93 protein-coding genes and 1 tRNA gene (2 of these 94 cut by a window edge) are annotated in these 115,343 nt (G+C 38.6%); 22 read left to right on the top strand and 72 right to left on the bottom strand.

All coding sequences use genetic code 11. From position 1 onward, the window contains the following. The 22 genes from DEU40_RS10545 to DEU40_RS10440 form a co-directional block, all read right to left on the bottom strand. A protein-coding gene (locus DEU40_RS10545) for a ribulokinase (protein ID WP_110009787.1) crosses the window boundary here: on the bottom strand, window positions 1–1,610 show its 5' portion. 91 nt of this gene lie to the left of the window's left edge; the window shows 1,610 of its 1,701 coding nt (coding positions 1–1,610); the start codon lies at window positions 1,608–1,610; the stop codon falls past the left edge of the window. 128 nt (window positions 1,611–1,738) lie between these two features. Then, the gene (locus tag DEU40_RS10540; protein WP_110009786.1) at window positions 1,739–3,727 is read right to left on the bottom strand and encodes an alpha-L-arabinofuranosidase C-terminal domain-containing protein; all 1,989 of its coding nucleotides are present in this window, start codon (window positions 3,725–3,727) and stop codon (window positions 1,739–1,741) included. A gap of 63 nt (window positions 3,728–3,790) precedes the next feature. Further along, the gene (locus DEU40_RS10535) at window positions 3,791–6,424 is read right to left on the bottom strand and encodes a beta-glucosidase (RefSeq protein ID WP_110009785.1); all 2,634 of its coding nucleotides are present in this window, start codon (window positions 6,422–6,424) and stop codon (window positions 3,791–3,793) included. Window positions 6,425–6,823: 399 nt separating this feature from the next. Beyond that, on the bottom strand, window positions 6,824–9,562 hold the full coding sequence (locus DEU40_RS10530; protein WP_110009784.1) for a T9SS type A sorting domain-containing protein: 2,739 nt from the start codon (window positions 9,560–9,562) through the stop codon (window positions 6,824–6,826). Window positions 9,563–9,831: 269 nt separating this feature from the next. Next, entirely contained in the window at window positions 9,832–12,354 is a 2,523-nt protein-coding gene (locus DEU40_RS10525; protein WP_110009783.1) for a glycosyl hydrolase 115 family protein, read from the bottom strand. Between the two features lie 17 nt (window positions 12,355–12,371). After that, the gene (locus DEU40_RS10520) at window positions 12,372–13,592 is read right to left on the bottom strand and encodes an SGNH/GDSL hydrolase family protein (RefSeq protein ID WP_110009782.1); all 1,221 of its coding nucleotides are present in this window, start codon (window positions 13,590–13,592) and stop codon (window positions 12,372–12,374) included. Window positions 13,593–13,617: 25 nt separating this feature from the next. Continuing rightward, the gene (locus DEU40_RS10515; RefSeq protein ID WP_110009781.1) at window positions 13,618–15,555 is read right to left on the bottom strand and encodes a glycoside hydrolase family 97 protein; all 1,938 of its coding nucleotides are present in this window, start codon (window positions 15,553–15,555) and stop codon (window positions 13,618–13,620) included. 3 nt (window positions 15,556–15,558) lie between these two features. Next, a complete protein-coding gene (locus DEU40_RS10510; RefSeq protein ID WP_181397959.1) occupies window positions 15,559–16,935 on the bottom strand; it encodes a glycoside hydrolase family 43 protein in 1,377 nt (458 codons plus the stop codon). A 32-nt stretch (window positions 16,936–16,967) separates the two neighbouring features. Further along, window positions 16,968–17,840 carry an alpha/beta hydrolase gene (locus DEU40_RS10505; RefSeq protein WP_110009780.1) on the bottom strand — a complete coding sequence of 291 codons (873 nt, stop codon included), beginning with the start codon at window positions 17,838–17,840 and terminating at the stop codon, window positions 16,968–16,970. A 100-nt stretch (window positions 17,841–17,940) separates the two neighbouring features. Continuing rightward, complete coding sequence (locus DEU40_RS10500; protein WP_181397958.1) at window positions 17,941–19,548, bottom strand: glycoside hydrolase 43 family protein; 1,608 nt, start codon at window positions 19,546–19,548, stop codon at window positions 17,941–17,943. Between the two features lie 86 nt (window positions 19,549–19,634). Further along, a complete protein-coding gene (locus DEU40_RS10495; RefSeq protein WP_110009779.1) occupies window positions 19,635–21,353 on the bottom strand; it encodes a glycoside hydrolase family 43 protein in 1,719 nt (572 codons plus the stop codon). A gap of 178 nt (window positions 21,354–21,531) precedes the next feature. Continuing rightward, window positions 21,532–22,806 carry an MFS transporter gene (locus DEU40_RS10490; RefSeq protein ID WP_110009778.1) on the bottom strand — a complete coding sequence of 425 codons (1,275 nt, stop codon included), beginning with the start codon at window positions 22,804–22,806 and terminating at the stop codon, window positions 21,532–21,534. 4 nt (window positions 22,807–22,810) lie between these two features. Further along, window positions 22,811–23,443 carry a bifunctional 4-hydroxy-2-oxoglutarate aldolase/2-dehydro-3-deoxy-phosphogluconate aldolase gene (locus DEU40_RS10485; RefSeq protein WP_110009777.1) on the bottom strand — a complete coding sequence of 211 codons (633 nt, stop codon included), beginning with the start codon at window positions 23,441–23,443 and terminating at the stop codon, window positions 22,811–22,813. Continuing rightward, window positions 23,440–24,438 carry a sugar kinase gene (locus DEU40_RS10480; protein WP_110009776.1) on the bottom strand — a complete coding sequence of 333 codons (999 nt, stop codon included), beginning with the start codon at window positions 24,436–24,438 and terminating at the stop codon, window positions 23,440–23,442. Before DEU40_RS10480 ends, DEU40_RS10485 begins: the two co-directional genes overlap by 4 nt. A gap of 4 nt (window positions 24,439–24,442) precedes the next feature. Continuing rightward, window positions 24,443–25,861 carry a glucuronate isomerase gene (gene uxaC, locus DEU40_RS10475; protein WP_110009775.1) on the bottom strand — a complete coding sequence of 473 codons (1,419 nt, stop codon included), beginning with the start codon at window positions 25,859–25,861 and terminating at the stop codon, window positions 24,443–24,445. A 262-nt stretch (window positions 25,862–26,123) separates the two neighbouring features. After that, a complete protein-coding gene (locus tag DEU40_RS10470; RefSeq protein ID WP_110009774.1) occupies window positions 26,124–26,939 on the bottom strand; it encodes an SDR family oxidoreductase in 816 nt (271 codons plus the stop codon). A gap of 32 nt (window positions 26,940–26,971) precedes the next feature. Beyond that, window positions 26,972–28,147 (bottom strand): mannonate dehydratase, encoded by a 1,176-nt coding sequence (uxuA, locus tag DEU40_RS10465; RefSeq protein ID WP_110009773.1) that lies wholly within the window; start codon window positions 28,145–28,147, stop codon window positions 26,972–26,974. A gap of 79 nt (window positions 28,148–28,226) precedes the next feature. After that, on the bottom strand, window positions 28,227–30,185 hold the full coding sequence (locus DEU40_RS10460; RefSeq protein ID WP_110009772.1) for a RagB/SusD family nutrient uptake outer membrane protein: 1,959 nt from the start codon (window positions 30,183–30,185) through the stop codon (window positions 28,227–28,229). Between the two features lie 12 nt (window positions 30,186–30,197). After that, the gene (locus tag DEU40_RS10455; RefSeq protein ID WP_110009771.1) at window positions 30,198–33,092 is read right to left on the bottom strand and encodes a SusC/RagA family TonB-linked outer membrane protein; all 2,895 of its coding nucleotides are present in this window, start codon (window positions 33,090–33,092) and stop codon (window positions 30,198–30,200) included. 93 nt (window positions 33,093–33,185) lie between these two features. Next, window positions 33,186–34,514, bottom strand: a complete 1,329-nt coding sequence (gene xylA, locus DEU40_RS10450) for a xylose isomerase (RefSeq protein ID WP_110009770.1) — start codon at window positions 34,512–34,514, stop codon at window positions 33,186–33,188. A gap of 107 nt (window positions 34,515–34,621) precedes the next feature. Beyond that, on the bottom strand, window positions 34,622–36,106 hold the full coding sequence (locus DEU40_RS10445) for a xylulokinase (protein ID WP_110009769.1): 1,485 nt from the start codon (window positions 36,104–36,106) through the stop codon (window positions 34,622–34,624). Between the two features lie 16 nt (window positions 36,107–36,122). Then, window positions 36,123–36,848: an NUDIX hydrolase gene (locus DEU40_RS10440; protein ID WP_110009768.1), complete on the bottom strand. Its 726-nt coding sequence runs from the start codon at window positions 36,846–36,848 to the stop codon at window positions 36,123–36,125. Window positions 36,849–37,491: 643 nt separating this feature from the next. Here DEU40_RS10440 and DEU40_RS10435 point away from each other — a divergent pair. Beyond that, a complete protein-coding gene (locus tag DEU40_RS10435) occupies window positions 37,492–37,635 on the top strand; it encodes a helix-turn-helix domain-containing protein (protein WP_228406496.1) in 144 nt (47 codons plus the stop codon). 92 nt (window positions 37,636–37,727) lie between these two features. Here the strand turns inward: DEU40_RS10435 and DEU40_RS10430 are convergent. The 8 genes from DEU40_RS10430 to DEU40_RS10395 all read right to left on the bottom strand — a co-directional run bounded on the left by DEU40_RS10430 (window position 37,728) and on the right by DEU40_RS10395 (window position 50,986). Further along, a tRNA-Ser gene (locus DEU40_RS10430) sits at window positions 37,728–37,812 on the bottom strand. A gap of 197 nt (window positions 37,813–38,009) precedes the next feature. Then, on the bottom strand, window positions 38,010–38,504 hold the full coding sequence (locus DEU40_RS10425) for a hypothetical protein (RefSeq protein WP_110009767.1): 495 nt from the start codon (window positions 38,502–38,504) through the stop codon (window positions 38,010–38,012). Window positions 38,505–39,276: 772 nt separating this feature from the next. Further along, on the bottom strand, window positions 39,277–39,867 hold the full coding sequence (locus DEU40_RS10420) for a hypothetical protein (RefSeq protein ID WP_110009766.1): 591 nt from the start codon (window positions 39,865–39,867) through the stop codon (window positions 39,277–39,279). A 6-nt stretch (window positions 39,868–39,873) separates the two neighbouring features. Beyond that, window positions 39,874–44,667: an RHS repeat-associated core domain-containing protein gene (locus DEU40_RS10415; RefSeq protein WP_110009765.1), complete on the bottom strand. Its 4,794-nt coding sequence runs from the start codon at window positions 44,665–44,667 to the stop codon at window positions 39,874–39,876. A gap of 18 nt (window positions 44,668–44,685) precedes the next feature. Then, on the bottom strand, window positions 44,686–45,945 hold the full coding sequence (locus tag DEU40_RS10410) for a tetratricopeptide repeat protein (RefSeq protein ID WP_110009764.1): 1,260 nt from the start codon (window positions 45,943–45,945) through the stop codon (window positions 44,686–44,688). Then, window positions 45,945–48,107: a type VI secretion system Vgr family protein gene (locus DEU40_RS10405; RefSeq protein WP_110009763.1), complete on the bottom strand. Its 2,163-nt coding sequence runs from the start codon at window positions 48,105–48,107 to the stop codon at window positions 45,945–45,947. Before DEU40_RS10405 ends, DEU40_RS10410 begins: the two co-directional genes overlap by 1 nt. A gap of 532 nt (window positions 48,108–48,639) precedes the next feature. Beyond that, complete coding sequence (locus DEU40_RS10400; protein ID WP_110009762.1) at window positions 48,640–50,406, bottom strand: S41 family peptidase; 1,767 nt, start codon at window positions 50,404–50,406, stop codon at window positions 48,640–48,642. 76 nt (window positions 50,407–50,482) lie between these two features. Beyond that, window positions 50,483–50,986, bottom strand: coding sequence for a DinB family protein (locus tag DEU40_RS10395; protein WP_110009761.1), 504 nt, complete (start codon window positions 50,984–50,986; stop codon window positions 50,483–50,485). Window positions 50,987–51,133: 147 nt separating this feature from the next. Between DEU40_RS10395 and DEU40_RS10390 the strand changes: the two genes are divergently transcribed. After that, window positions 51,134–52,285, top strand: coding sequence for a tetratricopeptide repeat protein (locus tag DEU40_RS10390; protein WP_110009760.1), 1,152 nt, complete (start codon window positions 51,134–51,136; stop codon window positions 52,283–52,285). 63 nt (window positions 52,286–52,348) lie between these two features. Next, window positions 52,349–52,687: a nuclear transport factor 2 family protein gene (locus DEU40_RS10385; RefSeq protein WP_110009759.1), complete on the top strand. Its 339-nt coding sequence runs from the start codon at window positions 52,349–52,351 to the stop codon at window positions 52,685–52,687. Here DEU40_RS10385 and DEU40_RS10380 read toward each other — a convergent pair. From DEU40_RS10380 to DEU40_RS10365, 4 genes are all read right to left on the bottom strand, one after another. Then, the gene (locus DEU40_RS10380; RefSeq protein WP_110009758.1) at window positions 52,684–53,247 is read right to left on the bottom strand and encodes a DUF6624 domain-containing protein; all 564 of its coding nucleotides are present in this window, start codon (window positions 53,245–53,247) and stop codon (window positions 52,684–52,686) included. The two genes, DEU40_RS10385 and DEU40_RS10380, sit on opposite strands and share 4 nt — an antisense overlap. 57 nt (window positions 53,248–53,304) lie before the next feature. Beyond that, entirely contained in the window at window positions 53,305–53,856 is a 552-nt protein-coding gene (locus DEU40_RS10375; RefSeq protein ID WP_110009757.1) for an AAA family ATPase, read from the bottom strand. A gap of 56 nt (window positions 53,857–53,912) precedes the next feature. Next, window positions 53,913–54,908: an MsnO8 family LLM class oxidoreductase gene (locus DEU40_RS10370; RefSeq protein ID WP_110009756.1), complete on the bottom strand. Its 996-nt coding sequence runs from the start codon at window positions 54,906–54,908 to the stop codon at window positions 53,913–53,915. A gap of 65 nt (window positions 54,909–54,973) precedes the next feature. After that, entirely contained in the window at window positions 54,974–55,330 is a 357-nt protein-coding gene (locus tag DEU40_RS10365) for a winged helix-turn-helix transcriptional regulator (protein WP_110009755.1), read from the bottom strand. 108 nt (window positions 55,331–55,438) lie between these two features. Here DEU40_RS10365 and DEU40_RS10360 point away from each other — a divergent pair, with 108 nt between their 5' ends. Continuing rightward, window positions 55,439–56,572 carry an MFS transporter gene (locus tag DEU40_RS10360; protein ID WP_228406495.1) on the top strand — a complete coding sequence of 378 codons (1,134 nt, stop codon included), beginning with the start codon at window positions 55,439–55,441 and terminating at the stop codon, window positions 56,570–56,572. Between the two features lie 144 nt (window positions 56,573–56,716). Here DEU40_RS10360 and putP read toward each other — a convergent pair whose 3' ends face one another. Together putP and DEU40_RS10350 are read right to left on the bottom strand one after the other, a co-directional pair. Then, complete coding sequence (gene putP / locus DEU40_RS10355) at window positions 56,717–58,213, bottom strand: sodium/proline symporter PutP (RefSeq protein WP_110009753.1); 1,497 nt, start codon at window positions 58,211–58,213, stop codon at window positions 56,717–56,719. A 254-nt stretch (window positions 58,214–58,467) separates the two neighbouring features. Further along, entirely contained in the window at window positions 58,468–59,763 is a 1,296-nt protein-coding gene (locus tag DEU40_RS10350; protein WP_110009752.1) for an Ig-like domain-containing protein, read from the bottom strand. A 235-nt stretch (window positions 59,764–59,998) separates the two neighbouring features. Between DEU40_RS10350 and DEU40_RS10345 the strand changes: the two genes are divergently transcribed. From DEU40_RS10345 to DEU40_RS10315, 7 genes are all read left to right on the top strand, one after another. Then, the gene (locus DEU40_RS10345) at window positions 59,999–60,880 is read left to right on the top strand and encodes a cupin-like domain-containing protein (RefSeq protein ID WP_110009751.1); all 882 of its coding nucleotides are present in this window, start codon (window positions 59,999–60,001) and stop codon (window positions 60,878–60,880) included. 122 nt (window positions 60,881–61,002) lie between these two features. Further along, complete coding sequence (locus DEU40_RS10340; RefSeq protein WP_110009750.1) at window positions 61,003–61,716, top strand: hypothetical protein; 714 nt, start codon at window positions 61,003–61,005, stop codon at window positions 61,714–61,716. A gap of 63 nt (window positions 61,717–61,779) precedes the next feature. Further along, a complete protein-coding gene (locus tag DEU40_RS10335) occupies window positions 61,780–62,316 on the top strand; it encodes a TetR/AcrR family transcriptional regulator (RefSeq protein ID WP_110009749.1) in 537 nt (178 codons plus the stop codon). 10 nt (window positions 62,317–62,326) lie between these two features. Further along, window positions 62,327–62,860: a Crp/Fnr family transcriptional regulator gene (locus DEU40_RS10330; RefSeq protein ID WP_110009748.1), complete on the top strand. Its 534-nt coding sequence runs from the start codon at window positions 62,327–62,329 to the stop codon at window positions 62,858–62,860. A gap of 67 nt (window positions 62,861–62,927) precedes the next feature. Continuing rightward, on the top strand, window positions 62,928–63,311 hold the full coding sequence (locus tag DEU40_RS10325; protein ID WP_110009747.1) for a hypothetical protein: 384 nt from the start codon (window positions 62,928–62,930) through the stop codon (window positions 63,309–63,311). Window positions 63,312–63,426: 115 nt separating this feature from the next. Beyond that, entirely contained in the window at window positions 63,427–66,237 is a 2,811-nt protein-coding gene (locus tag DEU40_RS10320) for a TonB-dependent receptor (RefSeq protein ID WP_110009746.1), read from the top strand. Between the two features lie 7 nt (window positions 66,238–66,244). Continuing rightward, the gene (locus DEU40_RS10315) at window positions 66,245–67,279 is read left to right on the top strand and encodes a phytase (RefSeq protein WP_110009745.1); all 1,035 of its coding nucleotides are present in this window, start codon (window positions 66,245–66,247) and stop codon (window positions 67,277–67,279) included. A 123-nt stretch (window positions 67,280–67,402) separates the two neighbouring features. Here DEU40_RS10315 and DEU40_RS10310 read toward each other — a convergent pair whose 3' ends face one another. After that, on the bottom strand, window positions 67,403–69,652 hold the full coding sequence (locus tag DEU40_RS10310) for an ATP-binding cassette domain-containing protein (RefSeq protein WP_110009744.1): 2,250 nt from the start codon (window positions 69,650–69,652) through the stop codon (window positions 67,403–67,405). Window positions 69,653–69,703: 51 nt separating this feature from the next. Here DEU40_RS10310 and DEU40_RS10305 point away from each other — a divergent pair, with 51 nt between their 5' ends. Beyond that, on the top strand, window positions 69,704–70,126 hold the full coding sequence (locus tag DEU40_RS10305) for a MarR family winged helix-turn-helix transcriptional regulator (protein WP_110009743.1): 423 nt from the start codon (window positions 69,704–69,706) through the stop codon (window positions 70,124–70,126). Between the two features lie 9 nt (window positions 70,127–70,135). On the opposite strand, the gene DEU40_RS22645 is transcribed toward DEU40_RS10305, so the two are convergent. The 10 genes from DEU40_RS22645 to DEU40_RS10260 form a co-directional block, all read right to left on the bottom strand. After that, window positions 70,136–70,372 (bottom strand): sterol desaturase family protein, encoded by a 237-nt coding sequence (locus tag DEU40_RS22645; protein WP_262510396.1) that lies wholly within the window; start codon window positions 70,370–70,372, stop codon window positions 70,136–70,138. A gap of 11 nt (window positions 70,373–70,383) precedes the next feature. Then, window positions 70,384–70,857, bottom strand: a complete 474-nt coding sequence (locus DEU40_RS10300; RefSeq protein WP_228406494.1) for a sterol desaturase family protein — start codon at window positions 70,855–70,857, stop codon at window positions 70,384–70,386. A 79-nt stretch (window positions 70,858–70,936) separates the two neighbouring features. After that, entirely contained in the window at window positions 70,937–71,206 is a 270-nt protein-coding gene (locus DEU40_RS10295; protein ID WP_110009742.1) for a hypothetical protein, read from the bottom strand. A gap of 80 nt (window positions 71,207–71,286) precedes the next feature. Beyond that, a complete protein-coding gene (locus tag DEU40_RS10290; protein ID WP_110009741.1) occupies window positions 71,287–72,627 on the bottom strand; it encodes a S41 family peptidase in 1,341 nt (446 codons plus the stop codon). A gap of 6 nt (window positions 72,628–72,633) precedes the next feature. Beyond that, window positions 72,634–73,377 (bottom strand): hypothetical protein, encoded by a 744-nt coding sequence (locus tag DEU40_RS10285; protein ID WP_228406493.1) that lies wholly within the window; start codon window positions 73,375–73,377, stop codon window positions 72,634–72,636. Between the two features lie 177 nt (window positions 73,378–73,554). Next, window positions 73,555–74,478 (bottom strand): T9SS-dependent choice-of-anchor J family protein, encoded by a 924-nt coding sequence (locus DEU40_RS10280; protein ID WP_110009740.1) that lies wholly within the window; start codon window positions 74,476–74,478, stop codon window positions 73,555–73,557. A 75-nt stretch (window positions 74,479–74,553) separates the two neighbouring features. Beyond that, complete coding sequence (locus tag DEU40_RS10275; protein WP_110009739.1) at window positions 74,554–75,846, bottom strand: hypothetical protein; 1,293 nt, start codon at window positions 75,844–75,846, stop codon at window positions 74,554–74,556. A gap of 324 nt (window positions 75,847–76,170) precedes the next feature. Next, window positions 76,171–77,463, bottom strand: coding sequence for a hypothetical protein (locus tag DEU40_RS10270; protein WP_110009738.1), 1,293 nt, complete (start codon window positions 77,461–77,463; stop codon window positions 76,171–76,173). Window positions 77,464–77,751: 288 nt separating this feature from the next. Beyond that, entirely contained in the window at window positions 77,752–81,039 is a 3,288-nt protein-coding gene (locus DEU40_RS10265) for a TonB-dependent receptor (protein ID WP_110009737.1), read from the bottom strand. A 47-nt stretch (window positions 81,040–81,086) separates the two neighbouring features. After that, a complete protein-coding gene (locus DEU40_RS10260) occupies window positions 81,087–82,043 on the bottom strand; it encodes a FecR family protein (protein WP_110009736.1) in 957 nt (318 codons plus the stop codon). A 241-nt stretch (window positions 82,044–82,284) separates the two neighbouring features. On the opposite strand from DEU40_RS10260, the gene DEU40_RS10255 reads away from it, so the two are divergent. Next, window positions 82,285–82,911, top strand: coding sequence for an RNA polymerase sigma factor (locus DEU40_RS10255; RefSeq protein WP_110009735.1), 627 nt, complete (start codon window positions 82,285–82,287; stop codon window positions 82,909–82,911). 129 nt (window positions 82,912–83,040) lie between these two features. On the opposite strand, the gene hxpB is transcribed toward DEU40_RS10255, so the two are convergent. Next, on the bottom strand, window positions 83,041–83,688 hold the full coding sequence (hxpB, locus tag DEU40_RS10250) for a hexitol phosphatase HxpB (protein ID WP_110009734.1): 648 nt from the start codon (window positions 83,686–83,688) through the stop codon (window positions 83,041–83,043). A 27-nt stretch (window positions 83,689–83,715) separates the two neighbouring features. Then, window positions 83,716–84,336 (bottom strand): helix-turn-helix transcriptional regulator, encoded by a 621-nt coding sequence (locus DEU40_RS10245; protein ID WP_110009733.1) that lies wholly within the window; start codon window positions 84,334–84,336, stop codon window positions 83,716–83,718. Between the two features lie 194 nt (window positions 84,337–84,530). On the opposite strand from DEU40_RS10245, the gene DEU40_RS10240 reads away from it, so the two are divergent. The 4 genes from DEU40_RS10240 to DEU40_RS10225 all read left to right on the top strand — a co-directional run bounded on the left by DEU40_RS10240 (window position 84,531) and on the right by DEU40_RS10225 (window position 86,763). Further along, entirely contained in the window at window positions 84,531–85,157 is a 627-nt protein-coding gene (locus DEU40_RS10240) for a superoxide dismutase (protein WP_110009732.1), read from the top strand. A 23-nt stretch (window positions 85,158–85,180) separates the two neighbouring features. Continuing rightward, window positions 85,181–85,681: a DUF2480 family protein gene (locus DEU40_RS10235; protein WP_110009731.1), complete on the top strand. Its 501-nt coding sequence runs from the start codon at window positions 85,181–85,183 to the stop codon at window positions 85,679–85,681. Between the two features lie 3 nt (window positions 85,682–85,684). After that, complete coding sequence (locus DEU40_RS10230) at window positions 85,685–86,242, top strand: NADPH-dependent FMN reductase (protein ID WP_110009730.1); 558 nt, start codon at window positions 85,685–85,687, stop codon at window positions 86,240–86,242. A gap of 170 nt (window positions 86,243–86,412) precedes the next feature. Then, complete coding sequence (locus DEU40_RS10225) at window positions 86,413–86,763, top strand: 4Fe-4S dicluster domain-containing protein (protein ID WP_110009729.1); 351 nt, start codon at window positions 86,413–86,415, stop codon at window positions 86,761–86,763. A gap of 139 nt (window positions 86,764–86,902) precedes the next feature. Here DEU40_RS10225 and DEU40_RS10220 read toward each other — a convergent pair whose 3' ends face one another. Together DEU40_RS10220 and DEU40_RS10215 are read right to left on the bottom strand one after the other, a co-directional pair. Beyond that, window positions 86,903–87,838, bottom strand: a complete 936-nt coding sequence (locus DEU40_RS10220) for a ketopantoate reductase family protein (protein WP_110009728.1) — start codon at window positions 87,836–87,838, stop codon at window positions 86,903–86,905. A 64-nt stretch (window positions 87,839–87,902) separates the two neighbouring features. Then, window positions 87,903–88,484: a Crp/Fnr family transcriptional regulator gene (locus tag DEU40_RS10215; RefSeq protein WP_110009727.1), complete on the bottom strand. Its 582-nt coding sequence runs from the start codon at window positions 88,482–88,484 to the stop codon at window positions 87,903–87,905. A 142-nt stretch (window positions 88,485–88,626) separates the two neighbouring features. Between DEU40_RS10215 and DEU40_RS10210 the strand changes: the two genes are divergently transcribed. Beyond that, entirely contained in the window at window positions 88,627–89,382 is a 756-nt protein-coding gene (locus DEU40_RS10210; RefSeq protein ID WP_110009726.1) for a helix-turn-helix domain-containing protein, read from the top strand. A gap of 27 nt (window positions 89,383–89,409) precedes the next feature. Beyond that, window positions 89,410–90,573 carry an FAD-dependent oxidoreductase gene (locus DEU40_RS10205; RefSeq protein ID WP_110009725.1) on the top strand — a complete coding sequence of 388 codons (1,164 nt, stop codon included), beginning with the start codon at window positions 89,410–89,412 and terminating at the stop codon, window positions 90,571–90,573. Window positions 90,574–90,673: 100 nt separating this feature from the next. On the opposite strand, the gene DEU40_RS10200 is transcribed toward DEU40_RS10205, so the two are convergent. The 3 genes from DEU40_RS10200 to DEU40_RS10190 form a co-directional block, all read right to left on the bottom strand. Continuing rightward, window positions 90,674–93,676 carry a reprolysin-like metallopeptidase gene (locus DEU40_RS10200; RefSeq protein WP_110009724.1) on the bottom strand — a complete coding sequence of 1,001 codons (3,003 nt, stop codon included), beginning with the start codon at window positions 93,674–93,676 and terminating at the stop codon, window positions 90,674–90,676. 646 nt (window positions 93,677–94,322) lie between these two features. Next, entirely contained in the window at window positions 94,323–95,747 is a 1,425-nt protein-coding gene (locus DEU40_RS10195; protein ID WP_146207845.1) for a tetratricopeptide repeat protein, read from the bottom strand. A 171-nt stretch (window positions 95,748–95,918) separates the two neighbouring features. Beyond that, window positions 95,919–97,412, bottom strand: coding sequence for a tetratricopeptide repeat protein (locus DEU40_RS10190; protein WP_110009722.1), 1,494 nt, complete (start codon window positions 97,410–97,412; stop codon window positions 95,919–95,921). Between the two features lie 378 nt (window positions 97,413–97,790). Here DEU40_RS10190 and DEU40_RS10185 point away from each other — a divergent pair, with 378 nt between their 5' ends. Beyond that, window positions 97,791–98,294 carry a GNAT family N-acetyltransferase gene (locus DEU40_RS10185; RefSeq protein ID WP_228406492.1) on the top strand — a complete coding sequence of 168 codons (504 nt, stop codon included), beginning with the start codon at window positions 97,791–97,793 and terminating at the stop codon, window positions 98,292–98,294. A 269-nt stretch (window positions 98,295–98,563) separates the two neighbouring features. On the opposite strand, the gene DEU40_RS10180 is transcribed toward DEU40_RS10185, so the two are convergent. The 3 genes from DEU40_RS10180 to DEU40_RS10170 all read right to left on the bottom strand — a co-directional run bounded on the left by DEU40_RS10180 (window position 98,564) and on the right by DEU40_RS10170 (window position 100,691). After that, entirely contained in the window at window positions 98,564–99,250 is a 687-nt protein-coding gene (locus DEU40_RS10180) for an MBL fold metallo-hydrolase (RefSeq protein ID WP_110009721.1), read from the bottom strand. 55 nt (window positions 99,251–99,305) lie between these two features. Further along, window positions 99,306–99,893, bottom strand: a complete 588-nt coding sequence (locus tag DEU40_RS10175; protein WP_110009720.1) for a Crp/Fnr family transcriptional regulator — start codon at window positions 99,891–99,893, stop codon at window positions 99,306–99,308. Between the two features lie 120 nt (window positions 99,894–100,013). Continuing rightward, window positions 100,014–100,691, bottom strand: coding sequence for a MarR family winged helix-turn-helix transcriptional regulator (locus DEU40_RS10170; RefSeq protein ID WP_110009719.1), 678 nt, complete (start codon window positions 100,689–100,691; stop codon window positions 100,014–100,016). Window positions 100,692–100,952: 261 nt separating this feature from the next. Between DEU40_RS10170 and DEU40_RS10165 the strand changes: the two genes are divergently transcribed. Beyond that, window positions 100,953–101,240 (top strand): hypothetical protein, encoded by a 288-nt coding sequence (locus DEU40_RS10165; RefSeq protein ID WP_110009718.1) that lies wholly within the window; start codon window positions 100,953–100,955, stop codon window positions 101,238–101,240. 49 nt (window positions 101,241–101,289) lie between these two features. On the opposite strand, the gene DEU40_RS10160 is transcribed toward DEU40_RS10165, so the two are convergent. Genes DEU40_RS10160 through DEU40_RS10135 form a run of 6 tightly spaced genes read right to left on the bottom strand, consistent with a single transcriptional unit; the run spans window position 101,290 to window position 108,563 of the window. After that, window positions 101,290–101,661: a response regulator gene (locus DEU40_RS10160; protein ID WP_047422842.1), complete on the bottom strand. Its 372-nt coding sequence runs from the start codon at window positions 101,659–101,661 to the stop codon at window positions 101,290–101,292. Window positions 101,662–101,689: 28 nt separating this feature from the next. Beyond that, entirely contained in the window at window positions 101,690–102,268 is a 579-nt protein-coding gene (locus DEU40_RS10155; RefSeq protein ID WP_228406491.1) for a chemotaxis protein CheB, read from the bottom strand. Window positions 102,269–102,270: 2 nt separating this feature from the next. Next, window positions 102,271–103,101: a CheR family methyltransferase gene (locus DEU40_RS10150; RefSeq protein WP_110009717.1), complete on the bottom strand. Its 831-nt coding sequence runs from the start codon at window positions 103,099–103,101 to the stop codon at window positions 102,271–102,273. Then, window positions 103,102–103,467, bottom strand: a complete 366-nt coding sequence (locus tag DEU40_RS10145; protein WP_171006230.1) for a response regulator — start codon at window positions 103,465–103,467, stop codon at window positions 103,102–103,104. 15 nt (window positions 103,468–103,482) lie between these two features. Continuing rightward, window positions 103,483–107,085 (bottom strand): response regulator, encoded by a 3,603-nt coding sequence (locus DEU40_RS10140; RefSeq protein WP_110009715.1) that lies wholly within the window; start codon window positions 107,083–107,085, stop codon window positions 103,483–103,485. A 5-nt stretch (window positions 107,086–107,090) separates the two neighbouring features. Continuing rightward, window positions 107,091–108,563, bottom strand: coding sequence for a response regulator (locus DEU40_RS10135; RefSeq protein ID WP_110009714.1), 1,473 nt, complete (start codon window positions 108,561–108,563; stop codon window positions 107,091–107,093). A 197-nt stretch (window positions 108,564–108,760) separates the two neighbouring features. On the opposite strand from DEU40_RS10135, the gene DEU40_RS10130 reads away from it, so the two are divergent. Beyond that, window positions 108,761–109,378: a Crp/Fnr family transcriptional regulator gene (locus DEU40_RS10130; RefSeq protein ID WP_228406490.1), complete on the top strand. Its 618-nt coding sequence runs from the start codon at window positions 108,761–108,763 to the stop codon at window positions 109,376–109,378. A gap of 122 nt (window positions 109,379–109,500) precedes the next feature. On the opposite strand, the gene DEU40_RS10125 is transcribed toward DEU40_RS10130, so the two are convergent. The 9 genes from DEU40_RS10125 to DEU40_RS10085 form a co-directional block, all read right to left on the bottom strand. After that, window positions 109,501–109,800, bottom strand: coding sequence for a hypothetical protein (locus DEU40_RS10125; protein WP_110009713.1), 300 nt, complete (start codon window positions 109,798–109,800; stop codon window positions 109,501–109,503). Window positions 109,801–109,882: 82 nt separating this feature from the next. Continuing rightward, window positions 109,883–111,322, bottom strand: a complete 1,440-nt coding sequence (locus DEU40_RS10120; RefSeq protein WP_110009712.1) for an SDR family oxidoreductase — start codon at window positions 111,320–111,322, stop codon at window positions 109,883–109,885. A gap of 48 nt (window positions 111,323–111,370) precedes the next feature. Then, complete coding sequence (gene ribA / locus DEU40_RS10115; protein WP_110009711.1) at window positions 111,371–111,961, bottom strand: GTP cyclohydrolase II; 591 nt, start codon at window positions 111,959–111,961, stop codon at window positions 111,371–111,373. A gap of 28 nt (window positions 111,962–111,989) precedes the next feature. Then, complete coding sequence (locus DEU40_RS10110) at window positions 111,990–112,538, bottom strand: lipocalin family protein (protein WP_110009710.1); 549 nt, start codon at window positions 112,536–112,538, stop codon at window positions 111,990–111,992. Further along, window positions 112,528–113,217 carry a lycopene cyclase domain-containing protein gene (locus DEU40_RS10105; protein ID WP_110009709.1) on the bottom strand — a complete coding sequence of 230 codons (690 nt, stop codon included), beginning with the start codon at window positions 113,215–113,217 and terminating at the stop codon, window positions 112,528–112,530. The genes DEU40_RS10110 and DEU40_RS10105 overlap by 11 nt, the downstream gene beginning before the upstream one ends. Next, a complete protein-coding gene (locus DEU40_RS10100) occupies window positions 113,214–113,666 on the bottom strand; it encodes a sterol desaturase family protein (protein ID WP_110009708.1) in 453 nt (150 codons plus the stop codon). The genes DEU40_RS10105 and DEU40_RS10100 overlap by 4 nt, the downstream gene beginning before the upstream one ends. A 1-nt stretch (window position 113,667) precedes the next feature. Then, window positions 113,668–114,132 carry an SRPBCC family protein gene (locus tag DEU40_RS10095; RefSeq protein WP_110009707.1) on the bottom strand — a complete coding sequence of 155 codons (465 nt, stop codon included), beginning with the start codon at window positions 114,130–114,132 and terminating at the stop codon, window positions 113,668–113,670. 53 nt (window positions 114,133–114,185) lie between these two features. Then, window positions 114,186–115,022: a phytoene/squalene synthase family protein gene (locus DEU40_RS10090; protein WP_110009706.1), complete on the bottom strand. Its 837-nt coding sequence runs from the start codon at window positions 115,020–115,022 to the stop codon at window positions 114,186–114,188. A gap of 6 nt (window positions 115,023–115,028) precedes the next feature. Further along, on the bottom strand, window positions 115,029–115,343 hold the final stretch of the coding sequence (locus DEU40_RS10085; protein ID WP_110009705.1) for a phytoene desaturase family protein. 1,170 nt of this gene lie beyond the right edge of the window; 315 of the gene's 1,485 nt are visible here — the last part of the coding sequence; the start codon falls outside the window, past its right edge; the stop codon is at window positions 115,029–115,031.

The following is a 115,343-nucleotide window of genomic DNA, read 5'->3' as shown; positions in this document are numbered from 1 at the left end:
CTGTAGTACTGTACTTCTTCGGCTTTCGGCTGGTATTCCGCTTCAAATCCGGAGCCCATTTTCATACTGGCTTCCTGAACGGTCGGATAAATTCCTGCTGACACGGCCGCATAAACAGCAGCACCCAGAGCAGGAGTCTGGTCTGAAGCGGCAACAACAATCGGCATATCCAGAACATTAGCGAGAGTCTGCATGATAAATGGCGATTTCCTTGCTACTCCACCGATTCCGATCACTTTATTGATTTTCACCCCTTCGTCTTCAAAACGGTCAACGATCTTTTTAGCTCCGAAACAAATAGCATTGACTAAAGCTTTAAAAATATGGGGAGCTTTTGTTCCCAAAGAAAGCTGGCTGATCGCTGCTTTAAGTTCCTGGTCTGCATCCGGTGTTCTTCTTCCGTTTACCCAGTCCAATGCAATCGGAACAGCATCTGAGAGAGGAATTTTTTCTGCTTCAAGGGTCAATTTTCTGATAAGTCCGGCCTCCATTTCTTCAGCGAGCTTTGTTTTCTGCTCCTCTGAAATATTTTCGGAATGTATCATCACCTGGTGAACCGGCCACATCAGGATATCTTTATACCATGCCAGCACATCTCCAAAGGCTGACTGTCCTGCTTCAAGCCCTATCAGTCCCGGAATTACGGAGCCGTCAACCTGTCCGCAGATTCCTTTTACGGTTGTATCTCCGATAGCTTCCTGTGAGGCCACCATAATATCGCAGGTAGAAGTTCCCATGATCCTGATCAGGGTATTTTCTTCCACCCTAGCTCCTACTGCGCCTGAATGGGCATCAAAAGTTCCTACAGTAATAATGGTTTTGGTGGTAAGACCGGTTTTTGCGGCCCATTCTTCATTCAGGTAGCCGGCAATTTCATCTGAAGTATAGGTTTCCTTGTATAATCTTCCTCTGAGCGCTCCCAGAGAAGGATCAAGCCTGTTGAGGAATTCTTCGGAAGGCAGACCATCCCATGACTCATGCCACATGGCTTTGTGGCCAGCTGCACAACGGCTTCTTTTAAAGGTAGCCAGGTCTTTATGATCTGATAAAAGGAAAGTCAGATAATCACAGTGCTCCATCCAGCTATAAGCAGCATTTTTTACCCCTGCATCCACTCTACTGATGTGCAGTATCTTGGCCCAGAACCATTCTGAAGAATAAATACCGCCTTCATATTTTGTATAATCTTCCCCACCCCAGGTTCTTGCAAGGGTATTGATTTCTTCAGCTTCGCGGATAGCGGTATGGTCTTTCCATAAAATCATCATGGCATTGGGGTTTTCCTCAAATCCCGGAACCAGTGCCAAGGCAATTCCGTCGCTTGTTACTGGTAACGGTGAAGAGCCTGTAGTATCAATACAAATACTTACGATCTGCTCTGCCGGTATTCCGCTTTCTCTTACAACTTCTGAAATAGTTTTTTCCAGACCTTCAATATGATCTGAAGGATGCTGTCTGAAACTGTTGGCTGAGGGATTACAAAATCGGCCTTCCTTCCATCTCTGGTAGTAGCTGACTGAAGAAGTTATTTCGGAACCGTTTTCAGTATCAATAAGGACCGCCCGTACGGAATCTGTACCGTAGTCCAGCCCGATAACATATTTTTTCATGGTGGTGAAACGTTTTTGATTATTGAGATTTTAAATTCTCCTGATGAGATAAAAACAAATATAAGATTCTATTTTAAATAAATGTAAAAAACACACTTATTTTTTATAACATACTATAAAACAGTTCATTAAATTGTTTTTACCTTTAAAACAGACAAAGAATTGGCGGGAATTTCTGTTGAAATTTCACCTTTTTTAGCTTCAGAAATCTCTTCTTTGGGTTTCACTGGTTCAGCATCGAAACTATTTTCAGTAGTAAGCTGTGGTGCGGATAGAAGGATTTTGGTTATTTTTTTACCTGTTTTCAAAGTTCCTGGTTTGATATTTACCGTTTTAGCCTGAGTATCAGTATTGACTATTTTTATAATAATCTCATGAGTTTTCGTGTCCTTCACTGCTGTAGCGTATAATTTTTCCTGCCCGGATACTGCTTTTCCGTTATGTTCTATTTTTAATACATCCGTTCCTTTATTGTTGGAAAATAATTTCTGAACATAATAATTCGGGGTCGCGTAGGATTTCAGATTATTGAACCAGATGAGATCGGGCGTCCACTGCCAGCCGTCAGCATGGGCAAAAAGCGGTGCGTAGGAAGTCATATAAACCACATCTGCATTTCTTTCAAGACCGGTCATAAAAGCGGCTTCTGAAAGGGCCGTCAGCCAGTTATTTTTATTATCAGGCTTTACCACGCCTACAGACTGGGCTGCATATTCCCCGGCAAAAACTTTTGGCCCGGAACGGTCATACTGATCGTATCTGCCTGCATTTTTCATAAACCATTCGGGAGAGTTGTAATAGTGTTCATCAACAATCTGTGCATTAAGCTGCTTCAGTTCTTTCCAGCCATATTCAAAGAACTCGCCGTCAGGTGACGGTCCGCTTCCGGAAATGATCTTTATGTCAGGATATTTTGTGTGAATGGCTTTTTCAAATACTTTATAGCGTTCGATATAATCCGCTCCCCACTGTTCATTTCCCACTCCGATAAATTTTAAATTAAAAGGCTTTGGATGCCCCATTTCAGTACGGATTCTCCCCCATTTTGTGCCGGAATCTCCGTTGGCAAATTCAATCAGGTCAAGGGCATCCTGAATATAAGGATCAAGGTCTTCCATTTTCACCAGCTCTGCGGTATTGAACTGGCATGCCATTCCGCAGCTCAGAATAGGAACAGGTTCTGCAGCCAGATCTTCGGAAAGCTGGAAATATTCATAAAATCCTAACCCGAAAGACTGCCCGTAATCCGGTGTAAGCCTGTGCGGAAATCCTGTACTCCATTTATTGATAAGGTATTCACGGTCTGCTATATTTCCTATTGTTTTTTTCCACTGATAGCGTTCTGCCAAAGTTCTTCCTTCTACAATACAGCCTCCAGGAAATCTCAAAAATCCGGGATGCAGATCATATAGTTTCTGAACGAGGTCTTTTCGTAAACCTCCTTTTCTGCCTTTCCAGGTGTCCTGCGGGAAGAGGGAGATCATATCCATGTTCACGATGCCATTTCCGGTAAATGTAATCCGCAGTTTTGCTTTTTCTACAGTTTGTGGTGATTTGAAAACGGCTGTATACTTCTGCCATCCCTTTCCTTTTATGAGTGTAGAAACTGAAGAAATTTCCTTTCCATTTTCATCAACAAGACTTGCATTTACCGCAGCTATATTTCCTGAAACATTCTCGAGATCAAAACTGAAATCATAATTTTCACCCTGATGAATACCTATTCCTCTGAATCCTTCATTTTCGAGAATATAATTTTTATCGTTCAGAACAGTAATTCTTGCGTAATTTTTATTGGTTTTGGCAGGGTCAGAATAAATGGTCAGAAACCCGGAATCCAGGTTAGGAGAAAGTGTTTTTGTGTTGGGCTGTTTCCATCCTGTGAAAGGTTCGTCAAATTCAAAGCTGCGGTTTTTAATCAGTTCCGCATACAATCCACCATCAGCTGCAAAATTAATGTCTTCAAAAAAAATCCCGTACATGGTGGGTTGTATTTTAACAGGTGCCGGAGTTTCTTTCAGATCCAGATTAAAAGTACGGACCGTATTATTCTGAGCCGAAAAAAAAGCAGCACTAAGGGAAATCGCGATGGAAAATATTTTATTTTTTGTTGTCATAGGTTATATATTTTTGAAAGCTACTGTAGGCTTGCAATGGTTTCAATTGTTCCGAATCAATTTTTATTTTACTGTTAACGGAATACTTTTCAACCCTGCATCATCAGAAGTTCCGCCGTAAAAAATGGTATACTCGCCGGGTTTTGAAACCAGATCATCTGCTTTTTCATCATAGAAGGCAAATGACTCTTTGGAGAGGGTTAGCTGAATATTTTTTATTTCTTTAGATTTGATTAAAGTCCTCTCAAAAGCCCTTAATGTTTTTACCGGTGCCTGGGCATCATTATTTCTTTTGATATAGACCTGAACGACTTCTTCTCCATCCCTTTCTGAAACATTGGTTACTGGAATTGTGATCGTCACATTTTCGTTGGTACTGATCGTATTTTTGCTCAGTTTTGAATCTCCGTAAACAAATTTTGAATAACTCAGCCCATGTCCGAACGGATAAAGAGGTTTTTCCGTCATATAACGGTAGGTTCTTCCCTGCATATCATAATTCTCAAATCCCTGGTGCTTGCTTGTCTTTGAAAGAGCGTTATCCAGCTGTTCAAGGTTTTTGTAAAAGGTAATGGGTAATTTTCCGGAAGGGTTATAATCTCCTGCCAAAACATCTGCCACTGCAGTTCCTCCGGACTGTCCGCTATACCAGGCGTTCAACAGGGCATCATAATTTTTCTCATCCTGTTCCAATCCCAGAGCACTTCCGGTACAAAGAACAAAAACAACAGGTTTTCCGGTTTTTCTAAGCTCCGCCAACAGGTCCCTCTGGACTTTAGGAAGGGCAATCGAAGTTTTGTCACCTCCTTTGAAGCCTTCTGCATTCACCATCATTTCTTCACCTTCCAGACTTGGAGAAAGTCCGCCTGCAAAGACAATGACGTCTGCACTTTTCACCTTTTCCCTCACCGAAGCAAAATTAACAGGGTCTTTTCTGTAGACTTCAAAGCTGATGCTTACATATTTTCCTTTTTGTGTATGACGCAGTTCTATCTGGTATTCTTTTCCTTTCTCCATTTTTACAGGAAACTCTGAAGGATGTCTTGCATCAGGTCCTTTTCTTGTGGCAATTTCTTTTCCGTCCACGAAAAGGGTATAGACATCGGAAGTGGAAGCAGAAAACACAACCTCTCCTGTATAGGTACTTTTAAAAATCCCTGAAATGATGGCTGAGGTATTTTCTCTTCCTACATTGGGTGCAAGCTGGGTTCCTCCAAAGCTGTTGTAGCTGATGGCGGTGGAATTTACAGAAGTATTTGCTGGCTGGCCTTTGAATTCATTGTTATTGAAAAACTCTACTTTCATTCCTTTTGCGCCGTTTTTCTGACTGATAAAATTCTGGTATAATGACGTTCTGGAAGAAGGATCTGTTACTTCGCATCCTTTTTCGTAGATAATTTCAGTATTCGGGAATTTGGTTTTGATTCCGTCTAAAATCGTTACAATGGAAGAAGGGGTTCCGTTATAGTTTCCCAGTTGCATCAACCCGTCATTGGCATTTGGTCCTACAACGGCAATTTTTTTAATGTTTCTACTAAGGGGCAGAACATTGTTTTCGTTTTTCATCAGCACAATTGATTTTTGTGCCATTTTCAGTGCCTGTCTTTTATGGTCTTCAGAATCGACTACAGAATAAGGAATTGTATTCCAATGAACGGAAGATCTCGGATCAAGCATTCCTAATTCAAACCAACCTTTCAGGATTCTGCGCATCGACGCATCAATATCCTTTTCGGTAATCAGTCCGCTTGCCAGAGATTTATTCAGATTGTTATAGGTATCTCCGCATTCCAGATCCGTGGAATGTATCAGGGCATCTGCTGCGGTTGTTTTTTCGTCAGGATGAGTGCCGTGGTATTTTTTCTGAAAGAAATCGGCCAGTGCCCAGCAGTCTGAGACTACCATTCCGTCATACTTCCATTTTCCACGGAGAATTTCAGTAAGTAAAGTATTATTGGCACAGCATGGTTGGCCATCAAAAGCATTGTAGGCACACATTACTTCTCTTACATTCCCTTCCTGAACCAACGCTTTGAAAGCGGGAAGATACGTTTCATACAAATCTCTTTTTGAAATTTCTGCGTTATAGGAATGGCGGTTCCATTCCGGTCCGCTGTGCACCGCAAAATGTTTGGCGCAAGCATGGGTCTTAAAATATTTTGAGTCGTTTCCCTGCAGGCCTTTTACTGCTGCAACGCCCAGAACAGAGGTCAGATAAGGGTCTTCACCATAGGTTTCCTGGCCTCTTCCCCATCTTGGATCACGAAAGATATTGATATTGGGGGTCCAAAAGGTCAGTCCTTCGTACCGCCCTGTTTTCAGAGCTTCATCAAAAGATCTGTTGTATTTTGCCCGTGCTTCATCAGAGATCATTTCAAAGGTTTTAAAATGCTCCGGAACATCCCATGTGGCTGCCATCCCGATCGCCTGAGGGAAAACAGTAGCTGTTCCTGCTCTGGCCACTCCGTGAAGTGCTTCATTCCACCATCCGTAGGCTGGAATTTCCAAACGGGGAACTGCCTGGGAATTATCCATCATCATTCCTATCTTTTCTTCTGTTGTCAGTAAAGTAAGAAGGTTCTCTATTCTTTCATTAACCGGAAGATCCGGGTTTCTGAATGGGTATTTATAATGGCTCTGGGCAAAAAATAAAGGTGCTGCAAGGGTTGCACATAGGATTATTACAATTCTTTTCATAGGTATATGGTTTCAATATAGTCCTAAGACTTTGTGGATTCTGTAATTAATGATTTTCTAACCACAGATTTCACGGATTTTCACTGATGACTGTGCATATTTCTTTATAAGAATGGGGTTAGCAAAGTCCGAAAAATGGTTGTTGATTTTGTGATTAATCATTTCAACCACTTATTTTACAGATTTTTACGGATAATTATGTTTTCATTCTTATTTTATACAAATTGCCAGTATTATTCAGCAACAATGCAATGAAAAACAAATATAACGTTCTATTTTAAATAAATGTAAATAATACACTTAAATTAATAGTAAATCCTACTTACTTTTGGTTTTCATCTACCAAATTGTAGAAATAAAGCCACCATAAGCAGTGCTCAAGGTGGCTTTGGACTCAATTTACTCTTTGATAAATTTTTGTTTTACCACAATATTATTTTTTTGAGCAACCTCAATAAAGTAAATACCAGCCGGGAAATTCCCCACATTAATTTGGTTTTTCCCTGAATTTATTTTCAACCCGGTTCTGATAACACTTCCTCTAGCATCAAAAATAGTGGCAGCTGCTTCTGACAAATCAGAATCAATGAAAAGATCTGCTTTTACCGGATTAGGATATATTTTTATTCCCTCTTTTTTAGCTTCAGCAGAAATGTTTCTGGCACTTAACGATCCGAAATTTAAAGGAAGAACATTGGCTGAATAAGCATTTTCTTCTGTAAGATAAGCTTTGAAAGATCCTATTGCAGGCTCACTTCCGGCAGTTATTTTATAGAAGCCTGTTACTCCGTTTTCTGTTTTCAGCACATAAGCATTGGCCGGAACTTTGATGCTCTGGTAAACTCCGTTCATCTGGTTGACCGTGATAGCTTTCGGGGTAGAAACATTTCCTGAACCATTGAAAGTAATATTTCCTGTCGCATTGATGATTACCGGAGTATTTGCGGGTATAATTCCGTTGGAAATTGGGGTACAGCCGATATTGCTTGCTCCAGGTGACATCGTATAAGCAGTAACTCCGGAAGGTATATTAGCCTGGAATGGTAAGATCAGGACGTCATAACCATTAAATATACGGCTGTAAGAAGCTGTATTGGCTGTGAAGTTAAACGGCACCTGAAAATCCATACCCTGACCGGAAAGGACAAGATTTGAGCATGTAGTACCAGAGATCACATTATTGGCAGATGAACTTACGTTTGAATTCACATAATAAATGCTGTTAGAGTTGGCACTCATAGGCTGCCAGTTATTGGAAGAAGTAACTCCTGCAGCATTTCTGAAGTCTACAGAAGTGTAGTAGCCATTTTCCAGGGCATCCATCAGATAGCTATCGCTTGCGGAATAGGTTCCTCCTAATTTTGAGGCAATTTCATTACCCACATTGAAATAAACATCGCCCAGATTAAGCGTAAGCACAGAACTGTAATTGGAATTTCTCAATCCTAAAATTCCTTTGCATCCGTCTGTAAGCACCTGTCTTGAAATATCTAATGTGATATCGAAGTTTCCTCCCTGCGGAAAATTAATCTTGCCGTAATTATATGATTTCGTTACTCCCTGGCTGTTGATATAGTATAAAGTCGTATTGTCTGAGTAACTTTGTCCCGCCGTTGTATAGCTATTTACATGCAGGATCAGCTTATTGTACCTGTCATTAAGCTGAAGATATCCGTTAGCCGCAGTCATATTATTACTGATAAGAGGGCTTGGATTAGAGAACGTCACCGTTGTATTGCTGATATTGAATCCCGTACCAAAAGCTGTACTGGTAGCAGTCTGGGCTTCAATTTTATTATAATGGATATCACCGCCTGTCATGAGAGAAGCAGGCCTGTCGCCGCTTTTATTAAAAACGAAAGTCATAACACTGGAGGGACTGATATCAGCAGTAGGACGGAATGTTGCCGTACTCATAGTGATAGGTGTGCTCACCATATTGGATTGCGTATTGGTCAGGATTTTTGTTCCCGAAGTCGTGTAAAAAGGCAGATCAACCTTCAAACTATAGGAGTTCTGAGAAGGATTAATGACCATAAGAACAACCTGATTGCCGTCCTGCGAAATATATGAAGAGCCTTGTAAAACTCCGGTTTTGTCATCCCATTTGGCTTCTATTCTCGTCTTTCCTGTTGTGTACTTGGCATAATGTGAAAGAATATAGCCTCTTTTGGTCATTAGGCCTGCGGTGGTTCCATAAGTTCCGTCACCCATTAACCCGTAATACCTTTTGGCAGAGTAATGAATCCAGGCATTGATATTTCCCAGTAATGCATTGTTGACGCTGCTGGCAAAAGTAAAAGCATCTGTATTCCAGCTGAAGTCACGGGCCGGCTGGGTGGATGAAGAATTCCAGTTGATCAGGTATTCTGTCTGCCAGATTTCTTTATTATAATTCTGGAATTGTTTGTAGGTAGACTGCATAAGCCCGTATTGATGCCCTCCATACACTTCAAAATTAGCCATTGCCGAAGGATCCAGCAAAGCACTGGCAAAATTATCCGTAAATCCCACACTTTCTGGGGCAATCACTTTACAATTGATGAGCTGCCCATAGTTCTTGATGAAAGTGGTAATTTGTGCAGGAGTCCAGATACATCCCTGATACTGAGCCATTTCATCCGGTTCATTCTGAATGGAGATATAATCAAGCTCTACTCCGTTGTTCTGAAGATAGGTTACAAAGCTGTTGAGATAAAGGGCATAATCCTGATAATTTTCCGGCTTTAAATATCCGATCTGCTGTACCCCATTGGCGTCAGTATACACTGCATTGACATGGTTATTGGTTTTCCAGGCTGCGGGCATGGTCCAGGGCGAGGCAAAAATGGTAAGTCCCATAGATTTGGCAAGCTGTGCTGTAGCCAGTACAGAACTCCAGTTGTTACTGTTCTCGGGAATATACAATCTCATAATATTATATCCGCCTTCACTCGAAGCTCCCCAAAGTGTCTGAATCTCTGATGTAGACATATGATTATAGGCAAACTGGGGACTGCAGACAAATCCTCCGAACCCTTTTATTTTCTGATAAGATGTGTTCTTATCAATTTTTACAGTTGTAAGCTGCCCATACGCCAGACAGCTGAAAAACAAACATATAGAATGAATGCTGAGAAGATTTAAAAGTTTTTTCATAATGGTTTAGTTTTAGATATTTGTGATTTTGATTGAAGACAATTAATGTAAGGGCAATAGATTCCCCATCAAGACGGTTCATTTTCAAAAACCGTCAGGAAAATACCCTGAATGATATCAGGCAGCGATCTGTTAAATAAAGTTGCTTACAAAATCATTCGCTGTTCTTTCTCTTCATTCTCTGTGAGGGAACTGTATTTCAGATTGGAATGTGAATTAAGATTAGTGTTTCATAATTAAAATGTTGTTTGTGATCAGTATTTGGTCATTTAGTGAAGCATTTCGCTTTCAGGAGCTCCCAGGTAAGAGGGTATTAATCCTCCGGTGTTGATCAGGAGTTTTTCAAGGACAATGCCGGGTTCGAGCACTCTGAAGCGTAACGTGTGTTTTCCAGCCTGCTGAACCGAATGTTTTGTAGCAGATTTAATAATATGTTCGGACTGCCATCTTCCCAATTCTCCTTTGTAATGGCCGTTGAAGTTGACAATTTGCGGAGTTTCGTTGTCAAAAGAAATCTCATAACGCAATCCTTTATTATGATTAAAATTTAAAGTCGGAGCTAATAATAACTGGACTTCAAACTCCCCTTTTGATTCAAAATTGATATCATATTCCAGCCAGATATTTTCATCAGCTTTTGGATAGGCATTCTGCGGAAAGGTTGTCACTCCCGACTTTGTTTTTCCAAAATCAGGAATCACTTCCCAATGGATTCGGTCAGAATTGCTCATTCTTGCAAAATTTTCTGCTTCAATGGAAACGTAGCCGTTTTTTTCCTGAAATATTTTTTCTTTGGGAACCTCGGATTCAGAAATATAGGTAACTTCAGGCATTATATTTTCTTTTCCGTCTGCCCAGCTTTTATATCCTATCCTCATCTGATCCATCATATGCTTCCATTTTCCGCCGGCAATCACATTATTGTATTGATTATCCAGATAAGCATTTCTTTCAAAACATGCCTTCACTTTATCTGCGTAAAAATTGGCTTCCGGATCTTTTTTCGCTGCCAGTTCCCTGTTTTTTGCCACCGCATAATACATTTCGTATAAATTACTGCATGCATCAATCGGATACAAAACCAACTGATAATATGCATCCTGGTACTCAGCCGGAATCTGCTCTTTTAACCGTAAAGCTTCTACGGCCAATGCTCTGTAATCATTTAAGACCGTTTCAAATTCATGGTAATTCTCTAGGCTGTACGTTTTGCTGTCAAGCGTTTCAGGAGTTACTCTTCTGTTGTATTTGGCATACAGATTAATCATCCTCGCAATTTCCGTAGCGTGTTTTGCATCAAACTGCTGAGCAGCCCATTTCTCAGTATATTCCAAAAGGTTTTTAGCATTAAACTGCTTCGGATTCCAGGCCATTTCCAGGAAAAAACTGATCGGAAACTCCATAGGTTTTAAATCTCCTACATTCACGACCCAAAGTTTATCTACTTTGTGTGCATAGGAAAGGTTCATCTGTTCCCAGACTCTCTGGATGGGGCTTATGTTGATCCATTTGGAGTTTCTTGGTCCGCCTACATAATCAAAGTGGTAATAGATTCCATAGCCTCCTTTATGCAAAGGCTTTGAAAGGTCCGGAAGCTTTCTTACATTTCCCCAGTTATCATCACAGAACAGCAGGATCACATCATCCGGAACCCGCATTCCTTTATCATAATAGTCCTGAACTTCTTTATACAATGCCCAGACCTGAGGTGTTTTCTCCGCTTTCTTTCCGGTAACATCTGCGATGATTTTACGCTGATCTTTTACAATTTTCTCGAGCAGGGCAATATTGGTTCCCTCTCCCATTGCTTCGTCACCATCACCCCGCATTCCTACTGTTACGAGTTTTTCCCAGTTTTTGCTTCTCTCGAGTCCAGATTTCCAGAATTTCTGTAAAACTTCCGCATTCTTAGCATAATCCCAGACATTAGGGAGGTTATTTTTTTTGATATACCTGTGCCAGTCGGTTTGTGCCAAAGCCATAGGCTCATGGTGGGAAGTTCCCATGACAATACCCATTTCATTGGCTAACGGTCCGCTCAGAGGATCATCGTCATAGAATGCCTTCCCCCACATTGCCGGCCAGATATAGTTTCCCTTAAGGCGCAGGATCAGCTCAAAAACATTCTCATAAAACTTACTGTTTACTCCACCAAATGTTGCTCTGGCCCAGCCTCCCAATGAAGGTTCTTCATCGTTAAGGAAAATACCGCGATACTCTACAGCAGGCTCACCATCAGTATATATTCCTTTTTTAAAGTATACATTATCTTTTTTCTCAACCGGAACGTCAGCCCAATAATACCATGGTGAAACACCTATCTGCTGAGACATTTCATAAATCCCGTAAATCGTTCCTCTTTTATCACTTCCTGCAATCACAATGGCTTCAGAAACGCCCGGAAATGGATTACTGACATTCTGAATGATATATTTTTCCCTTTTCCCTGTTAATGCTTTTCCATCCAGCTTTTTTTGACGAATTAAATTATCAATGGTCTTGCTTTTACCTGCTTCACCAATAATGATGATCATTCCGTTCAAGCCAGAGTTTTGGAAAATAAGATGAGGCTGAACACCGGTTACTTTTTGAAAATCAGATTGAAGGTTCGCAACGGCACGCAGAATTCCTTTATCCGAATCACTGTCTGAAAAAAGCATCAAACCTGAATTGCGCTCTTTCAATACCATCGAATTTTCTGTCTTAGCAAAAGAAATAAATGGTTCGGTTGCTTTTACAAAAAATATAAACAACAACGTAAGAAACAGCGAAATGTTTTTTGTAAAATTCATACTATATCTTTTTGATTTTAATTTTTAAATAAGTTCAGATCCACAAATTCTCCCATTCTCCTGTAGCCGGCCTCATTGGGATGAAGAAAATCATGATCGTGCATATCGTTTAAGATGACTTCCGGATTTTCACTTTGCATGTGTTTGGCAAAATCTATGACGGCATCAAACTTCCCGCTGTTCCTGATCCAGTCATTTACTTTTTTCCAGGCCTCGATACGGAAAGGTTTGTCGTAGAACGACTTTGCAAAAGGAAGAATCGTTGCTCCGTACACTTTGATTCCGTTAGCATGTGCCTTATCAATCATCACCTGGTAAGCAGCAATCAGTTCTTCTGTTCTTTTGGAAGCGTCATCAGGATCTCTTGTTCCTCCCAGATCATTCACTCCTTCCAGAATGATCAGCCATTTTACGCCCTGCTGATTGAGGATGTTATAATCGAAACGGTCTAATGCTGTAGGACCTAAACCGCCACGCACTACACAATTCCCACCAATCCCGAAATTAAGAACACTTATATTCCTGGTAGAAGGATTTGCCAGTAACCGCTGCGAAAAAATATCCGGCCAGCGATTCTGTTTATTGGTTCCCGATCCTCTTCCGTCGGTAATGGAATTTCCCATAATAGCGACCGCATACGAGGGTTCACCTGTCTTTACATCAATGTTAAAAAGCGAATACCAATGATCTGTTTTTACAGGATTTTTAAATATAGCAGCACTCGCTTGCACACCTTTAACAATAAAAGAGGTTGTTCGTGAACCCGGATGCCCGGTGACAGATTGGGTTACTTTTCCATAGGAAATGGTAATGGCCAGCAGCGAATTAGCCTTCAGGTTAAAGTTCACTTCATCAGAATAAATATCAGATCCGGGAGCAATTTTAAAACTGTTTTTCTTCTCAAACGTTAATGATCTGATGGTAGCTGCATCCACATTGCTGCTATCGGACGGCACAGCAATGGAAACCGCTTTTACCTCCAGGCTATCCATGGAATATTTGTTGGAGAAACGTAACCGCAATTTTTTTCCACCCACAGATACACGAACAATCTGACGCAGGGTGTTCCCCGAAAGCCCCGGTTCCGGAGGAAGGTTTTTGGGTTCCACCAATTGGGGAGCCGTTGCCCAGGTGGTAAGCCACCGATCTTTGGAAAACTGCTTTTCCAGACTCTGTGAGGAAGAGCAGGAAACCAAAAATCCCGAAATGATAAAGATATATATGTTTTTGAAGCGCATTTTTCCTGTTTTTCGTTATCAATCTTTAATTTCTTAGTACAAATCCTCCGTTCGGCTGAATTTCAATCGTAAAATCCCCTTTTGTATTCACTTTTACTTCTTTCTCTGATGTGTTTCCTTTTGCATCATCATTGATAAGCTTCAAGTTTTTCCCGGCGAACATCGGAAGTTTTATCTTCAGTTTTTGGGATTGCTTCTCAGCATTTACGCCTGCCACATACCATTGATCCGCTTGTCTTCTCGCAACCACGGCATATTTCCCGGGATAGCCGTCTATGAAAAATGTTTCATCCCAAAGTGTCGGAACTTCTTTCATAAAGCTGAGCTGAAATTCCGGAGCATCGGTCAGGTTATTCGGCATGATGCCAAACATCTGAACGGGATTCTGAAACAGGACTGCTGTAGCCAACTGAAAGCCGTCCGTAGTATGTCTTTTATTTTTATCCCTGTTGGATTTTGTTAAATATTTGTTGAGGAAAGTTCCGCCAAACTCCATGCTTCCCACTGTATTTCTGATGAAAGGATGAAGCGTGGCAAAAAAAGCTTCCTGCCTGCGTACATCTTCTGAGAAATAGAGCATTTCTGAGGCTAGAACGGCTTCGCTTCCGGTATAATTCGGGTACATCACTTCCCAGCCTCTTGGTAAAGTAGCTCCATGGAAAATAATGGTTAGTCCAAAATCGTTGGCATCCGACAGAATATCTTCGTAAAGACGCATGGTTTCCTGTTTATCTCCTCCGAAGAAATCCACTTTCAGTCCTTTTACGCCTGCCTCTTTCAGCCATTTCATTTCTTTTTTCCGTTCAACGGATGAGCTCATTTTATTTCTCGGTCCCATCGGAGCGTCATTGGCTGCTCCATTGGAATTATACCAAAGTAATACTCCCACGTTTTTCGATTTTGCATATTGAATAAGGTTTTTCATTCGTTCTTTTCCAATATTTTTATCCCAAAGCGCATCTATAAGAATAAACTGATATTTCAGTGCAGCAGCAAGGTCTATGAATTTCACCTGATCATCATAATTCATACTGTTATCCTGCCACAGAATCCAGCTCCAGGTAGATTTCCCGAACTGATAATCCTGTGACGGCTCATACATCGGATCTACCACATCAAAAGGAATTGTGGTCTCCACAACAGGTTTTAAAGAATTCCCCACTGTAATTGTTCTCCATGGTGTTTTTCCGGGAAGAGAAACGGCTGCTCCGGTACTTCCGAAACCGTTATTTTCAGCAATGCTCGGATATGCTACTTTGTAAAGGCTTTTTTCTGCTGTGGTTTCAAGGTGTGAAGCACAATACGAACTATTCACTCCAGTCTCGGAAAGTAATACCCAGCCTTCATTTCCGATATGGAAAAGACCCGGGAAAACGTATCCGTAATCAGATGGCATTCCCAGCTCAGCATCAGCTTTATAGCCGCTTTCATAACTTGGTGCTGTACGGGCAAATCCTGTCATCGGCTTCATCATAGGTGAAAGAAAAGTAGTGGTTTGTGACGGAAATCTGTACCCTGTGGTTTCTGACTGTACCACAACACTCAGCCGTTCTTTCATTGATGGAATATTATAACGGAAAGCAATATTGTTGTTGCTCACCTGAAATTCAATGCCTATCTGGTGTTGGTCTGCATTGATGAAATTAACCGATAAAGTATTGGCTTTATAATCAATCTCAGATTTTTTGATTTTTTCGTTTGTGTATTTCTTAGAAACAACATCTTTTTGGCTGTCAGTAAATGTCAGATTCTTTGAAAAATCGGACTCGTTGGTTACCAGGCCCAGCGGAGATTTTTCAAGCATTGTCTTTCCCTGAAGGATAACATTATACGATGCTTTTCCCTCTTCTGAAAAAACCTGAAGCTTTAGATAACCGTCCGGACTTGAAATTTCTGCTACCTGCGCAAAGCTTTTGCTGATCAGGAATACACTGAATAAAACATATAAAACTTTTTTTCTCATAACTCAATTATTTTCAAGAAAGGTCCAGTAATCGAAATACATAATATCTGTTGAGGCTTTTCCATTGAATACAAAGTACAGATCATGAATGCCGGTAATCTTTTCAGCCATCTGAACTTTTATTGTTTCCCAGCGGTCATCTCCACCCGTCATCGGAACCTTTACCGTTGCGGCAACCGGTCCGTTCACAGCATCCAGATGAATAGTCATTGTGACGTCACTGTTATGGGTAGTTCCTACTCTTGCAAAGAAAGAACCAGCTCCTTTTTTCCGGAAATCAACATTCTTTACACTGGTATAAGCCCCATTTTTCTTTGCTTTGATGAAAACACCAGCCTCTTTATTCTGATATGATTTTACATTTTCCGACCAGGCAATCATTTCTGCCTGATTGAATGAATAAGGATTAACTGCTGCGATAGCTTTTGTAATTCCGCTGGTCATTTTAAATGGTGAAATGGAACCGTCTTTATTGAATGTAAGCTCTTCCAGACTTACTGATCTTGTAAAACCGCTTCCGCCCGGCAATGCGCCATTGTGATAAAAGAAATAGGTTTTCCCCCGGAAATCAATAACACCGGGATGATTGGTGAATGATTTCCCCTCAGCAGGCATTACAATTCCTCCATATTTCCAGGGTCCCTGTGCTGTTTTACCTGTAGAATATCCTATGAATTCAGGAAGCGGACCTCCCGGCCAGAAAAGATAATACAGGTTTTTCCTTTTGTACAGCCACGGGCCTTCCTCATATTTTGTGGGTCTTTCCGGATTGGGTTTCCCCTCTCTTTTGCCAAATGATTCTTCTGTCATGGGAACTTCTGTAATATTCCCGGAATAGGAGATCATATCTTCATTCAGCTTTACGTATTTTAATTTAGGGTTTCCCCAATACATATGAGCCTGTCCGTCATCATCCACAAAAACGGTGGGATCAATATCTCCCCATTCGCTCTGAACAAGAGGTTTTCCCAGCGGATCATGAAAAGGGCCCAACGGACTGTCGCCAACAGCAACCCCTATAGCGCCTTTGTTATTGGTTTTGGACCACATCGGAACGTATAAAAAAAACTTTCCGTTTCTTTCTATGCATTGTGCAGCCCAGGCATCGCGTTTTGCCCAGTCGAAATCTTTATACGAGAGAATTGTCCCATGGTCTGTCCAGTTCACCATATCATTGGTGGAATACACTTTCCAGTCGTTCATGGTAAACCAGGTGGAATCGTCTTCATCGTGTGTGGTGTACACATACAGCCTGTCATTGTAGACCATCGGTGCAGGGTCTGCAGTATAATTGGTCTGAATAATTGGATTCTGCGCAGATCCTATCGAAAATAAACCTGTCAGCGCAATGAAACTTATAGATATTGTTCGAATATTCATAGAAATTTGGATTTAAAACTTTAATCCTGTATTTATTGTGACTTCAGAATACGATTAACTTCTTCCTGATTGACAGGTTTGAAAAGCAGTTGCGAGAACAGATACAAATCATTTTTCCACACTTTGAAATCGTGACCGCCCGGTTCTACATAAAAAATATGGGGAATTTTATGGTCTGTAAGATAGTCACTCGTTCTTTTACTGAAAGGCATTAGCCTGTCCTGGTCTCCGCATGAGATCCAGAGAAGTTGTAAATCTTTAGCTTTGGATGGATCCGGGAGAAGAACTTGAGGTTCTTTTGTATTTGGAGCTGCGGAAAAGGCTCCCACCCATGCGAACTTATCGATATTTCCCAGTCCGAAATTCAGGGTCTGTCCGCCACCCATGGAAAGTCCGGCAATCGCTCTGTCTGTTCTGTTTTTTTTAACCGGATATTTTTTCTCTACAAACGGAATCAGGTCATTCAGTAAATCTTTTTCAAAAGTTGCGAAAGCCTCAACTTTATCCTGAGCCATTATATTTCCTGTCGCTCTGTCATCCTTCATTGCACGGCCGTTGGGAAGTACGACAATCATCGGCTGCAGTTTTCCCTGGGCATACAGATTGTCCAGAATAATATTGGGTTTTCCCTGATTGAACCACTCTTTTTCATCCCCGCCAATACCGTGTAGCAGATAAAGAACGGGATATTTTTCACCTTTTTTGAATCCCGGCGGTGTGTAAACCAAAGCTTTTCTTGTTGTTCCAACAGTTTTTGACGAATATTGAATTGTGTCAATTTTCCCGTGGGAAATAGCAGCATTTTCCACATCGAAACCCTGCGGTGCCTGCTTATCAAGGGTTTGTGCGGAAACAAATATTCCCGACAAAACAAGTCCTAAAGCCAATATAACTGATTTATTCATGATTTTTATTTGTATTTTCTACACTTATTATTTCAGATAAAAAAATAATAAGTGTATATTTTACTTACTGTTTACAACAGACTTTTATCTGCATTTGATTTTACTTTCCAGCTTCACTGACTCTGAAAAAGTCCACATCTACAAATCCTCCGGTATTTTTAGTGGCATAATTGAAAATTGCGAATTTCGAACCCATAAAAAATCTACGGTAATCAAAGATCATTTTGTAGTTTTTTGCCATTTCCGTCCAGTTCTTCTGATCGGTGCTGTAATAAAAGTCGGCAAGATCTTTCCCGAGGTTAAAATCAGCATCAATACGGAGAAAAACCTTATCCGAATTGAGAGGAATCCGTTTTTTTTCTTCTTTTTTAACTCCAGTAATGGCTTTTTTCTTATTGTCCAGGCTCACTTCGTTGGTTGAAAAAACAATGAATTTTTCTTCACCTTCCTTCACTACTGACAAGATCCCGGAGTCCCCGTTGAAGGCACTGAACCCAGCAACATCACCATCTTTCATTTCTTTAAGGTCCATTGCGACAACCGCTGAAGAGGTTGGACCTTCCATTCTCTGAGTCAAGGTATTGGGTGCCGCGTACAGATTGTCTACTACCCTGCTGGTTTTCAGTCTCAGAAAGCCTTTTCTTTCTGATAAAGACCAGGCATCATTCACCGGATTATGATTCCATTGCCATTGAATTTTCATTTTTTTGTCGGAGAACTCATCGCTTTCCACCAGATGATTTTTAGGTTTGAATGGCGGAAGCGGAACTTCTCCTTTCAAAGGAACTTTTCCGCTATCTCCCAATACCGGCCAGTCATTTTCCCATTGAACGGGCAGCAGCAACGGAACGCGTCCTACTCCGTTTCTGTCCTGGAAAATAAGGGAATACCAGTTTCCGTTTTTATCATCAATCAAAGCGCCTTGTCCTGCATAGGAAAATCCTAAAAAATTATCTTCCAGAATTACTTTTTTCTCGTAAGGACCTGTCACTTTATCTGCCCTGTAGACTACCTGACGGCGTTTTCCGTTTCTGGGCCAGGATATCATCATCATATAATATTTTCCGTTTCTTTTGATGATCTGATTACCTTCCAGAAGCCCGGTTTCCGAAGCATCTTTCTGAAATACCTCAGTTCCATCCGGATTTCCGATCACTTCTTTAAAATCAGGACTCAGTTCAAAAACCTTGTTGGAGGTGAAAACATATATTTTGTCATCATCATCGAAAAACAGTGAGGCATCATGAAAATGCTGTGTTCTGGTGATGAGTTTCCATTCTCCTTTTTCGGGATCATCAGTCACATAGAAATAGGATTTGAAAGGTTCATCATTCGGAGAGAATAAAACGTAGTATTTCCCTTTATGATAGCGGATTGAAGAAGCCCATTGGCTCCTACCGTAAACGGTTCCGTTCAATAAATCATATTTTGAGTTGTCGTTCAGAGTATCGAAAACATATCCGGACATTTCCCAATGTACCAGATCCCTGGAATGCATTACCGGAGCTCCGGGCATTAAATGCATGGTGGTACTGATCAGGTAAAAATCATTTCCGTTTCTGGTAATGGATAAATCCGGTGCATCTGCCCAGATGATGGGATTGGTAAATGCAGTACTCTGTTTTCCAGAAGGATTTACCTGGGCTGAAAGAAGATTCAGCCCGATAAATCCCAATAAAGAAACTATATAAGATTTTTTGATTTTCACGTTTTTGATATTTTGGTTCGATTTGATTCTTTTCAGTCTTAAAAGGAACACTTCGACAAGCTCAGTGTGACATTGCTAATACTAACTTAATTCGGTACAATATCATTGGAAGAGGTGCTGTAAAGCCCGATAAGGCTTCCTGTAAAACCTCCTGCTACATCAGTAGAAAGTATATCTCCTGAAACCGGCCCGCCAAGATTTTTGAAGTTTTTGCCATCCAAAGAATAATTGAAGCTATGTTCATCTTTATCAGCAACAACCTGCAATTTAACCGGTTTGGATAATGAAATTTTCTCGCTGGCAATCAGCTTTGATTGCCCTTTTTCCGTTCTTTCCAATACGATGTAGAAATCTTTATCTTTTTTGGTAATTCCGAAAACATAATTGAATGTTTCGCTTTGGTAGAGTGTAATTCCAGCCAATTCTTTTTCCGATTTTGGTTTATAATCCAAGGTTACGGAAGTTTCGAAGTCTTCGTGCTGTAATCTGTGGAACAAAGATGAAATCGGAGCCAACGCTTTTATGTTCGTTTCCATTGGATTCACCTTTACTCCATTTTTCGTGGCAGTAATGAAATTCTCACGCGGTCCGCGCATCGCAATCCATCGGAAATCAAGATTTTTATCGGTTAATTTGTCGTTATAGGTAAAGTTTCCGTTCGGAAAAAACCCGGTTTGCCCGGTTTGGTTCTGAACGCCTTGTGGCATTTTCAATTTTGGTTTCATCGGAACCAGGCCATTTTGAAACACAGGATACGTTCCGCTCCAGTCTACAGGAAGAATAAAAGTTTCACGGCCTTTGTTAACACGGTTGCTGACATTCGGACGAATTGCTAAAAATACGCCATACCATTGTCCGTCCGGACCTTCCACCAAATCTGCATGACCTGCCCAATCCACTTTTTCCTTTCTGTCTCTCGGAAAATATCTTTGCGTAAGAATTGGATTATTTTTAGCGGGAACAAACGGTCCTTTCGGAGAATCTGCCATAAAAATCACTTCGCTATGGTTGCCTCCGGTTCCGCCTTCTGCACACATCAGGTAGTATTTACCGTTCTTTTTGTAAATATGGGGACCTTCAATCCAGATCGGTTTTTGGGAAAGATCTACGCCTCCGTTTACAATAATCTTATCCGAGCCCGCAACTACCTGGTCTTTTTCGAGATCATAGTCCCAAATCTTAATAACACGGTGGCCGTTGTACTGCTCAGTACCTTTCGGCGGAGCATCATTGTGAACGATATATGCTTTTCCGTCATCATCAAAGAAAATAGAAGGATCAATACCGTCAAAGTTTAGCTTTTGGACTTCGCTCCATCCTTTTGCCGGATCTTTGGTTTTTACGACCATATTTCCAATACCACCTGCAAACTGGGTAGTAATCATATAAAAAGTATCGTTGTGCTTATTGTATTTGATATCCGGTGCATAAATTCCATGCGAAACGCCAGAATTTTCAACTTTAAGCTGGGAAGGCCTGTCCAAAACGTGTCCCACCTGCTTCCAGTTTACCAGATCTTTAGACGTGAAAATCGGAACGCCCGGAAACATTGAGAAAGAAGAGTTTACCAGGTAATAATCTTCGCCTTTTTTGGTGATGCTTGGGTCAGGATAACAGCCCTGTAAAATCGGGGAATAAAACTCGTCCGGTTTAAGAGTGTTGTCATTATATATTTTATCGTTTCCACGGTAATTAAAGTCTGAGAAAGTTTGTGCAGAAATAGTAGTCACTGAAAGCAAAGCAGCTGCTGCAAGGATATTCGTTTTATTCCTGAAAAAAGCTAAATTCATTATATTCTGTTTCATTGTTATTCTTTTTTTATAGTTTTAAAATGTATATTTTTGAATAGGTGTTGTTCTTTTAACGCTAAGTCCGCAAATTTTTTAACTACATCCTTAATAAGGTTCGCAAGGGCGTTACACTCAGCAATGCGTATCAAATTTTATTATTATAATCAATTACAGATCATTATTTATATAGTTTTTATAAGGTTTTCTTGCGGTTGATTATTTTAATCAATCCCCAGGCTGTAACATAGGATATTCCGGCTATGAAAAATATAATGCTGTAGCCCCCGTTGATGTTTCCTGATTTTTTAAAGGCGTCGAGAACAATTCCGATAAAAAGCGGAAAAATAATTCCTGCCGCTGAGCCCAGCATTCCGCCAAAACCAATGACAGAACTGACATAATTATTAGGCAACTGATCTCCGACCGTAGTCATAAGATTGGCTCCCCATCCTTGATGCGCAGCTGTTGCCAAGGCAATGATGATCGTGATCATCCACATATTATCTACATATTTTGAGAACATGACCGGAACCACCATTAATGCAAATAATAACATTGTAATACTTCTGGCCCTTCCGATGGCCCAGCCTTTTTTGATCAGAAATGATGAGAGATAACCTCCGCCAATACTTCCGATGGTAGTTCCGCTGTAAATAATAATCAATGGAAGGGATGGTTTCGTTAAATCCATTTTGAATACATCCGAAAAATACGCCGGCAGCCAGAACATGAAGAAATACCAGATAGGATCGGTTAATATCTTACCGATGGCAAATGACCATGTTACTTTATATTTCAGTAATTCCGATAAAGGAATTTTGGTTTTCTCTTCTGTTTTTTCAGCCTGATCGCTTTTTATATACTGCAGTTCTTCCTTGCTGATATTTTTTGTTTTTTCCGGTACGGTATAAAATTTCCACCAAAGGACAATCCAAATCATGCCCAAAGCTCCAATCCATACAAAGGTCTGTCTCCAGCCGTAATGCCCAAGAATGAACGGAACCAATAGCGGCGCCAAAATAGCTCCCACCGTCGCTCCCGAGTTAAAAATTCCCGTTGCCAGTGCTCTTTCTTTTTTGGGAAACCATTCAGCCACAGATTTGATGGCAGCAGGAAAATTTCCTGCTTCACTGATGCCTAAGGTACTTCTCGCAATGATAAACCCAATGGTACTTTTGACAAGACCATGTCCTATAGAGGCCAAACTCCATACAATAAGGGAAACTGCATACCCGATTTTGGTTCCGACCTTGTCTATAAACCTTCCCATCGCCATATAACCGATGGCATATGTCGTGGTAAAAGCCATGACGATATAGCTGTAATCTTTTTCATCCCAGCTGAATTCTTTTTCCAGCACAGGTTTCAGCAAACCCATTACCTGACGGTCAAGATAATTGATCGTAGTGGCGAGAAAGACAAGAGACAGCATCCACCATCTTATATTACGGTTTTGAGGAGCCTGCATTGAGTTATTGATTAAGTTGTTGTAATAATTTTTTTGTTTTCACTGTCAGTTCTTCTTCATTAAAATCTTTTCCAATTAGGGAACTTCCCAGTCCTGCTGCTATGGCACCTCCATTAAGCCATTCACTGATATCTTCAGTTTCAGCATGGATTCCTCCGGTTGGCATAAAATTCATTCCCGGAAAAACAGGTTGTACCGATTTGATGTAGTTCTTCCCTAAAGCATCAGCCGGAAATATTTTAACCAGTTTTAAACCGTTCTGATACGCAATATTGATATCGGAAGGGGTAAAACAGCCCGGAATCAGAAGGATATTTTTTTCGAGGGCATGTTTTACCAATGCTTCACTGATCACTGGTGTAATGATAAAGTCTGCTTTTACGTTAGCATAATCATCCATATCCTGTATGTTTTTTACCGTTCCGATTCCTAACAACAGACCAGGAAATTCTGTATGGGAAATTTCTTTCAGCTTAGTGAAATTTTCCAGTGCCTGATGACCGCGGTTGGTATATTCTATTACACGGATTCCTGCTTCGTATAAAGCTTTTACGATATTTTTTGAGACTTCAAACGATTCGTTGTAAAACAGCGGAATGATTTTCTGGTCTTTTATTTTTTGTAGTATTTCACTCATAATTTTTCGATATTAATGCTTTCATCAATGGTATCTCCTTTTACGAAAAGTTTTTTAAAAGCAACTTTTGTCGCATCCTCAAGGATCTGCTCATCAGAATTTCCTTTTAAAATTCCATGAATTAAGGCGGCCATGAAAGAATCACCGCTTCCTACCCTTTCTTCAATGGTATCTGAATTATATTTTTCTGAAAACAAAAGTTTCTCATCAGCAAATAAGGTGGCAAAGTAATTCACCTGTTCTCCGTTTGTAAAGCGGAAAGTATTCGCAACTTTTTCCACCTCCGAGAATTGTCTTCTGATTTCCAATGCTGTTTTTTCGGCCTGTTTCAGAAGATTTTCATCATCAAAATTTCCGTTAAGCTCATATTCAACCGGAATATTCAGGAACTTCTCCACAGACCAGATATTTCCCATAAGGACATTCACAAAAGGCATCAGCTCTTTAATTTTGTGAGGATTCTGGTTTTGCCAAAGCAACGCCCTGTAATTCAGGTCGAGAGAAACTGTAATATTTCTTGTTCTGGCTTCTTTCATGATCTGTAAACATTTGCGGAATGCATTGTCACTCAAAGCCGGTGTGATGGTACTGATATGCAGCCATTTTACTCCTGAAAATATCTCATCATCACTGAAAGTTTCAAAATCCGATTGGGTAAAAACAGACGGAAAACGATCATACACCACTGAAGCATTCTGCATATCTCCATCAGAAGAAAGATAAAATGTTCCTATTCTTCCCTGAGTTTTTTCTGCAAGGACTTCTATTCCTTTACTGTTAAGTTGAGATTCCAGCTGGTTTCCTACGAAATTCTCCGGTAAAGCTGATAACAATTTCACAGAATTTTTCCATTGAGAAAGTGCTGCTGCTACATTGTATTCTGCTCCGCCAACATACATCTTCAGAGACTGCTCATTCAACCAGTTTCCTTCGGAATCCGGGGCAAAGTGGAGAAGCAGTTCCCCGAAACATAATATTTTCGATGAATCCTGCATGGTATTAGATTTCAAAATAATTTTTGGTATTATGATAACAGATATCCTGAATGATCTTTCCTACCCATTTTTCATCATCGGGAAGAAGACCTCTTTCCATTTCACTTCCGAACAGATTGCACAAAAGCCTTCTGAAATAATCATGTCTTGAGAATGACAGCAGGCTTCGGGAATCGGTCAGCATTCCTACAAAAGTGCTGATCAGACCGATATTGGAAAGTGTATTCATCTGTTTGGTCATCCCGTCAAGCTGATCAAGAAACCACCAGGCTGCTCCAAACTGTACTTTGGATTTTATGCCTCCTTCGTTGAAATTTCCGGCAAGAGTTGCCAAAACTTCATTACATGCCGGATTCAGATTGTATATAATGGTTTTGGCCAGTTTTTCTTCTGAATTCAATGCATCCAGCAAAACACTCAATCGCTGTGCATAATAGGGTTCTCCAATGGCATCATATCCTGCATTGGCGCCCATTTTTCTGAACATTTCTGAATTGTTGTTTCGGGTTGCCCCTACATGAAACTGCTGTACCCAGCCTTTTTCTGCATACATTTTGCAAAGCTCTTTCAGCATATAGCCGCATAAGGCATCCGGATCGGAAAATGTTGAAATATTCCCTTTCAGGAATCCGGAAAATTCTTTTTCAAGGTTTTGATTCCACTTTGTGGTGTCCGGGAAATATTCAAAGCCGTGATCGGCTACTTTTGCCCCTGCTTCCACAAAATAATTGATTCTGGACTGAAGTGCATTCAACAGATCAGAAGCTGACACGATGGAAAATCCACAGACTTTTTCAAGCTTTTTAATTCCTGAAAGATACTGTTCGGGATTAATCATATTAATATAAGCATCAGGGCGGAAAGCAGGAAGAACAGCTGTTTTAAACCCACTGTGTTTTAAAGCTTTATGATGAACCAGATCATCAGCAGGATCATCTGTAGTACATAAGGCTTCTACTTTAAAATTTTCAATAATGGATTGTGGTAAAAAACCAGGTGTCTGCAGACTTTCATTCATCTGATGATACACCGTATCTGCATTATTGGGTGATAAATATTCGTTGATACCAAAAGGATTTTTGAGTTCCAGATGCGTCCAGTGAAACAGCGGATTGCGAAGGGTATAAGGCACCACTTCGGCCCATTTCATGAATTTTTCCTGATCTGAAGCATTTCCGGAAATAAACTGTTCATCAATTCCAAAATTTCTCATGGCTCTCCATTTATAATGATCACCATCCAGCCAGATAGCATTTGGAGAACGGAAGTTCTGATTAGCAGAAATAACATCCGGTTCCAGATGATTGTGATAATCGATCACCGGCATATCTTTAGCATAACCGAAATACAGATTCTCTGCCTTTGCCGATTCAAGCAGAAACAATTCTCCGAAAACGTCTTTATTTTTAGTGGAATTACTCATGATTTATTTTTACAATCCTGGATTTTAATTAACTTGTTTAAACTTTGCAAAACCACAAAGTCACAAAAGCTTTATTTTAAAACACTTTAGCTCACTTATGAATGTTTAAAATGATTCTGCAGTATAGTTCACATAAGATGAAAATCAAAGATTTTCTCTTTACATAATCAGACTTTAAGTGAGTCTGGATTTTAAAAACAAGACCTTGAATGAAACCATTAAGGTCCTGTCCCAATTATTATATATGAAGAAATTAGTTTTTTTATACTCCACTGAATGCGCTGAAGCCCCCGTCAACAGGAATCAGTGCTCCTGTGATAAAGCTTGCTGCATCGGAACAAAGGAACTGTACAACCCCGTTCAGCTCTTCTACTTCTCCAAATCTCTGCATGGGTGTTTTAGCCATAACTTTTTTACTTCTCTCGGTTAAGCTTCCGTCCGGATTCAACAGAATAGCACGGTTCTGGTCTCCAATAAAAAAACCTGGCGCCACAGCATTTACCCGTATCTTATCTCCGAATTTCAATGCCAGATCAGAGGCCAGCCATTGGGTAAAATTGGTGATTGCGGATTTGGCTGCAGAATATCCGGCTACTCTTGTAATTGCTGAATAGGCGGCCATGGAAGAAATATTAATAATGTTTCCGCTTCCCTGCTCCGCCATTACTTTTCCGAAAACATAACTCGGGTAAACGGTTCCATTGATATTAAGATCAGTAACCTCTGCCCATCCCTTCATATTCATATCAAAAAATGACTGTTCGGGAGATAAAGTGGCTGCCGGAATATTTCCGCCCGCTATGTTAAGCAGAATATCAATACGGCCATACTTTTCTTTTATTTTCACAGAAGCGGCTTCAAGGCTTTCAATATCCATCACATTGGCTTCTACAGCAAGTGCATCCCCTCCCAGATCTGTAAGCTCTTTTACCCGGGCATCCAGTGTTTCCTGGTTTCTTCCCAGAGCCACAACTTTGGCACCAGCCTCTATAAAACTTTTGGCAAGGCTGCCTCCCAAAACGCCCGAAGCCCCTGTGATGACTGCTACTTTGTTTTTAATACTAAACAGATCTTTCATTTTACTTTTTACTATTTTATTACAAACGCAGATTAATTTTTCTGTAATTCTGACTGAACGGCAGCCATTACTCCTTCGATCTGGCCCAATGCCAGCATTCTTCCTAAAAATGAATAGCCGGGATTATATCCTTTGTCAATATCTTCTGTTAAAAGTCTTCCGTGGTCTATTCTCATCGGAAGATCAGGATTTTCTTTTTCGAAAACACGGATCACTTCAATAAGCTTTCCTCTTCCACCCAGATGATGAGCCTCGATGAAATCGCCGTTTTCAAAGACATTTGTACTTCTCAGGTGAACGAATTTGGTTCTGTGGGCAAATTTCTCCGCCAGTTTCGGAACATCATTCTGAAGGTTGGCGCTTAAAGATCCGGCACAGAACGTTAACCCGTTGTGAGGGTTATCAACAGCTTTCAGAAGCCAGTCAATATCCTCTTCATTGGTCACTATTCTGGGTAAGCCCAGTAATGAAAAAGGCGGATCATCAGGATGTACACACATCTGGATATTCCATTTTTCGCAGACAGGCATTATTTTTTCGAGGAAATGTTTCATGTTCTGGCGAAGCTGATGTTTATCTATACCATCATACAATGCCAGTAAACTTTTGAACTTTTCTACAGGATTCAATTCACCTTCTTTGATATTTCCGTTCACGAATCCCTGTGTTTTTACAATGACTGAATCGATCAGCTCATGATTATCTTTTTCTGTTAAGGTATTTTTTAATTCTTCTACTTTTTGAAGGATTTCTGAAGTATAATCGTTTTCTGCTCCTTCTCTTTTAAGGATATGAATTTCAAAATACGCAAACTTGGCTTTGTCAAAATAAAGTGAGGATGAACCGTCTTCCCATTCGTGAAAGAGGTCGGTGCGTGCCCAGTCGAGAACGGGCATAAAATTGTAGCAAACTGTTGTAACTCCTGCTTTACCCAGATTTTCAAGGCTCGTGATATAATTTTCTATTAAAGAGTCACGGTCTTCACCTCCGTATTTGATAGCTTCACTTACGGGAAGACTCTCCACAACAGACCAGCGAAGTCCGTGGCTTTCTATATAGTTTTTATAATCAATAATGGCCTCTGAATTCCAGATTTCTCCGTTTGGGATATCATGCAGAGCAGAAACAATTCCTTCTACTCCTATTTGACGAAGTGTGCTGAGTGCTATTTTGTCTTTTTTGCCAAACCAACGCCAGGTTTTTTCCATAGTTTTTAAATTTTAATTCAGATAAACAAAGCAGGTGCCTGCACACCTACTCTGTTGCTGATATGAATGTAGAATGAAATTAATTGTATCCTGGATTCTGATATTTTGCTTTAATATCTGCCGATACTTCCATCGCATCAATCTGATTCTGAGGAATCGGTCTCAGATAATGGAAAGGTTTTATTGTTCTTGTCACCGTCTGCGGAGCGTGATCTCCATAAGAAGCTCCTCCGATCTGATAAGTAGCTGCATAATCGCCCCACTTCTGTGTACGTACCAGATCATACCATCTGTAGAATTCTCCGTAATATTCACGGGATCTTTCTGCAAGGATATAATCAATGGTAATTACAGATGGCGTAGCAGCCGTCATCGCTGCACTGTTATCTGCTACATAAGCGGTATTCTGTGCATTATTGAACTTCCATTTTCCGGCACGGGCACGGATGACGTTGATAAGATCTCTGGCTGTCATAGCTCCTGAAGCCCCTTTTACAGCTGCTTCTGCAGCAATAAAATAGAATTCTGAAAATTTGGCAACACTGAAAGGACGGGTTAATCCTGCATTCGGATATCCTAATCCATTTGGATCATCGGTACGGTAAGTTCCTATTTTCCAAAGACCCGGATATACAATTCTGCTGATTCCGTTTGGTGCGATCACCCAGTCTGCTCTTCCCGGAAGGGTTCCTGCTCCTACACCGCTTTGTCCGGATCCTGTAGGATAAGAAGGCGTCTGGCTGTCATCACTTAGGAAGCTTAAGATAGCTCCTCCCGGCTGTACAGGTAAATTATTGGCATTATAAAGTACAGGAACCGTTGTAAGGCCTGTTCCATTCTTGTTCCAGTTTCCTCTGTAGGTGGTTACAAAAGTTCCATCATAACGAGAATCGTTGGTTTTATCTGCAAAAGTATTTTTGATAACACCTAAGGTAGGACACATACGCACCCATGGACGTCCCAATGGCTGTGCTGCTTCTCTCTGTACGGCGCTTACAACGTCCGCTCCTTCCCACGCTGTGGTTTTACTGCTTTTGATGGCCGTATAGTTCCAGGTCTGCATCCATGCTGCAAAATTGTCCGGTGCCCAGCCTGATCCAAATCCTACAGGATCACTTTCGTTGTAGTATGTGCTCGACTGTGTATGGTCTGCATACAGCATAGATTCGGTATTCCTGTCATTGGAACCTACATTTACATCATAGAAAGTAGGCTGAAGCGCATAAGGTCCGGGATTGTTGATTCCTTCCATAGCGATATCATAAGCCTGCTGGAAATACCACTGGGCATTGTGTCCGTCAGGATCAGTTCTTGCCACTTCGGGATAAGTTGGAATGCTGTTTGGATTCTGCAGCCACCATCCATAAGTAAGGTAAGCTTTGGCAAGCATCAATCTTGCAACATTTTTAGTTACACCACCTGTTACCCTTGGTGATACAGGTAAGTTTTCTATTGCTTTTTTAAGGTCAGCAAAAACAGTTTTTGTATATACTTCAGGTACGGTATTTCTTACGGAAGAGGTGGAAGGTAAAGTGTTATATTTCAATTCCCCTGCTCCTAAATCCAGAGGAACTCCTCCATAGGTCTGTACGAGCATGAAGTAGTAAAATCCGCGGAAGAAACGGGCTTCAGAAATCATAGATTCTGCAATTCCGAATCCTGGTCCTTTTTCAATGATTCCGTTGGCAGTATTGATATACGGAAATACGGAGTTCCAGACCATACTGGTAGGAAAAGTATTGGAATTGATAATACCGTTTCCGGACATATCCAATTCTTTGAAGTTTCCATCCGCACTTTGTGCCCAGGTAGATTCATCAGTTCCGTTCTGACAATTGCTCATAAAATAGCCATTGCCATACAGTAATCTCATCTGTCTGTATAAAGCCGTAAATCCCTGATTAACTCCATCCGGTGTATTAAAATAGTCAGCTGTATAGATTGCTCTTGGCTGCTCATCAAGAATTTCACTACAACCTGTAAATGTTAAGGATAAAAAGATTGCTCCTAATAGCAGTTTTTTGTTAAAATTTATCATGACAGTACAGTTTTAAAAGGTTAAGTTAAGTCCCATTAAGTAATTTCTTGTGGAAGGGTTGTTCGTTCCTATGACAAGCTGGCGGTTTGGATATCCGCTTACTGCCTGGTTTTCATTTCCGAAAGAGTTTGGTTCCGGATCCATCCCTGAGAACTTATGATAAGGTGAGAATAGCACAACAGGATTGGTTACCGTAAAGTAAATTCTTAAGCTGGTAATTTTCAGATCCTTTAAAAAATCTTTATTGACATTATAGCCTAATGTAATGGTACGAAGCTTAAGGTAAGAAGCATCAAACATCGCTAAAGTAGAAGAATACTTCGGATTATCGCCGCTCAAATGACGTCCCGGACGCGGAAAATAGGCACCGGTATTATCTTCTGTCCAGTAATCCACATCCACGTTATTTCCTCTACCCGTTAATCTGTTAAGATAACTTGCAGATCCGTAAATCGTACTCACCAGGATTCCTCCGTGCTGGAAAGCTCCTACTGTGCTCAGTTCAAAGTTCTTGTAGGCAAAACGCATATTAAATCCTCCCTGGAATTTCGGGGCTGTATCAAAAATCTGTCTGTCATCCGGTCCAATTGCTCTTACCGGAGTTCCGTCAGCATTATAGCCTCCGGTGTAAAGAACTTTGATAGATCCTATAACATCGGCAGCAGTTCCCGGCTCCAGAATGCTCTGATACGGGTCGCCAGCCTGCCAAAGACCGATGTACTGATAATCATACAATGAATTGATATTATGTCCTACAAACCATGAGTTATTGATGTCACGTTGTGTCCCGGATGCAAGAGACAAAATTTTGTTTTTATTGGTATAGAAATTAACTCCGGCTTCCCAGGTAAACCCATCCGGATTATCAAAAATAACTCCGTTCAAGGAAATTTCCACCCCTTTATTTTCTGTTTCGGCTACATTGGAAACGATGGATGACCAACCGCTTGTTGCCGGAAGACTTTTTTGTGTCAGCAGGTCAAATGTATGGGTTTTGTAATATTCCACACTTCCCGTAAGGCGGTTGTTCAGGATCCCGAAGTCTACCCCGTAGTTTTGTGTTTTTGAATATTCCCAACCAAGGTTTGGATTAGGCGGCTGATTTCCATAGATTCCTGCACTTCCTGCGCTTCCGTAATTATAAGGAGCCACGTTAAATCTTCCCATCGTCGTATATGGATCTACTGCCTGATTGGAAGTCTGCCCCCATCCCGCTCTGAATTTCAGGAGATTAATCGCTTTGATATTCTGCATGAAGGATTCGTTGGTAACATTCCATCCTAATGATAATGCAGGATAGGTATGCCATTTGTTACCCGGTGCCAGTCTGGAAGATCCGTCGGCACGGAGTGTGGCTGTAAGCATGTACCTGTTATCATACGTATACATGATTCTTCCCATCGCTGAAAGCAGGCCTGTTTTCCAGTACGCCTGGTCTTCAGGTCTTACTGTAATATCTGCCTGAGGAGACTGTCCCAGGTTATAATACTGGAAAAAGTCTGCAGGGACATTTTTTGCACTCATGTATGAGCTTGTATACTTGTTCTGTTCTGCAGAGTATAATGCTACAGCGTTGATCTTATGTTTTCCGAATGTACGGTCGTAAGTCAGGAGGTTTTCCAATACCCAGTGATAAGTCTGATTATTCCCTTTTCCTGCCGCTGACGGTCCCAGAGGGTTTGTATTGAAGACTCCTACACCACTGTAGTTGCCGCTGTTTGAAGTACGGAAATCCAACCCTACATTTAACCTGTATTTCAATCCTTTGACTGGAAGGCTGGCTTCTCCGTAAAGGTTGTTATAGGATGCAAAAGATTTGGTTTCATCAATATATTTCTCCGCCAGGCTCTCCAGGCTTCTTCTGGTATAAATCCATGTCTGATCGATACCGCCTGCGGTGCTCATTACTCTTTTCGGGCTTCCGTCCGCATTGTAAGGATTGGCAATCGGAGAATATCCCAGAACCGCTCCAGGATTTACTCCGTTTCCTTCAGAAACAGAATAGTTTGTATTGGTTGTAAAACCAAACTTAAAGACAGATCCTACCTGCTGGTCAATCGCCATTCTCAGGGCAAATCTTTCGTAACTCTGAATAGGAATTAATGCATTTTGTTTAAAATAGGATAATCCTACGTTATAATTTCCACCTTCTGTTCCTCCTGAAACCCCTACATCGTGACTGGTCATCATCGCCGGCTTATAAAACAGGCTTTGCCAGTCAGTATTGACGCTGTTATTTTCATCAGCTCCGTTGGAATACAATGGCGTTTTATTTCCCGCAGGAATGGCATAAGCACGCAGTTTTGCAAACTTAGGACCATCCATCATCGGATATTTTGAAAACAAGGTCTGAACTCCTGTAAAGGTGTTATAGGTAAATTTAGGCCTCTGCCCTTTTGCTCCTCTGTTCGTAGTAACGAGAATAACACCGTTTGCTCCTCTTGACCCGTAGATGGCTGTAGCAGAAGCATCTTTCAGGATGTCAATACTTTTGATATCACTTGAGCTGATGTCTCCCAGTGACCCTACGAAAGGAATACCATCCAATACAATCAATGGGTTATTATCTCCTGTCAGAGATCGTGTTCCCCTGATACGGATCTGCATGGCAGCACCCGGTTTAGTGGAGGTTTGCGAGATATCTACCCCTGCCGTTCTTCCCTGTAATGCCTGGGTAATGTTGGCAGAAGGTACTTCACGCAGGGCATCTCCTTTTACAGTGGCTACAGAACCTGTTACAGCCTCTTTTCTCTGGGTTCCATATCCTATCACAACAACTTCATCTATTTTATTTTCTTTAGCTACTGTATCTTTCTTAACCTGTGAATATGCTATGCCGCAAGGCAATAGAGTCATTGCAAAAAACAGTGCTGCTCTATTGCTTTTATTGAAATAAAATCGGTTCATAATTATTATTTTAGTATTAGTTGTTGAATAAAAGGCTCTTTAATAATTATTGTGTATAAAAATCCTTAGTGTTGATAAGCCTTTTATTTTTAATTATATATACATATTCACGATGGCTTCAAACAATTCCTGTTTTCCGCTTTTTGGCTGTGGTTCGCCGATTTCGTGAGCTATTCTCTGCAGATCTTCTAGTGTAAGTGAACCTTCTTCAAATGCTTTTCCGTTTCCGTTATCAAAAGAAGCATAACGGTCTGTCCTCAGCTTTTTGTAATCTGAATTTTCAAGGATATCAGCCGCTGCAAGAAGACCTTTTGCGAATACATCCATTCCTGAGATGTGGGAAATGAACAGATCTTCAGCATCAATAGAATTTCTTCTGATTTTGGCATCAAAATTCACCCCTCCGGTTCCCAGACCTCCTGCCGGAAGCAGCACCAGCCACGCCTGAACCATGTCGTAATAATCAATTGGGAACTGGTCTGTATCCCATCCGTTCTGATAATCTCCCCTGTTGGCATCAATGCTTCCTAAAAGTCCTGCATCTACTGCAACCTGAAGCTCATGTTCGAATGTGTGACCTGCCAATGTAGCGTGATTCACTTCGATATTCAGTTTAAAATCCTTATCTAATCCGTAATGTCTAAGGAATCCGATTACTGTTTCAGAATCATAATCGTACTGATGCTTGGTAGGCTCCATTGGTTTAGGTTCAATCAGGAAAGTTCCTTTAAAACCTTGCTGGCGTGCATAGTCTCTTGACATGGAAAGGAAACGGGCAAGGTGATCTTTTTCACGCTTCATGTCTGTGTTCAAAAGGCTCATATATCCTTCTCTTCCACCCCAGAAAACATAATTTTCACCACCAAGTGCTATGGTTGCATCTATTGAATTTTTCACCTGAGTTCCTGCACAGGCTACTACATCAAAATTCGGATTGGTAGAAGCACCGTTCATGTATCTTTCATGAGTGAAAACATTGGCTGTTCCCCATAAAAGCTTAATTCCTGTTTCCTGCTGTTTTTGTTTTGCATATTCCACAATAGTCTGCATATTTTTCTCGTAGTCCTTCCAGTTGTTGGCAGGGTCTACCAGATCGATATCATGGAAGCAGTAGTAATTGAATCCCATTTTAGACATGAATTCGAAACCTGCATCCATTTTGTGCATTGCTCTTGTTACCGGATCGTTTCCGATATCCCATGGGTGGTGAATGGTAGGTCCACCGAACGGATCGCTTCCGTTGGCACATAAGGTGTGCCACCATGCCATCGCAAATCTTGTCCAGTCTTTCATAGGTTTTCCCATCACGATCTTTTCCGCATCATAGTAACGGAATGCCAACGGGTTCTTACTTTCCTTCCCTTCAAACTTAATTTTTTCAATACCTGTAAAAAACTCTTTTGTACCTGTTAAAGTGTTCATATTTATTTGATTATTTTTATTTTTGTTTTTAATTTTTTGCGTAGAAATTCCCTTCTCACTGATTCTGAAAAGTCAGTAAGAGGATGAAAAATGCTGTTGTAATGGTCCTAGATTATTTCGTTAAGATGATGTTTCCATCTGGCATAGGCTTCTAAATATTGTTCCTGTTTTTCGTGTTCGGGCTCTATCACTGCTATTTTTTCGAGTGAAGAGAATGCTTCTCTGGAATCTGAATAAAATCCTATTCCCATTCCTGCAGCTCTTGCTGCTCCTACCGCTCCATCGGTATCATAAAGTTCAATAACCGCATTGCTGACACTGGATAGCGACTGGCGAAAGATTGAACTTAAAAACATATTGGCATTTCCTGCACGGATCACCTGGATATCCATGCCTATATTTCTCATGATATCCATTCCGTATTCATATGAGAATACAATACCTTCCTGTGCTGCACGAAGAATATCGCCTTTTGAATGGATATTGAAGTTTATTCCGTGAATTGAACAGCTTGTATCCTTATTTTCCAGCACTCTTTCAGCTCCGTTTCCAAAAGGAATAATGCTTAACCCTTTAGATCCGATGGGTGAAAGTGAAGCCATATCATTCATATCACCATAGGAAGAAAGCGAAGTTGCAAAATTGTGCTTCAGCCATGAATTTAAAATACCGGTTCCGTTGATACACAGCAAAACCCCCAGTCTGATCTGTTCCGGTGTGTAATTGACATGGGCAAATGTATTGACCCTTGATAGTTTATCATATTCCAGCTGATCCAAAACCCCGTACACCACTCCCGAAGTTCCTGCTGTAGAGGCAATTTCTCCCGGGTTAAAAACATTCAGGGAAAGCGCATTGTTGGGCTGGTCTCCTGCCCTGTAGGAAATAGGTGTACCTTCTTTTAATCCTAATTCTTCTGATGCTGCCTTTGAAACTGTTGCCTGAATACCAAATGTAGGTACAATTTCCGGGAAGAAACTTTCAGGAATTCCATAGTGGTTAATGATATCTTCCGAAATGCAGTTGTTTTTAAAATCCCAGAATATTCCTTCTGATAATCCTTCAATGGTCATTCCTATCTGCCCTGAAAGTCTCATGGCAATATAGTCTCCGGGAAGCATTATTTTATCTATCTTTTCAAAGATCTCAGGCTCATTTTCTTTTACCCAGGCAAGCTTTGATGCTGTAAAGTTTCCCGGTGAATTCAACAGATGTGAAAGACATTTTTCTTCTCCTATGGTTTTGAAAGCCTTTTCACCATAAGGTACAGCACGGCTGTCGCACCAGATAATGGATGGTCTTAAAAGGTTCTGATCTTTGTCTACAAGGATCAACCCATGCATCTGCCAGGTAATTCCAATTCCTTTGATATCTTCTGCATGTACTCCGGATTCATGCATGACAGCTTCGTGTGCCAACTTAAGATTGATCCACCAGTCTACCGGATTTTGCTCTGCCCATCCGGGATTTATAGCAGTGATTTTCATCTCTTTTTTAGGAGAAAATTCAGAAGCAATCACTTTTCCGCTGGACGCCTCAATGAGACACACTTTCACAGAAGAACTGCCAATGTCATAGCCTAGTAAGTACATAATTTTTTTAAAAGGGTTATTTTATAAGTTTTGTATTGTTTTTCTTGTAGATTTTAGCATCAAATCGGTAATATCTTGCGGCGCGGTGTGATACATCTTTTTGAATTTCATCCAAAGGAACGATATAGGGGAATGAGGATATTTTTTTATGAAAATTCTTAATATCAATATTCTTTTCATTTAAAGCACTGTACAGCTGATAAAGCTGTCTTATGGTGAATCTTTTAGGCAGCAGCTCAAAAATAATGGAGAAATCAGATTCAATCCATTTTCTGATCTCCATTAAAGATTCAGTGATAATTTTGTTATGATCAAAAGGCAGTACCGGAACCTCATCAACAGGATACCAGTCTACGGTATCATATTTTGTACTATTGATCTTATGATCTATTTTACAAAGAGAAAGATAGGCCACTGTAATGATCCTGTCTATATGATGTTTGTATTCCTGATCCATCCATTTGATATCATGGGCATTGCTCGCTCTCATGGGATCGGCAAAGCATTTGAACTGTTTGAGAACCATTTTTTTAATCCCTGTCAGTTCATGCAGTACCCTTTGTGCTGCATCATCTACATCCTCATCGCTGAAAATAAGACTTCCAGGAAGTTTGATCTGCTTTTCCAACGGAACGTCATCAACATGGCGTTGTACTAGTAATATATTCAACCTGTTTTCATGGTCAAATCCAAAGACAACACAATCTACAGAGACATAGGTATGAATAAAGTTCTGATTCATTAGTTTGTTAACATTTTGGTAACATTACAAATATAAAAATTCATCTGAATAAAAAAAATAAATCCGCTATTATCTACTGCTTATCAATGATTTACATATCGAATTTTTATGATATCAATTGTATAAAAAATATGATAAGGTTATCATTGTTTTTACACTTACTTATTTCATAAGATATGAATTCACAATCAATTGCAATTTTACAATACTCTTAAAAAGATTATTTTTTTCCGAATAAATATTATGATAAGAAGAGTTAATTTTTTTTTCATTTTACACGAAAAAAAAATGTAAAAAGCACACTTTTCATTATTAAAAAAGAGGCAAATCATCATTTTCGATTACCATTTTTTATGCTCTAACTACAAATAATTACGAAACAGTCAGCCTAAACAATAATATGATATAAGAATGTAAACATGAAAACACTCCACAAAACAGTACCTGGAAACACCTGAAAATTTCGGAAATCAGAGAACAAAAAACCCTGCAAAAATGGGATTCTGCAGGATTAGAAGAAAGTTACGTTTTCCCAATCTTGAACTTAAAAATATCTGAAAGATTTACATTAACGAATCACGTGCTTTCTGATAAGGTATATTTTCTTTTCTTGATCTAAAAAATGCTTAAGATTTTCCGGCCTATGGAATTAATTAAAGATACCGATCTGAATATGACTGAAATTACTTATGAAATTGGGTACTCCCATATTGCCGCTTTCAGCAATAATTTTTATCAGTTAACCAATATGAGACCTACCGAATTCAGGAAAATGTCCAGAATATGAAAAATCATTTATCAGATGTGATTCTAAGGAATTGCTCTTTAGGATGATGAGCAATAAAAAAATCCTTGAATCAAATGATTCAAGGATTTTTGCGGAGAGTGAGGGATTCGAACCCCCGGACCTGTTACAGTCAACAGTTTTCAAGACTGCCGCAATCGACCACTCTGCCAACTCTCCTTAAACTCCGGTAGTACCGTTGTTTTCAGTGGTGCAAATATAGAAAGTTTTTTATTACTGACAAAATATTTTTTCAATAAAATTCGTATTTCTGCAACTTTGCAGAAAACTTTATTTTCTCAAATTTGTCAAACATAAACATTAAGAACTCACCATCAGCTATTTATCCTTACACAGGAAGTATTAAGCTTTAAATACTATCCGTAGTAATATTCAGTGGTGATATCTCCACTAAAAGCAGGATGCATGTCCTGTTTCTGCATATTCAGTTCAAATAATCTTTCACCATTTTTATTTCCGCCCCTTATTTTTAAGGAGTACCACCCGTTTTCAAGAGAAAGGGTAACACTGTTTTCTTCACTGATGGCAGCGATATCCTTCAGATATCCAATGCCGACAATTTTCACTTCATTATTCGCAGTCTGAAATATCCAGCCTTTTGATTCCACCTCTACTTCTTCATCACTCAGAATCTTTTCATCATTCACAGAAACACGGAATGCATAATAATCTTCTTCTACCCCTATTATCGGAATAGCAATTCCCGACTTTGTTATTTCATCGCCATGTTCATTTTCTACGAAATATTTTAAAATATTAGTACCTGAAAGCTGATGATCCTGCAGATACTGCGCTAAAAGCTGTGGACTGAATATCACGAAACCTTTAAGTTCAGAGAATATTTTTTTCATAATATATTTGAATTGGATTTGGATTACATATTATTTTTATTCTAATGATTTAATAAACTTTACAATACTTGCCTCAAAAACTAAGAACTCTCCGAGCAGATTTCTGAAAGTCCGTATCATTAAGTAACTTCTTTAGTATTTCATTTCTTTCATCTATGTCAGAAATTTTCTTGATAACGTCAAAAGTATTATAACGTATATCAATATCTTCATCTATGTTTAAAACCAGATTTTTTGCGACAGTTCTTATTTGAGAATATTCTACAAAATTACCATCGCACTTGTTGCATAGTTTTTAACATCGTAATCTTCTGTATTTTCGATAACTCCAATGAGGGTTTTCATAATCTTGTCTTTTATACGACCCTGAATTTCAGCAATTTATAAAATTTTCGATGCTTCAGTACGGGCTAAATCATATTCTTCTTCATCTTGAATAATATGATCCAATAATTCCCATTTGGATGGCTCATCTTCAAATTCAATTTTCTTTATATACTATATAGTATTTATTTATATCCTTTAAATGTAACTTCACCACCTTCCCATTTATAAGATATATCCATTTCATGTTTATTTTCTACAAAATACTTTAAAATATTATTACCTGAAAGGTGATTTTCTTCCAGATATTTTTGCTAAAAGCGGTGGACTAAACACCACAAAACCTTTAAGTTTTGAGAATATTTTTTTCATATATGGATTGAATTTCGTCTACCCTTTTAATTATGACAGGTAGATCCGTCATATCATTATAATAGGAGGTTCAGTATTAATTGATCATATTTTCCTCATTAAATGCTATAAAATCATTTTGTGAAATGTTGTCAATACTATCTATCAGTCTATCTTCTGCAGCTATTTCATTATCATAAAATTGTTCAAGATATTCTTCACTTTCTTCATCATCTCCATCAGGATTATTATTAAAAAACTCTTCAGATTTCAGGTTATTGATTACATCTAAAGTATAATCTATTGTTGATTTTATCTTCGACTCCTCTCCTTTTACAATTTTTATGATATTGGTTGCAATCATGACAATATTCACCGCAATTGCGGCCTGATAACTACTGTATTCGTCGTCTTCAGGAGCTAACTGATCTAGATTATTAAACCTCTCAATATCAGAATAATTCAGCTCATTACCCATAAAAATATGACTGAAAACGTAGTCTGAAAACTCAGTAAGCTGTGTACTCCCATTCTTAAAACGTTGAGCATAATCATAATCATCATCTTTAATTTCTTCTTCAAAAAGTTGATACAAGTCTTTAATTCTTATAAGTGAGGACAAATTAAATTTGATTTTATTTTCTTTACTAAGGTTTAATGATTTTTCTTTAACTGAATTTTCGCTCATGTCTGTTTATTGATATTTTGGTTGATATTTTCCTTCAGGAATGTGGTATTTCCCTCCTTCCTGTCTATTTTTACTAAACTTACCTGTTGTAGCTTCTTCAAATTTAACATTATTATTGTTCATGTGATGCTCACAATCAATACAAATTTTCGTGCTAGGTTCAATTTCCTTAATTCCTTTTTTAGCATTAATTAAAGCTTCTTCAGCGTGAACATTGTCTGCTTTACTTTGTATCACAGTAACTCCCATTTCTTTTGCCCATTCTTTTATCTGTCTTGGTACATATTTTTTACTTGAAGAAACATAGTAATTACCATTACCATCAGTTCCTACAGCTGTGACACTGAATCCTTTGGCATCACCAAGAGTACTGTGAGCATCCTTAACTAACTCCTGTAAAAAGTTAACAGGATCATTATGCAGACCAAAAATATCTACCCAGGTATTGCTGTCACTTACAAAAGCATACATGGTATCATTATTACCCAGTAATCCAATAGGATCTTTTGAAATATACGTTCCAGAAGAAGAATCATAATATCTCCATCTGTTATAATAAATCCCTTCCACTTCCTGGTCTGCATACTGGCCAAGTTGACGGAATGGAATAAAATACAGATCTCCTGTACAGTCTCTCAGGTTTCCATAGATATCAAACTCAGCTTTCCAGATCTGCTCTCCTTTTTCATTATAGGACTGTATGGGTCTTCCAATATAATCTGAAACGATACTGAAGCGCTCTCCATTTATAATTTTTGCACAAGGACAAAATGCGCCTCTTTCGTATACCCACGTTACGAGATTTTCTGTTACTTCATCTTCTTTTTCCAATTCACCAGCATCAGTGATGTGGGTTTTAGGAATTTCTTCTATATCATAACTCCATTCATGTAAAAGGACATTAGCATCCCATACAAATCGGGTTACTTTATTTTCTATGATTTTTGAAATTCTACGTCCAAGTGCATCATATTCAAAACGTACTTCTTTACCATTGGGACGTTTTACTTTTGCCAGCATTCCGTTGGCATTCCACGAGTACGCCCAATCTCCGGATTCCCATTCAGTATTCTGGATTTCTTCTGAAAGGCCATTATGTACATCAGGCCAATCGGTTTCTTTCAGTATTTTTTGATTACTAAACCAATCTGAAGCTATGGGTTTATAATAAGGATGAATATTCTCCTGTTTTCCGGTAGGTTCAGGTTTAATATTATTGATAGGCCGCTTACTTTTTAAGAGTAAATTTCCTTCTTCATCATAATGATAAAACCAGTTTTTATCCCGCATAAGCTTTCCTCCTTTATCATAAATACGGTCATTTCTTCTGACACTTTCATACAAACAACCTGTTTCATCAGGGTTTTTATACTGTACTTCGCCATTGGAATATTCTGCTGCCATCAGGCTTCCAAAAGCATCATAGTCAAATCTTGTCCTTCCTCCGGTAACTCTGTCTAGTACATGTAGCAGACGGCTTCCTGCACTCCAGTCATAATCTTTATGGACCTTGGTATTGGTTTTATTCACCACTACTTTCTGACTTACAGGCATTCCGATGTGATCAAATTCAAAGGTACTTTCTACCCCACCAGTCATTTCACGGGAATACATCTGTCCGTTACGGCTGATCTCAAGATTCATTTTCCAGGGTAAATCCGAATTTTGACTGGCAGCTGCTACTGTTATAAGCTGATCAAAATCATTATAAGAATAATCGATTTCTGCACCCAAACTGCTTTGTAAGCTGATCAGATTACCGTGATTATCGTATTCATAATGAATAGAATGCTCACCTTGCTGCTCGCTGGTAACCAATCCCAGTTTATTTCTCCTGAAGAGAACGCTGCTGCTTTCATTATCTGCCCTTATCAATAATCCTGAAGTATCATACTGATAAGCTTCCCAGGTTCCATCCGCATAATGCGCCTGGGTCAATCGGCCAGCCAGATTATATTCATAAAATACATTTTTTCCAAGAGGTGTCCGGCTTTGGCTCACCAGGCCGTCTTTATCCCTTATAAAGAATTTCTTCTGACCGTCAAAGCCTGTTTCGCCAATGATGTCATTGTTATTATTTCTTTCAAAAGAATAGCTTTCTCCTTTTTCATTGGTAATGCTCATTAAATTTTCATACGCATCATATCCGAAGACTAACGTTTCTTCTTTTTTATGGGTATGTGCATTCCGTCTTACCTGACGTTTCAGGCTTCCCATCGGCGTATAACTCATCAACCATTCTGCATACCCGTCTGTAGCATATACAGGAAGGTCGTAGGCATCATAACTGACTTTTAACGGCAATTGTCCCTGTTCATTCATTTCTATAACCCTGCCTATTTTATCTCTATTCCAAAGAGTTTTGTTCAAAGGTTTTGGACTATAAATCAGAAGTCTGCCATAAGCATCATACTTCCAGTACTGCTCTGCTCCGGCATTATTCGTCAGCTGGATAAGCTGGCCTCTGTCATTATACCCATAATGGGTAATAATATCTCTTTTAAAACTTCTTTCAGGTACTTTCCCTCCGTCAGTATATTCATAGCTGATAGTTTCTTCCATAGGATCAGTGTAACTTAACAACTTTCCATCCTGATCATAATGCCATATTTCTGAAGCTCCTGAAGGGGAAAAGCGAGCCGTAACCTGTCCGTACTCATTGTAATGGTAATGATATTCTTCTCCATCTGGAGTATGGTAAATTTTGATATTTCCCATCTCATCATAAGTATATCCGTGAACGCGTCCTTCCGGGGTTCCCATCATCTTCAGTTCGTTGTGGGCTGTGTAATCATACCAGGTTTCCCCTCCTTCTCCATCTATTTTTTTGTAAACCAGAAAGTTTTCATCATAATGATATTCCTCGGTTTTATTGTTTTGCTTTGGATAGATAACTTCCGTGTAACCTTCCTCATCATGGTAATGAAGTCTTCCTTCCATATACCCATCCGTACCTTTGGTATGAACTACTCTTCCGTTTTTATCATATTCCCACTGATAACTCATCCCGTTCCGGTTAGTTCTTCTCACCACATGGTTTTCTCCATCATAGTCAAACACGATGGCTTTTTTATGAATATCCCAGACATGGGTAAGGTTGCCACGTTCATCATAGTCGTACCTAACCTGCAGATCTCTCTGGTTTTTATAACAATAGTAAACCTCTGTTACTTTTTTATATATCGGGTGAATTACAGTTTCTATACTGCAGCCAGTTTTTACATCTTTTATACTTTTCAGTACAATGTTCCGGGCTTCATACTCATATTCCCTGATTGTTCCGTCACCATATTCAATACGGGTTACCTTATAAATAACTCCTTCCAAAATATGATGAAAACGTTTATATGTATAGACATCAGTTCCTTTACGAACAATCCAGATACTGCTATTGGGTCTGTATTGCCATATTTTCTGATCTCTGAAATAAGTCATTTCTTCTCCAATCTCCGGTGCAGGAATCAGCATTGCCATATTTTCTTCCGGATGCATCCAGCCTGCAAACTTATTATCTTCATCAGGAAGAATAAACAGATCATGATTATTGAAAACACCATTTCCAAGAGGTCCGAAATCATAAGGCCGGTCGCTATGCCAGATATTTTTCCAGCTTAAAGGGGTGCTGCCCTGAATTATAAAATCATCCCATTCAAAAACCATGGCACCGGTTGCAAAATTTACAGGTTCAAGGCCGTAATGACATAATTTTTTGGATAATGCATTGGCTAATTTGAATTTATTGAAAGGTGCCTTTTTAAGAACACTGTTGTTTAGTTTTTTTAAACCGTTAGCACCAAGTTTTCCTAATTTCTTGGTTAAACTTCTCATTAAAAACATTCCGGCAAGACGCATCAGCATTTCTCCGGGTGTATAAACATGGGGTACAAAAGCGCCTCCTACCAAAACCGGTCCACCCGTATTGATCTGAATATACATGCTTGAAAAGTTATTATAGAAAGCAAAATAGGCCAGTGGATTTTTCTTTGGCTTATCAGGCATTGCGGGCAGCATTGTCATTCCGAAAGGAAATCCCATACAGGTTAATACCTGCTGAGGCTGGTTACCGCTCATTTTACTTCCCTGCGCCAGAACGGTCTGCGAACCGTAATACACTTCTCCTTCGTGTGGAGCTTCCTGAGGAAAAGGAATGATATACACCGGAATAAGCGATGTGACATGTCTGAACGGAATGACCACTCCCATCACACTGGTTGTGGTGGTTGCTTTGTGCCTTCCATGAACATATATAGAGCCTCCAAGCGGAATATTTTCCGGAAGAGAAGGCATCAGGTTTCTGGCAAATTGCGGAATCGGAATTTTAATGGTAATATAATCCATAATATCAAAAACAATCCCGATAAACGGATGAGGCAGCGGCAATGGAATAAACATGAATGAAGGAGGCGGCGGAATGAGAGTCCAGTGGATATCAATGGCCAATACAATATCAAAATGTTTACTTGTATGCTGAATGGCTGTGGAAGGCATTGCAGGATTATTAACCTTAATCAGTTTCACTTTGCTTTCCGGAGCGGCCTTTTCTACTGTCACAGCACTGTCGCCACCTCCGCCTCCACTGCTTTTTTCCGGCTGTCCGGCATCTCCTCCCACTATAGATTTAGCCATAGAAACAGGATTCAGGGAATCAAAATTATTTTTCATTCCGTTCTTCCATCCCTGTTTGGTTTTATCCCAGCTTACCGAAGTAACATCTGTATTTACCTTCCATGAGCGGTCTGGGTTCATGTCCGGTTTTGCTACTTTAATGGGTTTTACTGTTTTTTTATTCAGATCTGCCATGATTCTTTTAATTTGAGATTACCCTGCTTTTGGTTTTTCCACGCTCACCTTCCAGTCATCACCAAAATAAGTCTTCATTTCACTGTCCAGTTTTGTTTTTTTATCGGTATCGCCTTCATATTTAAGAATAAGCATTGAGGCGACAAACCTCAGGCTGCTCTGTTCTCTTGCTGAAGGATCCATCAATTTTGCTATATCCAGACATTTTTCAAAATACCGGATCATTTTATCTTTTGTCAGCACCGTATCATTCAATGTAGCGATGATCCTGTAACACTCAATCGCCATTGCATATTCTCCTATTTTATGAGCCGTCTCTGCGGCTTTTTCAAATGCTTTTTCTGCCCTGGACTTTTTGGAGTTGCCTAACAAATGGCTGCCATAATTCATATACATCTGAACTTCCAGAGGAGTATCAGGTTCTACTTTTTCAAATATTGTCCGATAGGTATCTTCTGCCCTATCCTTCTTCCTGTCCGCTATATATGCCTGGGTAAGCATAAAATAGGCAGAAATTTCACCCTGTTTATTTTTTTGTTCTCCGGCAAGCTTCACCGCCTTTTTCAATGCGTGCTCTGCTTCTTTGAATCTTTCTTTGCTTAAATGATTACTCGCTATAAGAATCTGCTGCTGGAAGTCTGTATCCGGGCTGTTCTTCTTACGGTTGGTATGAGCGGCAGTATTCTGCATTAACTGATGAATGTCTACTTCTATTCTGAAGCTGTGGGCTGAAGAGATACCGGCCAAAGTCCTGTAATGGTGATGTTCCGCCCAAACCAGTTTTATATCTTTATTTCCCGTTGCTTCACAGATCCTGCACCATTCTTTCACCCATAAAGAAAGTTCTTCGGTATCATTAATCCTGAGCGGAGCAATGTAGATATAGATTTTAGAATCCTTAATATTCGGGAAGTTTTTCTTTAGTTCCAGCAAAGGGTAAAAAGCTTTGTAAGCATCTGTTTTAAAACTTTCATCCGGCTTTTCCAGATTCCAATGGGGAATATCTGCCTCGCTTTTCTTCAGCATTTCATAGAACTCAGTCCATTCATCCAATAAGGTTTGTCCGAAGGAGTTCATTCCGTTAAATTCCTGGTAATGGAGTAAAAAAACATCATCTCCTTCTTCATCTTCAGAAAGTTTCGATTTGATAAATCCATCAAAAAGATCGGTTTCATGTTTTTCTCCCAAACAGATCAGCATAGGCTTTTCTTCATTCTTTGAAACCACTTTCTGCCATTGTCTTTTTAATTTAATCAACTCCAGATCTACAGGATTCATTAATTCAGTTTTACAGTTCCACTTACAATATTCGTCTCGCTTCCTCCACCGACATTGATTTTTCCTCCACTGCTGAGATTGGCTTCAGTATCACCTCTCATGGAAAGCGTATTGGTTCCGATATCCAGGGTATCGGATTTGATTCCGACACCTGAAGTAGGTTCACCGTCTTCAGGCCCTACTCCAACTCCGATACTCGTTGTGCCGCCAACACCAATATTAACTCCCTGTATAAATATTTCTTTTCCTTTAATCTGAATATTTCCCTCTTTATCCATATAAATCGAGCTGCTTCCGCAATTCAGCGTAATGGAAATTTTGCTGTCTATGCTTATATTTCCCGCTCCATCCAGAAAAACAGAATTTTGATCTTTATCTTTTACGGTAATTCCACCGGCATCATCCAGACTCATGGTATGTCCGCTTTTACTGCTTAAGCTTTTAATATTATTTCCGGCACCGCCGCCACCGCCAACTCCGCCATGGAACATTCCTCCCATCACAAACGGACGATCAGGATGCTGGTGTGCAAAATTGACCACTACCTGATCTCCTTCCTCCGGAATCGCCATAAATCCACGATTTTTACTCACTTTCTCACTTCCTCCTCCATCGGGAGTCATCACTCTGATATATTCTGTTGTAGTAGAGCCATTCTGCCAGTCAAACTGTACTTTCACTCTTCCCTGGTTTAAAGGATCTGCATTGGAAATCACTTTGGCAAACTGGGCATCTGCTTTTGGAGTATGAAACTCCGGGCGGGGAATGAATCCGGTATCAGAAGCTATAGCCTCAAAAGTTCCGGTATAATATCCTCTGGCATCTACCTCATGATACATATCTGTAATCATTAATTTGGTAAAATAGGTTGTTTCGCTGCTTTCGGCTTTTCTCATTTCAATATCAGCGATACAGCCCGGATAAAGGAATGGCACTGTTGTAACTCCTGAAATCACGAAGACTTCAGCGGCTTTACTTCCGGCAGTTCCTTTCTGCGAAGTTTCCACATCCATGAAAGACACCGCTTTTATAGGCGCTACCCTCAGCGATGGAGTGGTGAATGTTTTTTCTGAAATTTCGTAGGCTCTCTTCGCAATATCTGAAGTATGATTAATCTTTGAGCTTCCTGCCGTTAATTTTTCATTTTTACTGCTGTTGTAACCGTAAAATGACGGATTCACGTGCTGTGCCTTCATTTTTATCTTGACATCACTCACACTGCTGCCATAGGTTAGCTTTACAGGTTTTTCCTGAGGTGGAAGTTTCCCGAAATGCAGTACTTCACCATCGTAATAAAACTGTTCACCGTAGGCTTCCGCAATCCGGGCGAGATAGTTATAATGAGTTTCTTCATATTGTGAGCTGTAAGAAACATTTCCATGGGCTGCGTCTACTCTGAAATCGAACGTATTTTGTCCCAGACCTTCTTTGATCACCTGGTCTGCGATACTGTTCAGACTGATTTCCTGGGCTCCGCCAAAACTTTGAATATGGGGTGCTGCATCTAAAAGAACCGTAGGGCTGGATCCTGTAAGAACGATATTTCCCAGGCTTCCTTTTTCCTGGCTGAAACCTACTTCTGTGATGACCCCAACGAAATTTCTTTCCGGACCGTCTTCAACATCTTTATATCTGAAAATAACCGTAATTCTTTTTCCCAGAAAGTTCTGAGCTTCTTCCAGATTGTGGTTTTCGGAATTTCCCAAACTATCGTGAGCCAGCATCAGATCAAATTCATGATGTTTTACAGCACTTTGTTTTAACTGAAAATGCTTGAAATGTTTAATGACCTTTCCGTCAATTACGATTTCAAGTTTTACCACACGGTTAATTCCGGCTACCTGATTTCCGGGTATCGTACTGGCATTATAAATTCCTGAAGTTGGCTGCTTAGCCCACACTTTATCTTCTACCAGTGTGGGAGGGTTGGATTGTTTAACCTGGTTCATAAACATTTGGGACCCGTTTTGAGCCATCCCTGTATAGGCCTGGGCCTGAGCCATTTTTTCTGAAGCTTTTTTAATGGTTCCACTCGATTTTTCCTGTGCTTCCTGAGCAGCTTTATGAACTGCCTCATCCGTCAATGTTTGTTTAACATTCTTTACAGCTGAAATTTTATCTTTGGAAACAGGCAATTTGGGTGAATGATCGTCCTGAAACATAATGGTAATATTTGATTGATTGGGTGTCAGATTTTTTTATGCTGAAAGTGATCCGGACCATAAACTTCAGATCATTTCACTATCCGTGCTTCATCTGTAAAGAGGAATCCGGATATTGAGGTCGTAACAGGGTGTTAAAAGGAAAAGCACAACTATAAGTTTACTTTGTATCCCTGTTGAAATTCAGGATTTCGCCTGATTTTATTGTTGTAATATGCAGATTGTAATCATTATTAATTTTTTGTCATTTGATTGGTGGTATTACAAAGATAAAGCGGTAATTGCTATTCAGGAAATTTTCAATGGATAATCTGAAATTTTGTCGTAGTTCTACGACTTTTCATCAATAATTCCAAAATAAATGATTAAAAAAAAGAAATAAATACCTCAATATCAAATAAATATTTAACATTTTTTAATAAATGAAAAGTATAAATTTATCACTTAAAATAGAAATAATCTAAAATGTTATAATAAAAAACCAGCTGCAAAAAATAAATTTACAGCTGGCTTTATAGGTGTGAAAAATTTTTTATTGTTTTCTAAGTTCTGCTACTTTTTTCAGATAAACATCGGTCTGATCAAGAAATTCCTGATCGGTCTGCTGTATTGTCACGTGAGGAATAATCCCCTGTCCTCTTTTCTGATCAGGAAGATTTTGAGCATCCTGAATGACGTGTACAATAGAAAATCCTGTCTGGATTCCGGTATTAGGAAGTTCATACACCAATGGAAGATGGCCATTATGTTCATAATAGCCTCCTACCGTTTCTTTTCCAATCACAACAGCATTGGTATAGGATTTAATAAGGGAAGCAAGGTGTGAAGCTGCAGAAGCTACCCTTTGATCAACAAGCAGATAAAGCTGTCCTTTAAAAGTTCTTTCATTAGGCAAAACGGATGGATTCTTATCATCTGCCCAGTAATATTTTCCCTGAACACTTTTAGGATAAAGCTGTTTCAGATAGGCATTAAGGCCATGTTTATCCTGTACGCCGTTAGAAAGGAAAAGAGGAGTTATAATGAGTTTTTCCTCCAAAGGGACTTCATTGAATTGGGTGTAAGCATAGTGACTGTCACGGAAAGGTCTTTGTGTAAGATAAGAGAATACTTTTTCATAAAGAGCTCCTGTGCCTCCTGTATTTCCTCTGAGATCAATGATCAGATTCTGTATTTTTTCCTTTTCCAGAGTATCCATCATCTGATCAAGAAAAACACTGAATTTTTTATAGGCCGGATCTTCTTTTCCGGTGGCAAAATCGAATCCTCTCAAAGATAATCTGTAAATTCCTTCTCCTTCTTTGCTGAAGCTATATTTTTCAGACAGCATTTTTTTGTCAAAGGCAAGCGAATATCTTGATTCCTGAAGTTTTTTGAAAGTTTCCAATGGTATTCCTTCCAGAGAAACTTCTTTTACGGCACCATTCCATTTATATCGGATCACATAATTTTTATGGTTTCCGAATTCCATATAAAATTTATCCAGCATTCCTCTTTCAAAACCTGTTGTTTCCTTGTAAGGCATAGAATAGCCGTCAGAAAAATAGTATTGCGAAAAACGGCTGATCATTTCTTTTGCAGGAACTCCGTTGATGGAAAGAATTTCGGCACCAAGAGGTATTGCTGCCTCTTTTGAATCCTGAAGCAGGCGTCCGTCAATATTCTTCAGAGTGATGGGCAGATATTCAGGTTTCTGGGTGAGATAATAGGAGGCGTGATTAGGTAAATCCGTATAATTATGGCAGCTTCCTTCAAATCCGGTAATTCTGGCAATGATTTTATAGAAATCAAAAATATTTTTGCTGTTTCTGGCTTCTGCTTCCGCCTGCTGGTAGATGCTGTCTATCTGCTTTTTGCTTCTGTACACATAGAGTCCGGAATTTGCTTTTTCCCTGATCAGACGGAATGTTCTGAGATCTTCCACAAACTGATCGGAACTGAACTGGCCGTTCAGAACAGGTACGCTTTTAGATTCGGCAATAGATACTTTTGCGATTTTACTTTTTTCAAGATAAGATTTAGCCCAGATCTTTACTTCATATTTCTTTCCTTTTTCAGGAGTAAAATATAGGCGCTCCACACTTTTTATTCCTCTGGAATCATCCTGTTCTTTCAGTTTCTTTCCATCCATGAACAAAGCAATTCCCAAATTAGCATCAGCCGACTGTACTGAGATCCATGATGGTTTGTAAGATTGTGGTGAATATTTCAGGGTGTCTCCCGGTTTAAGCTCCAGATGAGTCTGTGCATATGTACTGTTTAAGAATAGCAAAAGAGGGATGATAAGAGGTCTGGCCATTATTATTTTTTTGAATGGGCTAATATACAAATTAACCTCAACCGATTGAATATTCTTCGGCTATTCCCTTTCAGCACTATAGTTTCACACTCATATCCTGTACTTCTTCTGCAGAAAATCCATAGATCTGTGGGGTTTTTACATCCAGAAGGTTCAGATAGATATATAATTCTGCCCTGTGGTGGATTTCATGTTCTATCATAGCCCGGAGCCATTTCCACAAAGAAATTTCATGATTGGCAGGAGTAAGGCATTTCCTGGTAAGATCCTCATCTGAAAGTCCTGCGATGATTTCAAGAGTCTGCCTGTGCATTTCATTAAAAAACTTAACGGTATCCGCATAGCCGTCAGCAAGGTCTTTACCACAACCCGGATAAGCACTTTTCCTTCCTGATATAGTTTCCCCGTACATATACCTTTCGATGGCTGCAATATGTCTTATCTGATCTCCAATGGTAAATTTTCCCGGTTTATAGGAAAAATCAATATGCTCAGGAGGAACAACTTCAATAATGCGGTTGGTTCTCTCTCTTATTTTCTCATAATAATCAATGAATGACTGTACAGTTTTTATTTCCATATCTTATGCCTGATTTTTATATAAAGTGAATATAAGAAATCTGACTTAGTGTTTCATCATAAACCATTCAGAATAAAAAAATCCCCGATAAGTGAGACTAAAATTTGGATCCCTGGTAAATAACCTATATTTTAGTTAAAAATAACCATGATGAAAAGAGGAATCTGCTTGTGTATTATTCTATTAAGCTTTAAAAATCTTACTGCCCAGTCTGCAAAAATTGATACTGAAAAACTTCTTGAGTATTACGAAACACAACGTTATGCTGATGCAGCTAATTATCTTCAGAGCATATATCCCGGAGATACACAGGATATAAAAGCTCTGTCGCAAATAGCCTATTGTAATATGATGGCCGGAAAACTACCGGAAGCAGAAAAAAATTATCTGAAGATCAACACTATTCAACCCGACAGTGTGCCCACCTTATTCAGTTTGGCCAGTATCAATTCCAGACGGGGAAATGTTTCCAATGCCAAAACGTATCTTCAACAGATTATCCGGCTGGACAGTCTTAACTTCAGTGCTTATAAACAGCTTGCGGCTTATGCAGAAACTCCTGAATCCAGACTTTCTTACCTCAAAAAAGCCAATACCCTTAATTCTGCAGATCCCGATGTTGCTTTTGATCTTTCTGCAACTTACAGCAGCCTCAAACAATATCAGTCTGCGTATGATGTATTGAAAACAGCCATTGCAGCCGATACTGAGAACTTTACTTTACTGCAGGCTCTACTTCCGGCTGCCAACCAACTCCACAAATATCCGGAAGTGATTGAAACAGGTGAAAAGCTCCTGAAAAACCATGCTGATGTTAATGTAATGAATGATCTCGGACAGGCCTATTTTTATGTCAAGGATTATCAGAAATGTATCACGCTTTATAAAACACTGGAAGATATGGGAGTACAAAATGAAGGTACATTATATTTTATGGCCCTGAGCTATCGTGAACTGAAAGATTATAACAATGCTGCCCTCTATGCACAAAAGACTATTGACGAAGCTATTTCAGATCACACCAACCTTTATTATGCTGCACTTGCAGGCATTTATGAAGCTAAAAACCAGTATAATGATGCTTTGACAGCTTATAAAAGAGGATTAACTTTTGGTACCAGCAATATTATTTATTACCGTTTGGGGCTTCTTTATGACCTCAATCTGAAGCAGCCTAAGAATGCCGCAACATATTATCAGACATACCTCAAAAACAATCCTGATCAGGACAAGGAAAAAGAGCAGATTGCCTATGCAAAAGGAAGAATTATTGCTTTAAAACAGATAAGCTCTTTATGATTATAGTCACAAGCAGAATCTCCGGTGATCCGTTAATTTTGTATAGACAATAAACAGAATATTATGGACAATACAACTCAAAACACAGCAGAACTGTTTATCCAATATCTAAACGAAGAAAATTTTGATAAGGCAGAAAGCTGTCTTGATCCTGATTTTACATTTATAGGAGTAATGGGAAAGAGAGAAGGAGCCTCTGTTTACATCAAAGATATGAAGCAGATGAAGTTTAAGTATGAGATTCTTAAGACTTTTACTTCCGGTGAAGATGTTTGTTTCTGGTACAATATTGATATGGGAGAAAAAACAATAGAGTCTTCGGGATGGTATCACATCAAGGATGGAAAGATCCGTACTTTAAAAGTTCTGTTTGATCCGAGACCTTTATTAAAAGAGTCTTAAATCCATCCTGTTTTTTTCCTCCAGGCGGTATATTCAGCGTCTTTGCTATCAATTTCCGGAATGTCCTGGACCTCCGGGATTTTATTAATATCTGATTCGGAAAGGACCCGCAGATTTACCTTTTCGCGTTCTGTATTTAATTTTTCCTTGTTCTCTACGGGATAAATTATTCCGTCGGAGGTCAGCTGAGTACCATATTTTTGAGGTTTACCCTGAAAAACCTGAATCCTGTCATATAAGTAGGCTTTATGGATAGGATTAATATCATTACAATGCTTTTCCATCATAGCGTAGCTTGTTTTCATAAATTCGGGTTCGCCGATAGCATGCTGGATGATCAGCCATGCTGCATCATTAGCTTCCTCGCCTACTTTTGAGATGGTAGGATAACCGATTTCTGCAATAATTTCACGCAGCCGTTGTGCATTGGCTCTATGGATCTTTTCCATTTCGGGATGATAGCCTGCGGATAATTCTCCAGCCAGCAATAGTTTTTCTCTTACAGACAGGTCTTTGTCAGCCATTTCGATCAGTTCTTTTTCAAAAGGAAGATGATTCATACTTGATAATTGATGAGTGATGAGTGATGAGTGATCATTGATAGATGATGAAATACTTTATAAGAGCCTGTCAAGGATAAAAAGGGCTCTGTTTTCTACTGAAATTTTCGGGACTTCTATGATATTGTAACCATATTCCTGATAAATTTCGTTCATGCATTCAAAGGTAAGCATAGATTTCTCGAAGGTTTGTTTTCTTTCAGGGTCATTTTCGTAAATCTCTTTCCATGGCGGCAGAATGAAAACATTGTTATGATAAATCATTTCTCTTGCTTTAACCTCCATAGATTCCGGAACAGGAATATTTTCAAGTTTCATATAACCCAGTGTATCCAGTATTCCACGGTCAAAGAAAACAGGTTTTGCAGAAGCTGTCTGACTTATTCTCAGGTAGGTTTTTACAGATTCTTCGAACATCAGTTCTGCAAAAAGTTCTTTGTTAAGCCATGGAAGCCCTTCACCACCGGAATCCATCTGTTCTTTAATGATTCTCCTTCCTTCTTCAGGTACAGTTAACAGTTCATGGCTGCTTAATTCATCCAGCAACGTTGTTTTTCCTGCTCCGGGACCTCCGGTAATGATATAGAATGTTGAAATATTCTGTTTCATGGGTTTGAATTATAGTATAAAACTCCATCATACAGCAGAATTTCATACTGTGGAGTTTATCTGTTATTTTTAATGATACTTTTATACGTGTTGATGCGGTCTTCTTCCCGGTACATATTACACAATATCAGGAGATCATCGGTATTGTACTTTTGGGCAATTTCATCTAATCTCTGGTTAACAGATTCCGGTGTTTCTATAATAATTCTGTTTAAAACAGTATAGAATTCTTCTTCATCCTTTGTTCCCAGAATCTTCTGTTCCACCACTTCCGGAGAAAGAACCGCATCCGGACTTTCTAATTTCCGGGATTGTAAAAACTGATAGGCCATTCCGTAAGCATTCCGTCTGGCAACTTCTATCGTATCTGCTACTGATACCGATACGGCAACCTGCAGAGAAGGCTGGGAAAAATATTGTGTTCCGTCAAATTCTCTGAGATATGTATCTGTATTTTCCTTTCCGTTCTCACTATTCATAAAAGCAGCGAATGAATATCCAACTCCATGCTTTGCAGCTTCCCGGGCGGAGGTCATTCCTGAGCCCAGCCACATAATTTCCGGAATATGCTGTACATGAGTCGGCTGTGCAATAAGGCCTTCATAGACTCCTTCTTCGTCCTTTATGAATTGAATGATCTCTTCCAGCTTTGTTTCCATATTGGATAACACTACCGGTTTATGATTGTTCAGTGCCATGACAGCATCTTTTAATCCTCCGGGAGCTTTTCCCAGGCCGAGAATAAAGCGTTCAGGATAAAGGGGCGACAGCATTTTGGTCCATTCTGCAATCTTATAGGCAGAATAGTTTCTCATCATGATTCCGGCAGTTCCTATTTTGATCCGGTTTGTTTTACTGAGAGCAATTGCAGCTAAAAGCTCGGGACTGGAACTTCCATAAGCTTCTACTCCATGATGTTCGGAATACATGATGCTGTGAAACCCTGTTTCTTCAGCCATTACAGCAAGATTAAGACTGTTTTTCAATGCAGATGCCGCACTGCCGCCCATGGTGGCGGGTGACTGATCTAATATCCCTAATTTCAGCTTCATACTGTTGGATCAATTTTATGGTGAAGGTATGAAAAAAGCTTTATGCAACAGAAAATGAAGTGTTATCATTCTTTAGGCGGGAAGACAATTCCCTCATCCTTAATCAGATCGTAACCAAATTTCATGATAGTTTCAATAACCGGAATGGCTTTCTCTCCTTTCTTTGTAAGACTATACTCTACTTTTGGAGGAATTACGGGAAATACTTCCCTGTGAATCATCTCTTTAGCTTCCAGCTCACGCAGCTGACTGGTGAGCATTTTATCTGTAATATGAGGAATATCCTTTTTAAGCTCGCTAAAACGGAGTGGCTTCTCCTGCAGTCTCCACAAAATCGGCATCTTCCATGTTCCGCCGATATGACTTAATGCAAATTCAATAGGAGTATAATACAGTCTTTTATCATGGAAAAATTCAGGCATAACAACGTTTTTTAGATTAACACTTTCAAAAAGGTAAGTATAGAACTAAAAGGTAAGTATATAGTTTTCTGATAGTCTATTCTGCAAATTTGCAAAAAAATAATGAATATGAACAGAAATCTTTATGTACTGGCACTAGGTGTTTTCGGAATTACCACTACAGAGTTCGGAGTGATTGGAGTATTACCCGAACTTGCTTCCGCATTCCGGGTTTCCATTGAAAAAGCGGGATGGCTGCTGAGTGCATTTGCATTGATCGTTGCTGTTTTCGGGCCCTTCATGCTTCTTATATTGTCTTCTTTCAAAAGGAAAAGCTTATTAATTTTTTCTTTATCGGTTTTTGTTGCTGCCAATATCCTGTCTGCATTTATTACCAATTTTTATCTCCTTCTCATCGTTAGAATGATTCCTGCATTTTTTCATCCGGTATACTGGTCCATTGCTTTATCTGTCGCCGGGCAAACCTCAGATCCTGCAGAGAAATCCAGGGCTGTTAGTATTGTTTTTTCTGGGCTTACACTAGCAACGGTTTTAGGAGTGCCATTGGCAACATTTATATCTGGCCTGCTTTCCTGCCAGTCCTCTTTTTTACTTACCGCTTCCATTAATGGAGTTGCTCTGGCGGGAGTATGGTTTTATCTGCCATCCATTCAGAATACGGGAGCATCTTCAGGTAAATTTCCCATTAAAATATTCCGGAATAAACATCTATGGAACGGGCTTTTTCTGGCATTCTTCATCATTGCAGCCATGTATTCAACTTATGGTTATATGGCAGATTTTTTAAAGAATGTCACCCAAATGAACGGGAAACAGATCAGTATACTATTTTTGCTGTTTGGAACCGCAGGAATTGCAGGAAACAGAATTGCAGGAAAATATATGAGCAGGTTTCCGTTTCAGACTACTTTTGTGTTCCTGATTTTATTATCCGGAATCCACCTTCTGATTGGGCATTACGGAAGTTATTTTATACCGATGATTTTGATTGTAACCTTTTGGGGGCTTATTCATTCCGGAGGATTTCTGATCAGTAATGTGAATGTGACCTCATCTGTTTCAGATTCTTCAGAGTTCATCAACAGTATTTTTACTTCCTGCGGGAATTTTGCGGTTACTGCAGGTACTCTTTTGGGAGGTTTTTGGATTGACCGTTATGGTATAGAAAATGTAATGTGGTCAAGTATTGCCGGTCTTGTTCTTGCCATGATTGTACTGCTTGTTAAAAGAAACAGACATTAAGTTGTAATAAAAAGCAAAGCTTTCCATGAAATGGAAGTTTTTTTAAAACGAATAAAAATATAATAGTCTGGGAAAAATGGGAATAATATACCCTCGCTGTTCAGCAAGGGTATATTTTATTTTATAAATGCAGACGATTCTTTATTATTCCTGCATGATCTTTTGAACTTCATTGAATTCGCTTTCAATGACAGGATCAGGCTTATATGTTGATAATGAAACAATCACGTTAGTCAACAGGGAAAGCGTAAACCCAGGAATGATTTCATACCAGTCTTTCAGCGGATGTTGTAGATAAACCCAGGCTAATACTGTGATTCCTCCTACCATCATTCCGGCAAAACCTCCCTGCCATGTTGCCTTTTTCCATAAAAGCGACAGCAGGATCAGGGGCCCGAATGCAGAACCAAAACCTGCCCATGCATTTCCCACCAGATTGAGAATACTATCCTTTGGATCCAGGGATAAAAGTACCGCAATGACAGCTACCAGTAAAACAGAAAGCCTGCTTGCTATTAATAATTGCTTAGGAGTTGCTTTTTTATTCAGAAAAGCTTTGTAAATATCTTCTGTTAATGAACTTGAAGTCACCAATAACTGAGAGGAAATCGTACTCATTACCGCTGCCAGAATAGCTGTAAGTAAAAATCCTGCAATGAACGGATGGAATAATATACGGGAGAAATAAATGAAAATAGTTTCTGCTTCCGTCTTTGATCCGTCAAACTTCATCATGGTATTCATATCGAACTTTTGCAGATAAGCGATTCCTACCAATCCTATGGCCAGAGCTCCGGCAACAGTAAAGATCATCCATGTAATCCCGATGCGTCTCGCTTTGATCAGATCTTTCGGTTTGTCAATGGCCATAAAACGTACCAGAATATGAGGCTGACCGCAATATCCTAATCCCCATGCCAATAAAGACACAATACTTACGGTTGTGGTTCCTCTGAACAGATCCAGATATTTTGGATTTTTTGCTTCAATCAGGGAAAACGTCTCTCCCACATTTCCGATTTGGGAAATCGCTACAATCGGAACAATCACCAATGCTAATACCATAATGGTACCTTGCACAAAATCAGTAAGACTTACAGCCAGAAATCCACCTAAAAATGTATACAGCACTACCACCAGACTTGTCAGAAGTAAGCCAGCAGTATAATCCATTCCGAAAGCAGATTCGAATAATTTTCCTCCCGATACCATTCCTGCAGAAGTGTACAGGGTAAAAAATACCAGAATGAAAATAGACGATGTAATTTTCAGGAGCTGATTTTTATTTTTAAACCTGTTTTCAAAAAATACAGGTAACGTAATGGCATTCTGTGCCACCTCTGTATAAATTCTGAGTCTTGGGGCTACAATAATATAATTGAGATAAGCACCAATGGTTAGCCCTATCGCAATCCACGAACTTGAAATTCCGGACAGATACATTGCTCCCGGAACCCCCATCAAAAGCCATCCGCTCATATCGGCTGCTCCCGCGGATAATGCTGTTACGGCAGCTCCCATTTTCCGGCCGCCAATTAAAAACTCTTCTGAATTACTTGTTGATTTTCTATAAGAATATATGCCTATACCTATCATTAATAACAGATACAACCCCACAGAAATCCCTTCATATACTTGCATATCATTATTTTTACGAAGCCGAATATAATGATTTTCTAATGAATGGAATTACGAAAAGCAAACTCAGCTTTTACTTTTGCAGCTTTTTTCGAACTCTGCCAAACAACAAATGATAATATAAAACCGAGCCCCATAAACAGAACAGGAATATATTTACCCCAAACTTCCTGTAATACTGAAAGGAACAACAATAAGCAGAAAGCAAACTATTGGAACTGTATATAAAAGCTGGTTATCACTCATTTGTAATCAAACTATTTTTCCCTCGTTTTAAATTTTATAACCAGGTTTTCATCTTTCAGAGGGTATCCTTCTTTAGACCTGAAACTTTTATTGGTAAGTATAAATTCATACTCTTTGCCCGGCTTTACATCTACTTCCAAGACCAACGTTTTATCATTATTTTCCATTCCTTTCACTTTGGTCATCGGCATATATTCTTTTCCTTTATCAGAAAGATTGAAAGAATAATATCCGGGAACCATTTCCTGTGAAAAAGTAATTCTGAGTTCTTTTGTATCGGCACTTACGCTCGCAGAGCCATTTTCAGGATCTATTTTTACAACATATGGCTGCTTCTTACGATATTCTTTCAAAAGATCAGCGGTTTTTTCCTTGAAAAACTTTGATTTGCCCAGGAAATCTTCAACAGCTTTATTATCATCATAATTCAGCTCAATAATATCTTTGATGGCCTGCTTTTTATCTTTTGCATTCTGGTAGTACATTTTACTGATTTCATACCCCACATAATACCCTAAATCAGCTCCCTCTCCTTTTTGTCTTCCATTATAAAACCAGTTGGGAAGATTACCGCTAAACATTTCTTTTTTAAACTGAGCTTTAATTTCAGCTTCGTAAGCCATTCCGTATGAAATATATTTCCTTTTCAAAGGTTCATTCATCACCAGTTCGGCAATCAGATCACATGAGCCTTCCTTTATGGCCTGGTTTAAAACCCTGTTTTGATTTCCGCTCTGCTGGGTATGGATATATTCATGAATATTCAGGGAAACGATATTATCCGGAGACTGATTGGCAAAAACACCCTTCAGCCATTCATCTTTAAATTCTGAGACCTCTGTTGCTTCTGTTCCGCTGGCAAGTTCTGCACCTACCAATACCATATTTCCGCTCACAGTTCCGCCAGAGTTAAGTGCCCCAATTGTAAAATACATTTCGGCATCTTTAAGTTCAGGATACAATTGCTTCAGCCTGACAACACCAGCTTCCAACTCTTTGGTCTTGGTTTTTATTATTAAGGTATTCGGCCTTACTGAATTCCAGAATTTAGGATACTTCTCAATAACTTTTACATATACACTATCGTTATAATCTCTGGCATCCATAAAAGCTTTTAAGCCTTTTGTTGCTTTATCAGTATAGAGTCGTTTGATAAGATCAAGCTTTCCGGAATAATCATTTGTTTTTTGAATGCTGTCATAAGCCATCCAAAAATTATCAATATCTGAAGTAAAAATCCTTGTTGATTTCTGTGAAAAAGCACTTGCAAATACAAGCGAAAGAAGAATAGTCGAAATACGCTTCATGGCTGTTTTTAATACAACAATGATACATACAATTATTGTATTCTACAAATATCGTTTATCGTTTGCACACAATAGAATTAAAAGAATAACAGAAACATCCTCATCATAATAACTCCAAAAAAGTAAAGTGTAAATCTGCATTTTTACTCTTTATTTATATTAATTCCAAATAATTTTAATTCTTTCCATCTTTTTATCACAAATATTTAATACTTTAGCTTAATAATTTGAACGAATGGGAATAATCCTTAAACCAATTGATATTGTAGATGACATTTCACAGGAAGATTTCCGTGAAAAATATCTAAAGCCATGTAAGCCGGTGGTAATCAGAAATATGGCAAGAAAGTGGCCCGCTTATCAGAAATGGACGATGGATTACATGAAAGAAGTAGTAGGCGATGTTGAAGTTCCCCTTTATGATAGTTCCAAAGCAGATCCTGCCGCTCCTATCAATACTCCGACTACAAAAATGCCTTTTCGTGATTATGTTGACCTTATTCAGAAAGAGCCTACTGATCTGAGAATTTTTTTCTTTGACCCTATAAAATTTGCGCCCAAACTGTTAGACGATTATGTTCCGCCAAAGAATCTTATGGGTGGGTTTTTAGATAAATATCCCAGTATGTTTTTCGGAGGTAAAGGTTCTGTCACATTCCTTCATTACGATATTGATATGCCGCATATCTTCCATACCCATTTTAATGGAAGAAAGCATGTTCTTCTGTTTGAATACAAGTGGAAAACACGTCTGTATAAACTTCCTTATGCCACCTATGCACTGGAAGATTATGATATCGCCAATCCTGACTTTGAAAAGTTTCCTGCATTGGATGGTATTGAAGGTATTGAATGTTTTCTGGAACACGGAGATACCTTATTTATGCCTACAGGCTGGTGGCACTGGATGAAATATCTGGACGGATCTTTCTCTATTTCCCTGCGTGCCTGGGATAAAAGCTGGGCTGTAAAAGCACATTCCCTATGGAATCTTGCTGTTCAGCGTAATTTTGATAACTTTATGAAAACCAGATACAAGAAAAGGTATATGGACTGGAAAGAAAGAAAAGCAGTAGAAAAAGCCCATATCGCTTTGAAAAAAGGACTGCCAAAATAAAAACCTTTTAGATAAAAAAGTGGATGATTCGCTCGGAATCATCCACTTTTTTTATTCACTTTTGAGATGTATTGCAAAAAATAATTAAATTGCAAACGTTCCCTTAATACAAATACACATACATGTTTGAAAAATTAATCGATAGCTTTGAGAAGCTGTGCCTTCAGATTATTATTGAAATTTTACTGGTTCCTGTAACGATATTCAAATTGTTTCAGGATCCGCGACGCTGTTATGACCTGTCTGTTCATGAGATGGAAAAAGAAGAGGCTGAACGTTTTCACGACTACCTTTCTCCTATCAAACTGTCTGTTTATACCTCTGTGATTGTCTCTGTAATTTTAATGGATTATGGTGGTGAGCATAATATTATTTCAAAGATCAAAGGGCTCAGTATGGTAGAAAAAGCGCTCTTTATATTTTTGATGAATAATATTACTGCAGTCATATTCACTGTTGCTTTGTTATGGTACAAAAAAGAAAAAGTGAATACCGTCACCTTCCGGACGTTATTATTTTCTTTTATTTATACAACCGTCTACACCTCTACTCCTTTTTTTATATTAATCAGCTCGGCTATGTTTCTTGGAGAAACTTTGAATGTAGATGCTTATATAGAAAGTCTGGGAAAGATAAGTAATTATGGAACAAGAGAATATTTGTTCTTTCTGGTTTTTCTGGTTTTTATTATCATTGGAATCATCGGAATCTTCAAGCTTTTCAAAGCTTTACACTATATTCTGAAGAATAATTTCAGCTACCATCCTTATATCGTATGGTTTTTCACCGTATTATTCTTCGTTATTCAGCTTTATTATGCCAGAGGTTTTATTTAAAATCATTTACTTTTTCAAACATACCGGTCTGTTTATTTTCTACATTTGTAAAAATTTCACATTATGCCTAAACCTCGCGAAAGAATATTAAACACAGCAATGGTTCTCTTCCATAGACAAGGTTATAACAATACGGGCATCAATCAAATCATTGAGGAGTCTAAAGTATCCAAGGCAAGCTTTTACCAGCATTTTAAATCTAAAGATGATCTTTGTATAGAATTTCTTAATAAAAGATATGATTACTGGGTGTCTGAACTTGAAAAATTCACAGCAGAAGCAGAAACACTACAAGAAAAGTTCTGGAAATCCTTCGATTTCCTGATCGACATGAATGAAAGAGAAGATTTCAGAGGATGCAGTTTTCTGAATATTCTGTCGGAAATTCCTGCAGATAAGGAAGAAATTCATAAAGTAATCCGTGATCATAAAATAAAGTTGAGAGAATCCTTCAATGAAGATATTCAAAACGATATGATTTCAGCCCATATCTATCTTCTTTTTGAAAGTTCAATACTGACCAGCCAGCTTTACAGATCCAATGAACTGATTGAAAAATCTAAAGTGATCGTACAGGATATACTGAACATCTCCCATTAATCCTTCAGATATGCACATTCCTGATCTTCATTCTTTTTTGAAAACAGACCTTCATTTATCAACTGAAATTACTTATCCTGCTAAAACTATCCTGCTTGAGGAAGGAAAGATCTCAGATAAGATGTTCCTGGTAAAAAAAGGAGCCTTAAGAATATTCTTCTATCAGGACGGAAAAGAACTTACCCTGGAGTTTATAACAGAAAATCAGGCAGTTTCATCTTTTGACAGCTTCCTGAATGGCAATCCCAGCGATTTTGTTATTGAAACTCTGGAATCAACCACTGTTTATGAATTACACGCTGAAACTTTTCACAGGCTCATGGAAAATGAGGAATTCCAGCACACTTTTCAGCCGCTTTTTTACAAACGTTTCAGTGAAATTAATAAACGGCTGATTTCTTTTATCAGAGATTCACCTCAGGAAAGGTATCAGCAGCTTCTCAAAAACAGACCGGAGCTTCTTCTACGCTTTCCACAGCATTATATTGCCTCTTATCTCGGAATCACAAGTGTTTCATTAAGCAGAATACGCAACCGCAGGTAATTTCTTTACAATTGTTATCGTTCAGTCATGAGTCTGTAAGGTAATTTTGCTTCAAAATAATAAAATTATGAAGCATTTTATCCGGCAGGTATTCCAGGAAGTACTAGAAAATCCGGTATTTGACGAATTATTAATCGAAAAATACTTTTCAAAAGAATACATTCAGATTGTTGATCATTCTCAGCTTACTTATGATGAATTTGTTCTTCACATCAGAAAACTGAAAGAAAAAGTGGCTGAACAAAAGTTTGATATCATCAGTTACGCTGAAAATGGTAATATCATATTTACCCACCACATAGTAAAATCCACCCTAAAAGATGGAAGTAAGGTGGTACATAAAGTATTGGCAGAATTTACCATCAGGAATCATCAGATTATACGATGTAATGAATTGACTTTGCTCGTAGAGGGAAATGCTGTTGAGAAGAATTTAGGTTCTGAAAGATAGATAACAGCTCTATCCCGCTATATTAACAATTCTTAAGATATTCTTAATTTTCTCTTCAACGCATTTGCCAAACAGACGTTTAATTTTGCTGTTATTTTTATCTAAAATATTAAAAGTGAAGAAAATTTTTACGTCTGTTTTATTTTGTGCCTCTATTTTTTTCTATGCACAAACCGGTTCTTTGTCCGGAAATATCAATGATGATTCAAAAATAGCCCTGCCTGGAGCCAAGATCTCTTTAAGCCCGGGAAATATATATACCACTTCGGATGAGCACGGAAACTTTGTATTTCTGAATGTTCCTCCTGGAAGCTATACCATGAAAATTGACTACCTCGGTTATGGTGTGCATGAGTATACTGTAACGGTAGAACCTGAAAAAAATACCCGTCAGAATATTATTTTCGACAAGAAAGAGACATCCATTGCAGCCATTGTAGTTTCGGGAGCGACTCTGAAAAATCAGGCAAGAGCCTTGAATAAACAAAGAAATAACGCCAATATTACCAATGTGATTTCTTCTGATCAGATCGGACGTTTTCCGGATGCCAATATCGGAGATGCTTTGAAACGTGTTCCGGGAATTACGATACAAAATGACCAAGGTGAAGCCAGAAACCTTATCATCAGAGGGCTTGCTCCCAATCTGAACTCCGTTACGCTGAATGGCGACCGGATTCCGTCTGCTGAAGGAGATAACCGTAATGTACAGATGGACCTGATCCCTTCCGATATGATTTCTACTATAGAAGTTAATAAAACCCTCACTCCGGATATGGACGCCGATGCCATCGGAGGTTCCGTAAACCTTATTACCAGGGCTTCCCCGAACGGACAGAGGATTTCCGCAACCGTTGCCGGAGGATACAATCCCATCCGTGAAAAAGGAAATTACACTGCCGGATTTGTGTACGGAAACCGTTTTCTGGATAAAAAATTAGGCGCGGTATTCAGTTTTTCCTATAACAACAACAATTTTGGTTCGGACAATATAGAACCCGTATGGAGCCAGGCCAATGATCTTGCCCAAACGGTTTATGTAAGCAAAATGGGAGTTCGCTATTATAATGAACACCGTATCAGACACAGCTTTGATCTCAATATGGATTATGAGTTCAATTCCAAAAACAAGATCTATGCTTCTGCGATGTATAACTTCAGAAATGATAAAGAAAACCGATATGCCTTAGGATATAAAATAAAACCAGTCTATAATGCCGACGAAACTGAGATTACAGACTGGAAAGGAAGTATCACAAGACAAAACAAAGGAGGTGATGCCGATAATGACAATACCCGTCTGGAAAAACAAAAAGTTCAGAACTATGCTTTACGAGGAGAACATTTATTAGGTTCTAAAGTTGACCTCGACTGGGCTGTCAATTACGCCATCGCAAGTGAAGATAAGCCTCATCAGCGTTATATAGAGTTTGAAAACAGCAAAATGAACTTCGCTCCTGACCTTAGCAATCCTGAAAAACCAATGTTCAATCTTCTCGCAGCAGACAATCCGGGAAGCTATAAACTGAGTGATCTTTCGGATGCCAATAACTTTACTCAGGAAAAAGAATTAGGCGCAAAAGTAAATGTACGTTTTCCGTTTTCCGTGATTGATGGTCAGAAAGGAAGACTTCGTACCGGTTTCCGGATGCGTTTGAAGAAAAAGGAAAGAGAGAATGATTTCTACGCTTTTACACCTGTTAACAATATGGGAAGTCTTTTATCGGTGCCAACCATACACCTGAATGGTGAAAACTTCCAGCCGGGAAATTATGTTCCGGGAACATTTGTTGACCCTTCTTTCCTTGGCGGATTGGATTTATTTAATCCAACTTTATTTAACGGTAAGTTGAAACCTGAAAAGTATCTTTCCAGCAATTACAATGCAAAAGAGCAGATTTATGCAGGTTATATCCGCTGGGATCAGGATTTTAATGATAAACTATCGATGATCGTTGGAGCCCGTATTGAAACAACCCAGATTGATTACACCGGAAATTATGTCATGAATGAGAAGGATTTGGTAGGGCAAATCAATAATACCAATACATATACCAATGTCCTTCCGAATATTTCCTTCAAATATGTTCCGGTGCAAGATCTTGTACTTCGTGCAGCATTTACTACCGCTCTTGCCCGCCCTAACTATTATTCTTTAGTTCCTTATCTGAATGTTATTTCAGAAGATGAAATTGTTGCAGCAGGAAATCCGAATCTGAAGGCAACCTATGCCTACAATTTTGATTTCATGGCAGAGAAATATTTCAAGTCTGTAGGGATTCTTTCCGGAGGTGTTTTCTATAAAAATCTTAACGATTTCATTTATACGTATTCCAAAAGAAATTATACCGCGAACGACTTTGCCAATGATTTTTGGGGACAAACCAACCCAATTCCGGCCGGAGAAAGCAACTGGAAATTTACCCAGCAGCGTAATGGTGACAATGTAGATATTTATGGGTTTGAAGTTGCTTTGCAAAGACAGCTTGATTTCATTCCCGGAGCTTTCTGGAAAGGACTTGGAGTGTATGTCAACTATACTTATACTAAATCCAAAGCAAAAGGAATTACCAATGAAGAAGGCATTGAAAGAACAGATGTAGGGTTTCCGGGAGCTGCTCCTCATATGTTCAACGGATCTCTTTCATGGGAAAACAAACGTTTTTCAGCAAGAGTTTCCATGAACTATGCTTCTCATTATATTGATGAGCTTGGTGGCAAGGCATTTGATGACCGTTATTACGACAAACAGTTTTTCCTTGATGCTAATGCTTCCTACAAGATTACGACCCAGCTCAGAGTTTTTGCAGAAGCCAATAATCTGACGAACCAGCCGTTAAGATACTACCAGGGAATCCCAAGCAGAACCGCACAGGCTGAATATTACAGACCAAGGTTTACAATGGGAGTGAAATTTGATTTTTAAAATAAACATGAAAAACCTACATTATATACTGGCTCTTTCAGTTCTTCCTTTTGTGGTCAGCTGTACAGGACAGAAAGAAGTTATAGAAAAATTAAAACCTACCGTTATTACAGAAACAGTGGTTCATGATACAGATGATCCTGCCATATGGATCAATTCTCAGGATCCTTCAAAAAGTATTATCATCGGAACAGATAAAGATACGGATGGAGGTTTGTACGCCTTTGATCTTAACGGAAAAATCATCCATAAAGTATTAGGACTGAAGCGCCCCAACAATGTTGATCTTGAATATGGTTTTATTTTAAATGGAAAGAAAACAGACATCGCTGCCGTAACGGAAAGGGAAACGAACAAAGTAAAATTATATTCGCTTCCTGAACTGAAAGAAGTGGGAGAAGTCTCTGTATTTGAAGGAGAAACGGAACGTGGTCCGATGGGAGTTTCCATGTATAAAAATCCGCAGACAGAAGAAATATTTGTCATTGTAGGAAGAAAATCTGGTCCTGCTGATGGCTACCTATGGCAATATAAGCTTACGGAGAAAAATGGCTCTATCACCGGAGAAGTTGTCCGTAAATTCGGAAAATACAGTGGTCTGAAAGAGATTGAAAGCATTGCTGTAGATGACGAAATGGGCTATATCTATTATTCTGATGAGCAATTTGGAGTTCACAAATATTATGCTGATCCGGAAAAAGGTAATGAGGAATTAGCTGTTTTCGGAAAAGGCGATTTTAAATCTGATGTGGAAGGAATTTCCATCTATCCTACTGATAAAGGGAAAGGTTATATTCTGGTTTCGAATCAGCAGAATGATACCTTCAACGTATATTTGAGGGAAGATCAGGCCAAAGGGAGAATTGCAGAAATTCCCGTTTCTACATTAGAAAGTGATGGTTCTGAAGTTACCCATGTTAACTTAGGTCCAAAATTCCCGAAAGGCATTTTTGTTGCAATGAGCAATGGCCGAGTATTTCATTATTATGACTGGAGATTAATTGAAAAAGTCATTAAATCTGCGGTAAAGGCTGGAAAATAAAAGAATCTTGAACCATTAAGGCTGATAAGGTTTTAGGAGCATTAAGTTGAACTGTCCTGTCATTGCGAACCATAGGTGAAGCAATCTCATGGTTCAGTTCAACTTAATGCTTTTCTTTTGTTTTTATTGGATATGTTTTCTCAAAAACTCTGCAGTGAATGATTTTTTATTTTTCAAAAGATCCACCGGAGTTCCTTCAAACAATACTTCACCTCCAAATTTCCCTGCGCCCGGTCCCATATCAATAATCCAGTCTGCCTGAGAAATAATATCAAGATTGTGTTCGATAACAATCAGCGTATTATTCTGATCTGCAAGACCATTAAAAAACGTAAGCAGTTTTTGGGTATCGCTTGGATGCAGCCCTGTGCTCGGTTCATCAAGAATAATGATCTGATTGGTATTTTTCAGTTCTCTTGTCAGCTTCAGGCGCTGTCTCTCGCCTCCGGAAAAGCTGTCCAGTCTTTGTCCCAATGTCAGATAATCAAGTCCTAATTGTATCAGCAGATCAAAATTTCTGAGCACCAATTCTTCCTTAAAAAAATCAGAGGCCTCAGAAACCGTCATGCTCATGACTTCTGCAATTGTTTTTCCGCTGTAGGTATATTGAAGTACATCAGGATCAAATCCTGAACCTCCGCAAACCTCGCATGGCTGCTCAATATCATCCATAAAAGCCAGGTCAATCTTTTCTATTCCCAAACCTTTACAGTTTTTACAGGCTCCGTCACTGTTTCTGCTGAAGAGTTTATCTGAAACATGGTTAGATTGTGCAAAAAGCTTACGTACAATATCTGATATTCCGAGATAAGTAAGCAAATTGGAGCGGGCACTTGCAGCAAACAAAGATTGATCAATAATAGTTACATCCGGATAGAGTTCCGGGAGAATACGATTTATCAGGGTACTTTTGCCGGATCCTGCCACTCCGGTAACGACTGTAATTACTCCTGTCGGAATATTTACCGTCACATTTTTAAGATTATATCTGTTGGCATTTTTAATTTCCAGATAGCCATCAGGTTTTCTGAATTCTTGTTTGATGGAAGGTTTTGTTGCGAAATAAGAACCTGTTTTACCTACCGATTTTTTTAAATCTTTAAACGCCCCGTCATAGATCACTTCTCCTCCGTTTCTTCCTGAACCGGGGCCAATATCAATCACCCTGTCCGCCATTTTGATCAGATCCGGATCATGCTCAACGATTAAAACAGAGTTTCCTTTGTCTCTGATCTGCTGAATAATAGTGATGATATTCTGCAGATCCTTCGGATGAAGTCCAATACTGGGTTCATCAAAAATATACAATAGGTCTACCAGGCTGTTTCCCAAACTCCTCACCATTTTTATACGCTGGGATTCTCCTCCTGAAAGCGTGTTGGTACTTCTGTCAAGAGTCAGATATTGTAATCCGATTGTGATGATATTCTGCAGTTTTGCAGAAAGCTCTTTGATAATAACTTCATATGCCCCTGAATCCAGAGAGGTAATAAATTCCAGTAATTCATCTACAGAAAGCGCCATACAGTCAGCGATATTCATTCCCTGAATTTTACAGGACAGTATTTTTTCGTTCAGACGTTTTCCCTGGCAAGACGGGCAGGTTTTGGTAATCACAATATTCTTCAGAGCGTCTTTTCTTGTAATGTTTTCTTTAGAATCTTTTTTCAGAAACGCTTTTTCAATCCTTGGAACAATACCTTCATATCTTACCGTTTTTCCCCATTCTTTATGTGGATGTTTAGGTTTGTGTTCCTTTGCATACAGCAAAGTTTCCCATTCTTTATCGGTGAAATCCTTTAGTTTTTTATCATTATCGAAATAACCTGACAAAGTATATCTTGTTAGACGCCATCCACCAGGCTGAAAAGTCGGAAACCGGATGGCGCCTTCATGTAAGGATTTTTCACGATCAATCAAGGTATTCACATTCAAAGTCTGAACAAATCCCAATCCTTCACATTCAGGACACATTCCCTGTGGATGATTGAATGAAAAAACATTGGAGTACCCTACAAACGGCTCTCCCATTCTGGAAAACAAAAGTCTTAAAGAAGCAGACACGTCCGCTGCCGTTCCTACCGTAGATCTGGCATTTCCGCCCAACCGTTTTTGATTGATAATGATTGGAACATTAAGGTTTTCAATTTTATCTACATCCGAAAGGCCATAATGCTGCAGGCGGTTTCTGATAAAGCTGTTCTGGGTCTCGTTAATCTGTCTTTGTGCTTCAGCTCCAATCGTTTCAAAGACCAAAGATGATTTTCCCGATCCCGATACCCCCGTAAAAACCACGATCCTGTACTTTGGAATTTTTATGGAAATATTTTTGAGATTATTCTGACGGGCGTTCGTAATTTCTATATTTTCCATGATAAAAATACTTAACTTTGTTAATATTTAACTAAGTTAAGCATATTTGTAATGAAACCCATTGAAAAAGAATTTTTTAACACATTTACTGATTTCCAATGCCTTATTCTGGCTCACATGAACCGGGGTGATATTAATGGAGTCACCGCAGCCCATTATAATATTATTGAATTTATTTTAAGAAAAGGAACAGCCACGGGAGGAGAAATATCAACAGCATTTAATATCAGTCAGGCAGCCATTTCAAAACAGTTGAAATTTTTGATCACTCATGATTTTATTATCAGAAAACAGGAGGAAAAAGATCACAGGAAATTTAATCTTTCGGTCACTGACAAAGGACGATTTATCATAGAAAATTCGGAAACATTCCGTAAGAATATTACACGGCAGACAGCTTCTATACTCACTTCTAAAGAACTCGAAAATTTTAATTATCTGCTGGGTAAAGTTTTGAATAATATAAAACTGTAGTATTCATAGTTACTTATACGTCCCGAATAACCTGTCCCAGATTGAAGTATAAAACCCAAAGTTTTTACTTTCATCCAAATGGTGCTGGTTATGAAACCTGGTTGTTCCCACAAAAAAGCGGTCAAAAGACACCGGAAAAAATTCTCTGTTCAGATGCCCTATCGTTCCCCAGATCAGATTAAGCAAAAGATAGATGGAAATCGAAATGACAGAGAAATCATATCCCATGAGTATAACCAGCATCATCAGTCCAAACCCTATGTTTCCAAAGGATGCAGAACAAAAAGACTTAAAAGGTTGGTACTGACATGCTCATGGTGTTTTCCGTGTAGAACTTTATAGACCAATGGTAAATGTGCTGCGAAATGGAATAAATACATCAGAAAATCCATTAAGAGGAGTAAAACAGCTACTTCCCCTATTATGCCAATTACGGATTCTGTCTGTCCCGGCACAATCCATCCTTTTTTCCATAAAAGAGCTCCGAGCAACATGACAAAGCTGTTACACAATATTGTAAGCAGACTAAGATAAAAATCGGATCCGGTGACAGGATGATTCTTCTCCTGCAGCTGACTTTTACGGCAAGTCTTCTCGATAAAAACATATAAACCTATGGAAAACAGGTAGAGGAAAATATTGGCAATCAGGCTGAATATCATCCATTGCGGCCAGGAAAACTGCCACAATACCTGTAAATAACCGGAAAGTTCTGCCTGAGTAAAATTCATAAGTCTTTCATCCTTCTGCTTGATGTCATAAAGGTATGAATTTCACCGTAAAATCAACCGATAAAGTACATTCCGGGCTTTATTTCTGTCTTGCCTTTCTTCTGAGCTCCCTAAGTCTTGACGTGAGCTTTTTTCTCAAATCGTTATGATAGGCACGGTAGTTTTTGATGCTGTTTTCCAGATTTTTCTTGTTAAGCAGATACTGTTCGTACAGATGTCCCAGTTCTGAAATCTGGGTAATCATCTCCGAAGGCTGGCTTTCAGGATCTTCCGCAGCTTCTATCAGCAGACGGTAATATTCAATACGGCTGGTCAGGTTCATGTGAAGTTTTGGTTCTATTCCCTGCATGATTTTATCATTTTAGTTATTTTGTGAATGGGTAATGGATAAAGATATTTTTTATATTATTTTTTGTTTTTGAATCCAGCTTATTTCTCCATCATAACCGGAGGCACGTCACTCTGAAATAAAATTTTGATATTTCCATTCTTGTCGTGACCTGCTGATTTGAAATAACCACCGTTAAGTGCAGAAGAAATAAGGGTTTCATTGGGATCTCCCAAAGGTAATAATGGCAGTCCGGCAAATTCATTAACATTGCTCTGCGGGGAAATTCCACTACTGTATTCTCCGGCTCCGCTGGCATTAAAGACTTTATAAATCACCGGATGAATCTGCCAGGAAATTTTTCTGGGTTTACGCTTGTCTTCCACTACAAATCCGGCCATATCTTTCCCCAGCGTAATATCCCCTATCTGAATCACCGGCATATAAGGTTTGAGATTATTCACAACAATCTCGGCGGCAGATGCCGTACTGTTCGATGTGAGAATATATACTTTCTGTAATCCCAGCGCATTCGCACGCAACGTTGCAAAGTCCAACGCTTTTGGATCATAGGCAATTTGCTGGGCAAATGTTCTTTTTACTTCACCTCCATTTTTATTTCCTTTAAAAATGATGAACGGCGAGACGGATGATAATCCTGAAGGAATCAGTGAACAAAGTGCTGCGGCAGATGACACCGAGCCTCCATAATTATAACGGAGATCGAGAATCAGCTCCTGTACTCCTGCCATTTTGAATTCTCCAAATTTTTGGTACAAGGTCTGCGTCATACCGTCAGGAAAATCATAAATGTACAGATAGCCCACTTTTTTCCCATTTTTCTCAAAAATCTTTGATAAAACCGGCTGTTCAAAAGAAAAACCATAATAAACGGTAATACTTTTTTCATCAGTTACCGATCCGTTTTGCCACTTTCCAACGGTAAGCTCTACAACCGTCTGGTCTTTAATGGATGAAGCCATTGCTTCGGCATTCGCAGCTGTCATTGCTTTTCCATTGACTTTGGTAATGATCATTCCCCTTTCCAGCCCTGCATTGAAAGCCGGGGAATTTTGAAGCACCAGCTTCACTACAGTAACCACTTCATTATTAGCAAGCTGAACAATGGTATAGTCAAAACCGTACATATTCCTTATAGAACGTGGATAAGAAGAGGAATCTTCCGTATTCACCATGAAAGAAAACCGGTCCTTTGAAGACAGCAGACTTTTAAAAAAATCTTTTACAGGAAGCTGATAATCCGGCTTTGCAGGCATCTCATCTGCCCAGTAATAGTATCTTTTCATACTGTCCTGAACCCAAAGATTTACAGCTTCGGTACTTCCCTCCGGAAAAACGGGTGCGCTTTCGTCATTATTACTGGTACACGAAATGAGAAAAACTGCGATGGCAATATATTGAAGTTTTAAAAAGTTTTTCATATATAATTACAGATATTCTGTTACGTCAATATCTCCTTTTACCACCCATTCTCCATTTTCCATTTTTTCCTGAAGTACAATCATATTGGCGCCCGTGTGTTGTTTTAATTTCACCTGAATCATTTTAGATCCCGCATAAGGCTCTGTAGTTCCCGGTTTGTATAATTCAAGATATATGGGAGCTGTCGAGCTGAAAAAACTATAGATTTTCACTGCCGTAAAGTTGTCTTTACCTATATTGTCAAACTCGGCAAGTACTACTCCGTTTTCTCTTTTCAAAATGCCTTTCACTTCTTTGAGAGAACTTCCGGAAAATTCACCCAGGTTGGGAAAAATAAATTCAAAACCTACTTTTCCCAGATTTACCTGGGGTTTTACGGCATAGGTCTGCAGATAGATTCCGGGGAGATTAAAGAAATACAGGTTTTTATAATCATTTATATTGTCATATGTAATATTGTATTTTGCAATTTCAGCGCCTGTTTCATGATTATAGACAGACAATTTATTAGTTTCTCCCTGATCCAGAACAAACTGAAGCTGGGTTTCAATTTTATTGGTATAGGACGTTTTTCCGTCAATGGATACAGGCTGTCCGTTCAACCTCAACTGAAGGACATCAGGTTTGGAAAATCCTTTGATATTAACGTCTCCGGGTTTCTGCACTTTATCATACAGCTCCATGGTATTATTATCTGTACATGAAAACAGTACAGTGAAAAACAGTAGTAATGCGAAGATTTTGTTCATCTTTCTTCAATTATTTCTTGTAAAACTTAAAAATATTGCCCGGCCCGTGGGCCGGGCAATATATAATTATAAAAAAACTAGTTGGATATGTTCCGGATAGCTTTTTTCAAAGACTCTCCGTTATTTATTTAAAATTTCATGGTGTTCCTAAAATCAGATTCCAAGGGGATAGAATGATTATTTTTTAATAAACTTCAGCCTTTCCGTAATCTTTCCATCTGTAATTTCTGCGATATACGCTCCCGATATAAGGACTGCCGTATTAATCGTTTTAGAATACTGAGTGGTTAATACTTTTTGTCCCGCTGCATTGTAAATATTCACTACAGTTGTATTTTCTTTCAATGCCGGATTAAGCTGCAGCTGTAAAGATTCTCTAACCGGATTTTCTGCTATTTGTGTTACAATTTTGTTTCTTTTTACATCCTTAGTTCCCAAAAATGAAGTAGCATAAATTCCTATTTCATCAATATTAATGTTCTGGACATTGTTTCCGCTTGTTTTTCTGTTTGACCACATTCCGATATAGATCTTTTTCCCGGCAAAAGCAGAAAGATCTACAAGGGATTCTACAAACTGGGTAAGATCAGCCGGAAAAGGATTGGCTGAGTCACCCACCTGTATTTTATACATACTCTGAACATCATTTCCGTCTGCATCTACGGTCATTGCCTGAAAGTCCGATAACGTTGGAACTTCTTTCTGCGGTGTGCTTACATAGATAAAAAGTTCTCTGGCAACAATCGTGTGAGTAGATCTCTGTCTCCCGATATAAGCGGCCAGCGTAATGGTTCCTGCAGTATTGGTAAGGTCAATCTGAGGAGAAATAATCCAGTCATTTTCTGTGGTAAATCCGTTAGCATTTCCAGTTGGAACCAAATTGATAGAATGGCGGAGAACACCTGCAGTTCCATAGGCTAAGGTAGTTCCGTTGTGATAGATGTTTTCTCCCTGTACCCATCCGTTTCCATTGCTATTAAGGTCATGAAAAGTCCAGCCCTGAAGATCGGCAGGAGTATCAAACGAATTTCCCCATACCAGAGACTGTGCTGCAGCCAGGTGGGATAAAAACAGAACAGATGATAAAATTATTTTTTTCATAATGCTGATGATTAAAATTTTTGAAGTAAAAGCAAGGAATCAGCATGTGCTGTTCCCTGCTTTTTAAAGTTTTTATTATTCTACAATGGAGAAGTTGTATTTTGTCCAAAGTCCCTGGAAATTTCCACAGTTTCTTGGAGATACATTCCAACCACCTTCGTTGAAGAAAGGCTGGCTCATACCCCATAGAGCTGCAGGAGTACCAGTCGCCAGGTTAGCTGCAGGGATTCCTGCTGTACCTGCACCTGTAACTGAAGTAGTAAATCCGTGAACCTGGATGGTGCTGTATGCTGAAGCTGAAGAAAGCTCAGAACCTGTACCTTCTACTTTGATACCCACAGGGTAACCTGTAACGACAGCGTTATTTAATGTTAATCTTCCGTGTCTTCTGATGTGGATACCGTTTTCATATAAAACACCTTTAGAAGAGTTCTTGGCACCGATAATAGTAAGGTTGTTGATCACCGGATGAGTCAACAATGTTGTAGAAGAACCTTCTGCGTTGTTATCAAGCTCGATACCGTTAGAATCCGGGCTTGCTCCGCTAAGACTGTGTGTAGAGTTGTAATCTGCCAAAGCTAGTGCACAAGTAATTGTTCCTGTATATCCGTTATCGAAGTCAAAGTTATCGTCATCAGCTGCAAAAGAAACAAGGTTTGAAGCGTTTACAGTTCCTCCGAAGAATTCAAAAGAGTCATCTTTTCCGAAAGAAACCTGAATATGATCTAAAGTAGTTCCGTTTCCTACTCCTCCTAACGTAAGACCGTTGATTTCGTTACCTGAATTCGGAGCTAAAAGATCATATCCTGCAAACTCGATACGAACATATTTTAATGTTCCTCCGTTATGGGAAGCATTGGTACCTCCGTAATAGAAATCAGGACCGGATAATCCTTCAATTGTTTTTGTGAATGGAGTGTTTGTAGGCGCATCCCCTAATATAACAACACCTCCGAAGTCACCAGGAGCAGCAGTTGTATCTTCGTTTCCGTCTAACAATTTGTAGCTGGTGAAAATAATAGGCTGAGCCTCTGTACCTGCTGCATTGATTTTTCCTGTTTTAGCAATTACCAAAACTCCTGTAGCTGTATTGTTTGCGCTTGGCTTAGCTTTAATGAATGTACCAGGCTGAATGGTCAATGTAGCCCCATTTTTTACCGTTACAATTCCATCTAATTCAACTACTCCACTCCATGTAGTATTCGAAGTAATAGCACCACTTACGGTAGTTACCGGAAGAGCAGAAGCTGTAAGGTACTCAGCAGAAGTAGATTTCATTTCGAATGGAGAAGATGAATCTGCCAGTTGATCATTTTGACAAGCTGTAAGAGATAATGCTGCCACTGCAATTAGAGTTAGTCTTTTCATTGTTATAATTTTTAATAAATCCGGTTGTGTTATTTTTATACCAGATCAGTTTTTTATTCAGGAATATCTTCCTCTCTATTCCTTCGATTTGTTTTTTGGTGTTCATCCCATCGCTGCAGGAGGAGCTGCATTGCGGGCGTTCCCATAAAATCCGTTAATGCCTGGGAAAAGCTGTTAACGTCCGGTTTTTTCAGAACTGTACTGCTGTGCGCATCATCAGTATTATTTCAGTTTTTGATCAGGTTCCCGAAACCTGTACGCTTCTATAATTAAGATATCTTTTTACTCTAAGTTTCTATCTCCATACTCATAAGGTTCATTTCCTTATTCTAAAATGGAGAAATTATACTTGGACCAAAGTCCCTGAAAGTTTCCACAGTTTCTTGGAGATACATTCCAGCTTCCTTCGTTATAGAAAGGTTGGCTCATACCCCATAGAGATGCAATAGTTCCTGTTAATAGGTTAGAAGCAGGAATTCCTGCCGTACCAGCTCCTGTAACGGAAGTACCAAATCCGTGTACCTGGATTGAACCTAAATTGGAAGCTGCAGAAAGTTCAGAACCAGTACCTTCTACTTTGATTCCTACTGGATAACCTGTTACAACAGCATTGTTCAATGTCAATCTTCCGTGTCTTCTGATATGGATACCGTTTTCATATAAAACGCCTTTAGAAGAATTCTTGGCACCGATAATAGTAAGGTTATTGATCACCGGATGAGTCAACAATGTTGTATAAGAACCATCTGCATTGTTATCAAGTTCAATACCGTTAGAATCCGGACTAGAGCTGCTAGGACTGTGTGTAGAGTTGTAATCTGCCAAAGCCAGTGCACAAGTGATTGTACCAGTATATCCGTTATCAAAATCAAAGTTATCGTCCTCAGCAGCAAAAGAAACAAGGTTGGAAGCATTTACGTTTCCCCCGAAGAATTCGAAAGAGTCATCTTTCCCATAAGATACCTGAATATGATCTAAAGTAGTTCCCTTACCAACACCTCCTAAAGTCAGACCGTTGATTTCGTTTCCCGAATTAGCTCCTCCATAGTCATATCCTGCAAATTCAATACGAACATACTTCAATATTCCTGCATTGTGAGAAGGGTTTGTACCTCCGTAATAAAAATCATACCCAGATAATCCTTCAATTGTTTTAGTATTAATTGTATTTGCAGGGGCATCTCCCAACAAGATAACACCTCCGAAGTCACCAGGGGCAGCAGTAGTATCTTCGTTACCATCTAATAATTTGTAGCTGGTGAAAATAATAGGCTGAGCTTCTGTACCTGCTGCATTGATTTTTCCTGTTTTAGCAATTACCAAAACCCCTGTAGGGGTATAGTTTGTGCTTGGTTTAGCTTTAATGAATGTACCCGGCTGGATTGTTAAAGTTGCCCCGTTTTTTACCGTTACAACTCCATCCATTTCAATCACCCCGCTCCATGTTGTATTGGAAGTAATATCTCCGCTTACACTGGTTACCGGAAGAGCAGAAGCTGTAATATACTCAGCATAAGTAGATTTCATTTCGAATGAAGTAGAAGAATCCGCTAAATGATCATTTTGACAGGCAGTAAGGGATAGTCCTGCCACTGCAATTAGAATGAATCTTTTCATGTTATAATTTTTAATAAATCCGGTTGTTTTATTTTTATACCAGATCAGTTTTTAGTATTCAGTAATATCTTCCTCTCTATTTCTTCGTATTGTTTTTGGGTTCATCCCATCTCTGCAGGAGCAACTGCATTGCGGGAGTTCCCATACAATCCGTTAAAGCTGCTAACGTCCGGTTTTCTCAGAACTGTACTGCTTTGCGCATCATCAATATTTCAGTTTTTGATCAGGTTCCCGAAACCTGTACATTTCTATCATTAAGATATCTTTCTATATCGTTGACATACTTATCTAAAAAGTATAATTCACACTAAGACTGAACATTCTTCCGCTGTAAGCTCGGAACATAATTGTGTCAATATTTTTATCATACTTATCCGTTGCTCCGGGAAGAAGATCCCAGGCTTCTCTTATTGTACCTATATTGCTTCCTCCTACCTCTTTTGCAGCCAGATAAGAATTATAGTTGTTGTAATATTCCTTTACCCTGTTGAAGATGTTTCTTATATTAAATTTTAATTCAAGATTTTTATTGCGAAGGAATTTATAGGAGACCTGTGCGTCTGCCACCGCATAAGGACGCTGTATTTCTTCTCCTTTGTAAGCATATCCTACGGTGATATACTGATCTCCTTTAGCATTGTATAAAAAGCTCAGTCCCAATCGGTCGTCATCATAAGTCAATCCAAGGTTATAGGCATACGGAGTCTGCCCGTACAGCGGACGTTTTACTTCATAGGTTTCATCATTGTCTCCTGTTTTATAAAGATCTATAAAGGATACTACCTTTGTATGATTATAGGTAAAGTTTCCGCTTATAAAAAGCTTTTTCAGAAAGGTTTCGTCTGCTATAAATCCTAAATTCTTTCTTACCTCGGCTTCCACACCCAATAATTTTGCATTTTTTGAATTACCGTTATAGAGATATAGATTCCCTTCACTGGAAATATGCCCTTCACGTTCTATGGGTCTGTCTATATTTTTATAGTAAAGCCCTGCAGAAAATATTTCTCCCAATCCTGGAAACCACTCAAATTTGAAATCATAATTATTAATGACAGAAGAGGTCATTTCTGTGTTGTAAATCAAACCGTTGGCCACCGGATCGAAATAAGGAAGCCCCGTTCTTTCATTAAACTGCGGACGGATGACAGATTTATTATAGGCAAGTCTGAAATTGATTTTATTCGTAGGGCTATAAGTAAAATTTGCAGAGGGCATAAATTGCCATGACTTATCCTCAATAGCTGCTCTTTCAATATTCTTATCATCAGTCGTGTCCAGTTGCTGGGAAATAAGGTCATACTTAAAGTACTCTGCACGAAGTCCCCATACCAATCTTAATTTCTTCCAACGGTTATCAAACATAAGATAAAGAGCGTGCTGTTTTACTTCTCCTTCATATTTATCGTTTTTATACAATGCCTTGGTTTCCCATCCGATACCTCCCGGTACATATTGAGATCCATTGAACCAATCTGAAAGGGTTCCATGCATTGTCAGGTAATTTTTTTCACTATTTGGAACATTTCTGTTCTCATCCACCCGCAAAAAGAATTTTTGTTGTTGATTGGTATTATTTTTCACTGTTCCTGCATATCCTGTCTTAATCGTATTGTTTAAGTTTCCGAAATCCAGATCCCATTTAACGGAAGCTCCATAATTGTAATCCGTTTCTTTATTGGCGATATATCCTCTATAAAAATTTGCTCCGGTGTTATAAATTTTATGATAGGCCAGAATTTCACTTCCAATAAAATCATAAAGAGTCAAATACTGCGTATAATCCTTCGTATCAGAAGTTATCCCTGTTCTTGCTGCAAACCAGCTGACTTCAGTATTGTCTATTTTATGGTTCCCTTCCAGTTTATTCTGCAAAAGGGTCTGAAAGATGGGATAGTTGGTATTATCAGTATAAGGTCTGTCCAGGTTTTTAATCTGGGAAGGATCATTATTGGGGATGATTCCGTTATAAAAATAATTATAGGCTAATTCTGCATTGGATGCCATACCACTGTTAGTAGTATACTCATTCCAACCGGTAACTCTTGTTAATGTATTATCAAAAATATGGGTGTAGGAATTACGGAATGAAATTCTGTTTTTTCCCAGCTGCAGCCCAAAGTTCAACATCCCTGCCAGTGTAGAGTTATAATTGTAGGAAGCTCCGCTGTTTTTGAAGTTATAGAATGGAATCTGCCCGTTTGCATCAGGCATTCCTGTGGTATCCAGCCAGTTTCCCCTTCCTGTATGGTCAATATCCAGTTTGTTTTGTTCATTTCTGATAACAAATGCTCCGGCAAATCCCCATTTATTATTATTTTTAAGAGCGTAGGTTCTTCCCACTGCCAGCTGTATATTAGATCCCATGTCACCTCTGGTTTTATAGGTGCTGAAATTGTCATTGGTAAACTGCCTGGACTGTTCAAAAAACCTTGGATCTGTCCAGTTCATCGGCTCCAGTCCTTTGGGAAAATCTCTTGTCCCGTCATCATACCCGAAATAGTCGTACTTTCCCCGCTTGCGGGTCAGAAATTCTTTGAAAGCCGACTGATCATTATATGAAGTTCCTAATGTAACGGTTGTAAAGTTCTCATTGGGAATATCCTTGGTTCTCACTTCTACGTAACCTCCTGCAAAGCTGGCATTCATATCAGGAGTGGCAGATTTGCTTACCACCACACTTTCTACCATTGCCGTAGGAATAATGTCAAATGAAAAATTCTGATTATACGCTTCCGTGCTTGGCAGGTTGATTCCGTCCATGGCCGCGGTGTTCCAACGTTCTCCCATGGATCTTACCACTACATATTTATTATCAATGGTGGTAATTCCTGTTACCCTTTTCAAAGTTCCTCCCACATCGCTGTCGGGTGTCTTGGAAATCTGTTCCGCTGAAATACCATCACTCATCTGGGCTGCTTTCTTCTGCTGGGCAAGAAGTCCCGCCTGAGTATCTGCTTTACGGGCTGTCGTAATCACAACTTCTTTGATATCTGTAATTTTATCAGAAGCTTTGTTTAAAGCAAATGAGACAGAACTGGTTTCGTTATTGATAACAGACAATTTTTCAACTCTCAGCGTATTATATTTAGGTGCTTTTATCGTCAGATTATAAGTTCCGGAAGGAAGATCTATGGTAAAATCTCCGTTATTGTCTGTTACCACAGTTTTCTGAGCAATATTAACTTCTGCTCTGGTAACGGGATTTCCCACCTCATCCACTATTTTACCGGAAATACGTCCGTTTCCCGGTACGGAAATATTTGAACTTTCATATTTTATCGAAATAAGATCACCATACAGTCGGTATATAACGGGAAGCCCATTGGTAATGTCCTTCAGACAGTTGTTGACAGAAGTATTTTCACATTTCACTCCTTTTACCTTCAGCTCTTTAATATCTACTTTGGAATAAGCCAGTCTCATCCCCGTTTTTCCCGCAAATTCTTCTAAAACTTCAATCAACGGTCTGTTGGCAGGTACAGAAAATGTTACTTTCTGAACCAGCTCCTGAGCTTCTGCTGCTACAGTAAAAAATAAGGCTGCTATGGTAATCCCACATTTCAAACTTTTCATACTTAATAGTGTTCTCTTGATTATGATTATTTATTTTTTATAATGATTTATTTCTTAAGGATATAGGTATTTTCTTTTTTCTGTACTTCCAGTCCCAGGATGAAAGCCAGTGATTCAATATTTTCTCCGACCGTTCCTCCCGTAAAATCAGCAGTAATTTTTTTATCTTCAGCTTCCTTAGGATATTGAACCTTTGTATGATAATTGCTTTCCAGGACTGCTACTACTTCTTTTAAAGGAACATCGTTAAAACTCAGAGACAATATTGCAGCAATCCTGTCTGCTGAATTTTTTACAGGTTTCAGTGAAATAACTGCCGTAGTATGAGCAATTCCGAAGTTGGTCCACTTCTGATTAGGCTTAAGGAACGAAACCGGAACCCCGGGAGTGGATACAGCCACCTTTCCTTCATAAAGATCAACCGCTTTTTTCTTCCCGGACTGTGAGATTTTAAATACCGTTCCCAATACTTTAGTACTGAAACCATCAGCACGAACAATGAATGGATGTGTTTTAGATTTTGCCACAGAAAAGATTGCATCTCCTTTCAAATCCACAACTCTGGTGGACGCAGGAAAAGATTTCTCTACAGTCAGTACAGCGCCTGGTAAAAGAGTAACCACAGATCCGTCTTCAAGATGAACAATACGATTTCCGGATTCTGCAAGATAAACATCTGGCTTAATGAATAAGGTGTAGGTAAAAACTCCGCCCAATGTTAAAAGCAGAATAATAACCGCTGCAATTTTATAAAGATGTGTTCTAAAGCTTTTTGCTGACGGGATAGATACAATATCTTTTTGAGAAAAGTAATTTTCCAGTCCGGATAATACCCTTTCTCTGGATTCTTTAAGATGCACAATATCCAGATCTTTTTCTGCAAGATTTTTCCACTGTTTTAAAAGTTCATTTTCTTTTTCAGAAATTGAGTCTTCCGAAACTTCCCGTTCCCAAAGTCTGAAAACAAAGGCTTCAATATTTTTATATGGTAAAAGTTTTTTCATAGGGGTCTTTCATGTATTCACAGATACTTCTATCTATAAGACAGTGAAAATGAAAAACTTCCCCGGGGCATTCTTAACGTTATATTCACATTACAACCAAATTGTTAATAATTTTCGTCATATTTCACATTTACTCAACATTAACGTTCAATTTTCGGCCTGTTTTTCAGAAATATTTAATCTTATCACACCCAAAGTTCACAAAAAGTTAATTTTCCTTTAGGTAATTTTGTATCACAATATGAGCCCAACAGACTATATATTATTAAAGAAAATAAAATCAGGCGACCGCCCTGCATTTATGCTGCTGTATGACCGGTATTGGGATAGTCTGTACCGCTTTGTTTATGTACGGACACGGGATAAGGAAGTTTCTGAAGAAATCCTCCAGAACCTGTGGATGAAGATTCTTGAGAATACGGATGCCATACAAACCGATGATACAGAAAGTGCCAAAGGCTACCTTCTCCGTCATCTTCATTACCGGATTATTGATTTTTATAACAGCTACAAAAAAGCGCCTCCTACGCTGAGTATTGACGAGTTTGATATTCCGAATGAAATAGAAATAGCAGATTCCGAGTATTTTGAAATCCTTGAAGAAAATGAGATCAGTGCTTTATTGACTATGATTGATGAAGTAGTTTCCCAGCTTCCCTCAACGGAACAGCAGGTATACAATATGAGAATCAGGAAAAATATGTCTGTGAATGAAACAGCAGAAGCGCTGGGGCTCAGCAATAAAACAGTAAGTAATAAGCTAAGCAAAGCTTTGGGAGAAATCCGTGAACAGCTTAGTCCGGAGTATAAGTCGTCTAAAAAGCTGGTTTCTATTTTGTTGTTGATGGAGGTGTTGACGAAGTATTGATTTTGGGGTTCGGGATGCGAGATGCGAGGAAATGTCAATGGTCAATTTGCTGCGCAGTCAATAGTCCATTTTGTAACATCATTTAACATTCACAGCGGAGCGGATTCACTATTCACTATTCACTATTCACTATTCAACAAATAACGGCAGAAAAACTGTATTAAAATTCAGGATTTTAAAATCGGCAAGGTTTGAATCTATATTTTCGTCATTATTGGTGAAAATTATAGTCTGCATTCCGGCTTCTTTTGCCGCTTTTAATCCTGACTGGCTGTCTTCAATAGCTATACAGTCTTCCGGAGAAACTCCCAAATTTTTTGCAGAAGTAAGATATACGGCAGGATGAGGTTTTCCCTGATTTTCAAACTCTGATGAGTGAATGGTATCAAACAGGTCATGAATCTGAAGCTTTTCAAGCACCGCATGTGCTACCCGTAAAGGAGCATTGGTAGCCAGGCCTATTTTGTAGTCTTTGTTCTTAAGATTTTTAATAAACTTCTCTACACCAGACATGGTACAGTTTTCGGTCTGTATCATTTCGATTACTCTTGTAACCACTTTATATTCCAGATCAGAGGCATCAAAATTTTCCCAGGGGAATCTTTTATACCAGAATTCGGTTACTTCCTGAGTCGTCATATATTTGGTTTGTGCCGCAAGATCATCCGTAACCTGCACTCCATAAGATGAAAATACATCCAGTTCTGCCTGGGTCCAGAATTTTTCTGAGTCTACCAGAACACCGTCCATATCAAATATTACTGCTTTTAAAGCCATTTTGAATGATAAATTATAAGCGATGAATTATTGGCTGATTTTATAAACACAACGCTGCCCACCGGAAGTAATATGATCTATTCTTTCCACTGTATACTCCTTTCCTATCAGGGATTGGAAATTGGATAGCTCCGCGCGGCAAAAACCCTGGCATTCTGTTGCTGCAGCGCATATCGGACAATGATTTTCAATCAGATAATAGTCTTCCCCTTCTTTTTTCCATTCTGCCATATAGCCTTCATCACTACGCACTTTTGAAAGAGATTCTAGGCGCTGTTCCAGTGATTCTGCCTTTGAAAGTACTTTTTCATAACGCTCATGGGTATTTTTTTCCCGGTCGCTGATTAATAAATCCAATGCATTTTCACCCAAAAGATTTTTCACGGATTTCAAAATCTGAACCGTAACGTCCGCATGGGTATCCGGAAACTGAACCAATCCTTTCTCTGTTAGAGTATAGTACGTAGATGGACGCCCAACCCCTTCGCTCTTCACCGAAGACCGGATCAATCCTTCCTGAGCAAGATTCAGTAAATGCTTTCTTGCCCCTTCTTTGGTGATCGACAATTCTTCAGCAATAAGAAGTGATGTAGCCTCACCTCTCATCTTCAAAAACATCAGAATACGATCCGCAGCCGGCTTCTTCATTTGACAATATTTAGGTTGTTTTATTTTTCAACAACAAATATAGTCATTTTCTATAACCTTATAAAATCAAGGATAAAATAAAGATTTACAACATTTTACTTATACTCATCAGAAAATAAATAAAACAACCATAAAGTTGTTTTATTTAAATATATTTCTACCTTTGTGAGACATTAATCAAAAAAATAAATACAATGACTCCATTTACATTACCACAGTTACCTTATGCTTACGATGCTTTGGCGCCTTTTATAGATAAAGAAACGATGATCATTCACCATCAGAAACATCATCAGGCTTATGTAGATAATCTGAATGCAGCACTGGCACAAACCAATGAAACCAATCCCGACCTTGATTCATTACTGCAAAGAATAAGTGAATACAGTCCTGCCGTCAGAAATAATGGTGGCGGCCACTATAACCATTCTTTATTTTGGGAAATTATTTCTCCAAAACCCAAGCTGAATCCTGAAGGCATGCTTCATGACGATATCACAGCTACTTTCGGGAGCCTTGACAATCTAAAAGCAGAAATGAAGAAGACAGGTTTGTCACAGTTTGGTTCAGGATGGGTATGGCTTTTTGTAAAATTCAACGGCTCATTGGCCATCAGCTCTACCCCTAATCAAGATAATCCGATGATGGATATTCTTTCCACCAACAGAGGTTTTCCGATTTTGGGAATGGATGTCTGGGAACATGCCTATTATCTGAATTATCAAAATAAACGCGCAGATTATCTGGATGCTTTCTGGTCTGTACTGGATTGGTCTGCTGTTGAAAGAAAATATGAAGAAGCCTTGTCAAAAGTAAAATAAATAATACTGAAAGTAAACGAATTATGACTGAGGAAAATTTTATCAATAAAGCAAAGGCTTCAGGCATTATTGCTCTTGACCTTTCAGATTACAAACCGACTACGGAAATTGTAGAACTGGATATCAAAGAACATCTTTTCATGGGAATGATTGTTAAGGAGAAGGAATTTAAAGAATCAATTGCTGCGGTGGATTTTTCTGTTTACAATGAAAAAGCAGTAGCGATCATCTGTTCTACGGATGCTATCATTCCGCCCTGGGCTTATATGCTTATTATGGAAAAATTGTCTCCTTACGCTTCTTATGCTGATTTAAACAATGCAGAAACTGTACTCCTTGATCTCTGGAAACGCCGTCTCATCTATGCTGATCTGAAACAGTATAAAAATCAGAAAGTGGTTGTCCGCGCAAGTACTCATCATGATCCTTCATTGTATTTATTAGCAGCAGGATTACTGAAACCGCTGGTGAAAACACTGATGTATGGTGAAATTGGGTTACCCAAAGTAATTTTTAAACATTAAAAAATGAAAGCAATCATATTCAACGGATCGCTGGAAAGAAGAACTTTATCTACTTCCGGACTGATTTCAGATTATTTTTCTGAACGCCTGAAAATACTGGGAATTCAGACTGATATTTTTACACTTGCTGACTCCGGCATTCCTTTATTCGATGTTACACTTACCAAAACTCCTTTGGCCGTAGAGCATATGGCTCAAATGTTCACAGATGCTGATCTGCATATCTGGCTGGCTCCTCTTTATCACGGCAGCATTCCGGGAGTAATGAAAAACTGCCTGGACTGGCTTGAAGTAACCGCCAACTGGTACGAGCCTTATCTCACAGATAAAACTGTAGGGCTGGTATGCTGGGCTGATGGTCTTCAGGCCATGCAGGGAATTAACGCCATGGATTCTATAGCCAAATCATTGCGTGCCTGGCCATTGCCATTCAGTGTTCCGATTGTCAGGTCTTCATTATTTAAGGAAGAACAACCCTCTCAGATTTCGGATCTGTATTCCGGTAAGTTTGATAAGCTTGTCAGCATTGCAGCTTCTAAAAAAATAACCATTATTGACTAAGTACCGGCAGAAATTACTGCATATTAATGATTTAAAATAAAAAATAGCACACTTTATGCTGCTTATTTTCAAAGAACAGTGTTGAACTGCTGTAATTAAGTTTAGCAGGGATTTCAGAACCGTTCAACGTTGACGAAATCCCTTTTTTAAACCCTCTAAATTCAAACAATATGGCTATAAAAATAACAGATGCCTGTATCAACTGTGGAGCCTGTGAACCTGAATGCCCCAACTCAGCCATTTACGAAGGTGCTATTGACTGGCGCTGGAAAGACAAAACCAAACTTTCAGGACATATCATATTTCCTGACGGTACGGAAGGTGATGCCGATGCTTATCATCAGGCAGTCTCGGATGAAGTGTATTATATTGTATCCGGAAAATGTACGGAGTGTAAAGGGTTTCATGAGGAACCACAATGTAAGGCCGTATGCCCTGTAGACTGCTGTGTAGATGATCCTGATCATCGGGAAACTGAAGAAATATTATTAAACCGGCAAAAATTTATGCATAGTGCCTAAGTACCCGATTGAGTCGTCTGATAAACGCTATGAAGCAAGAAAGCGACTAAAAAATTTTTATCTTTTATATTTAATTTTCAATGGAGGCGGGCTTTAGCCCGCCTTCTTATATTGCTTTTCTTTGAGTTAAGGCCCAAACTTATTTTGCTTTAATCTCAGTGTAGATTTTTTGAGTAAAAGGAGTTTCTACCCCAGTTTCAGAACCATATTTCAATACAGCACCTGCAAACAATTCCAGCTCATTATCCTTCTTTCCGGAATTAATATCAAGCTGTAAGGAAGTTGGAGTCTCAAAAGGAAATGTTGAGGCTTTTTCAAATGTTTTAGCGATGATATCTTCCTGAAGATAGATTCCTTTCTTATCAGCAATCTGTTTGATTTCTTTCATAATTTCAGCTGCTTCTTTCTCCTGCTGTTCATCGGTACATACAGTTCCAATAGATGAATTATGCTTTGCTGTTACCAATCCGAAGCTGGCAATAAAAATAAATTTCGTCCAGATATCTGATAATGAATTATCTTTAAAATCAAAATCAATTTTACTTTCACTCAATAGCTCTGTAATCCATTCTACAGGAGCAGAAAAATGCTCAGGATCTCTTCCCACAATCATTTTTCCGGCTTTTCCTTTATGTTCCACTACTCCTCTTTCTTTAATATGGGAAGCTACGTAGATACAGGTTGGAAGAATAGTGTGTTCCGGAATTATTTTACGGATTCTGTCATAAATATCTGCTCCGTTCATCATCGGAAGCAATACAGTATCTTTATTAATAACTTCCTGCAACTGTTTACAGACATTTTCAAGATCGTACTCTTTTACACAGATCAAAACCAGGTCAGGATTTTTGATCTCACTGATATTCTGCACGATATCATCAGGATGGGTCTGAGAATTGGAATGCTCGGGAGATAACAAAGTCAAGCCGTTTTCTTTCACTTTCTCATACGTTTCTCCACGGGCAACAAAAGAAATGGTATATTTTTCCGTGGTTTCATTATTCTGATTTATTTTAAATCCAAAATAACCGCCTACACCACCTAATCCTACTACAACAATATGTTTTTTGTTCATGAAATTATTTTTAAGCAAAGATGAGCGATGATTCCTGAACTATCACTTGACAAATGAAAAGAAATTACAATTTATGAATATCCCTTCTTATCCTGCTCAGGGAACTGTCCTTGATCCCAAGGTAAGAAGCAATCACCTTCAAAGGAACATGCTGAAAAATATCGGGATCTTTTTTCATCAGGTTAAAATATCTCGTGGAAGCCTTCTGACTCGCCATTTCGATGAGCCGGTCATGGATCGTATAATAATTAAGAACAAAAAGAAGCCTGCTGAACTCTCTGAATTCAGGAATATTATGAAAATTATGCTGTACGTTTTCCAATCCGGTCTCCCAAAAGACACATTCGGTGATCGTCTGATATATTTCTTTGGTAGGCTGCTGTCTGAAAAAAGACAGAAAATCATTAACGAAGCAGGGAGCTGTATAAATATTGGTGGTAATCTCCTCATTATCTTCATTCAGGATATAAGACCGCACATAGCCTTTTTCCAGGAAGTAGGTTTTGGTACTGATCGTATCTTTATCCAGCAAAACAGTATTTGCTTTTACCTCAAAATGACTGAATTTTTCAGTAATTTTTTCAACTACTTCAGCTTGGATACTGAATAAGGAATGGAAGTAGGCATTAAGTGATGATTTGTTCATAAAATAAAAGCTGCAGCATATTTGTTTTTAAATCTCTCCTGACAAAAATAGCATTTATAAGCTATTAAAATAAACTATATTCTTTTTTAATAGATCAGATGTATTTTGTAATTTTCTTCTTTAAACGACATAAGACATTACTATGGAGAATGACTTCACTTACCTTTTCATCGAACCTGATAAAGAGATTGCAGATTTCGTTGAAAATCTGGGCACTTTTCAGAACCTTTCGGATGAAGCTAAGGAAGTGGTTATCATTCCGGATGGAAGAATTGATTTATTTTTTTCACAGTCGGCTACAGAACCTTTTCATGTTACGCTTCTCGGATTGGAAACCTATCCTGAGCAAAGGTTTATAGCTCCCCGTATGGCTACTTTTGTTGTAAGTTTCAAACCTCTTGCAGTTGAATACATTCTGAATACCTCCATTGCTGATTTATTGAATATCGGAAAAGAGCTTTCTCCTGATTTCTGGAATTTTAAAGCTGATGATATAAAGGATTTCAGCCATTGCTGTACGAAAGCAACCCAAAAAATAAAAGAACTGCTTCCACTGAAAGTAGATGAAAGAAAACGAAAACTTTTTGAGCTGGTATATGCCTCAAAAGGAGAAATGAGCGTGCAGGAACTTTCTGAAAAAACAGGCTGGAGCAGCAGACAGATTAACCGGTACTTTACCAAACAGCTTGGCCTGTCATTAAAAGCCTATTCTACTATTTTGCGTTTCAGAGCATCATTGGAACACATTGCCCAAGGGAGACTTTTCCCGGAACTCAATTATACAGACCAGAATCATTTTATCAAAGAAGTAAAGAAGTTTTCCGGGGTTGCACCCAAAGAATTATCCAAAAATAAAAACGACCGATTTGTACTATTATCCGTGTTGAAAGGAAGATAAATTTGCCATGTAAAATTTAAATCAACAATGCTGATAGACAATAAATCAATAGCAATCGTTGGTGGCGGTCCGGCAGGACTTACACTGGCAAGACTTTTACAATTGAAAGGCGCAGATGTAAAAGTATATGAAAGAGACTTCAACAAAAATGCACGCGTAAAGGGTTCTCCACTCGATATGCATGAAGATTCAGGTTTGGCAGCCATCCGTAAAACGGAACTTCTGGAAGAGTTTAAACAGGCCTTCCGTCCCGGCGCAGACAGAACACTGATCATGAATGAAAAGGCAGAAATATTTTTTAATGATCACGAGACGAAACCTGAAGAGGATTTTGGTCATGAACATTTCCGTCCTGAAATAGACCGCGGCCCTTTACGAAATATGCTGTTAGAATCTTTGCATCCTGAAACGGTAATCTGGGACAGTCATTTTCTTTCTATGCAACGCCAGAATGAAGGGTGGCTGCTTCATTTTAAAAACGGGAAATCAGTGTATGCTGATATTGTGATTGCTTCAGATGGTGCCAATTCTAAAATCCGTCCGTATCTCCATACCCATAAACCTGTTTACTCCGGAATCATTATGCTGGAAGGAAATGTTTCAAAAGAAAATGTACCTCAGATTGATGCATTGATTAAAGGTGGAAAAATAATGGCATTCGGAAATTCTCAAAATATTTTAATGGGGCAAAAAGGCAACGGGGATCTCGGATTTTATGCAAGCTTTAAAGCTGATGAAAACTGGCCTGCCACTAGCGGTCTTGATTTCTCTGATCAGGCGCAGATGCTGAAATGGTTCAAAACAGAATATTCCGAATGGGCTTCTATCTGGGAAGAATTGTTTGAAAATGCAATGACTCCTTTTATTCCACGTCTGATTTACTCTATGCCCCTGGATCAGACCTGGGAAACACAGCCTAACCTGACTCTGATTGGTGACGCAGCACATGTGATGCCTCCTTTTGCAGGAGAAGGCGCCAATATGGCGATGCTGGATGCCCTGGAACTGAGCGAGCATTTAACAGATAACAATTATACTACTGTAAAGGAAGCTATTTCCGCCTACGAACACCACATGCGTAAGAGAGCTGCTGCTGCCACACAGGAATCCCTTGAAAACGGAGAACGGATGCATTCTGAAAAATCATTAACTACCATGCTTGATTTTTTTAACAGTCACCTGGCTTCATAAGTAAAACAAAAGGCTGCCTCCAATCCAGAGACAGCCTTTTTAAGTTTAATAAACTCTTTTTCTCTCCGCTTTTAGATCCGGGTGCGGAGGTTCATATGTGTTATTTCTTGATCAATTTGGTATTATAAGTATTTTTATCATCTTTTATTGTAATCACATACATTCCTTTTACCAGAGAAGCTACATTGATTTTTCCGTCAATCTTACCTTCCTGAACCAGTCTTCCATCTGCACTGTAAATTTTATAGTCACCTTTACCTTTCAGGTTTTTCACTTCTACAAATGTATCTGCAGGATTAGGATAAACAGAAACCTCTGATGATTTTGTATCTACCGTTTCTCTCACAGCAAGTGTACTCGCGGTAATTTTCACAGGAAGATCCATAATACCTCCAGCCTGGCTTGCCAACTCACCACATACGCTATTCAGGGCACTCGTTGCGAATTTACCAACGACTCTCATTCTTAATGTCTTATCTCCGGAGTAAGTGGTAGCAGGAACGGTGAAGTTAAAGCCTGGTAATCCTATATTACCTGCATTTGTTGTCGCTGAAGTCTGTCCTACCCTTTCTGTAGATTCAAATACTCCGTTTCTATTGTAATCAATCCAGGCAGATACATTTACCGGAAGTCCGTTTTGCAACAAATTCCCTATTCTAGGTGTAAGCGTATAGGTACTGCCTTGTGTCAAGTTAACAACTTTAGTAAGATCTTCGCTTAAATCTTTATAGGATTTTGCTGTAAGATCACTATAATCAAGATTCGCAACGGTAACTTTTAAGATGGTTCCTACATAAGGTGAACCTGAATTTAAAAGGCAGTAATCAGCTCCTGTCTTTAATCCTTTTGTTTTAAATGTATAATTATTAGAGAAAGTTCCGGGAACTGAATTTACCACAGCTGCTACCTGAACTTCGTAATTGGTTTCATCTTCTAAATTATTCAGAACTACAGAATTTGCCTGACTTACAACATTAGACCAGCTGGCTGTTCCTGCTTTTCTGTAATTAACAGAGTAAGCAGCTCCGGGAACACTATTCCAGGATACCCTTGCTGTTGTTTTGAAAATCTCAGTATCTATCGTGGAAACTCCTGTAGGTGCTGATGCAGTTGAAGTAGGTGCACTTCCCACAGTAACAGCAGGAGACACTGCATAAAAGATATTCCCTACAGCTGACACTCTTAATTTTACTGCTCCGCTTACATTACCCGGCATTTGTGCACTATAGCTTCCGGTGTTTGGAGTTGCAGCTACAAGATTTGTCCAGGTTGCACCGTTATCTGTAGTATAATCTATTTTCACGCTCGCTGTATTATAAGGGGCAGCATTTGTATTGGCAACCTCCCAATAGATTGTATTTACTGCATCATTATACAATACTGAAGATGTGGTCAGTCCATTGAATTTGAATGGCCCGTCATTCCCTACAGTCACTGTAGTTGTTGAGCTTGAAACCATGGGACGCTGAGCGTTCAGATCCCGTACCGTTACCGCATAGTTCAATGTTCGCGGGATATATGATACTGTTTCCCATCTCTGTTTGTCTGTCAGGATTCCATTCATCACACTTGCAAAGTTGGGAAAATACCTTCTTCCGTTTGCTGTTCCGGGAACTGATCTTGTCAAAGCTCCTTTTGGATTGTATCCCCATCCGCTGTCGCCGGAAATGGTAGAAAATTCATCAGTACTGTCATTCTGTTCCCAGGTATAGTTCACAGAATCATTTTCAGCATCTGTAGCTGAAGCTTCAAGATAATAAGCAGTTCCTTTAGGAATACTATAAGCAGCTAAAGGATTAATGGCGGGAGCAGTATTGTTGATAATATTTTGAGAGGCTCCGCAATTCACTTTACTTTCTAAATTAGTTAATACCTGATCAATGGATTTATAATGAAAATATCCGTCAGCATTAGCCTGAACATTATCATAGGTAATCCCGGCATAGCCCATAATAGTAGTCCCTCCTCCGGGCTCTACATTGGCACCCTGATTGGCATCTGTGACAGAAGTATTTGAAAATGTGTGATTAGCTCCCAACTGATGTCCCATTTCATGAGCTGCCGTAAAATCAAAAACTTCCCCCACCGGAACAGGTCCCTGGGTGTAAGCGGAACCTTTTTTTATTTCAGTATTAGTCGCCGGATCGATGCAGACAATTCCGATTCCTCCTGCGTTTCCGCTTCTCTCAGCATTCTGATTAAGAACATGGCCGATATCATAGTTGGCATTTCCCACTACAGAGGTAAGGGTTTGTTGCAGCTGGAGATTCAAGTTCCCTGTATAAGGATCTGTTGCCGGATCAAGATAGATGATATCCGGAATATTCTGAACCGTTAAATGGGCTCCGAAATCCCGTTCAAAAACCCCGTTTATGCGGGTCATGGTATTATTCATGGCGGCCAGTACAACGCCTTTTTTTACGTCGTCGGTCGCATTGGCCGGAGTTCCTGCCGCTGTTAACTGATATTGGCTGTATTCTCCTGTAACGGACAATGCCATTCTAAAATCTCTGTATTTCGTATTGGTAGGTCTGCTGGCAATCCCCACTCCGGAAAGCATTTTTTTACCATTCTCTACCAATTTATTAATACTCTTAAAATCATGTTCTCCTGTATCACATTTAAAGCCGTGCTCTCCTTCATTCTTTGATTTATAGAATACACCGTAAGTCTGTTTATCAGCACTTATTGGTTCTATAAACTGAAATATACCATTTTTAATGATCATAGACTGCATATCATAGGGAGAGGTACTGAATCTCAAATATTTAGACGGATCATCTACGCCCACTCCTACATATGACCCAAGCTGATATCTTTCGGCCAGGAATTTATCAATCACTGGATTGCTATAGACAGCAAACTTTTCAATTTTCCCTTCAACCGTAGGTAAAGAAATAATAACTGGTGTTGCTCCTTTCCCGGTTTCTTCAGCATTTCTCAGCATTTCGCGAAGGGATTTCAGATCCACTCTGTAAGAATGTTGTACTTCTACTCCTTCTCTTATCTGTGAAGTTTTCTGTGAGACAGATTCCCATCTCTGAGCATTGAAAACCGTAAAACAAGATGCTAATGCACAAACGAATAAAATTCTTTTTTTCATAGATTTATTTAAAATTACTTTGGTTGTATGAGTATAGGTAGCTCATTTTTATCAAAAGATCATTTTTGGATTCTGATCAATCCACTTAAGTATTATCATAAGTTCAACAAAATGAAATCAATGATGAAAAATTCACAACAAATCACTTCACAAAACTTGTATATTCCCAATAAAAAACAAAAATAAATGATACTACTCATATACATCAGGACTTACAATTAATTAATTATCAATCAATTATATTTTACGCTCAATTTTGTCTTGCTAAATTCTGTTTTTTATAAGTAAGAATGAATACAATTCTAACCTAAAAAACGGATGAAAAAACATATTGAAAATCAACTAAAAAGAGGAAGAAAAAAAGAGAAATAATCAGGAATACAGTATAAAAAAGGAGAAACTTCCAAAGAACTACTGCTGTTTTTCATGAAAGGATTAATAAATTAAGAAAATATCATAATTATTTAAATATCAGATGTTTAAAATCAAAAATATAACATGTAGTATCCGTGTAGTATCGTATTTTTTCATGTTTCCGTCAAAAATTTTCATATTTGAGCACTGAGACCACTAAAAAAAACCGGGTGGTGAAAAGAGAATATTTCGAGTACTGTCTGACCTGATGAATCAGACAGTTTTTTTTTGATTATTGTAAGGTGTCAAAGAAATGATAAATATCTGTTTCCCCGGGAATATTCAATTTTTTTCTGATCCTGTATTTTTTCTGCTGAATACTTCTATGCTGAACCATCGTATAGTTTGCTATTTCTTTAGAAGAAAAATGTAATTTAAGCATCGCACAGAAAACCAGTTCGGAATTTTCAAGGTTGGGGTTAATCATAAAAAGCTGAGCGATAAATTCAGGGTAAGTTTCTTTAAAACGATCCAGAAACTCAGGATCATTCTTTTTACCAAGTTCTATAATTTCCTCCTGCTTATTGTCATTCATTCTTATTTTCAGATTTTCAGCTTCCCGGGCAAGAATTTTTTTTCGTTTTCTCAAGGTAACAATAATTCTCCAGGCATATACCCCCAGCAGGCAAAGCCCCAAAAACGACAGGGAAACAATCCAGTATATTTTGCTTTTATGCTGATCCGCATCCTGTTGGCTGACTGTAATAAAAGACTCCATATCCTGATTAATGGTAGCCAGCAAAGAAGTGTTGGTTCTGTCGAAAGCCTCTGTATAGGCTTTCAAATAAAAATAGGCCTTCTCTTTATCTCCGGTACGTTCATATAACATTCTGAGATCGTTATAGATATACTTACCATAATAAACATAGATACGTTTTGTTTTATTATTGATTTTCAATGCTTTAATCAGAGCCTGTTCCGCCTTATCATATTGTTTATCATAAAGAAAATATTCCCCCAAAATGGTATTGGCATAGAGGGCTATTCCATCTTCTTTACCTCTTAGATTGGCTTTATTATAAGCAATGGTTATATACTTATATGCAGAATCTTTGTCTTTATGCATATAGACATAATCGCTTATTGCACAATCTGCAAGACCGGTATCGTCCAGCCGTTTTGCTTTATGGAAATACCCGAGTGCTTTTTGGTATTGCTTTTTTTGAACAAGATAAATAGCCTGTCTGAAATAAATACTGAAAAGGATATCGTCTTTAAGTGGGGAATGATCACTTTTCCTGATAAGACTCATTGCTTCATTATTATACTGAAAAGCTTTATCAAGCCTTCGGAGCTCTACATTGAAGCGGCCATACACGTTGTAAAATCTTGCTTTGTGCAGGTTGTCTTCCGAATCATCCAGAATTTCCTTTGCATTATCAAAAAGAATCTGCGCCTTCTGGAAGTTTTCAAGCGATATATTAAGTTCTGCCAGATTGATATAGCACAGTGCCTTCCCATCCGGATAATTCATTTTATCAGCCTGTTTGTAATATTTTTTATTAAGACTAATGAGTGAATCATATTCTCCACCAAGTCTGAACTTTTCATTCTGTTTCAATAAAGCAACGTCAAATTTCTTTTCAGCCTCTTTCTTTGAATGGGAATGGCACGAAACTAAAACAAAAAGTAACACAAAAAGAAAAATACGCATCATATGTCTCTCTAATTAAGCTAAATTCATGTATATATTATGATTAAATAATGATTTCTCCAGAGAAAAAACAGTCTGTATAATTTTAAAATTCTCAATGGTTATTTCTGCTGAGATCAACAATAAATCTTTTCATAAAACAGAATCATTCTGCTTTTATTGTGATGTATTTCTTTATTCTGCCAGGTTATCAAAAAAATCGTAAATATCTGTTTCTCCGGGAATATTCAGTCTTTTTCTGATCCTGTATTTCTTTTGTTGAACAGATTTATGCTGTACAAAAGTATAATCTGCAATCTCTTTGGATGAAAAACGTAATTTCAGCATTGCACAGAAAGCCAGTTCTGAATTTTCAAGATCCGGATTGATCGCCAGCAGCGATTTAATAAATTCAGGAAAGAGCTCTTTAAATTTCAGCAGGAAAGAAGAATCATTTCTTTTAGCAAGCTCAGTCACCTCCTGAAGCTGTTTTGTCTGAACGTGATTTTTAAGTGCGTCGGTTTGTTCTTTTAAAGTATTCTTCTTCTTTTGTAATCTGTTAATCATTTTCCGTACATATACTCCTGAAACAGTAAGTACTGTGATAGACAGTGCAATAAACAACGGAAGATCATTTTTATGCCAGTCCGATTCCTGCTTCATTTCCGAAATAAAATCTTCGGTAGCTTTGTTCATAACGGTAAATCGTTCCGCATCAAATCTTCCCTCCTCTTCCATATATTTCTTCAGATAAAAATAGGCCTTCCCTCCGTCATTTTTTTTCTTATATAATTCTGCAAGTGATTTATAAACTTCTTTGATATGTGAAGAATAGGTCCGTCTTGTCTTAATATTTATTTCCAGTGCTTTTTTTAGTGCTTTTTCAGCCTGTTCGCTATTTTCAATTTCATTATAATAGTATCCCATTGTATAATACACCCAAAGAGATTCCACATCTGTAGTTTTCTGACTGATCATTTTTTCATCTGCTTTGCTGATGTATATACCGGCAGAATCAGGTTTATGAGTAAATAAATAGTATTGTGCCACCATACAATTGGTGTACGCCGAATTTTCCAACACATTTGCTTTTGTAAAGCATTTCAGAGAAGTTCCCAGCCATCCTTTCCATGCATAGTAAATTCCTTTGTTTACATAAAGTCTGGGTAGAAGTTTTTGGCTAAGCTTTGTTTTTTCAGTCTGTTTGAGATAATAAAATGCCTTGTTGTTGCATTCTATAGCCTTATCGTTTAATTTGAGATGAGAATAATAGAGACTGTAATCATCATAGAATGCTGCTTTATGGTAAGCATTTCCGGAATTAATCAGATCTTTTTCTGCTTTATTGAAAAAAAAACGGGCTTTTTCATAATTTCCTGCAGAAACATTTACGCCTGCCATATTCAGATAGCAAAGTCCTTTTCCTGCTGTATATTTTAATTTTGCCGCTTTATTCAGATATTCTTTATTAAGCTTAACAAAAGCCTCATATTCACCAGATAGCTGAAGCTCAGAGCTTTGAGTTAACAGAGATACATCAAAATTTTTCTGGTCTGTATTATCAGTTTCCTTATAACATGAAAACATAACCAGAATCAGCCCCATGAAGATTGTAAAGGCTATTATCTCTTTGATAGCCTTTGAGTTGATCGTTTTATTTTTAAAAATGATTACATTAATTTTTCTCATCAGCACACTTTTCCCTGTATATCTACATATCTACCTATTCACTTACTTAATAATAAGTTGATAATTTTCTATCGTTATTCTAATATTATTCCCCAATCAGTGTTATAAATATACATAAATTATCATGTTCATTGTGAAATAAACAGGTTATTTCGCAAAAATGTAACATTCAGATAAAATATTGTAATATTTCTCATTTAAACAAACACTTTTTACCATTTAAAGACTGCTTTTATGAACTTTCTGTCAAAAAGTATATGCTTTATTCTAATAAGACTACCTGAAACGAAATTTGTTACAAGCAGATAAGGTTGTTTTATAATTTTTGATAAGTTATTTTGACAAACAAAATTATCTCCATATTTGTATATTGATCTTATGAAAAATCTTATCAGTATGAATATCAGCTATCGCCAACTTCTTCCTGAAGAAAGTAAGGCATATCGGGCCATCCGTCTGGAAAGTCTGGAACAGTTTCCTGAGTCATTTTGCGCAACCTATCAGGAAGCCAGTAAAATTGAAAAATTTCAGATGGAAAACGACATTGAAGAACAGACTTTTGGAAAATTTGTAGTGGGTGCATTCTCAAATGATTTGCTGATAGGCATCTGTGCTTTTGTTAAAAGTGACGAAAACTCAGGTACTCTTTACCAAATGTATGTAAAAAGAGAGTTCCAGGGAAAGAATATTGGTCAGGGATTGATTGAAGCTGTTATTCATGAAGCAGGCAGACAGTTTAATGATATTGAAATTTTCCTGGAAGTTACACCCGGAAATGACAAAGCGTACAATTTATATAGAAAAACAGGATTTTTGGAAGTAAAAAATACCTCTGCCGAAGATCCCGGTAATTATATTGTCATGAAATATACACCTGAATAAAAGCTGGATAACTTTCAAAATCATGATACATAAACCTGGTACTGCATAGTTCATTTATTCTGGACTACGGATGAGACCATTTCAAGCCAGAAGAACACAGAAACGTACTGGCAGCATATTGAAAGTAAAAAAGAGATCACCTTCACAAAATTAGTTCCTTCGGAATTAGGATTGAAAAAAATTGATCATTTCGGTTTTTTCAAAAAAAATATGAAAGACAGGCTTTGGGCTAATGTGGTAGAAAAGTTAAACGGTTTTCTTTAAACCATTTAACTCTGATCATTTTTTAAAGTCTTTACAAATTTCTCAAACTGTCGATCTGTATTTTGTAAGACCGGTCCGTGACCAAAGCAGATAGTAGCCGGATTCAATTCTGCCAGTTTCTGAAGCGATTTGATATTGCGCTGCTGATCCGTGGTGAACATATTGGGAGGAAGCCGAAGCCCCGGCACTGTCGTAAGCAGGTTCATATTGGTAGCGGCATCCCCAATGATCAGTAATCCATCCTGCTCTCGAAACAAGGAAATATGACCTCCCGCATGTCCTGGGGTTTCTATTACCTGAAAATTTCCGATTTTATCGTTTTCAACGATGGTCTGCCCTACTTTATGTCCCTGACCCGCCCAGTATTTTTGCTGAAGCTTTGCCAGCCAATGCTGCGGAGCCGGATAGTCGTTGGTTACGAGACCTGTTTCAGTCCTGAAAACTTCATTGGGATGGCAGAGCAGGGGTATATTGAATTCTGCACATATATGATCGCTGCAGCCCTGGTGGTCTGCATGGGCATGGGTTAGTACATGTTGATGAACAGGGAATTTCTGCAGGATTTTCTTTATGGTTGTGTACGAACTTCGTATTCCCGAGTCTACCAGAACACCTTCAATAATATAGCAATTGATACTGTTTCGCGGCATGAGTGGAATATGGAATACTTCAGGAGCAATTTGACGTAGCATAATTTTTTTTCTGCAAATCTACATTACCGACCAGTATGGCATAAGGACATTTGTCCTATAATATGCCAGGTCTGTGGATTTGTCCTTTCGCCCGGGTAAGTGATCGCTGTGTAATTCCAAGGTATGAAGCCAGATCCTGTGTCGATATCCGTTTTACGAGCATCGGTTCATCAGATAAGACATGACGGTATTTGTCTACAGCGGATTTATTATTGTAATTCAGAAGATAACGTTCCTTTTGAATATACTCCTGCTCTATCACCGATTTTGTAACTCCGTTCAGAGCAGCCACCTTTTCCAGCAACTGCTGATAGTCTGGATAACTTATGCTATAGATTATGCTATCTTCTACAGCCCTGAAGCTTTTTCCGGATTTCTCCTGCGCTATAAACCCGGAAAACGAGGTGACAAATTCATTTTCAAACTTGAAGCAGGTTATATTTTCCTTACCTTCTTTATCGGTAGCATATGCTTTTACAGCGCCACTGGCAATAAATCCAATATAACGGCAGATTTCATCTTCATGAATAAAAAAATCACCCTTTTTTAAGTGAACCGGTTTAAAGAACTGCAAAGAAAAGTTGACTTCATTGGGTGATAATCCTCCTGTTGAGGACAGATAATTTTCAAAAACATTACTCATCCCACAGTCTGTTTGGTTTTTATTTTCTTGCAAATCACACATCAGATCCAGTAATTTTATTAAGGTGAATGAAGGAATTAATTATAAAAATAAGGTTCGGTTAACTATCACTTTTAAATATTAAGAACCCTTAAATACATACTCATCATACACCGTATTGATCAGCTCATCAGGATTGATGTTCCGCGAAAAAATAGGATAATGAAAGCGATCCAGCTTATTAAGAATACGGATCAGTTCCATTTTCTCGTAGTGGTTGAGATTTCCGGCAACGATATTGGTAGCCTGACGGATTTTTTCCATTTGATTTTCCAGGACCTTTAATCCTCGTTCGGTAATACGGATTAATTTACTGCGTTTATCTACATCAGAATCTGTCTGTTCTATAAGTCCCTGGCGCAAAAGCCTGGCGATAATAAGCATCCCTACCGGCTTATCATGGATATTTTTTTTGATAAGCGCCATTTTTGTCATTTCCCCGAAAGCTTTAAGATTAATCAGATAAATAAAATCTTCCTGAGTAGAAAATTCAGAATGTGAGATGGCAGACTTTGAATAGGTTTTTGCATACCGGTTAAGATGAACAAGTAATGTACTGATGGCACTCTCCGGCGTTCTTCCGTTCTCCTTGCCTTCCCAGTAGGGCTCTTCAGGGTGATGTTCTTCAATATTCCCTTTACCAGAAATCCATGCTTTAAAGCCCTGAATAGTTACCGGATAAGACTCCGGGCTATTACTGACTTCAGTTTCAAACTCTTCCAGCAGGTCTATATAATCTTTAATAAGCGTGTAATTCATTTCTGTTAAATAGTTTACAAATATACTAAATTCACCTCATATATAAACAAAATTAAAGCAAATAGAATAGATTCTGTGAACAATGGTGAACGGGTATTTCCTGCATAATACTCTGTTTTTTATCTTATCCAAACCAGGAATAAAAAGAAATGATAATCTGATCATTTTGGTTATCAAAGTTTTCCAATCAATCGTTGTGTGGTATTACGATATAACACGGTATAATAATTGTTGGAAAATAGACAGGAGTAAAATAAGCGTATGGATCATATAGAAACCGAACCAATAGATTTGGTAAGAGATAAAAATTTTATTGATAAATACTTCAGTTTAACTATAAAAAAGGAATTGAATATAGAAATCAATGTCAGCAGTGAGTATATTACTGCCCAAAATATTGTTTCCCGAAAATTAATTCTGGTGAAAACATTTTCGGATGCTGTCATGGGAAATCCTGAACTGTACCTTTTATTGGCTTCTCTCATCCATGATGTGAATACCCACTCTTTAACAAAGGGACAGATCATCAGAGCACTGGAAAAAGAATAAAGATCTCTCAAAGCCTGAGAGATCTTTTATTTTTTAACGTAACCGGATATTATACCTGTTCTTTCAAATGTTTCGCAACCATTGCTTCCAGATCATCAAGATTAAAAGGTTTTGAGACATAATCATCAGCTTTTGCTTCTGAGGCCAAAGCAACAATATCATTATTGGCTGTAACATAAATGACCGGAATATGTTTAAATTCCTCGGTGCTTTTGAGAAGTTTTGTAGCTTCTACCCCTCCTATTTTAGGAATCCAGTTATCCATCAGAATAACATCCGGCTGATAGTCTGCCACTTTCTCAAGGATATCGTGTGAAGTCTCTGAGATTTTGACATCATACCCGTTTTCTTCAAATATGATGGTGATCACTTCTAAGATAGCCGCTTCATCATCAAAAATTAAAATCTTCTTTTTACTCATATTATGTAGATTATTCTATTCTGAAATATTATAATTGTTTTATATAATCCGCTAAACCGGCGGGCGTGATAATTAAATCATATTCAATTTCTTCTATGGCATGTTTCGGCATAAATTCCACTTCTGCTGTTTCCGGATCCTGAATCCATACCTGCCCGTTATTTTTTTTAATATAACTTAAGCCTTCTACTCCATCGGCATTAGCTCCCGATAAAAGGATACCGATCAGATTTTCCCCATAAATTTCTGCTGCAGACCTGAAAGTAACATCTATAGAGGGACGGGAATAATTCATTTTTTCCGAGCTGTCCAATGACATCCATTGTGTGTTCTCAAACAACAAATGATAGTCTGCGGGAACAATATATATGGTGTTATTATGAACTTCCGTTTTATCTTCAACCTCTATGACAGGTATTTTGGTAAACTGCTGCAGTAAAGTACGCAGAATATCTCCCGATTGAGCTTTACGATGCATCACCAGTACAATGGGAACAGGGATGGTATGATCCAGGTTTTTGATCATTTCTATGATGACCTGCAAACTTCCTGCTGATCCGCCGATAACAATTAACTCTGTATTGGTTTGTGGTTTCATTCCGCTCATTACTAGTGGTGATCAATTTTTTTCCAGATTTTCTGATCTTCAACCTGATGGTAATTTTTGTCGATAGCAGAAAACCGAAGGGTTTCTTTTGCTCCCAATGCGAGAAAACCTAAATTTTCCAGGCTGTTATCAAAAAGTCTGAATACTCTTTCCTGAAGTTCTCTGTCGAAATAAATCAGTACATTTCTGCACACAATCAGCTGAAAACTATTGAAAGAGCTGTCTGACACAAGGTTATGTGTTGATAAAATCAGTTTTTCCTGTAAGCTTTTATCAAATCGTACACTATCATAATTGGCAGTATAATAATCTGAAAAGTCTTTTAATCCGCCTGAAAGCATGTAGTTTTCCGAATACAGTTTCATCTGCTGCAAAGGGAAAATACCAGCTCTGGCTGTTTCAAGAACAGCGGGGTTCAAATCGGTTCCATAAATCAGAGACTTACTGTAAAGACCGGCTTCTTTCAGCAGAATGGCTATGGAATATGCTTCTTCACCTGTTGAACATCCTGCAATCCAGACCCTGATGAGTGGATAGGTTCCCAACTGAGGCAATATATTATCCCGCAGTGCTTTAAAAAAAGAAGGATCCCGGAACATTTCCGTAACATTTACTGTAACTTCTTCAACAAAACGTTTTAAGTACTCTGTATCATTCATCACAGTGTATCTGAGCTCTGCAAAACTGGTAAACCTGTCTAAAAGACATATACGGTTAACTCTTCTTTTAAATGAAGCCCTGCTATAACCCGAAAAGTCATAGCCATACCTGTCATACACATCTCTGATGAGATATTCTACTTCTTCATCTTTTATGATACTTGGTTCCAGCATCTATGAAAGTTTTTCTATTGCCGTTATTAAAAGATCCACATCAATGGGTTTTGTTACGTAATCATCAGCTCCGGCTTCCAGACATTTCTGGCGGTCTTCGGGCATTGCCTGTGCGGTGACAGCAATCACCGGAACATGTTTGATTTCCTGAGTATCCCTTATCATTCTTACAGCTTCATATCCGTCTATGCCAGGCATCATCATGTCCATAAGAACAACGGAAAACTGAGGATCAGACTTCATCATTTCCAGGGCATCCTGTGCCATTGTACATGATTCCACTGTATATCCACGGGCTTTAAGGGTTAGTTTTAAAGCAAATATATTGCGTGGGTCATCATCCACGATTAAAATTTTCTTATTCATCAGAATTTTATCTGTTTAACTTTCATACAACCAAACACGAAGGAGTGATAATAGCTGATCTATATCGACTGGTTTTGAAATGTAGTCCGAAGCTCCTGCTGTAATACATTTCTCCCTTTCTCCGATCATTGACTTAGCAGTAATAGCTATAATAGGCAGTTTTTTAAATGCCGGCATTTTTCTTATTTCCTTTATTGTCTCATAGCCATCCATCTCCGGCATCATCATATCCATCAGAATAACATCGATATCCGGATTGTGGCTGATTTGCTCCAAAGCATGTTTTCCATCCATGGCTACAATGACCTCAACTTTATATTTTTCCAGGGCTTTCGTTAAAGAAAAAATATTGCGGACATCGTCATCAGTAATGAGTACTTTTTTACCACTCAGCACTTCTGTTAAAGAACCCAGCATTCTGCCTGTATTACCTTCGGCCGAACTGTTTTTTTCTTCCACCAAATGTAAGAATAAACCAACCTCATCTAAAACTCTTTGATAGGAATGTGCAGTTTTTACAACAATAGAATCTGCATATTGCTTTATTTTTAGTTCTTCTTCTTTAGACAAATGATGTTCCGTAAAAATAATGATCGGTAGATTTTCCAGTCCCTCATAGCTTTTGATTGATTCTATGACGTGATAATCATTTCCTTTTGCACTTCCGGTGTCCAGAATTACACAGTCGACAAGGTCTGAAGTAAGTGCTTTTACACTATCCTCCACATTATGTTCCACAGATAAGGAAATATTAAAATTGCTCAGGAAATAAGACAATGCGCTGGCATGTTTGGCATTTTCTTCGACAATTAAAACTTTCTGAGGTCCTTTTTGTAATGCCTCTTCAATTTTCCTGAATACATCCGTCATTTTGTCCAGAGCCACAGGCTTATTGATAAAGTCTACCGCTCCTTTCATCAGGCTTTCTTTTTTCACATGCAGGGCAGACATCATATGTACCGGAATGTGTTTTACCTGAGGATCAGACTTCAACTCGTCCATGACTTCCCAGCCATCTTTTACAGGAAGCTGAATATCCAGTAAAATAGCATGCGGATGATATTTCTGAGCCGCTGAAAGACCATAATCTCCTCTTACGACCACTACCCCTTTATAGTTCTGTAAGCGAGCATATTTCAATAGAGCTTTTGCAAAATTGGTATCATCTTCAATGATAAGGATGATTTTGTCCCCTTCCTGAATATTCTCTCTGTCGTCCTCCACATCTTCAGGAATTTCCAACGTATTCTTTTTAACAGTTTCTCCTTCATCAAGGATATTCTGAATTTCTTCAACATCTTCCCGTATAATTTCCACCAGATCCTGATCCGTTTCGGAATAAACAACTTCAGTGACCTGATGCACAGGAATAATGAAGCTGAATTCACTTCCTTTATTGAGTTCACTTTTCAGAACAAGCTCACCTCCTAAAAGTCTTGCAATTTCGCGGCTTATTGAAAGTCCCAGACCTGTACCTCCAAATTTTCTTTTTGTAGATCCGTCAGCCTGCTGGAATGCTTCAAAGATAATTTTCTGCTTATCCTCAGCTATTCCGACACCGGTATCTTTTACTGAAAATATAATAAAATCAGGTTTTTCAGAATGTTTTTTGATCAATAAACTGATGCTTCCTTTTGTTGTAAACTTTAAAGCATTGGACAACAGGTTTCTTAATACCTGATCTATTCTGAGACGGTCACTTTCAATAACAGGCTGTACGTTTGAATCAATTTCTATATTGAAAGGAAGGGCTTTTTCCTGAAATACAGGATTAAACAAACTCTTCAGATCTTTTACAATTTCTTCAATAACGACTTCCTGATATTCCAGGGTCATTTTACCGGATTCTATTTTGGCCAGGTCAAGAATTTCATCTATTAACGTTAATAAGCTTGTTCCTGAACTTTGAATAACTTTAGCAGATTCCACCTGGTCTTCGTTAAGGTTTTCATCCGGATTTTCTGCCATTAACCGCGATAACAGAAGGATTGAATTAAGCGGTGTACGAAGTTCATGAGACATATTGGCTAAAAATTCAGACTTGTATTTGGTGCTGAGTGCCAGTTCCTCTACTTTTTTCTGAATCTCATTATTACGTTCAGCAATCAAATGATTCTTTTCTTCCAGCAATCGTGAGCGTTCCTCCAATTCGGCATTGGCCTGCATCAGCTCTTCCTGCTGTACCTTCAATTCTTCTTCTGAAGCCTGAAGCTTCTGCGTTTGTGCTTCCAGTTCAGTATTGAGGTTTTCAAGCTCAGAATGCTGTACCTGTAATTCTTCAGACTGTGCCTGGGTTTCTTCCAGCAGCTGCTGTTCTTTTTCTCTTCCTTTTGCCGCATTCAGGGCTATTCCTATATTGATGCTGCACTCTTCAAAATAGCTGATTCTGTCTTCTTCAAAATTAGAGGTAGATCCTAATTCCAGGACTCCTATGGCATGGCCGTCTGCAAAAACAGGTATCAGAATGATGCCATAGATCTTAATGGTACTGCTGGCAAAAGTTACTACAAAATCATCTTCATGAAGATTATTGTATACCTGTGTTTTAGCATTCATGAAAGCCTGCCCCACCATTCCTTCACCCGGCTCAAAAGTCTGTTTCATATTGGCTTCCAGACCAAATGCTTTGTTGAGCTTCAGGACACCTTCGTCAAAAAGATATAATGAACCGTTGATACAGTTTCCGTATTCAATCAACTGATGTAAAGCCCTGCCGGCAACTTCTTTTACTGATTTATTTCCGACAAGGGATTCATTCAGTAAAGCAAGACCTTTCTGGCGCCAGTCGCTTTTATTAATTTTTTCAAAAGATGTTTTAAGAGATTCGGTCATGTGATTCAGGGATTCTACAAGATCCCCAAGATCATCCTCTGCGTTATCTACAGCTTTCTCGCTGTAATCACCATTGGCTACTCTGTTCGCAATTTTTTGAATAGCACTTACACGGCGTGTCATTTCCTGATCTTTATCCCTCAGCATTTTTTCCAGCTCATCTCTCCTGATAAGATCTGCCCTCATTTTAAAATAGAAAAATGTGGTTACAACTACCGCAGCCAGTGCAGAAAAAACAATAAAAAGAACGGTCGTTTCTGATGAGCGTGTTAAATCTTTGTTTTTAATTTCAACCTGACTCTCTTCATACTGCACAAAATCTTTTACAATTTTACGGCACTCGTCCATATAAGCTTTACCGGTAACGATTTGCTGCTGGGTCATCACAATACCCTTCCGTCTGTTTTCCACAAGATTTTTCAGGTTATCCATCACCTGGCTCACCGCTACTTTTAATCCGGCAAGTCTTTCCTGTTGGTTTTTATCCTTCAATCCCAATGATTCTGCAAGCACCAGCGCTTTGGAGTATTCTCTTAATCCGCGTTTATAGGGTTCGAGAAAATCTTCTCTTCCGGTCAGCTGATAGCCCCTGTTTCCTGTTTCTGCATCCAGCAAAGCTACCAGGACATCCTTAACAGCCGTCACAGAACGTCTGCTTTTGGAAAGACTCTCACGGTGATTCATTTGATTCTGAATACTCCAGTATGAGGCTATCGAACTGGCTATCAATATCAAAAGCGAAAGACCTATTCCAAACTGGAGATTTCGTATAATTTTTTTCGGCATGAAAATTAATTTAATGGTAAGGTAAAATAAAATGTAGAACCTTCATCTACGATACTGGAAACACCAACACTTCCGTGGTGCTGTTTGATGATTTCAGAGCATATAAACAGACCGATTCCCATTCCCTGGAACTGCAGTGAAGATTCTTCCACACGATAGAACTTCTTGAATACGGCCTCCTGTTTAAAGTCAGGAATTCCGATTCCAAAATCTGTAACATTCACTCTCACCTCCTGAGCTTCTTCATCCACAAAGGTAGTTACAATCACCTGGTTATTATGAGGGGAATATTTGATCGCATTGGTCAGGAAATTAATCAGCACCTGCTCGATACGGATTTCATCCAGGGGAATTAAAATATCAGGTTTTACCCCATGGCGTTCAATTTTCACCTGCCGTTCATGGGTTTGTTTTATGGTTTCAATGGCATTACTGATCACATTTTCCAGATTCACCGGCTTTTTATTGATTTTCAGTTTTCCGTTTTCAATTTTTGAAACATCAAGAAGATCCGTGATGAGTGTATTCAGCTTTTCAATCTGGCTCTGGACTTTTGTAACAAATCCTGCTTCGGAGCTGTCTTTATCTAATTTCAGCTTTCTTTCCAATAGCTGAACATAGGCTTTAATACTGGTTAAAGGGGTTTTTAATTCGTGGCTTGCAATACTTAAGAATTCATCTTTTTCTTTTTCCACTTTTTTCTGATCGTCAATATCGGTAAATGTTCCTACCCAGTTTTTAATACGGTGTTCATCATATACAGGGGTTATCCTAAGCAAATGATAACGGTAATGGCCCGAAATAACATTTTTAATTCTGATCTCCAATTCAAGAGCTTTTCCTTTTTTTCTGCATCTTTCCAGTTCTTCGCTGATCTTATGATCATCAGGGTGTGTTTCCGGAAAATCCTGTTCATTGTCTGAATATTGGTACCACTTACCATTAACAAAATCAACTGCACCTTCTTCATTCAGAGTAAATGCAATCTGTGGAAGAGACTCCAGCATAAGATGAAAATGGTCTATCTGGGATTTCATGGTCACCTGAGATTCCCGTCTTCCTTTTACTTCCAGTTCCAGATTCTGCTGTGTTTTTTTCATAGCAATATTCTGCTCCTGGAGATTATAAAAAGTTTTCACTTTAAGCAGAAGAATTTCAGGATCCACGGGCTTGGTTACGTAATCTTTACCACCAGAAGCGTAACCTTGGGTAATGAATTTTTTATCGGTATTAACAGCGGATAAAAATATAATAGGAACATCTTTGGTTTTACTGTAGTCTGCAAGAGTTTCTGCAACTTCAAAGCCATCCATATCAGGCATCTGAACATCTAAAATAATTAAGGCATAGTCATTTTTCAATGCTTTGCCGAGAGCCTCTTCACCGGAGCTGGCCGTTTCAACCTGGAAATCTTTAGATTCAAGTAATTTTTGAAGCGAATAAAGATTACTTTGGTTGTCATCAACAATTAAAATCATAGAAGTTAAAATCAATAATTAGTTACGGATACTTTAGCTTCAAAAATACTCACAATATTTGAAAAAACAGTAATTTTTAAAGGTTTATGCATAAGGATTTCGTACCACATTTTTTAAGAAAAACAGCAATGGCATAATGATTGAAATTATTACAATATTTTTAAAGATTCTCTCTAATTTTCAGAAAAACCATAATTATGAAAAAAACAATAAGCTGTATGAATATCGATCAGGAGATCCTTTACTCGTTCGGGGGTGAAAAAGTCATCTATAAGGCTAAAGAGTTTATTTTCAAAGAAGGTGATTATTCACAATATTATTTTCAGATTATCAGTGGAAAAGTAAAGCTGAACACCTTTACTGAAAATGGAAAAGAATTTATTCATAATATATTAGGTAAAAATCAAAGTTTTGGAGATCCGCTTCTTTTTATTGAAAAAGTATATCCTACCAATGCCATCAGCTTACAGATCACAGAAATTATAAGAATGCCTAAAGATAATTTTATGCAAATGCTTAAAAGTAATCCGGATATTTCCCTGGATATGAACATGTGTTTATCACAAAGACTGTATTATAATAATTTAATGGTCCGCAATCTGGCATTAGCAGATCCCATTCAACGGCTGAAAGGTGTAATGGATTATCTGAAAAGCTACCATGACGGAGACTGCCAGCACTGTTTTCCTATAGAACTTACCCGTCAGCAAATTGCTGATCTTACAGGGCTGAGGGTTGAAACCGTCATCAGAACGATAAAAAAAATGGTGAATAATAAAATAATAAAACTTGAGGGGCGCAGGATTTTATACTAACTGTATATTGATTGCATTATCATAAACTCATCTTATTTCTTTAAATATAGATTATAAATAAACCATAAAACAAAACAGATGGCCGGAATTTAAAAATTCCGGCCATCTGTTTTAAACTAACCTTAATTTGTTTTTTTCCTCCATTCTGCCTTCACATCTTCAGCGGCATCCTTCATGCTTTCCCATGCTTCATCTGCCTTATCCTTGATATCTTCCCACGCATCTGCGACATTTGATTTTACTCTGTCCAACCAGTCTTCCTGAGTTGCTTCCTGATCATTATTTCTTTTTTCATTGATATAATCTTTAGCTTTATCCGCTAATTCACTAATTTTCCATTTTGCATTATCAGCTGCATTTTTTAATGAGTTTTCTGTTTGGTCTACTGCATTTTCTGCTTTGTTGTAATCTGAATTATTCATAATATAATATTTAGGTATTTGGTATATAAATAAACAATGTTCATGCCTAAAAAACAGACATTATGTTAAAATATTCTTAAAATTAAGATTTTTTCTTCCCGCTTAGGCTTCTTATCATTCCTTTGAAGATAAAGCCATGAAATGGCAGCACCATGAGCCAATATAATCTTCCCCAAAGGCCTTTTGGACGAAATACAGCTTTTTGCCAGATCTTATTTCTGTAAATTTTAAACATCAGCCAGGCTTCTCCGGGCAGCTTCATCTCAGCCAACAATATAAGCTTGCCTTCTTTACGGTCAGCATATAAAACCCGCCAGAAGTCTAATGCATCTCCATCTTTAAGGTCTGAAGGATGCCTGCGTCCCCTTCTCAGTCCGGGGCCGCCAACAAGCTTATCCAGAAATCCTCTTATTCTCCAAAGATCCTGCCCATACCAGCCATAATCTCCTCCTAACTGAAAAACCCGGCTCATACAGGCTTCCCTGTCATCATACTCTTCACTCCGGAGATCCGTAAAACAACCGTATTTCGGTACATCCCGGTATTCTTTCAAGGTTGAATCATGACGGCTGCTGATGAAACTGTCTTTCCAGCTGGAAATGATTTCATTGGCCTGAATTTTTGCAAGGGTTCTCTTCAGGGCTGTATCATATGAAAACGGCTGCACACCGGTAATTAATTTGATCTCAGCAAGACTTTCGGGACGGCAGACCACCTCTACCTTCATGCTTCCAACCAATGCTTTGGCCAGGTTATAAGAGGTTGAAGTAATAAAATAGAGCCAGTACGAAGACAGTCTGGGCGTCATTACAGGCAGTGTAAAAATCGTTCTTTTGAGACCTCTTACTTGTGCAAACTGCAACAGCATATCTTTGTAAGTCAATACATCATCACATCCAATGTCAAAATTTTTCTGATAAGCAGCTTCTTTAAACAAAACAAAAATCAGGAAATCGAGCACGTTGGCAATTCCTATTGGCTGACATTGGGTATACAGCCATTTGGGAGCTACCATGACGGGCAGTTTTTCAACGAGATCCCTTATAATTTCAAATGATGCACTTCCTGACCCAATGATAATTCCTGCGCGAAGAACTGTCGCGGGAACCCTGCATTCCATCAGAATTTTTTCAACTTCGTACCTTGAATTCAAATGCTTTGACAGTTCTTTTTCATTTACCAGCCCCGAAAGATAGACAATATGTTTACATTGCGTCTTCTCAATATAACCGGAAAAGTTGGCGGCACATTTTTTTTCCGAGTCTTCATAATCAGCAGTATTGCTCATGGAATGCATCAGATAGTAAGCACCTGCAATATCTTCAGGAATATTTTTAAGTGTTTCCGGCTTCAGAAAATCAACTTCAATAACTTCAATGAACTGTTCGTCGATATCCATATCTCTTGTAAAACGACCGATATCCCTGCAGCAGCAAACGACTTTATATCCCTGCGCGGCAATCACACTGATCATTCTTTTACCGATATAGCCGGTTGCTCCTGTAAGCAGTATTTTTTCCATAATTATTGCATTAAACAGATCAATAAATATTCCGCCTGTCCGAGTCCATTATATTCTTTCTAAAAAATGACCAAAATAGTCTTTCTTTTTAACAAGATAGCCTGCATTGATCTCATTGGAATCAATTTCCAAAGGAATCCTGCTTTTGAGAATGATTCTGCTGTTCTCAACAGATTTAATCTTGTCAGGATTATTGGTTAACAGATTGATTTCCTTAACATCCAGCAGATTCAGCATTTCCACGGCAACATCAAAATTTCTTCCGTCAGCAGGCAAGCCAAGTCTGAGATTAGCTTCAACAGTATCTAATCCTTGTTCCTGAAGTGCATATGCTTTCAGCTTATTGATGATCCCAATATTTCTTCCCTCCTGACGGAGATAAACAATCATTCCTCCTTTTTCAGACATATATTTCATTGCTGCATCAAGCTGCTGACCGCATTCACATTTTTTAGAATGAAAAACTTCTCCTGTAATACATTCAGAATGAAAGCGGACATTAACAGTCTTATCATAATCTGTATTTTCTGCTACCAGAACCAAATGCGGACTCCAGTCTTTTTCATTTTCCGAGAATGCATATATAGTGAATAGTCCGTAATCTGTGGGTATTTTTGATTGAGCCTGTATTCTAAGCATACGTTTCGATTTTATTAAATTTGAGAATTTATTTATCAAAAGGACTTTTCTTATCCTGCTTCACCCAGATAAGTTTAGAGGTATCATACCCTATTTCCTGCGCCTTGCTGATAAATTTCTGCTTTATGTTTTCAGGAATAGTTTTTTCACGGGAAAGAATCCAGAGATAGTCCAGATTTTTTCCTGCAATCAGTGCATATTTGTACTCTTCCAGGGCAACTACATTATATCCGGCATAAAAAGGCCCGAAAAAACTCACTTTCAGAGCTGCCACATTTTTTTCTCCTCTGAATTTAGCAGTACCATTGGCAGAAACCCATTTATCCTTTTTAAAATTATATCCGCTGTTGACTACGTTTACATTTCCGTCTTCAGTAAGGCTATACTGGGCGATTGCATTGTCAAGGTCTTTTTCAAAGCGATAATCAAATCTGGCAATCTCGTACCATGTCCCCAAATACCGGTTCACATCAAACTGGTCAACAGGCTGCGCTTTTTCGGGCATGGAAGAACAGGAAGTCAAACTGTTTAACAGCCCGAAGCTTAGTAATAATGTAAGAATGATTCTATTTTTCATTTTTAGTTATTTTTTTAAAGAAGTAAATATTGAGTAAAAACTGACTGTAACCATAGACAGCATCTTCAACAGGAATAGTTCCCATTCTGACGCCTAAAAAGTCACCAGGATTGTAGTTCACAACAGGTGACGGAATAAAAGATCCCGTCAGGATTCCATTCACTGCAAAAAATCCGGGCATCAAAACCAGATATACAAAACTTGCTTTACCGATCCATTCTTTTTTGGCAATAAAATGCAGATAAGAAAGCGTAAGCACTGTTACAATGATGGTCAGCAAAGTATAGATCCTGTCGTAGTAAAGAAGTCCCACAACACTGAGAACAATAACTGAGGTAAAAACAATCAGATTATTAAAGAGGTCTGCCCGATTGAATGTAAAAAATTTTTCCAGGCAGTAGTATGTAAAAACACAAGCAAAAGGAATACAGTAAAAGAACAGCCATTCTTCCAGAGGAAGCCCTGCTATTTTAAATCCTAATGTGTAACGGTAATCAAACCACCACACTCCTTTTGCGGTGAACCATATATCCCATAGTATAAAAGGAACTGCTACAATAGTGGACGACATGAAAAACTTCAGGAAAAGTTGATTAAACTGTATCCTACGGTCAAAAGAAGCCAAAAAGCAGATGATGACGGTGAAAAAATTGATCAGTATGTAAGTGTATTGCATCATTTTTTATTGAAATACATTTTAAAATAAATCATAGGAACCCACAAAAAGCCGAAGCACTCTCCTTTTTCTTTCCCCAAATGTTTGTGGTGCTGTTTATGGGCACGCCTGATAGCAAGGAAATACGGATTCTTTGTTTTGGTAAAAACTTTTGCTCTCTGATGAATAAAAATATCATGAACAAAGAAATAGGCCATCCCGTAAAGGCTTATGCCCAAACCGACAAAAAACAGATAACTGAATTCCTGCCTTACTCCTGCATATAACAAAGCAATAGCAGGGCTGGCAAAAATGAAAAAGAACAGATCATTTCTTTCAAGTTTTCCATCGTTGCTATGATCATGATGATCCTTATGCAGATTCCATAGAAAACCGTGCATAATATACCTGTGAATAAGCCATGTGGCTCCTTCCATGGAAATAAAAACAAGTAAAACGATCAGAAAATTCATGTTAATGATGTTTGCGGTTAAAAAGATCATTCAGAACGCTGTATCTGAAATCGAAAATGTTTTTGAGCTTTTCTTTAACAAATAAACCATGAGCAGCCCTTCCAAGAATTCCCAAAGGAAGTTCATAAAATACAGTATCTTTCATTAATACCCCGTTCTGATCAGGAATGAACTCATGAAAATGGTTCCAATGCTTATAAGGTCCTTCTTTCTGATAATCTGTAAAACTTCTGCCTTCTTTTACCTGGCTGATAATCGTTTTCCATTTCATCGGGATTCCCAATACCGGAGAGACGGTATAATCTATTTCCATACCCTCAAAAATAGGTTCGTCCTGTATATCTGAAAGCACCACAAAATTCATACTTTTAGGTGTTATTTCAGATAAATTATGAGGAGAGGAAAAGAATTTCCATGCGGTCTCGATATCACAATTCAAATGTTGTTCTCTATATAATCTGTACATCGTTATTTTTTTATTGAATTAAATTCTAAACCATCTTCCAAACAAATGAGTGATCAGAAATAAGCAGATTTGTATCTTATATAACTTTTAAATGCAACCAATAATTTCTGCGAATTGGCAATCCTGATTCTTTGCTGCAAAATATGCTGGGAACTTGTTTTCTTTATTTTTTCAAATAATGACAGATAGTACCTGTATGCGAGATACACTCCAAACTTAGAAGAACCCGGAAGTTTCCTGATACCCTGCAATGCTTCTTTAAATTCTTCTTCAATTTCTTTTTCGATCTGAGCTTTAACAGTATTATCAAAGACAGACATATTCAATGATGGAAAATAAGTCCTGCCCAAAATCTGGTAATCATCTTTCAGATCACGTAAAAAATTAACCTTTTGAAAAGCGGAACCCAGTTTCATAGCAAATGGTTTAAGTTTTTCAAATTGCTGCTTATCACCTCCTGTAAATATCTGCAGACACATAAGTCCCACTACTTCAGCAGAGCCGTAGATATATTCATTATAGAGATCTGAATTATAATCTATTTTTTGCAGATCCATCTCCATGCTGTGCAGGAACTGATCGATCAATTGAATATTGATATCATACTGACGCACGGTTTCCTGAAACGAATGCAAGATAGGATTGAGTGATATTCCCTGCTGTAATGCATCGTACGTTTCTGCTTTTAATCTTTTCAACAGCTTTTCTTTATCATATCCATGAAAGCTATCAACAATTTCATCCGCAAGGCGTACATACCCATAAACAGCATAAATGGCAGGTCTGATAGAAGGCTTCAGAGCCAATATTCCTAATGAAAAACTGGTACTGTATTTTTGAGTGGTGCACTTACTGACCTCGTAAGACAATTCATCAAACAACTTTTTCATATTATTTTATTTTAGTTTATTAACCTCTTGCGCAACAATCTTCCCGGAGATAACGGATGGAGGAACTCCGGGCCCGGGAACCGTTAACTGCCCGGTATAAAAAAGATTACTGATCTTTTTGTTTCTTATTTTAGGTTTCAGGACAGCAGTCTGCGATAAAGTATTGGACAGTCCGTAAGCATTCCCCTCATAAGCATTATAATCCGAAATAAAGTCACTCACACAGTAGCTTCTTTTGTATTCAATTCTGGAAATAAGATCATTTTCTCCTGTATGCTTTTCGATTCTTTCAAGCATTTCCTTGAGGTATTTTTCTCTTAC

It is taken from the genome of Chryseobacterium sp. AG844 (assembly GCF_003182335.1).
Taxonomy (GTDB): Bacteria; Bacteroidota; Bacteroidia; order Flavobacteriales; family Weeksellaceae; genus Chryseobacterium; species Chryseobacterium cupriresistens.
Note: the sequence above shows the minus strand (reverse complement) of the source record. Positions and strands in the feature narration are given on the sequence as shown.

Excerpts from the sequence above, each read along its gene's own strand:
- uxuA (WP_110009773.1), bottom strand. The coding sequence starts at position 28,147 with ATGGAAAAAACCTGGCGTTGGTTTGGCAAAAAAGACAAAATAGCACTC.
- DEU40_RS10400 (WP_110009762.1), bottom strand. The coding sequence starts at position 50,406 with ATGGCCAGACCTCTTATCATCCCTCTTTTGCTATTCTTAAACAGTACA.
- DEU40_RS10370 (WP_110009756.1), bottom strand. The coding sequence starts at position 54,908 with ATGAAGCTGAAATTAGGGATATTAGATCAGTCACCCGCCACCATGGGC.
- DEU40_RS10170 (WP_110009719.1), bottom strand. The coding sequence starts at position 100,691 with ATGAATTACACGCTTATTAAAGATTATATAGACCTGCTGGAAGAGTTT.
- DEU40_RS10510 (WP_181397959.1), bottom strand. The coding sequence starts at position 16,935 with ATGAATATTCGAACAATATCTATAAGTTTCATTGCGCTGACAGGTTTA.
- DEU40_RS10235 (WP_110009731.1), top strand. The coding sequence starts at position 85,181 with ATGACTGAGGAAAATTTTATCAATAAAGCAAAGGCTTCAGGCATTATT.
- DEU40_RS10270 (WP_110009738.1), bottom strand. The coding sequence starts at position 77,463 with ATGAAAAGATTCATTCTAATTGCAGTGGCAGGACTATCCCTTACTGCC.
- DEU40_RS10150 (WP_110009717.1), bottom strand. The coding sequence starts at position 103,101 with ATGCTGGAACCAAGTATCATAAAAGATGAAGAAGTAGAATATCTCATC.
- DEU40_RS10315 (WP_110009745.1), top strand. The coding sequence starts at position 66,245 with ATGAAAAACCTACATTATATACTGGCTCTTTCAGTTCTTCCTTTTGTG.
- DEU40_RS10140 (WP_110009715.1), bottom strand. The coding sequence starts at position 107,085 with ATGCCGAAAAAAATTATACGAAATCTCCAGTTTGGAATAGGTCTTTCG.
- hxpB (WP_110009734.1), bottom strand. The coding sequence starts at position 83,688 with ATGGCTTTAAAAGCAGTAATATTTGATATGGACGGTGTTCTGGTAGAC.
- DEU40_RS10190 (WP_110009722.1), bottom strand. The coding sequence starts at position 97,412 with ATGAGAAAAATTAATGTAATCATTTTTAAAAATAAAACGATCAACTCA.
- DEU40_RS10350 (WP_110009752.1), bottom strand. The coding sequence starts at position 59,763 with ATGAAGCGTATTTCGACTATTCTTCTTTCGCTTGTATTTGCAAGTGCT.
- DEU40_RS10120 (WP_110009712.1), bottom strand. The coding sequence starts at position 111,322 with ATGGAAAAAATACTGCTTACAGGAGCAACCGGCTATATCGGTAAAAGA.
- DEU40_RS10130 (WP_228406490.1), top strand. The coding sequence starts at position 108,761 with ATGAAAAAAACAATAAGCTGTATGAATATCGATCAGGAGATCCTTTAC.
- DEU40_RS10365 (WP_110009755.1), bottom strand. The coding sequence starts at position 55,330 with ATGCCTGAATTTTTCCATGATAAAAGACTGTATTATACTCCTATTGAA.
- DEU40_RS10460 (WP_110009772.1), bottom strand. The coding sequence starts at position 30,185 with ATGATAAATTTTAACAAAAAACTGCTATTAGGAGCAATCTTTTTATCC.
- DEU40_RS10275 (WP_110009739.1), bottom strand. The coding sequence starts at position 75,846 with ATGAAAAGACTAACTCTAATTGCAGTGGCAGCATTATCTCTTACAGCT.
- DEU40_RS10520 (WP_110009782.1), bottom strand. The coding sequence starts at position 13,592 with ATGCGCTTCAAAAACATATATATCTTTATCATTTCGGGATTTTTGGTT.
- DEU40_RS10455 (WP_110009771.1), bottom strand. The coding sequence starts at position 33,092 with ATGAACCGATTTTATTTCAATAAAAGCAATAGAGCAGCACTGTTTTTT.
- DEU40_RS10385 (WP_110009759.1), top strand. The coding sequence starts at position 52,349 with ATGGACAATACAACTCAAAACACAGCAGAACTGTTTATCCAATATCTA.
- DEU40_RS10395 (WP_110009761.1), bottom strand. The coding sequence starts at position 50,986 with ATGGAAATAAAAACTGTACAGTCATTCATTGATTATTATGAGAAAATA.
- DEU40_RS10375 (WP_110009757.1), bottom strand. The coding sequence starts at position 53,856 with ATGAAACAGAATATTTCAACATTCTATATCATTACCGGAGGTCCCGGA.
- DEU40_RS10505 (WP_110009780.1), bottom strand. The coding sequence starts at position 17,840 with ATGAATAAATCAGTTATATTGGCTTTAGGACTTGTTTTGTCGGGAATA.
- DEU40_RS10195 (WP_146207845.1), bottom strand. The coding sequence starts at position 95,747 with ATGATGCGTATTTTTCTTTTTGTGTTACTTTTTGTTTTAGTTTCGTGC.
- DEU40_RS10200 (WP_110009724.1), bottom strand. The coding sequence starts at position 93,676 with ATGAAAAAAAGAATTTTATTCGTTTGTGCATTAGCATCTTGTTTTACG.
- DEU40_RS10425 (WP_110009767.1), bottom strand. The coding sequence starts at position 38,504 with ATGAAAAAAATATTCTCTGAACTTAAAGGTTTCGTGATATTCAGTCCA.
- DEU40_RS10255 (WP_110009735.1), top strand. The coding sequence starts at position 82,285 with ATGAGCCCAACAGACTATATATTATTAAAGAAAATAAAATCAGGCGAC.
- DEU40_RS10305 (WP_110009743.1), top strand. The coding sequence starts at position 69,704 with ATGAAACCCATTGAAAAAGAATTTTTTAACACATTTACTGATTTCCAA.
- DEU40_RS10245 (WP_110009733.1), bottom strand. The coding sequence starts at position 84,336 with ATGAAGAAGCCGGCTGCGGATCGTATTCTGATGTTTTTGAAGATGAGA.
- DEU40_RS10345 (WP_110009751.1), top strand. The coding sequence starts at position 59,999 with ATGGGAATAATCCTTAAACCAATTGATATTGTAGATGACATTTCACAG.
- DEU40_RS10265 (WP_110009737.1), bottom strand. The coding sequence starts at position 81,039 with ATGAAAAGTTTGAAATGTGGGATTACCATAGCAGCCTTATTTTTTACT.
- DEU40_RS10540 (WP_110009786.1), bottom strand. The coding sequence starts at position 3,727 with ATGACAACAAAAAATAAAATATTTTCCATCGCGATTTCCCTTAGTGCT.
- DEU40_RS10205 (WP_110009725.1), top strand. The coding sequence starts at position 89,410 with ATGCTGATAGACAATAAATCAATAGCAATCGTTGGTGGCGGTCCGGCA.
- DEU40_RS10100 (WP_110009708.1), bottom strand. The coding sequence starts at position 113,666 with ATGAATTTTCTGATCGTTTTACTTGTTTTTATTTCCATGGAAGGAGCC.
- DEU40_RS10480 (WP_110009776.1), bottom strand. The coding sequence starts at position 24,438 with ATGCAGGATTCATCGAAAATATTATGTTTCGGGGAACTGCTTCTCCAC.
- DEU40_RS10290 (WP_110009741.1), bottom strand. The coding sequence starts at position 72,627 with ATGAAAAACTTTTTAAAACTTCAATATATTGCCATCGCAGTTTTTCTC.
- DEU40_RS10360 (WP_228406495.1), top strand. The coding sequence starts at position 55,439 with ATGAACAGAAATCTTTATGTACTGGCACTAGGTGTTTTCGGAATTACC.
- DEU40_RS10110 (WP_110009710.1), bottom strand. The coding sequence starts at position 112,538 with ATGAAAAATAGAATCATTCTTACATTATTACTAAGCTTCGGGCTGTTA.
- DEU40_RS10125 (WP_110009713.1), bottom strand. The coding sequence starts at position 109,800 with ATGAATAATTCAGATTACAACAAAGCAGAAAATGCAGTAGACCAAACA.
- DEU40_RS10220 (WP_110009728.1), bottom strand. The coding sequence starts at position 87,838 with ATGAACAAAAAACATATTGTTGTAGTAGGATTAGGTGGTGTAGGCGGT.
- DEU40_RS10280 (WP_110009740.1), bottom strand. The coding sequence starts at position 74,478 with ATGAAAAAAATAATTTTATCATCTGTTCTGTTTTTATCCCACCTGGCT.
- DEU40_RS10310 (WP_110009744.1), bottom strand. The coding sequence starts at position 69,652 with ATGGAAAATATAGAAATTACGAACGCCCGTCAGAATAATCTCAAAAAT.
- DEU40_RS10495 (WP_110009779.1), bottom strand. The coding sequence starts at position 21,353 with ATGAAACAGAATATAATGAATTTAGCTTTTTTCAGGAATAAAACGAAT.
- DEU40_RS10440 (WP_110009768.1), bottom strand. The coding sequence starts at position 36,848 with ATGAATCAGAACTTTATTCATACCTATGTCTCTGTAGATTGTGTTGTC.
- DEU40_RS10210 (WP_110009726.1), top strand. The coding sequence starts at position 88,627 with ATGGAGAATGACTTCACTTACCTTTTCATCGAACCTGATAAAGAGATT.
- DEU40_RS10295 (WP_110009742.1), bottom strand. The coding sequence starts at position 71,206 with ATGCAGGGAATAGAACCAAAACTTCACATGAACCTGACCAGCCGTATT.
- ribA (WP_110009711.1), bottom strand. The coding sequence starts at position 111,961 with ATGCTTAGAATACAGGCTCAATCAAAAATACCCACAGATTACGGACTA.
- DEU40_RS10490 (WP_110009778.1), bottom strand. The coding sequence starts at position 22,806 with ATGCAGGCTCCTCAAAACCGTAATATAAGATGGTGGATGCTGTCTCTT.
- DEU40_RS10090 (WP_110009706.1), bottom strand. The coding sequence starts at position 115,022 with ATGAAAAAGTTGTTTGATGAATTGTCTTACGAGGTCAGTAAGTGCACC.
- DEU40_RS10240 (WP_110009732.1), top strand. The coding sequence starts at position 84,531 with ATGACTCCATTTACATTACCACAGTTACCTTATGCTTACGATGCTTTG.
- DEU40_RS10175 (WP_110009720.1), bottom strand. The coding sequence starts at position 99,893 with ATGAGTAATGTTTTTGAAAATTATCTGTCCTCAACAGGAGGATTATCA.
- DEU40_RS10405 (WP_110009763.1), bottom strand. The coding sequence starts at position 48,107 with ATGTTTCAGGACGATCATTCACCCAAATTGCCTGTTTCCAAAGATAAA.
- DEU40_RS10145 (WP_171006230.1), bottom strand. The coding sequence starts at position 103,467 with ATGAATAAGAAAATTTTAATCGTGGATGATGACCCACGCAATATATTT.
- DEU40_RS10105 (WP_110009709.1), bottom strand. The coding sequence starts at position 113,217 with ATGATGCAATACACTTACATACTGATCAATTTTTTCACCGTCATCATC.
- DEU40_RS10325 (WP_110009747.1), top strand. The coding sequence starts at position 62,928 with ATGAAGCATTTTATCCGGCAGGTATTCCAGGAAGTACTAGAAAATCCG.
- DEU40_RS10410 (WP_110009764.1), bottom strand. The coding sequence starts at position 45,945 with ATGAATCCTGTAGATCTGGAGTTGATTAAATTAAAAAGACAATGGCAG.
- DEU40_RS10155 (WP_228406491.1), bottom strand. The coding sequence starts at position 102,268 with ATGAGCGGAATGAAACCACAAACCAATACAGAGTTAATTGTTATCGGC.
- DEU40_RS22645 (WP_262510396.1), bottom strand. The coding sequence starts at position 70,372 with ATGATGCTGGTTATACTCATGGGATATGATTTCTCTGTCATTTCGATT.
- DEU40_RS10530 (WP_110009784.1), bottom strand. The coding sequence starts at position 9,562 with ATGAAAAAACTTTTAAATCTTCTCAGCATTCATTCTATATGTTTGTTT.
- DEU40_RS10445 (WP_110009769.1), bottom strand. The coding sequence starts at position 36,106 with ATGTACTTACTAGGCTATGACATTGGCAGTTCTTCTGTGAAAGTGTGT.
- DEU40_RS10260 (WP_110009736.1), bottom strand. The coding sequence starts at position 82,043 with ATGAAAAAACTTTTACCATATAAAAATATTGAAGCCTTTGTTTTCAGA.
- DEU40_RS10435 (WP_228406496.1), top strand. The coding sequence starts at position 37,492 with ATGGAATTAATTAAAGATACCGATCTGAATATGACTGAAATTACTTAT.
- putP (WP_110009753.1), bottom strand. The coding sequence starts at position 58,213 with ATGCAAGTATATGAAGGGATTTCTGTGGGGTTGTATCTGTTATTAATG.
- DEU40_RS10135 (WP_110009714.1), bottom strand. The coding sequence starts at position 108,563 with ATGATTTTAATTGTTGATGACAACCAAAGTAATCTTTATTCGCTTCAA.
- DEU40_RS10185 (WP_228406492.1), top strand. The coding sequence starts at position 97,791 with ATGAAAAATCTTATCAGTATGAATATCAGCTATCGCCAACTTCTTCCT.
- DEU40_RS10180 (WP_110009721.1), bottom strand. The coding sequence starts at position 99,250 with ATGCTACGTCAAATTGCTCCTGAAGTATTCCATATTCCACTCATGCCG.
- DEU40_RS10215 (WP_110009727.1), bottom strand. The coding sequence starts at position 88,484 with ATGAACAAATCATCACTTAATGCCTACTTCCATTCCTTATTCAGTATC.
- DEU40_RS10335 (WP_110009749.1), top strand. The coding sequence starts at position 61,780 with ATGCCTAAACCTCGCGAAAGAATATTAAACACAGCAATGGTTCTCTTC.
- DEU40_RS10420 (WP_110009766.1), bottom strand. The coding sequence starts at position 39,867 with ATGAGCGAAAATTCAGTTAAAGAAAAATCATTAAACCTTAGTAAAGAA.
- DEU40_RS10095 (WP_110009707.1), bottom strand. The coding sequence starts at position 114,132 with ATGTACAGATTATATAGAGAACAACATTTGAATTGTGATATCGAGACC.
- DEU40_RS10535 (WP_110009785.1), bottom strand. The coding sequence starts at position 6,424 with ATGAAAAGAATTGTAATAATCCTATGTGCAACCCTTGCAGCACCTTTA.
- DEU40_RS10415 (WP_110009765.1), bottom strand. The coding sequence starts at position 44,667 with ATGGCAGATCTGAATAAAAAAACAGTAAAACCCATTAAAGTAGCAAAA.
- DEU40_RS10525 (WP_110009783.1), bottom strand. The coding sequence starts at position 12,354 with ATGAATTTTACAAAAAACATTTCGCTGTTTCTTACGTTGTTGTTTATA.
- DEU40_RS10340 (WP_110009750.1), top strand. The coding sequence starts at position 61,003 with ATGTTTGAAAAATTAATCGATAGCTTTGAGAAGCTGTGCCTTCAGATT.
- DEU40_RS10330 (WP_110009748.1), top strand. The coding sequence starts at position 62,327 with ATGCACATTCCTGATCTTCATTCTTTTTTGAAAACAGACCTTCATTTA.
- DEU40_RS10160 (WP_047422842.1), bottom strand. The coding sequence starts at position 101,661 with ATGAGTAAAAAGAAGATTTTAATTTTTGATGATGAAGCGGCTATCTTA.
- DEU40_RS10285 (WP_228406493.1), bottom strand. The coding sequence starts at position 73,377 with ATGAACAAAATCTTCGCATTACTACTGTTTTTCACTGTACTGTTTTCA.
- DEU40_RS10225 (WP_110009729.1), top strand. The coding sequence starts at position 86,413 with ATGGCTATAAAAATAACAGATGCCTGTATCAACTGTGGAGCCTGTGAA.
- uxaC (WP_110009775.1), bottom strand. The coding sequence starts at position 25,861 with ATGAGTAATTCCACTAAAAATAAAGACGTTTTCGGAGAATTGTTTCTG.
- DEU40_RS10390 (WP_110009760.1), top strand. The coding sequence starts at position 51,134 with ATGATGAAAAGAGGAATCTGCTTGTGTATTATTCTATTAAGCTTTAAA.
- DEU40_RS10165 (WP_110009718.1), top strand. The coding sequence starts at position 100,953 with ATGGATCATATAGAAACCGAACCAATAGATTTGGTAAGAGATAAAAAT.
- DEU40_RS10515 (WP_110009781.1), bottom strand. The coding sequence starts at position 15,555 with ATGAGAAAAAAAGTTTTATATGTTTTATTCAGTGTATTCCTGATCAGC.
- DEU40_RS10300 (WP_228406494.1), bottom strand. The coding sequence starts at position 70,857 with ATGAATTTTACTCAGGCAGAACTTTCCGGTTATTTACAGGTATTGTGG.
- DEU40_RS10230 (WP_110009730.1), top strand. The coding sequence starts at position 85,685 with ATGAAAGCAATCATATTCAACGGATCGCTGGAAAGAAGAACTTTATCT.
- DEU40_RS10380 (WP_110009758.1), bottom strand. The coding sequence starts at position 53,247 with ATGAATCATCTTCCTTTTGAAAAAGAACTGATCGAAATGGCTGACAAA.
- DEU40_RS10485 (WP_110009777.1), bottom strand. The coding sequence starts at position 23,443 with ATGAGTGAAATACTACAAAAAATAAAAGACCAGAAAATCATTCCGCTG.
- DEU40_RS10470 (WP_110009774.1), bottom strand. The coding sequence starts at position 26,939 with ATGAAAGATCTGTTTAGTATTAAAAACAAAGTAGCAGTCATCACAGGG.
- xylA (WP_110009770.1), bottom strand. The coding sequence starts at position 34,514 with ATGAACACTTTAACAGGTACAAAAGAGTTTTTTACAGGTATTGAAAAA.